Raw genomic sequence first — 115343 nt, 5'->3', positions numbered from 1 at the left:
CCACTCTCGGGCATAACCAATATCCTGGAACATGGACCGATATTCTCCTTTCCCTTTCAATGTCGTATCTAGGAAGGACGATATGAGCACCTTAGCTGCTTGTAGCTGCTCCTCCTGCGGTATCAGTTGAGCGGTGTTGAACAGTTTATTGCCAAGCCCTACATTGTCGTTTCTTCCCCAGACGGTGTTGAATTGGCCGTGATTCGCACCATAAATGTATACCGATGCTTTAAAATAATCACTACCGTTTGAAAAGCCGATCCGACTGTATTGGCTCGCGCCGGAATATGTGCTGACGTCCATGTCGTGTGCGCCTTGCAAAGTCAAATAGTTCAAATCCTTTAACGGAGTCAGGTGTCCCGCAGGCTTGTATTGCCCGTCAGTACCCGCAATCGAAATGATGGAACGGATACCAAAGTTGTAGTCGAATTTGATGTTGCCGTTTTCCGGGGAGGCCGGCAGTTTGTTATATGCCGCTGCGACCGTTACCGCCTCACCGCCGCGAGAGTGGCCGATCAGAGCGATCTGGCTCATGTCCGCTTTACCGAAAAACGGATTATCCTTCGTCTTATTCCACTCGTTCCACACTTTCACATGCTCCAACATCAACCATCCCCGGGCTGGGTTTTCTTTCTCCAACAGGTTGAGTGTAAACAAATCATCGTAAAGGGATGTATTGAGAAAATTTTCGTCTATGGATACAAAAATATACCCGCGACTCGCCAACAGCTTACCCAAATATTCATATCCCGGGTCCGAATAATCGGTTGAGTTGGCGTTGCCATGAACGGTGACGATTAACGGAAACGGTCCTTCGCCATCAGGATACCAGACCAATCCATTCAGCGGCATTTGATCCGGTCCGAAACCAAACGTATTTGTACGATTAGATGACCACTTTTCCACAAAAGCCGATCCGTTCACCTGTTTTGTCACGAGCGACCCATTCTGGTTAAATTCCTTCCGATAACTGTTTGCGCTACCGTAAGTTAACGTTTTGACCTTATACGGTCCTTGTTCAGCTGGATTCGCCGCCGCCGTTGGGTAGCGGTCCGCAGTTTTCATCGCTGTTAAGCGGTACGGCTTCGCCAAATCCGCATTGCCGTTGTTCAGCAGCCAATACCCGCCAATGCCAATGGATCCTAGCGTAACTGCCGCCAAAACCCCAGCAGTTACTTTCGAAATAAGCTTTGCCTCTCGGTATCTACCGGTTATCAATCGGGATAAGAGGGCTCCTAGTATAGAAAATACGACAATTATCAACAATGGGACGATAAACATCAACTGTATCGGCCCGATGAAGCTAATGAACAGCAAAAAAAACGAAGCGAGAGCAATCCAAACATAACGCGAAGGCATTCGCTTGGCAACATGAAGCACTCCTGCAATTGCGCCGGTTACGAGCACAATCACAAGCAAGATCACTAACGTTCCGATCAGATATTCGCCCAAACTGCGCGTTCCCAAAACGAAATATCCTTGGATGAAATACAAGCATAATGCGATGATGAGCAATACGATGGAGGCCCCTTTCCATCTTGGGGCAAGTGGACTAATTTTTTTCCATTTGTTCATTAACCGTGGGGTTCGCCCCGTCGGCTTCAATTCTATTCTTGACATGTAACGACCTCTTTCCCATAGAGCTTGTTCAAAATGTACCGCATAAGGTATAGAAAAATAAGCTAGTTTCAAGATGCAACCGTTCATGATGGACCATTCATATATTCGAGGTAGATACTAGAAACCCTCTTCTTTTACATAGTTTTACAATTTCAAACAGATCCATGTTTAAGCTGAATTAAGATTGTTCTTATTACAAGTAGGGTTGCGTGGTAACATTAGGAAATAATATATTGGGAGGAAGAGCAATGATAAAACCCAAAAGACTTAAGTCTGGTTCGAAAATAGCGATAATTTCACTTTCTAATGGTCTACCTTATCTGTTCCCAGATATCTACGAGCTTGGTATAAAAAATCTTTAAGACAACTTGGGATTAGAAGTTATTGAGATGCCAACCGCAAGAATGTCTCCAGATGATTTATACAAAAATCCACAAATTCGTGCAGATGATATAAATAAATGTTTCGAGTATGAGAGTATAGATGACATCATCACTTCAATTGGTGGGTATGAATCGGTTAGAATACTACCGTTTTTGGATACAAAGACAATCCAAAAAAAAACCGAATTTATCATGGGTTTTTCAGACGCGACTACTTTTATAACTTACTTAAACCAATGGGTATGGTAACTTTTTACGGACCTTCTGTTATGGCAGGTTTAGCCCAAATAAAAAGCCTTCCAACCGAATATACTGAACATTTAGAAGCGATTTTATTTCAAGGTCGTTTCCCTTATACATATTCTCCATTTGAGAAATGGACCAATGGATATAAAGATTGGAGCAAATTAGATACGCTAGGTGAGTGTCAACAGTTTTATAATAATGAGACTGGATGGACGTTTTTACCACCGAGCTAGGATATTTGTGGGGTGGATGTATCGAAGTATTAGAATTTATGAAATCAACTATCTATTGGGCTTTACACTGCCCGTTAGCTCAACGAGGCTGCCGTTTCTTACCGGCAGCCTCGTTCTGGTGATTGTTCAACTATAGTTCCCCGTTAGTTCAATCCTTTGTACGCTATTCCGTCAATCATCATAAGACAATCTGAATCAATGAACTCTGTTGTGGATGTCATTCTTGCAGGGAATTTGTCCTTCTCAAAATACCCGCAAAAAACTTGTTCCATTTCGGGTAAGTCCTTAATATTTTTGAGGTAAACATTAACTTTCACAACGTTTTCAAGTGGTACATCGAGTTGATTGAGTGTGTCTTTTAAGTGTGAAAAAGTATTGTGAATCTGCTCGGTAAAGGTTACTCCAAAACCTCTATGTAATCCTAGAAATACATAATCTCCAGCCTCAACAGCAGACGAATAGCTAAACGGCGTTGAAATTCGATTTATCATTTCCATGAGCCCCCTATGTAATAAGTTCACTCTTTCACAATAGAACAATTGTTCCTATTTGTAAATATTTTCTTTTAATAGAACTCCATGCTTTCCTGCCCTTTAGCTTAATAAAAACAAGGAACACTGTCGAGGCAAACTGTTCCTTGTTTCGTTCAACTATAGTTCCCCCGTTAGTTCAATCGTTGGATATGCCAAGGTTCTGTCCCCCATACGGATTTTTTGGCAACATACATTACCTTTTCATCCTTATAAATAAAAATATTTTCTGGAAAATCCTTATATAAATCAAACAGGTGCACAGGTAAAATAGCAGCATCAAATGCCCAAAGTCCCTCTTTATTGCCTGACACTATTGCCTCCCAAGGAACTCCATCCATAACTTCATTTGTGAAAAATACTCCAGTTTGTTTAAACTCCTCAGAGAACTTTGTCATAATCCTCCAAATCAAGGATTGATGCTGGCTTCGTAATAGTCCTGTTCTCCAATCGAGTTCTATCTCTTCCGTCCAAAGCAAGATACTAATTTCCAGATATGATTCTTTTAATTCCTCAATAACTCCAGGTGTTAAACCTACTACAAATGGCCGTAAATGGAGTTGGAACCCGTTATTGTCATACAATTGAGGCGCAGCGCCGCCACCAACGTACATGAAACCATTTTCCGAGACTTTCCATTCCAGCTCATCGTTGAAGTATTTAGAATCAAGTTCTAGCGAGTTTATTACTTCTGAAAAGAGCCTGATAACATCCTGGAAATTGAGATGATCACACTTTATATAAGTTTGGATTTGAGAATATTCGGGCATGAGAACACACCTTTTGGGCTCAACTTTTAATCCTATTATACTCTATTTCGTTTGGCTTGCCTTCGCGCTAATCTGCCCGTTAGTTGAACAAATAAAAAACGACTGCCGAAGCAACCGCTATTCCACTATAGTGTCTCGTAAGTTTAATTCCTACCTATTGTCGCCTTCTCCATTTAAAAAAAGATGAACCCACGTTTCAATATCATTGGCCAGAGCATATTCATTAGCATCGCTTAATGTAAAAGCATTCATCTGTCTTCCCCCCACCTTCAGTTCAAACTTCTATTGTGCTAATGATTATGCAATAGAATCCTAATAAATGGAAGTTTGGTTTGAATTCAAACCGTTCTTTACTGCTCAATATTCATGCGGAGGCATCAGTCTACCACCACGCAATCCTGCCCGTTAGCGTAATGATGATCTGTCATCTATGGTACGGTTCTACTTAATGGCGCGGCGAATTAATTTCATAAAACACCCTCAATGCTTATAATATTCTAGCACGTAATCTTGCTTATGCAGAGTGTTAATGCCCACGGATGTCAAGATCACTTAATGGATAGTTACTACTGCCCCAAGTATAAACAATATAATTGTTAATTAGTTTTTCATCTGCTTTCAATGCTTTGAATTTCAAGTTACCATTAAGAAAATCAATGTTATTACTCACTTGCTTTTCAACGATGTAACTCCATTCATTCTCGCGATACTTTGAATAAAAATGATTTAATTCTTCTAAAGTTAGTTCCGATTTGATTAAAATAGCGCCAAAAAATTGCATTCCATTTCCATTCCCAATTAATTTTCCAGCTGATGATAAATCATCTATCAATTCAGTTTTGTCTGGCAAAGATACTTTTACTAGATCTTTTTTTATGGAATATGCAATATAATTGTTAATAAATGGAGTGGATACGACTAGTAAAACAAGAGCAACTACTGCAATTATTAAAATGATTATGAATGTTTTCTTCAAGTTAACACCTCTCTCAAAAAATATAAATATCCTACCGAACCACGCAGGTTCAATACACTTAGAAACCCCTTTTTATTACGCTATGACAGTATAGACGTTAGATATTTTTTAAATTTCAATTTAATGGTATATAATCCAATATCAACATTTCTGTTACTCAGCTAACCTGCCCGTTAGTTGAACAAATTAAAAACGGCTGCCGAAGCAACCGCTATTCCACTAACGTGTCCCGCTAAGTTAAATCAAGACCCTTTAAAAGCCAATAAATCTTTTGTGTTAATATGTTTAATATCAGAAATTTGCCCACTTGTAAGCATCTCATAAAGACCGTCAGGAACAAGTTTATACTGAAGGTTTTCTTCAAAATCATCTAAGTTCTTCCAAACAGCTATAAACTTTTTGTCCCCCTCATTCCCTTCAAATTCATTCTTGTTATAGTTATCCATTCGACTAAAGCTCGCTTCATAAATAAAATCATATTCATGTCCAATTTCTCCATACCAAGGGAAGATGTGCTCGATAATCCCTATCAATTTTGGTTCAATAATATCAATATTAATTTCCTCTTTTACTTCTCGTATTACAGCTGATTTGCTATCTTCCCCATACTCAATCGTGCCACCAACTGGGCGAAATGTAATGATACCATCTTCTTCCGGGAATTGTTCAAGTAATATTGATTCTCTTCTTTTAATAATGCAAAGTGAACAAGCTCTATATCGCAAATTTTTCACTCCTCATAGTATTTTATTTTTCAAATATATTCCATATAAGCATTGCGTTATCCTGCCCGTTAGTTGAGAAACAGCAGCCAATCAACTTGGCTGACGTTTATTCATGTTATTGCTCTTTTAAGTTATAAAATTTAAAATATCATCGGGTTCAATCAGTGAAATATTGTTTTCCATATTATATCGGGCACGCTTCAAAAACTCCCTAGACCAACCATCGAGTGCTTCAATATTTCCGTTTCGATAGAGAGCTGAATAAAGAATAGCTTGTCTATTTGTAAATAACTCCCACTTAACCTACCGTTAGTTGAATGATGAATTATTAGTATACAATGAGTATCTTGTCGATTTCTGCAATTTCGCTGATCTTTGATATACCATCGCCGTTTCCTTCAAACAACTTGAGGAAGCGCTCACGCTGACTTTTAATGCTCGCGAGTTCTTTATCAACGGCAGACTCGATGGTGAAGGCCGACAATCTGCGCTGTCAGGCATTGATTTTTTTTCCAAAATAGGTTATTTTATAGAAAGCTTAGCGATAAGCAAGTTTCTGACACGAAGGGAGATGTGTTTTAATGGCAACTACTTATATGGTGGTTTGGTCTTAAAACTGAATAGTAGGCATACGCGAAAAAAGCGGGGAAACGCCCCTGTTATTTGGTATGCCATCCGAAGTAACCTTTCGTGAATATTGCTGTTTGCAGGATACGATGAAGGTCGTGTCTTTTTTGCGTCCTGATGCCGCGTGACAGCAGCTTCTTTAGAGGCTGCTTGTCCGTGGCATTTTTGCGTCCAAAAACAACATTAAAGGAGCTAACAAAAAAATTATGATAAATCTGAAAACCTATGGCTATACAGAAATAGAAGCAATTCCCGACGGATTATTGCCCGGTAGGGTGACAGAGCTTCGGCGCGAGCGCTTCACGGTCATGACCGAGCGCGGCGAAGTAACGGCGGTGCTCAAAGGAGCATTCTATCACAGCGTGGAAACACGCGTAGATTTTCCATGCGTCGGAGATTTCGTCTTGCTGCAATACAACGAGAGCGGAGATTCGCTCATCGTTACGGTACTGCCCCGCCGTTCCAAGTTCTCACGCGCAGATTACTCAGGGCATGCCGTAGGCTACGCCAAAACCGTGCGGGAACAGGTCGTTGCAACCAACTTTGACTATGTGTTTATTCTTTCTTCTTTGAATTGGGATTTCAACGTTACCCGCCTCATGCGGTACCTGACACAAGTCAGACAGAGCGGAAGTCAGCCAGTCGTCATTCTGACCAAGGCTGATCTCGTTGAAGATTATAGTCTCCCGCTCGCAGAAGTTACACAAAGCATCCCTGATGTGCCAGTTCATGTGGTCTGCAGTCATACTGGCCTGGGGCTGAACGAACTCGCCCCCTACTTGATGCCTGGTAAAACAGTCGTCTTTCTCGGCATGTCCGGCGTCGGTAAATCATCTCTGCTCAATGCATTGATAGAACAGGACGTAATGAGGGTTCAGGCGATCCGAGAGGTTGATAGCCGGGGGCGGCATACGACAACGCACCGTCAGCTGTTCATGCTCCCCTCCGGTACGATGGTCATCGATACGCCGGGAATGCGTGAGCTTGGGCTTTTTGATGCCGGCGAAGGCATACGTGCAAGCTTTACCGATGTGGAGGAATGGTTCCCGCAATGCCGGTTTGCAGATTGCCGCCATCAGGGCGAGCCGGGCTGTGCCGTTCTCGCCGCGCTTGCCGACGGTTCGTTGCCGCGTGAACGGTGGGAGTATTATGTTGCCCAGCAGCATGAGCACAAGTATGTCCAGGATAAAACAAGCTACCTCATCGACAAGAGGGCTCGAAATAAAACGATAGCTATGTCAAGCAAGCAAACGAAGAAAAACGGAGGATGGAAGAAATGAATATTAAATTTGAAACGCTGATCTATGCCTTAAGCCGACAGTTCAAGAAGGATATTATCTCGGCTGACTACCAAACCATGCCGTTACAGGGCGGAACTGTGGGAAATGTGCACCTGGTAAACGGGATCGCCGAAACCGCGGATGGTGAAAAAATGCCGTACCATATCGTGCTGAAAATTCAAAAGAAATGGGAACGTTACAACGATCCGGATTCCTGGCGCCGTGAATATGATCTCTATATGTCTGACTTGGGAATGACGTTCTCGGATACCTTCCGCTGGCCAACATGTTACCATGCGGAGATGAATACCGAAGAAAATGAATTCCAGCTGTGGCTGGAATATATCGATGGCGTAACCGGTTTAGACTTAACCGGTGACATGTATGAACAGGCGGCGCTGGAGTTAGGACGCTATCAAGGCAAGCTGTATGCGGAAAAGCCCGCTGTGCTGCAGAGCCTGACAAACCTGAGTCATGCGGATCTCATGAAGAATACGTATCTGCATTACCGGTCGTGGCCAGTCGTCTACGATTATATACGCTCGGAGGACTGTGAATTCCCGCAGCACATGCGGCAAATGCTCATCGACATCGATGAGCACGCAGATGAGATACTCGCCCGCATCGAGCAATTGCCCCTAGTGCTATGCCACCGGGACTTCTGGGTGACCAATCTGATCTATGCCGACGGGAAAATCGCGCTCATCGACTGGGATACATGCGGATGGGGCTACATGGGTGAGGATCTCGCAAGCTTGATTGCGGATGAAGCGGATATCGATCACATGGTCGAATACTACCAACGATGTGTCCCTGCGTATTACAACGGTTTTTCGGAGTATGCAGATGCATCCCCTATCGCCGATAATTGCGTCTTCGAATTGATCCTTCTCATATTCGGGTACAGGCTTGTAGAGTGGTATCTCCACACAGAGGGCGATGACGAGAAAACAAAGTGTCTTCATACGCTCCAAAAAATCCATGAAATGAAAACCAGCCCTGTGCAGGGTTAACTCTAAAAAAAGAACTCCGAAACCCCTTGACTATAGGTGGGTTTTCGGAGTTTCTTTCATTACTCTCATTCGGTGAATCGACAATTGAAATAAAGTCCTAGACTGTCACTACTCCACTTAACTAACGTGTTCTGTTAGCGAAAAAGTTATTATTAACAGTCTTTTTTATAGGACAAAAAAGATTCTAGTTTAATGAATTGTTGTTTCGAGAACTCTGTCCAGATCATGTGATGCTTCAATAATGGCTGGCTCCAAATTGCTCAACCATTCGGAATACTCTAAACGTGTTACCATGGATGGATCCTTCCTTAGCTCCTTGCATCTCTTCAAATTATCTTTCCATCCGCTACTTAGATGTAAATGCCCCCAATCTGCTGCTTGGCTTTTAGACAAGATGACACCTTCCTGCCACCAAGCTATAAATTTAGAAGCTAATAGGAGCCAGTCGACGGAATGTAGACTATTTCCCTTGCCAAACTTCCGCATACACTTGGCATATTCCTTAAAAAAACTAATGAACTCTTCCTTCGAATACGATGGAATATTGTCTAGATGGGACTCACCATACAACAAGATACTCTGCTCCTTGATCGTGTGCATGGTGAACAGATCTAATTGATTTTCTGTCCAGTCGGATTCGCGCTTTGTTCCCCACCATAAGCCACTGCCCTTTTCCCCACTCAGCATATTAATCGTAAGAAAGGCACCCTCAAGCATATCGATATAGAGGTTGGGGATTTGTCTATCAACGGATCTTCTAAGAAGGGATGATCTATAATTGGATCTTTGTTTATTTAGAAATTCGATTTCATTTTGGCTTAGGTCCTCTCCAATTACGACGAGAAAATCCAAATCCCCGTATCCCGGGGATAAATCATTGTGTATGGCCGAACCGTAAAGGTAAATGCTTCGCAACTTTCTATAAAGTATGGCTCTCATATCTTTCACAAATATGGACAAAGATTGCTCAAGTATTTCGTCTTCAAAGGATTGGATAAACAATTCAATCGCTCCATTTTGAATTTCTATTTTTAGTAGCGTTCCCGTAGTTATGTATCTGCGATCACTCACAATAACCCAGTAATGCTTATGGGTTGGTATCCGCTAAATTCTCGCTTTCTTTAGATTGTAATAGCATGACATGAGCCTCTGCTACGGCATTACGAAACAACTTGTCTATCAATTCGATGCGATCTACTATATCTTCTACGGTTCTTACACCATATAGCTTTTCCAAGGTTAGTACCACTTCGACAGGAAAATCCCGAGACGCATGAACCAAGAAGCTGTCAGCTTGGAATGGTGTGTAGATTATCCGAAGTACATCTACAAGTGGATTCACAACAAACTTATGATAGTAAATCAACGACTCTAAAAAAAGTCCGCGTTTTGTATATTTGACAGCTCGGTTCCTTTGACTGTAAATACCCTGAGCACGTATCAATTGTGATTGAAGTTGTGAATGGTGAGTCGTGTGATCAACGTTTTGATACTTCACGATACCAGTCTTATCTATCAATATAACGGGTACGACAGTTTTGTCTTCGTTAATGAATAAAACAGGGACACTCTCACTTTGGATCGTCACGTCAACTAAGAGACTATCTGATGACTCCTGTAGGTGGTAAACCTTGTAGCGGTTATTTGTGGGTCGACCAGTTTCTTCATAGGCAATATCTACTTTTCCTAATCGACGCATACAGGCATCCAACCGGGTAATTACAGAATCTATGCAGCCTTCTTTTGTATAGCACACCAAATCGATATCAGAATACTCGTCCAAAGTTTTAGTACCATCTGAACCCTCTAGCCAGATAGCTAAAATATAATTTTCAATTCCAAGGTCTGATACAATTGCGTTTAGAATGGTCTCGCGGTTAATCGTCATAGCTAAACCTCCCATGTATTTTCATATAATAATAGTTTTATCACCGGTTTACTCCTGTCATTTTGGAAAGTTTTCGTTTTAAACTCTCTTTTTTAATAATTGAATCTTTTCAAATAATCACTAATTATACTCTGATCCTGATGCCACCATAACATTGGAAAATCATACTTTTTTGCAAACCCTAACTTTTTCGCTAGCTGTATTGATCGTTCATTGCCAGCGTCACAATTATAATTCGGCACTAGATTATGGTTCAGACAATGTTCGATAAATGCTACACCCGTGAGTGTTGCTAGCCCTTTATTCTGGTATTCATCCACGGTTACGATATCAATAGCTGCATACCCTCCACCCACAAAATAAGAATTGCAAACACTTGCAAAATCATCATCCATCACAAGACAGTAACCAAACCCTCGATCCGAAAAGTGTTGTGCCGAACTCCATAACGAATCATAAGAAGCGTCCATTTCATTCTTGTATTTATCGAATAGCGCTTTATCCATCCGTTTCATAACAAATTGTTCTGGCAATGCGTTAGGTTTTTTTAGATGTTGGAATTTGGATAGATCGAATGTAAAAGAAGAACGGTGCAATAATACGGTCTTTCCCGCTAAACTTTCGCTAATTTGAAACAGTAGTTCGGGTGTTGAAGCATAAAGATCGTAATATTTTGAATGATTTTGATCATTTCGCAAAAATTCAACTACATCGCTCATGAAGCACTCATTGTCGCCCCTCTTAACCAAAAAATACTGTCCATATGAATTGATAATAAGACTGCAGGTAGGATTTTCGTTGTGATCAACAAACACTTTTCCAGATTGATTTCGCTCAATTATGGAATACGCAAACACAGGTTCATATGCTAGATTTTTCAACAGTGGCAGAACGTGTGCGTAGTTTTCTTTAGATAATTCTATCATTTCATCTCTCCTTCAAATTTCATCATTAGATAAGTTCCTTGTTAAATTAACCTGAACACAGATGAACAAATAAAAACGGCTGCCGAAGCAACCGCTATTACACTAACCTTCCCCGTTACCGGAATGTGTCATCTCGAGCATAGTAATTCATACTTCATCTTCAAATATACTTTTTAAAATCAAATCTGCGCATTCTTCGGAAGTGTTTAAATGTGTATTGACAGTACAATTATACTGGATATCTTTTGCCATGATTTGGTGTTGCCAATCAGATTGGTCTTCGGTTCTATTTTCTCGTGCAATATTTCTCTGACGGCAAATGTCTAAAGGGCAAAACACTTCAACAATGTATAATGGGTAACCAGAAAATATTTTGTTCACTTTTTCATAATGCGGTTTCAACTCAGGCCTTTCTACCATAATGCCATCAATAAGTACATTTTTACCATGGTCAGAAAATAATTTGGCTGTATGATACATCATGATAATTGCTTCACTTAAATACTTCCAATAATCTTCACGAAGATAACGTTCACCTATCATTTCTTCAAAAAGGTCATTGGCAACAACATAAAAAAATTCATGCGATTTTAACTGTAAAGCATCTACTATTGATGTTTTTCCAGAGCTCGTAACACCGTTCAAAAATACGATTCTACCCTTGTTCATCCTGTTAATGCCCCTTATTAATTCAATTAATCTCATTTTAATATTTAAACTGTAAGTCTGGAAATAAAAAACAACTATAATTGAACTATACTACCGTTAGTGAACAAATAAAAAACGGCTGCCGAAGCAACCGCTATTCCTCTATCGAGTCCCGTTAGCACAGCGAAATGTTGTTACTGCACTAAACTGAACAATTATTAATCATTGCGAAAAAATACTAAGCACCAAATTGTCTTAAATGATGGTCTAGATGTTTATAAATCCCTTTACCCCATTGCTCAGGAGTAAACTTGCCAAAAAAAGGATGCGGATGGGATGAACATTTCTCCGGACCGTTTCTTTGGAAAGTTAAAATCTTTTGTTTCAGTTTTTCTTTTTCTGTCATAAAGTCTCTTTCATCTACAATAAGTATGGTCGGAATTGTTGACATATTGTGTGGTACCGGCTTGTCATTATAGAAAATAGAATTCACAAACCTTCCTATTAACCTTCCTAGCCAATATCTAGGGGGAAAGGAATTTCCCAATGCGATATCTTGAAATGCTGAGCAGTGAGCCAACATTTGAGCAACATTCATTGTTCCCCATTGTGGTTTTGAATTTGGACTTAAATTCTCGATGCGGTTCAGTATTTCTGCTGTATGCAATTCATTATATATATTTTCCATTGGCACACTCCATTAAATTTATCTGAGGAAGTTCACATATGTTGTAGACCGATGCGATTTCCTGTATAATCTAGAATCTTCTGGTTTGTCTATTATATTCATAATTGCTTCAGTACAATTCGACAGCATGCTGTCATTCTAATATTTACTATTTCCCATCAATCTAACCTTTGCTCACTATCCTGCCCATTAGTTGAACAAATAAAAAACAGTTGCCTAAGCAACTTCTATTCTACTAACGTTTACCTATGTCGTCCCTCATCAACCCTATTCTTCGCCAGTACTCTTATATCTTCGTCATCATCGTTCAATAAAATAGTTAAAACTCGAAATGTCGCTTTTTTGTTATAGACAATTCGTTTTCTAATTGAGCTATCTAAATCTTTTGCCAGTTTCATTTGTAAACTTTCTGGTAGTCGATTTTTTGTAGCAACATTAAATCTAACCCTTTCATCTGCATCGTCAGCTAGAATTTCCATAATCTCAATAGGAATTGATTTATTATGTGCTACCCATTCACGCATTTCAGGGTACGTTTCAATTACTTGTAACCAAACCTCAAAAGGTGCTTCATCCCATGCAGCCTTCAGATATTCCTCCATGTTATCACTAAGCCTTAACCTTACAAATTCTTCAGCAGAATTAATCATCATTCAACCCCGATAAACAGATTTATTCACATTTTCACATAAAAATTTAGTTCAACTAACCTGCCGTTAGTTGAACAAATAAAAAACGGCTGCCGAAGCAACCGCTATCGGTTAACTATCATCTTTGAAATGATAATGTTCATGATGGATCGTATCCATTCCAACCAACTTACTACTCTTTCTATGGTAATATGCGAAGTTATTATTTAGCGGCATTCGAAATAATTGATAATTGTGATCTCTTGGCAAAGCTTCGACTTCATTAATGGCTAACTCACGTGTGGTATAAATACCGACTGGAAAGAAATTCGGAAAATCAGTTGAAGCATCAGCAACGAAAATCCCCCAAACATAATCATTTGGCATATAATTCACCCGTCTCCTTTATCGCTCAATAAGACAAAGAGCAGCTGCCGCGGCGATCTGCTCCTTGTTTTAAGTAACTATAGTTCCCCGTTAGTTGAAGAGACTCGATTAAGACATTACAAAATTCAAGATTTTGTGCAGATGTACCCGCGGCTGCTACCAGACACTGTTAAACGATTAAAAGGCCCTGATTTTCCGCTTTCGCTTTTCTTATTTATCTTCTTTTGGCATTGGCAATGGTACTTTCCAATCCAGGTCATAGCTCTTTTTTGCCAATTCTGAAGTAAGACTGAGCTTTTGAGGGAGTTCTTTCATTTCATCACTTTGCAATTTTATTCGGATATGATTTCTGCCTTGTTCATCCTTTCCCATCATTTTAAAATCTCCACCTGTTACATTGAATATTTTGCCCTTTTCATCTTCTATAGTCCAACCAAAACGATTAATAATTTTATCTGTGTCATCATCCATTAAAATCGTATCTGCTACATTAATATATGATATATCCTTTAAATAAGCCTCTAGCAAAATAGTAGCATGCTTCTCATTCTTTGGAGATGCTTCATTTAATGGTTCGTCAAAGGTTACGGACATGATCTCAATCGTTTTGCCATCCTCATCTACTCTTACAGGTTTTTCAGCAAGCTGTTTTGGCTCAAATGATACGCCTAGCGCATACGGTTCTGTTTTTTCTAAAGAATCCAATACTAGTGTATATTGATGATCAGGAGACAGTGGAGCAAATCCATACTTCCGATTGGAATGACCGTATTCTCCCACAGCCTTGCGTGGAATATCAAGCGCCCTAGTTAAATCTTTTACTTTTTCTCCTTTTTCATTTTCAACATGAAAATTCAGTTTATAATCATCATAGCGAACATAAGGATCAACTGAATCTAGTTTTCCTTTCACTTGTTTACTTTCCTCTACTAATCTTTTCTTTGCCTCTTCCGTCCATTTCGTTTCATAATCCACACGAGCAGCAGTCGGTGAATGCATAATGCTATTTAGATTGATTTGCAGTCCCTGTGGTGTAGTATACGTTTTATCGATTGATAGCACCTTGGATGCCTTAATTGCTTTTTCTAAATCAATAGGAATCTGTAAGGCCCAATTTCCTTTAACAGAGTCGATCTGATTCCCCTCAAACTGTAATAAAAGGTTTTGATCTTCTGTTTCCCCCGGTTTTTTTAGAGTGAGATATCCGTAATTTTCTTGGATTTCTACCATATACGTTTTAGTTTCTTTAATCACATTCCCTTTCAAATCTGTTACCTCTACGTTACTTATGTGAAGCTTATCCGGATGAATAAAGTTCTTTTGCTGATCCTTGATCGAATAAACAGCCACAATTCTCATCGGATCAGCCAATATCTCCTCTATTTCAAGAGTATAGCCCCGATCAGTAACAGAGGCATTTACCTTCTGTGAAAAACCTTCCTGTGCTGCATATTGCAGTTCTTTATCAGAACCATTAAATAGCGATTTAACATAGGCCGCAAAGGTAGGACTTACCGATATCGTTAGAAGCAAAGCGCAGCTGATTAAGACAGGAAGTACCAAAGTACTTAGTAAACGCGACCTTTTTCTTTTATAGGCCACCACTTGGTCAGGAATCACAAAACTAGGCTGATCCAATTCTCCAGCAACATTTTTTAGAGTTTGTGCAATTTGTTTGTCAAGATTAGTCATGCATGTTCACTCCCATCTCGGTAAATACCTGTGTTTCTTTGTTTATTTGTATTTTTTCAGCAATTAACTTTCTGGCCTTATGTAGCCTTGATTTTACCGTTCCCTCAAATACACCAAGGATTTTTGCAATTTCAGCTATACTAAACTCCTCATAATAGTAAAGGATAACTACTGAGCGATGTTTCAGCGTCATCATCTGAATCGCTCGCCAAATCTGTTGCTCTTTCTCCTTTTGAAGAATACTCTCCAATGGGTTTTGCCCAGGGTCAATAGAGTCCAAATATTCTTCCGTATTTTTCTTTCTACGCACCATATTAAGTGCACGATGTGTCACAATTTTTATAAACCAAGCTCGAAACGATGTCCCTTTTCGTTTATCATATCGATAAAGTGATTTATACGCTTCCCATAGTGCTTCTTGAACGGCATCCTGAGCTAGATGATAATCATGGACGATCAAAAAAGCGACTCGAAATGCACTAGTTAAGTGAGGTTGAACAAGTGTTTCAAAATCAACTGGACCTCCTTCCTTGGGTATTGGAAAATGATGATTTTCTTTCACTTAAAAGACCTCCTCGTTTTTCCTTTCACTTCTTATTCACCAGTTCTCGTATTTTGGTTCATAAAAAGAGGAAAAAACTTTTCCCTCACTTGGGTGAACTGCTACTTGCGAGGTTATCAATAAATTCCTCTTTCTTATCGGTGGCACTCAAATATATACTGCAGCGAAAACGATAAAGGTTGGGGAGTTTAGAAAAATTTATTCAACTATCCTTCCCTTTAGCTTAATGCCGCTCCCAATCTAGTTCTAGATTAGGCTTCTCATCAAATAAAAAAAGACCGTTTCGGTCTTTTGTGCAACTTCGAACACCCCAACTCATGTTACAATACAACCTGAACTCATACTTTACGAAGGCGGTTGATACTGTTGATTTACATCATCAAATTTGTATACAGCTTTGTGCTTCCTCCAGGACTTTTCATCCTACTTCTGCTCGGTCTTGTCATTTGGTTATGGAAAAAGAACCGTCGTCCTGCACTTGTTCTGCTTGGTATTACACTGCTTATGTACTTCTCCATGACTCCCTTAGTCAGCGATGCGTTAATCGGAGGTTTAGAACGAAAATATCCACAACCGGATACATTGCAAGGAGATGTCATCGTTGTGCTTGGTGGAGGTGCAAGCTCTGGGACACCGGATATTGATGGCGAGGGTAACTTATATGGATCAGCAGCGAATCGGCTAATTACAGCTGTACGACTACATAATGCGAGTGGTTTACCCATCCTATTCTCTGGTGGACAAGTCTTCTCCGACAGCGGAAATGAAGCGGATATCGCCAAAAGACAACTCCTTGGACTCGGTGTCCCCGAAGAGGATATCCTGACCGACAATCAATCTCTCAACACGGAGCAGAATGCTGTAAATACCACCGCAATCCTACAAGAGAAGGGACTTAAGCGTCCTGTACTAGTCACATCAGGGTTTCATATGCCCCGCTCGATGCAGCACTTCAAGAATGCAGGGCTAACAGCGCAAGCTTTTCCTACAGATTATATCGCCAGCGCTGAATTTTCGTTGCAACCCTCAAAGTTCACTCCTTCGCCAGGAGCCATCTCCACTACAGGCACAGCCTTGAAGGAGTATTTAGGTCTTCTTGTTGCTCATCTATTTAATTAGATCTGTGAATTTCGCATTTGTTACCCCTGCAAGAAGCTGCGGTGATACATCCATTTGTTGACCAATTTTTCCGGCGCTAACGGCTATCGTTTCCTGACTTTCTGCGCTGCTATCAATGAACGTTGGATATTGCTTTTTCATACCGACTGGTGAACATCCACCACGGATATAACCCGTCCACTTCTGCAAGTCCTTCACTGGCAGCATCTCAATCTTTTTCTCTCCGGCGGCCTTGGCCGCCTTTTTGAGATCCAGCTCCTCAGCAACCGGTATAACAAATACATAAAGATTTGCTCCGCTATGAGCGACCAAAGTTTTAAAAACCGTCTCTGCCGCCTTTCCAATCTTCTCCGCAACTGCCGTACCATGGATTAGTCCATCCTCGTTGTCATAAACAAACACTTCATATCCAATTTTCTTCGCATCTAGCATTCGCATCGCGTTGGTTTTGGTTACTGCCATATCTGATCTACCTCTCTTTAATCTATTCGATACTATATGGTCAAAGAGGCCCCAAAGCCAATATGGCTCACAGGACCTCTTATTGCTGCGTTCCCATTAATCTCTGGGATAATTAACTTGCATAATATCCATAAACGGAACTTTTTCGATACCTTCGTTTTTACTGATGTGTACTTTTCCTGTCCGCGAGTCCATTTCTACAATCGTTCCGCGCACCTGTTCTTCTTTTCCCCATACGGTCAATAAAATCTCAGAACCTTCTTGCTTCGCTTCAACTAGCTGATTGCCTAGCTCCTCAAGTACAAATTCATCTCTTGTGGGCCGCTTGGCCACTTTTGCTTTTGCCACTCTACTCCTCCAATAAGCGATTACAGGTATTAAGTATTTTAAAATACTAAGTATGAATGCTCTCGTTTATTATATCATGTTTCAGTTTAAGGCTCGAACCCCTTCTGGCTCAAGAAAAGCTCATCTTCATTAAAAACACTCCGGAGTCCATCGTACACCCTGCGATAAGCCGCCGGATCGTACCATTCTTCCAATTGCAGCTCTTCATAAAGGGAATAAATACCTAATCTCCGTGTCCGTTTGCCCCCACTGCCATCTCCCATAAAATAATCGTCGATACAGACCCTATCCACCAACCCCCTTAGGATCACTGGAAAAGAAGTGCTGCTTGGCAATACCGGAGCGATGGTTGCTTGAACAGGAATGCCCGCTTCACGCAGTAATTTCAGTGTCTTTAATCTTGCAGAAATAGGCGGAGCACTTGGTGTGAATTTTTTGCGAATATCTTCACGATCCGTCTCTACAGTCATACTCACGCGAACCTTGTCTTCTAAGCGTAATAATAAATCTATATCTCTGCATACGAGCGGACTGCGCGTCTGCACGAACAGAAAATCGGGCGGGGTCTCCACCATAACCTCCAGCAAAGCCCTGGTTACCTGCTCCTTGTGCTCTATCGGTTGGTATGGATCTGTACTAGAGGACATAAAGATGGAGACCGGTCCTTTGGACTTTGCTTTCAGGAGTTCTTTGCGTAAGATAGCTGCAGCTTCTTGTTTGACATCTACCCACGTTCCCCATTCCTCTTGGCGAAATAGTGAAACAGGCATTTGACGCACATAACAATAAGAACAGCCATAAGTACAGCCGGTATATGGGTTTAAAGAATGACTATATCCGTTCAGATAACCCGTCCCTTTATTTAGTAAGGTCTTTGGGGTTTTGTACTGGATCTCAATATTCATAAGTCTAGAGCACTCTTTCCACTTTCCAAATTAAGCAGCCTAGTCTTCATCTCTAATCCCCCGCGGTAGCCAGTTAATGTTCCATTCTTGCCAATGACTCGGTGGCAGGGCACCGTAATTAGTATCGGATTTGCACCTATGGCCGTCCCTACCGCGCGTACTGCAGCAGGCTTTTGAATATGTGTGGCGATGTCCGAATAAGACCACGTTTGTCCATATGGGATTTCACATAACGCTTTCCACACCGCGAGTTGAAATGGAGTCCCACGATAGTCAAAAGGAATGCTGAATGCCTGCCGTACCCCTTGCAAATATTCGATCAGTTCCTGTACAAATGGAACCATTTTCTCATCGTCCTGCACCAGTTTACTTTCAGGAAATCTACGGCTGATCCAGTCACTCATTTCTTCGAATGGCTTCTGCTGCGACCCCACATAACTTAATCCTTTCTCCGACGCTGCGATATAGAAACTCCATTCCTTATAAGCTAGCAATGTCCAGTATATGATTGCACTTGGTCTACTCTCCATTTTTCTGTACCTCCAAGAATAATTCAGAATGATTCGTTAATTCTAATTTGTTAAGCTGTCGATACTTCGTTGGGGTAAGCCCCGTCTTTTTCTTAAATAAGGTAATAAAATACGACGTATTTGGCAGACCCACATGTAATCCAATATCAGCTACATCCCGATCCGTGGTAACCAAATATTCAGATGCCTGATCGATTCTCTTTTGCTGTATATAATCCACTGGAGTGATTCCCGTTACTTTCTTGAAGGTTCGATGCAGATGATAAGGGCTTCCATGACAGACTTCTGCCAGCGTTTCAAGAGTAAGAGGTTCATGATAATGTTTGTCGATATATTCAGTCATTACAGCCACCCATTCCTTATCCGGCAGCCGCTCACCCGTCGGTTTGCATCTTTTACAGGGACGAAATCCAGATTCTAATGCTTGTTCTGCATTTTGAAAGATACGTGTATTCTCTCGATTAGGTGCTTTGGACTTGCAGGAAGGTCGGCAAAAGATTCCCGTAGTCTTCACTGCATAAAAGAATTTTTCGTTATAAGCTGCATCATTTTGCAAAATAGCCTGCCATTGCTCCTCAGTCATCTTCTCCACTTCTCCACTCTTATCCATACGATTCACCTCTAAACCAAGTATACCCCGCTTCAGGGTCATCTGTACTCATTCTAGAATGTAAAAGCAAGATAGTGAAATACAAGAATGGTGAGATTGCTCGTAATTACACTTTGTTTATCGAATCCGCACTTCCTTTGTCAACCTTGCAGGGAGCAGCAATTGAACAACGAATTACTCATAACATGACTACCTGAACTGGAGGAATCAAAATGGAAATTCTGAAAACAAAAGATGCCGCAGAGCTGCTGTCCGTTAGCCAGACTACGATCAAACGTTGGGCTGCTATGTTCCCTGATTTTTTTCCAAAAGACCGGATTGGCCACTATACATTCTCAGAGCAGCAAATCAGCTTGCTTAGTCATATTAAAGACCGCATTAATCACGGAGAACCACTAGAGAGTATTCAATTAACTGACTCGAATGAAAAGCAGATGTCCACGTCACTGCAAGATCCACTTCATCCCACAGACGCTGAGCCTATGCAAGATATATTATCCCGGATTCATTATATTGAACGTACACTCGATCAAAAAGCTGACGAAGTAGTCATGATACAGTTGCTTCAGCAGCGTGAGGAGCTTGAGGATCTGCGGATAATGATCAAACAATTAGCGGCAACCCTAGAACCCATGCAAGTTTCAAAAGGCAACGCCTTCACATCTAATGAAGCTTCCCATCCCGTTACTACTGCAAGGTTGCCCTCTCCACCAAGAAAACGTGGTCTATTACGCTCATTCTTTTTCCTGTAAGCCTGAAACACAAAAAGAACCTACTTCTAACTAACGTTGAAGTAGGTTCTTTTTAAATATCGTTAGACATGGATGACAAAGTCAGCGATTAACGGTTAGGTAATCCCCTATTGCTTCTGCAATAAAGCTGAGCCTGCGATTCCTGGATGCGTCATTTCGTATGGGTCCAGAATCAGATTGAGCTCTTCCTCGGATAACACATTATACTTAAGGCACAATTCACGAACAGATTCTCCTGTCAAAATCGCCTCACGAGCAATACGTGAAACCACTTCGTAGCCCAAATGCGGGTTAACCGCAGTAATGATTCCGACACTCCGCTCCACATCCCGCTCTAGCTTCTCTTTATTGGCTTCAATACCAGCCAGACAGAAATCTGTGAAGACTTGGAAGGAGTTGTTCATGATGCTGATGGACTGAATGAGATTAAACACTAGAACTGGCTCCATAACATTCAGTTCCAGTTGACCCGCTTGGGAAGCCAGACAGATTGTATGGTCATTTCCTATCACTTGAAAAGCTACCTGATTGATGACCTCTGCCATAACCGGATTAACTTTACCTGGCATAATGGAGGAACCAGGCTGGCGAGCAGGTAGTGAAATTTCATTAAACCCTGTCCGCGGGCCGGAGGCCATGAGTCGAAGATCATTAGCAATCTTGGACATGTTCATCATGCAGACTTTTAAGGCAGCAGATACTTCTGTGTATGCATCTGTATTTTGCGTAGCATCCACAAGATGATCTGCTGTAACTAGCGGCAATCCACTTATTTCAGCCAAATGCTCTACAACCACTTCGATATATCGAGGGTCAGCATTTAATCCAGTTCCTACAGCCGTTGCCCCCATATTCACTTCATACAAATGATGACGTGTATGTTCAATACGTTTGATATCTCTCTCAAGTACTCTGCGATAAGCCTCGAACTCTTGGCCCAGACGAATTGGTACTGCATCTTGTAGATGCGTGCGTCCCATTTTTATAACCGGATCGAATTCCTTGGCTTTGTCTGCAAACACCTCATGCATTCTGCGCATTGTAACAAGCAATTGTTCCAGAAGAGAAAGCGTCGCAATATGAATAGCCGTCGGGAATGCATCATTTGTAGACTGCGCCATATTCACATGAGAGTTGGGACTTAAATGACGATAGTCTCCTTTTTCATGACCAAGCAGCTCTAATGCTCGGTTAGCAATGACTTCATTGGCATTCATATTTAACGAGGTACCTGCACCACCCTGTATAGGGTCTACAATAAATTGTTCGTGCCATTGACCTTCGATGATCTCATCTGCTGCTTTCACAACAACTTCTCCAAGCCCACGATAGAGCCTGCCGATTTCCATATTTGCAAGCGCAGCGGCTTTCTTTACGATCCCCATCGCTTTGATTAATTCATTGTGCACTCTATAACCCGTAATTGGAAAATTCTCTACTGCGCGTAATGTCTGAATCCCATAGTATGCGTTCTTATCTACTTGTTTGCTGCCTAGAAAATCATTTTCTACACGAAATTCAGTTCCTGTCACAGTAAATCCCTCGCATTCTTTGAGTTAGGTTTGAACGGATTTAAGAAAGCGCATTCATTCATATGTCTCACTTAAATATTAACCTTTATTGTGATAAATGTCTCTCATAAAATTAGAGATTAATGTAATTAATTTCAAATAAGATTACGAAAGCCTTGCCCTTAAAGGAAAGCTGGTTTTTATTAGGAGTAAATTTCCAATTGAAGCTATAGCATAGTATGCGCATTTATAATATAAAAAAGCCGACCTTAAGGTCGACTCCATCCAAACTTAACTCACAACTATGTTGAGTTCTTATTAAACCGTATAGTTCTCCAAAGAGATCTTCACACCATTCAGCAAAGCTCGCGGTTGCTCTGACTCACTCACCATACTCAAATGCAATCTTTCGCCATTACTGGTCGTATAATGAGCCGCCAAGCCGCCTTCCATCTCAAATTGGGGTTCATTATGGGCCATAGCTATTACGAATGCATCCAGTCCGATGATGCCACGCTCTGCAGACTCCTTAACGCCGATCGCCTCAACGATCACCCCACCCGGCATCCCTTGAACGGTTACCTCAATGTATCCCGGACGTTCCTGTAGTTGGTACGATTGAGATAAATAAATTGCGAAATAGACATCCCCAACCTGACCGAATAAGGCGTTCGGGTCTTGCATCCACTCCCCATGAGGAAGAACACCGATAATCGTATTCTTTTCCCCCTGAGGAATGGGAAATAAAGAAATAACTACATTCTTGTGATAGAGGACCTCCATATAACGGCTCTGATGGCGAGGATCTCCCTCATTGTAGCCTTGACCTGGATGGAAGAAAAATAGCTGGTTGGACCCTCCTTCTCCATTCACAGGCAGAGAGAAAGTCCAACGGAGCTGTTCATTATCAAATTCCTCTACTCGTTCCCACATCCCGCCTGCTGCAAAATCCTCTGTAATATAGGCATAGGAATGAAGCAACGGTTGAGCGTTCGGATCTGCTGGGACTACTTTCTGTGTAATCTTGGTGGTTTCCACTGGCGTCCGCCGATTCATTGCAGCTGTTAAAGCTTCATCTGGTGCTTTATAGAATAGGAGTCCAGCGTATTCCGTGCGTGGCATTGCCTCTGAAAGCTTGAAGTCCCCGAACTGAACATAGTCATGAAGCACATTAGCATCCCCTGGTACATCATGTGGCCAACCTCTAGAATGTGCACCCACCCAAGCACCATGTAAATAAAACTCTGCTCTTACCTTCCAAAGATGATCAAGCATGTCTTTAAGAGTAGTTATTAAATCCGTATCCTCTGTTGGGACAAGCTCCAAAGCGCAGGTAAACGCTTGTATCCAATGCCAGAACCACGGGAGACTGCCGTATTCTGGCATACCCTTAGAGCGGATGTATGTCAATGTGTCCTTCAAACTTTGCCGACCTTCCTCAACGAGCACATCATCTGCAAACATAGTACCAAAAATCAGCTTTGCTGCTGTATATTTCGCTTCATGATGTCCAAAAGTGATTACCGGCTTACGGTAGAAATCACTCCGATAAATGTGTCCAAATGCTGTATTCAGGACAATGCGAAGCTGAGCGTTTAGTGCTCCACCATATCTTTTGCAAAAGTAGGCCATCAGACTGCCCATAATTTCCACAGGCAATTCATGCGGCGAAGCCTCACGTGGAACCGGATTCAATCCAAGCGGCCAGTGCCCGTATAGCTCCGTGCCAGGTTGACGATTCTGTAGCATTAATGTCTCTAGTAATACATCCTGTGCCTTCTGTTTCGCTTCTTCCCGGTCAAAAGGCAACGACAAAGAATCATCTACTGCAGCTGCAAAAAGATATGAGGCATAATAAAAGTTATTTCGCACATCATCGTGGAACCAGAGTCCACTCTCAAGCAGAGGCTGTCTCTGCGCTTCCAGCGCTATACTTATAATGATTTCTTGTTGACGGTCCTGATAAGTACTCTGAATACCATTCGACTCCAGCATTCAAGTTCAACCTCCCACATCTCAATTTTCAATAGTATGATAACAATCCTATAAATGAGAACTAAGCATTTTAGATCTATTGTGCACACTTTTCGTTCATTTTGCAATTATTAAAACTTAAAAATAAACTAAAATGAACCAACATATAAAAACAAACACTTGTAATATGAACATAAATGGAGTAAATTGTACTTATACGAACGAAAATATGCTTGTGAAGGAGATTGAATATTCCATGGAAAGACGTTTTGCATCCCACCCTAATGAAGTTAAGCAGTTTGACACTGATCGCCTCCGTAAGGAATTCCACATTCCTGTCATTTTTGCACCAGATGAACTGAAACTTGTACTTACCCATGAGGATCGCATGATCGTTGGCGGTGCTAATCCTGTTAAGGAAGAAGTTGCACTTACAACTGACCTTAAAGAACTTGGAGTTACTTACTTCTTGGAACGCCGTGAGCTGGGGATCATCAATGTTGGCGGTAAAGGTTCGGTTATTGTCGATGGTACAGAATATGATGTAGATTTCAAAGAATGTCTGTATGTCGGTCAAGGTTCTAAAGATGTTATCTTCAAAAGTGCAGACGCTTCCAAGCCCGCTAAATTCTATTTGAATTCTGCGCCTGCTCACCAGTCCTATCCAACTACCAAAACCACTCTGGCTGAATCCGAATCTGGTGCGATGGGCGGTTTGGAGAACTCCAACGAGCGTACCATTCACCGGTTTATTCATACAAATGGCGTGCAAAGTGCTCAGCTAGTTATGGGTATGACTCAACTGAAGCCAGGTAGCATGTGGAATACGATGCCAGCACATACACATCCACGCCGGATGGAAGCTTATTTCTATTTCGATCTACCGGACGATTCCGTTGTGTTCCACTTGATGGGAGAGCCTAATGAAACTCGCCATATCGTAATGCAAAACGAACAAGCGGTTATTTCTCCAAGCTGGTCCATACACAGTGGTGTTGGTACTCATAACTATACTTTTATCTGGAGTATGGCTGGCGATAATAAAAGATATGATGATATGGACCCCGTATCCATGAAAGAACTACAATAGAGACAAGCTAAAACGCCTTCGGCGTCCTTTTAAGGACGATAAGCGTTTGTGCGAGAATTATAAGGAAGAGTCTAGCGTGAAACTTAAACTTTCTTATAATTTTAATCAATTACGGAAAGCTGAGGCAAGCGGATGAACCCGATACGACGACATGAGATGATTATGGAAGTTATGCTGAACCAAAAAGATGTAACGGTGAATGAACTGAGCGATAAGCTACAAGTTACGGGAAAAACAATTCGTGAGGATTTAAGCAAGCTGGAGGAGCAAGGACTGATCGTACGTGTACACGGCGGAGCTGTGCTGGCACAAAGCGACCAGTTTGGTATTTTGCCCTCTAAGGATCCATTGGATAAGTATTCCGACGAAAAAACAGAGATCGCCTTGCGCGCGCTTGCTCATATTGATCAGGACGATATTATAGCTCTTGACGGCGGGAGCACAACGCTTGAAATTGCCCGACGCCTGGACAATATGCCTCTAACGGTAGTCACCAATGATGTATACATCATCAGCGAACTGGTTCCCAAAGATCATATTCGTCTCGTCGTTCCCGGGGGTTACCGTGTCCGCAATATGTTGGCCGGCCCTGAAGCCGTCTCCTATGTGCAACAACTTAATATTCAAAAAGCATTTCTGTCCTCGACAGCTGTTCATATCGAACATGGACTTTCTATTTATACAGGAGATTTAATTGAGTTTAAGCAAGCCCTTGTGTCTACTGCCCGTAAAGTGTTCGCGGTTGTGGATCATCATAAATTCGGCCAAACTGCGCTGCGTACATTCGCTTCTCTGCAGGAAGTTGACGTTATCTTGACAGATAAAGGACTCTCTCCCGAAACGGCAGAACAGTTCCGCAGCGCAGGCATTGCCATTGAATGTGAGTAATAACGGAATCAAATTCATTTAAATCAAAGGGGCGTAATTTATAATGTCATCATCATTATTCAGCTTGGCAGGTAAAACAGCACTCGTAACCGGTGCTGCTCAAGGTCTTGGACAAGGCATTGCCCTTGCCTTCGCAGAAGCAGGTGCGGATATTGCATCCGTATCGCTTAATACAAGTCAAGAAACCGTAAACGCTGCAAAAGCTTTTGGTGTAAAAGCAGTTAGCATCGAATCTGACTTAAGTGATCATAGCAACCTGCAAAACACATTTGACCAAGCACTTGAACTGACTGGTCATGTTGACATTCTCGTGAACTGTGCAGGAATGATCCGCCGTACTCCTGCAAAAGACCATAGTGAAAAAGACTGGTTCGATGTTATTAACCTGAACTTGAACACAGTGTTCCTTCTGTCTCAGATCGCTGGCCGCCACTTCCTGGAAAGAGGATCCGGCAAAATCATTAACATCGCCTCTATGCTCTCCTATCAAGGCGGAATCAATGTCCCTGGCTACACCGCGAGTAAGCACGGGGTTGCAGGTCTTACTAAAGCTTTTGCCAATGAATGGGCAGGCTCCGGTCTGAACATCAATGCGATTGCACCAGGCTACATGGCGACTGAAAATACAGCTCCGATCCGTGCTGACCAAAGCCGCTCGGATGCTATCTTAGATCGTATTCCAGCAGCTCGTTGGGGAACACCTGATGATCTTAAAGGTCCTGCTGTATTCTTAGCTTCCGCAGCTTCCGACTATTTGAATGGTCATATTCTTAATGTTGACGGCGGATGGATGGCTAGATAAATAACCTGAAATATTTAACCCGCTGCCTGTGGCAGCGGGTTATTTTTACTTAAACAAGCTTGTAATGGATTCCCCATCAAATTTACTAGTAATCTTAAAATTTCCAGAGTGATACTTACTATTACTAGATCGATCGCTGAAATACAAGTAATCTGTGCCATAGAGTGTCATTCCAAAGCGCTGATCTTTATTTACATATATTCTTATCCAATAGGTCTCCGCAGGTCGTTCTGATGCATCACTTCTTTTTAATTTCACGTCAGAAAACTCATGTATGATCTTTTCAATTTCTTTCGGGTCATCCACTTTAATTTCTTGTTCATTAGAACTCTTAAGAACTCTAATGGAGGTGATTTGAGTAGCATCGATTCGATCCAGTACAAGATTTTGAAATGAATTATAACTGTGATATAAGGGAACTCCATAAAGAAGCAGATTTATTACTATAAGAAACAATAAAAATAATTTACTTTTTTTCATAATTATTAGCCTTCTATCTCCACAAATTCTCCCGGATGTGCCCGAATATACTCGCCAATCAACCTTTGGCTATCTTCGGCTATGTTCTTAAATCGTTCAAATAAACCACTCATCTCATTCAACAACTCAGGATCTCGATCGAGATCCGTGATGGTAGCATCAACCCACTGTATTCCTAATCGATTGTTTCTTTCTTCGAGAAATGCCTTTGTTTCCTGAAGCAAAAGAATCATCGGATCATCGCCAAAAAATCGTATGCCTCCCATCACCCCTGTCCAATACCCCGGCAGGTCTTGCATGTAAGAAATCCAAGCATAATACTCCCCTTCGGAATTACGGCTGTGATCATGCATTACTCTGAACATACAAAGTGCTTTCTGTCCATCTGTGAGCTTTGAGATCACTTCGGATTTGATCGATGGTGATTTTGCGCGAATCTGCTGAAAGGTAGGCTCCATACAGGCCCATCCTAATCTTTCATCACTAAAAGTGTCCAAATCCTTCTGCTTCATGGTTACTAAATTCATTTAACTCCTCCTTTGATTAACATCCAAAAATATACATTTCATTCTAGCTGTTGTCAATAAGAACCTCCCTAACATTTAGGGTAATTCGAACGTTTTTATGATAGGCTTTAGAAAGAAAAAATCATCACAAAGGAGCTTTTCTATGCATAATGAGATACTTACCATTTTTGATGAAGTAGGCAACCGAACAGGTACGGCTCCACGTGAAGAGGTACATCGGTTAGGACATTGGCATGAGACTTTCCACTGCTGGTTTATAAGCAAAGATCAGGAAATACCCTATATCTATTTACAACTTCGGAGTGAACAGAAACAAGATTATGCGGGACTACTGGACATCACGGCCGCCGGACATTTGCTGGCAAACGAAACTGTAGAAGATGGAACACGCGAGGTTCATGAAGAGCTGGGACTGGATTTATCCTTAAAAGACCTGATCCCGCTAGGGACAATTCCTTATAGTATGAAAAAAGAAAAACTTATCGATAATGAACGAGCGCATGTCTTTGTTTATAACAATTCCTATCGTCTAGAAGATTTTCAGCTACAAAAAGAAGAGGTCGCCGGCATTGTCAAAGCTAAGTTCTCTGATTTCCGCAGATTTTGGCAGGGAGAAATACATAGTCTACAAGTCAACGGTTTTCAAATCGATCCGCATGGACATAGAATTACCATTGAGCAGGATGTAGACATGACCCATTTTGTACCCCATGAAGTGGGTTATTATACTCGTATTATCGAGGGTATCGAAGCTATATTTCTAAAATCACCAGTAGTAACGGAGGACAAATGATTATTGATCAACGAACATTTACCGTGAAAGGAACCCAATACACTATTAGATCTGCAATCACTACGGATGCTATGACATTGTCCAAATTAAGAGTACAAATTGATGGTGAGACCGAGAATTTAGACAGAGAACCAGGGGAGGCTTTTATAGACGAAATAGGGTTTCAGCAGCTTATTCTATCTGATTCAGAGAAACTAAGAAACTTATTTCTAATCGCGGTAGTTAATAATCAAATCGTTGGGTTCTCTAGATGCGAAGGCCATTCATTAGCAAGATTCGCTCATAAAGTCGAGTTCGGAGTATGTGTGCTGCAGAATTATTGGGGTTATGGAATTGGAAAGAATCTTTTAGCAGAATCTATTGCTTGGGCCGACGCTAACGGTATCCAAAAAATCACTTTAAATGTCCTCGAAACGAACGACAAAGCTATCACCCTTTATCAGAAGCTTGGCTTTGAGATCGAGGGAATATTAATAAATGATAAGATTCTTGCTGACGGAAAATTCTATAACACGATTATGATGGGACGATTTATGGATTGATAGTAAAAAGGCAGAACCTGAATCCCTCAGGTCCTGCCTTCTTTTTATACTAACGATTTACGCTTCAACATTGCGAGATCATTTACAGCTAGATTTAACACAGACGGAGCAGCAGTGCCTGAGCACAAATCCGTATAATCCGCTCCATCTAATTGTACCGCTTGCGGACTGCCGCTGTAGTTTTGCACAAAAATATAATCACTCTCTCCATCCGTACGAAGCTGCGCTGTCACACCAGTTGGAAGCTCACTATCAAGCGCACGAGTAATTCCCGCTTTTGCAGTGATTGCAGCATACAATTCAACGTAGAAAGAGGCATCTTTTACACGAGTAGCGAGATGATACGCATTTCCTTCACCGAAACGATTTACCGTAAGCGCTGGACGGCCAGCATAGAAATCGCTGCGATAAGTGCCTAATGCTTCCGCACCTTCTAAGTGGATCAGCTCAGCAATTTCATGCGCATCATAATCTCCACTAAGATTAAGTGCATTGCTCGCCTGCATTACAACACCATTCAAATCACGGCTATGCAGCCCTTCGGTCTCTTCTGCCCAAATGCCGAGCGTTCTACGTAGCGGTCCTGGGAATCCACCCAAATGACATAAATCCGTTTCGTTAACGACACCAGACCAATAGGTTGCAAGGAAAGTTCCGCCTTGCTCAACAAACTTCTCGATACGCTTTCCATTCTCTTCACTGATCAGATATAACATAGGTGCGATCACCAGCTTGTAAGCGGACAGATCATCCCCTGATCCGATCATATCAACTGGAATGCCTAGCTCCCAAAGGGCACGATAATGCTGTAGTACAGTCTCCTCATAACGCAATCCGGAATTACGAATGCCTTGCGCATCCTTGATCGCCCAGCGGTTGTCCCAATCGAAAATAATCGCTGTTTTTACTGGAGTTGATGTACCTACTACTTCTGTCATTCCCGCCAGCGTCTTTCCTACCTCTGTAACGTCTTTAAACACACGAGTCTCGGAGTGGCCGCTATGGTCAACAACTGCACCGTGGAACTTCTCACTAGAGCCCCGGCTTTTACGCCATTGGAAGTATTGCACAGAATCCGAACCATGTGCTACCGCTTGAAGCGAAGACAGCTTGTGCATGCCTGGACGCTTCAGCTTACTGACCGATTGCCAGTTCGTAAGAGATGGCGTGCTTTCCATGAGCAGGAACGGTTTCTTTTTAAAAGAACGCATTAAATCGTAGTGCATTGCCGTCCATGCCGCCAGTCTAGCATCGTCACCATCTTCGGTATAATGCCATTCTGGATAAGCATCCCATGAGACAACATCCAGAATTTTAGCCAGTTCGCGGTAATCAATGCCATCGATCATATGCATATTCGTTGTAATAGGCAGTGCAGGATTGTAAGGACGAACAACATTGATCTCATGCTGACAGAAGTCAATCGTCCGTTCACTGACAAACCGCCGCCAGTCGAGGTTCAAGCCATGTACTTGCGTCTCTCCATGTGGAGCCGGGGATTCAATCTGTGTCCATGAAGTGTAGGTATGACTCCAAAAAGTAGCCCACCAAGCATGATTCACCTCATCCAGACTGTTATTGTATTTGACCTTTAACCAATCTCTAAAAGCATTCTGACAAAGATCACAGTGACATTCGCCACCGAACTCATTCGAAATATGCCAACCGATAACCGCAGGATGCTGGCTATAACGTTCTGCTAGCTTCGCATTTAAAATCGCAGTCTTTTCCCGATACACAGGCGAGGTGAAGCAATGATTATGACGGAAGCCATGTAAATTGTGAACACGATTACGTTCCACTCTTAGAACTTCAGGGTACTTCTCAGACATCCAAGCAGGTCGTGCTCCACTAGGAGTTGCCAGGAAAGCATAAATCCCATTCTCTGCAAAAGAATCCAAAACACTATCGAGCCAATCGAAAGTGAACACACCTTCTTCAGGCTCTAGGGATACCCAAGAAAAAATCCCGACAGACATCACATTGCAATTCGCAAGCTTCATCAGACGAATATCCTCAAGTAAAATTTCTGGGTACTTCAGCCATTGCTCAGGATTATAATCGGCACCGTGCAGCATCACTGGAGCTTTGCTGCTAATCGGAGAGTGTTTTTTAGTCATAATGTAAGATCATCCTCTCAATTCTGCCCATTTTTTGAATGGGACTATTCTCTGATGAGACGCTAGATGCTTAAGCTATCAAATTCATGAATCATCATTTATACTATTTATAATATAAGAAAATTCATCCCGATCAGTAGGAATATACTCTCGAAGTGATAGTACAAAATGAATATGAGGTGAATCATCCTGCTTCCTTTTTCACTGATAGAACTACCGCGCGACGCTGAGACGCTTCCCTTATATCCCTACTCTGTAGGTCGTCATATACAATTTCATCATGTGCGCCCTACAGGTTTTCCTGTTCATCAAATTTTTCTGATTCGTACCGGAACTGGGTTGTTTCGTGATCTGGAGAGCGGTACTGAAATCATACTAGAACCTGGAATGGCTTTCGCCTTCCCACCGGATCGAGGACACGAATATTATCCTACCTCACATGAACCATGGCATGTGGGTTTCATCGGAATCGAAGGGAGTCAGTCGCAGGGAATGCTGGAGGGGATTGGCCTTCTCCCTTATCTCCCTTATCATCCTGCTCGTTTTGAACAATGTTGGGAGGAAATCGGAAAGATCTGGCATACGGTGAACAATCAGACGGCTAGTCGTCAAGACGAGCAAGGGATGGAGGATCTATCTATAACCCTATATCGATTACTTCTGATGTTACGTCGTTCTGAATCCATACACTCCTCAGGCAGTCGTTTAGAACTTGAGTCTGTGCGTAATGAAGCGTTGGCTAAAGCAGTTGAACTTATTAACGAACATTATACTGAGCCACTCCTTATCTCCAATCTAGCAGCTGCTGTGGGGTATTCCGTCCAGCATTTCCAACGTCTATTCGTACAGGAATATGCCGTAACTCCACATAAATATCTACAGAATCTGCGACTAGAACGTGCGATACAGTTAATGACAGAGAATGCTGATATTCTCGTTCAGGATATTGCGATTCAACTGGGAATGGAGACGAATTATTTTATCCGAATCTTCCGAAATACTTATGGCTGTACACCTGGGGTGATGAAGCTTCGGCTTTTAGAGGGTGAACAAAAAAGATAACGAAATCCAAAGGGATATCGTTATCTTTTCATTTAAATATAGGATGAAGTTAATCCCGCAGCAATTCGTCCCTCACTTCGGTCAGCACGAATCCAAGTAGATTCCTACCCCGCCATTTTATAGGATTCTCCGCATCCGGATTGGACTGGCTCATGCCTATTCCCCAAATGCGATCCTGTGGGCTAGCTTCGACGAGAATACGGTTTTTCGTTGACTTGAGGTATTCGCCAAGCTTCGGATTCTGCGAAAATTTGGCTATATTTCCTCTTTTGACAATGTCATAGCATTCTTTATCCCAAGTGTCATTTTCGAAGTTTCTTACTGCACGCCCGTAGGCTTTCATCTCCTTGGGATGCTTAGCTTTAAGGATCGCGTCCAACATATCGTCATCTCCAAACAGTCTTGCTTTCTCGGACATCATAAACTGCTCGACACAGGAATACTCGATCCCCTCTACCACGAAAGGACTCATCCACCATTGGCTGAAGCAGCTTTTGTCGACGCCGTCGTGCTTTGGCGGTGTATGGCCCCAGAAGAACACAAACTTGAACGTTTTGCCCGCGATATAAGCTTTTCTTAACTGCTCTATATTGTATATCATTGATATTCCTCCATATTTCTCCGATATAAGCGGGAAGGACGGTGTCCCGCATTTTCAGTATAATGATCGGTCTCCGCTACGAGATCCGCTACTTTACGCCGGAATGCGGCTTTCAGCAGCTCTTTGTCTAAGATCACCTCATAAACCTGCTGTAGATCCGTCAAAGTGAAGAGACCCGGCATCAAGTTTAGCGCAATATCGGTGTAATTCACTTTTCCCCGCAGTCTCTCAATAGCGCAAGCTATAATCTTCGCATGATCAAAAGCCAATCCGTCATTTGATACAATGGAGTATGCGGTTGACGTAGAGGCCGACTTTGATGTCATCGTCCGACCCACAACTGCCGTAAACTCTTCTTCATCGCTACTTAGCTTGAGCTCGTATACCTTCGTTTTCACATACCCATCCTCAATAATCTCTTTCCGCTCGCGCAGAAGCCGATAGGTTACCTTGAACCAGGCAGCATGGACAGCGTCATCTCCTGCTTTCAGCTGTACCTGATCACTGTTGATTAAGGCCATGTAGCTACAGCTCATCACCCAGGTACGAGGGTCCCTTCCAACATCGCTGAAGGTGTACAACTGCTCCAAATAAACGTCATCCACACCGGTTTCCTCACTCAGCTCCCTCACCGCCGCCTGCTCTGTCGTCTCGTCCGGCCGGACGAAACCGCCTGGAAGTGCCCAATTGCCCAGGAACGGGTGACCTCCCCGCTGAATGAGCAGAATTCGCAGCTCTTTTTCCGGAAGCTTGCGATAGCTGTCCGCCTCCGTGTTCGTAACGGTGAAAATGACCATGTCCGCCGCCACCGAAGGCCGCTCGAAATCCCCGACATGGTACTGCTCTAAAAATTGACGTTCCGTAAGTCCATCGCGATCCAACATATTCATGTATCCTTGCCTCCTTTGTTCTTTATTCTAGCCATTCATCTCTCCGAAATAATTCCGGTAGGGCTCGAACTTTGCCAAGACCTCACTTACTTTGTGCATTCGTTCCTCTAGGTTTCCTCGCAACGTGATATAGGGAATCCGCCGCTCTTTCAAATCGGCAATGATTTGCTTATGAAAAACATGCCGCTTCTGATCCCCGCTACGGTCCCATGTATTCTCATAAGGAATATCATCGTCACACAGGAAAAACAGATCGTAGCGCTGCGCGTTTTCTAATGCGATCCGGGCTAAGCACTCAGGAGCCTGGCCGTGGTAATCCAAAGCAAACATATATGTGGTAATTGCATTGGTATCGACAAAGAGATATCGGTTAGCTTCCAGCAGCGCCTGCTCCTCACGTTCGATATGGCCCAAAGCGATCTCATCAAACGCTTCTAGGCTGATTCTACGATCTACTTGATGCTCGGTCCAGTAATCACGCCCATATTCGCTCGCAAAGGTTGTGCGATACCGCCGCGCCAGCGCTTCGGTGATTGTAGATTTGCCAGTCGACATCGCTCCCACAAAAACCACTTTCGTGATTAACCCCCTATACACTACATCACTTACAAATCTGCGATATTTATAAGGGTCGGCTCGTACCATCGTGGCCGAAATCGGCACCCGCTCACGGGCTTCATCCACCCGCCGGTCCGCCGCGCCTAATGCGACACTCATATGCTCACCGTAAAACTCACTAGAGTAAAAATGCGTCACTTGCTCGCCCTTCAACAGCCCTAAAATATACTGCTCCTCTCGAATCTCATGCTCCCGATCGTTCGAATACCCGTCTGGACCGTCCCAAGCTTCGATTACCCGGACCGTCGGATAGAGCTTGCGGATCCAGTTCGCCCGGATATGAAGCGGAATCGGGGTCACCGTCGTTTCGTAGATTACCACAATCAATTCGTCGACCTCTTGCAACGCCGTCTCGATCATGAATTGATGTCCTTTATGCAACGGGGCAAACTTCCCTAGCGTTAATCCAAGCGTCTTCATACCGATACCTCCTTAGCCCCTTTATTCCAATTGTAATAGCCGTATGCCGCATTAATCAGATATGCACTCCACATGACGATCATTAGCACCCCTTCGCTACTGCCTTCTAGCATCCGAATTACCCACAGCAGCACCGTAAACATATTCAAAACAATGTAGACCAGCCATTGTTCCTTAAATCTTCTGACCATTAAAAAGGTAGCCACAATGGATAATACCGTTGTAATAGCATCTATATAAGGCGAGTTCTGCCCTGGGATGAACGATAGCCCGATTCCCAGTAACAGGCAGCCTATTACGCAGACCGCTCCAACAAGGAACAGCCACTTAAGATCCATCTGTCGCATGGATAGCTTGCCGTCTTGGCGGTTGTTTTTCCACATATAGAAGCCAATGACATTCATAGGTACAAAGAATAACAAATTCAGCATGACCTCTCCAAACAAACCGTTTATATAAGCCAAGTACGCGTAACCAACGGTATTGTACATTCCGAAAACATAACTCATCAGGTTTCCTTTCGCCGCGAGCACCACACACAGCACCCCGGTCATAAAGACCGTAAATCCGAATAAGGAATCTTTAGAAATAACGGTAAACGCAACAGCAATAGAGGTAAATAAAACTAGCCAGACGATTTCAAACAGATTCCAACCACCCCATGTTTTATCCACTTTCATCCGCTCCCTTTCATTAAATCCCCTAATCTTCACCATTCAGTTTATTGTTAGTAACTTTTTGATAATAACAATTTGTTAATATCAAATATAGCAAAAAGGCGAGGAAGATGCAATAAAAAGGTGAGAATAATTTCCAACTTAAGTCTAGCCCCAGTCCATGGTCGGTATCCTCTTCCTTAGCATAAGCCTATTTCTAGCATCAGCTAACGGTACTTATTCTTGACAATGATTTCTGGCAAGAATATACGCTGACAAAGGAAAAAAACCGCGATTTACGCGGGTTAGCGTTCGAACATGTATTTGTCATCCGGCTACTTCTTCTCACCTCTGCGCTCGCATTATTGCCCACAGACCCCATCGTATAATAACTTAAAGCTAAGAATCTTATCGTTCACTTTGCCTCCTCGCCCTTCTGCATGCGGAAAACATGGGCGATCGGAGCCTGCCCGTTCAATTCGCAATCCGGAAGTGTGATCGAGATTCCTTCCGGCGTACGCTCAACCTGCAGCAAAGCGTCGCTTCCGACAAGTTCGATGCCTGAAACGGGCTCCTTATAAGGAATATGAACGAGCTTAGCTACGGCTTGATCTGCGCTTTCATACAAGTACGTACAGTATACGGTATTTCCTTTCGAGGTGAACGCGCAGGAACCGGCAAAATACGGTCCGCACACGCGTGTGCCGTATACCGCTTCACCGTAAACCTTCATCCATCCGCCCAGCTCATTGATACTCTTAACCGCCCCAGCCGGCAATCGTCCGTCGGGTTGAGGACCTACGTTAAGCGCCAAATTGCCGCCTTTGGATACGACTTCCATCAGAATGCGAACGAGCTCTCTCCCCGATTTATACTGGTCATCGTATTTGAAAGCCCACTGTGTGCCGATCGTAATGCAGCTTTCCCACGGTACGTTCAGCGGACGCTCCGGAATCGTTTGCTCCGGCGTCACGTAATTTTCGTAAGGCCCTCCGACTGTACGATCCGCGGATAACAGCCACGGCTGCGTTTGACGGGCGCGCTCGACAACCTCGCCCAATCGAATGTCCTGCTTTACCTGATCACTATCTTTAACCCAGCCCGCATCCAGCCACAAAATATCGATCCGGCCGTAACGGCTCATCAGCTCCATGATTTGCTCATGGGTGAAATCGACGAATTGCTCCCACAGCCACGGATATTCCTCGGGGGAGTACGAAGGCCCTCTCCACGTATTGCTGCCCCGTTCCATTCCTGGCGCCCAGTAATACGGCGATTGCCAATCCGCCTTCGAGAAATATGCGGCGATCGCAAGCCCCTTGCTGCGGAAAGCGTCAAACACATGCTTGCAAACGTCGGCATAGCGATGTGCATGAAACGGCGTTTCGGAGCCAGTAATTCGGTAATTCGTCGTATGTGTGTCCCACATGCAATATCCGTCGTGATGTTTGGTCGTGAAAATCAAATATTTGAACCCGCCTTCAGCAGCGATTTCCGCCCATAGCTCCGGCTGGAAGCGGAACGGATTGAACGTGCGGTTGAGTCCGAAATATTCGCGCTTCATCTTTTCGTAGTCGCTCGTCCAATCGACATCTTTACGCGCCCAATCACCATCTTCGTCGCTGAGAATCCAGGACTCAACCTCAATCTGCGAATAAGGTCCCCAATGCATCATTAGGGCCAATTTCTGATCCTTGAACCATTCCAACCTTTCCAGCGTAATTGGATTTTCCGGCTTCACCCAATTCGTCTCGCTGCTGTAACCGTGGACGCCTTCTTTCAGTTCCGCCACATCTGCTTGCTGAAGTTCCTTGATTTCCATATCGTTCATCGGGTTGCCTCCTTCGGTTCTCCGCGTCACATCAAAGTAAAATTATTAATTGTAAACCCCCAATATAGAAATTGGGGGTTTACCCGGCTAGTGTATAACTCTATTGAGCAAAGCTGCTGCTTCTGCACGGGAAGTGATCCCGCTCGGAACGAATTTGTTTGCTTCTCGACCGTTAATTAAATGAAGTGCCGCCGCCGCTCTTACTGACTCAAGCGCCCAGGTTGCCACAGCGGATTCGTCGGTAAAGGAAGAAGCCGTTTTTCCGTTCAACTCGACGTCTTTCAAGATAACATACGCCCGCATCAGCATAGTGACTATTTCTTCGCGTTTGATGCTAGCATCGGGATTGAAAGACGTTGTGCTAATTCCTTTAATAATGCCTGCTTTGACCGCCATGGAAACAGCTCCCTCGTACCAGGCACCCTTCGATACATCCGTAAATTTCGATTCGCCCACTGATGTCAGGTTCAACGCTTTGACAAGCATCGCCGTAAATTCGGCCCGTGTTATAGAACGCTCTGGCTCGAACATTGCCGCGCTAGTGCCTTCAATAAATTGCTTCGCTGCTAGCTGTTTGATCGCATCGGCCGCCCAGTGAGTGGACTTAACATCGGTAAATAATTTCTTGAATTCGAGCACCGCATATTTACTGAAATGGTGAATATCGGCCACCCATTCTCCGTTTATAAACGTGCCTCGCACATATTCCAGCGTACCGTTGTCTGCCAAATAGTAAATGCCAGTCAGATTCGGATTTAAGGAAGGATCCGCTTTAAATCGAATCGTCATCGGTTTATCGAAGCTGTTCAAGCTTGTCACTTTACCATCTTTTCCGACAATCGATAAGCTAAAATTGATCACATTGCCGGAAATTTTAATATTTGCATGCGTGGAAGACTGCCTTATCGCTAGAAGGTTGTTAGCATCAGATTCGGATAAGAGAGTCATGATTAACTCTATCGTACTGTCTCGTTTAGCTTCTGCGGAGTATTTATCCGTCAACTGTTTAAGTAATTCAGCAGGGACCTCCAATGTGAATGAACCCGTTTGAATGACTAATGGATGTAGTCCAAGCAGTTCGGCTGCATTGGCAGGAAGTACAATTTTCTCTTTATCTTTGGCAACAATCGTCACGACTCCGTTGGAGGCTGGAGTGGTAAGGTCCTCCGATTTCACTACAAGTGTATGAGCATCGGTATTCCCATTGACTGTACCACCGGTAGAAGGAATACTACTATTCTCACCACTCGTCGGAGGATTACTATTTTCGCCACCTGTCACCTTTTGCTTAAATGTAACATTGATCATATGATCGGCAGTTATGTTAGTAACCGTATACACGTTTTCGGTCACCGACACGGCGGTACCGTCTAACAGTACCTCGTCGACTTCGTATCCATTATTCGGATTAAATGTAAAGGTTTGATCATTACCCTCATTGACTACAACGGCGCCGTTCGGACTGATCGTTCCATTTTCCCCCGCACTCGCCGTGATCGTCTTACTGTTCTCGCCACCTGTCTCTTTTTGCTTAAACGTAACATTGATCGTATGGTCGGCGGTTATGTTAGTAACCGTATACACGCTTCCGGTCACCGACACGGCGGTACCGTCTAACAATACCTCGTCGACTTCGTATCCATTGTTCGGATTGAAGGTAAAGGTTTGATCATCACCCTCATTGACTACAACGGCGCCATTTGGACTGATCGTTCCGTTGTCCCCCGCGCTCGCCGTAATCGTATTACTGCTCTCGCCAATTTCTCCGTTCTCCGCGAGATTATAGAGCTCAAGCTCATACATAGCGTACATACCCCATGTCGTATAGTTCGCATCGTTGATCTTTATTCTGAGCTTAAGCGCATCTCGTACTTCAGGAATATTGGCAAAGGTATGCTCCATAACGCCGCCGTCTTCGTTGCTATTCCATTGGATCGGAACCCCACTTACTATAGTTTCAAAGTTTATTCCGTCTGTAGAAGCCTGAACATCGATATTGGAAATACCCTGAATTAATCCAGATGTCGTAGCCATGACGATGGTGTTAAAGGTTTGCGGTTGTTCCCAAGTAAGATTAATCTCATGCGGAAACGGATGTTCGTTATTGTAGCCTCGCGAACTCGCGAACATGGTATAAATAATACCGTCAACCATTTTTTTGGCACTATAGTCCTCGCCTTCACGTTCTGCCGTTGCTGTAATCTCAGAATAACTTCTGGCAATATTGGTACCTATCCCATCCTCATTTCCTTTGAGAAAATTCAACGTGTAGAGGTTTGTAGTTGTCCCGTCGCTTGCAGTGGACCTGATATGAATTACGCTTTTCCCGACTGGAATGTCAAAAGTCTGCGCTGTGTTATTGGCGACAGTCTTTCCGTTGACCTGCAAGGTACCCGCTCCGTCCGAAAGTGTTGGCGTTATCTCGATGGAGTTTAAATCATTCGGGATCATTACTGAGTAGGTCATCGTACTATTGTCAAATGTAAAAGTAGGAACATTAGGGATTGTTAAATTACTAAGCGTTCCGTCTGCTGTAGGGTGAATCTCTCCGTTGTCTGGAAGATTATAAAGCTCAAGCTCATATAGCGCGTATATGCCCCAATACGTATTGTTAGCGTCATTGACCCGTATTCTCAGCTTCAGTGCGTCATTAACTGTAGGGATATTCGCATATGCGTATTCCATCTTGTTGTCGTCTGTGCTGCTAAACCATTGAATCGGTACCCTCTTTGCAAAGGTGGTCCAATTCGTTCCATCTGATGTAGCCTCAACATCAATATCCGTTATCCCCTGTAATAACCCTGATGGCGTGGCCATGACCATCGTATTAAAGGTCTTTTGTTGAGTCCAAGTCAGATTGATCTCATGTGGGAATGGCACAATGCTCGTATACCCGCTTATACTAGCAAACATGGAACCGTAACTTCCATCAACCATATTAGCCACACCATAGCCACTGCTGCCTCCCCTATCAGCTGTTGCTGTAATCGCTGAATAACTTCTCGCAATATTGGTGGTCGGTTGATTTACATTGCCTTTGAGAAAGTTTAAAGTATACATTCTCGAGGTTTCCCCATCACTTGCGGTAGAGCGAATAAGGATCTTACTTTTGCCAGTAGGGATGTTGAATGTAAGCCTCTCACCGCTGCGGTAAGGTAACCCGTTGATTTCCAGGGTGCCATTTGCATCCGTAAGTGTTGGCGTAATCGTGATCACATCTACATCGCTCGGAATAATGGCCTGGTAATTGATATTGTTTTTATTAAAAATAACCGACGGCATGTTAGTCATTTCCAAACTTTGCAGCGTTCCGTCATAGAGCTCCTGTCCTTCATACATGCTTACTCTGAAGCCGTCAACGAATAGGTTTTTGTTCTCCAGATTCACTACCTTGATCGTATGCTTGCCTGCTGACAAGTTATGATTGCTGTATACCGATATCGAATCGAGTTGAACTTTTTCATATAGGTCTATAATCACTGGCGCGGAATCGTCGATGGATACGGAAATTTTACCAGAGCCTTCATTTTTCTCCGCGATAAGATCGATGCCAGCCCCTGTAAAAGTATAGGTCAATTCATCATCCGCTTTTAACGTGCCTTGAACGCCTCCCATATAAGCGTATTTCCGGCTTTTTGCAAACCATTCACCATCAAAAGTGATCTCACCGGTCGCGTTATCGGTCATGTAAGTCATAGGTACATCCTGCCCATCGTAGGGACTAGTTGGCACAGGAATTTCACCCAATGTTTCTCCGGCCGCCGCTTTAACCAGATAATCATGAAGCTTGCTGATATATTCATTATCCAGGGTATATTTTCTCGGATCAGATGGGTTAACAGCGCTATCTACTATACGTTTTGCAAGCCCAGGATTGGTTTGCTTGAGTTGGTGCATCAGTTCGTATTCCTCAAGTCCGTCTCTTTGGGCCTCGTAACGCAGTGAGCTCTTAACCGTCATATGTTCCTTGTCTGGATATACGATCGTAGAATCTCCATAATGAGGGACATACCATACGTTCCATCCCCAATGTAAGTGTCCTTGTACACCTTCTTGACTAAGATTCCAGAATAACAGTCTGCCAGTCAATATGGGCTGCGTCCAGAATCTGTTCAACCACGGAGCCGGATTCGCATCACAAGTATACACCCACATGTCTTTGCCTGCCGCCTGCTCCGCTTTATAGAGATTTTTCTTGTCCTGGAAAACCGGTGTTAACGGGACCCACACATCCACATAAGGTTTGATGGTATCGTTCATTAGAGTACCGGCCGCATCAGCATCCAAAGTCTTGAAATCCGGAACGACCTCTTTTATTTTTCTAGCGATATAGATCATATAGTTTGTAATGCTCGAACCGTTAGGTTCGTCCTTAGTATGCTGATACCAAGTGAAGCCATTAAGCCAACCTTTTTCCTCTAAATGATCGTGCAATGCTGTCAAGTAGTTCGTAAGATAAGCGTCTGTAACAGGTAGTGAATCGAATTCAGGTATCGACGTTTTCCACGGATCTTGTGGATTATTATTGTTTGGTCTCTCACTTTGTGGCATTTGTTCTAACGCATGGATCAAGTGTATGTTCGCAAAATGAGTAATTCCTCTATCCATAAAGGTTTGAACATATCGATCGAACAAAGACCAGTCGATATTCTCCGGTATCCCGTCTTTAAAAGACACCATTTTTGTACCCTTTTCATTTAATAATAAGTCTGTACGAACCCAAATCATGTTCTGGCGATAGTCCGTCATGGTCTTGGCGAAATTATCCATAAGCTCAAACCACTCATCGCTATACGTCTCCACTCCATAATAGTTCTCGCCAACGTCATAACTAGACTGAGTTAAAGGATCATCTACAATCTCAGGTGGATTACCTCCAATCATAAAACCATTCGTCATCGACCATTGATAATTAACGAAATTAGCCTCAGAGGTTGGAGGGATTGCAGCGTTAGCAACTTCAACGTTAATAGGTACTTGATAATCGCCCAAAGTTGATTTCACCGTAACTATACCGAAATAGAGGCCAGGAACAGCATCGGCAGGGACATAATTCGTTATTAAGATGGGCTGAGTTGAATTTGCTGCTACATTTATAGAGGTATCATTCGAAAGCGGGTCGGGAATTTCGGATAAGGGGTAGATTTGCGTGCCTACCAAATCCGGTCGATATTGATTGGGCTGCACGGTATCCTCAAGCATGTATTCTTCAAAATGATAGCTTAAGTTGCTGTTTGAGATTGTATTTCCAGGAGATACAAGATCGGAAAATTCAATTCCTGTAATCTTAAAATCGCTTGTGCCTCTTACAGCAATTTGCTCACTTTCGTATTCGTTTTTGGCTGAAACAAGATCAATGCTGTTGTCATGATTTGCGGGAATCGTGCTGGTCCTATATACGGCTTTCAATGCATTTTCCACCCACACGTCCAGGTTGCTACTGTCAGCATGGACACTAGGCGCATTGCCCTGGAAAAATGTACTTCCTAGAATCATGAAACAGATCATTGTATACATTGTCCGTTTGAACATAGATCAACCATCCTTTCATATTCATTTAATTTTAGAACACATTTAAAGCGCTCACATTATGCATTATAATCTCAATTGAAGTCTTGCTAAATAAGAGTATTTTTTGAAATCTAACAGATTTCGATTGTAAACAAAAAAAGGGCCATGCTTTTATGAGCATTGGCCCTTATGTGATCATGAATCTTCTTCTCTGATGTGACGATACTGCGGTATGCGTACGATAACGGAAGTGCCAATCCCAGGTTGACTATGAATATTGATCCCGTACTGGGATCCAAATAAGAGCTGTAATCTTTCTTGCACATTTTTAATCCCATAGCCGGAACTTTCATGTTCAAGAATACGTGCGATCATATACGGTTCCATACCGACGCCATTATCCTCCACGACAAAAACAATATCCTCACCGTCAAGACTTGCCCGCAGGATGAGTTTACCTCGCCCCTCCCGCTTCAGATCGATGCCATGCATAATCGCATTTTCAACTATCGGCTGTAAAATCAAATGAATCATTTCAAATTGAAATACCTTGTCGTCGGCATCGAATTCTACGTCAAATCTTGAATTGTGCATAGCTAATTGAATATGTATGTATGCTTGAACGTTAGTCCATTCATCTTGAATCGCAATAATTTGCTTCCCTTTATTTAAAGTCGTTCTGTAATAACTAGAAAGGTTATTTACCAAGTCACTAATTTCTTGAGCATCGATTCGCAGCGCTTTGGAATTAATTAAAGATAAAGAATTATATAGAAAGTGGGGATTGATCTGAGCTTGCAACGCTTTGAGTTCGGCTGACTTTTGCGTGACTTTTGTTTGATATACTTCCGAAATGAGTTGATTAATTTGTTTAAGCATAGAACCGAAACGATCGGTAAGCTGCCCGATTTCATCTTTGGAATTCGTGGATACAACAACCGTAAGATCACCATCTTCCACCATCTTCATTTTGGTGTTTAATTTCTCGATTCCTCTTAACAGCGTCTCTGAGAACAAGAAGATAATGATACTGAGGAAAACCATACAGATGAGTACAATGATACCCGTGGCGCTTAAAATATTGCGAATGCCTGTATTGTATTGATCATCGGAAACCAAATAATGCAGGACCCAATCGGTTTGCGGAATATCTTTGTTTATAACTAGGTAGGATTCGCCACCTAAGCTTGCTTTTGAAGTACCACTCCTTGAAAGGGATTGAAGCTGAACATCATCCATCTGCGGGGCATGCTCTGTTAACACCGGCTGATTCTTTTGATCGGTAATAATGATGCCCCTACCTTCATTCATCTTGCCAATGAAATCACCGAAGATTTTATTGTAATCAAACCGGACGTAAAGTTCAGCGCTCACGATTTGAAGATCGATATCGCGAATCACTCGAGTGGCAAACAATTCTCCATCCTCGAACCACCACTTCGTTGACTCGCTGCTCTTTGTCGCTTCATACCAATCCTTATCCTTAACTGCTGAAGAAGGCGTAATGAAGTTTCCTAATTCGGATTGCCGATTCTCAGAATACAACATAATCTCAGTCATATCCCCAACCATATACATTAAATTAAAAAAAATAGGTTCAATTTTATCATTCAACGTCTTAAATTGAGCGTACAAATCCTGATCTGGATTACTCATCAAATCAAGAAGCGCAGGATGAAATACAATCGATTTCATGGATACATCCTGTCTCAGAAGACGGTAACTAATTTCTAACGCCAGCTTCCTCGCCTCGTTATCCGCGCTTTGCTGAACCTGGCTTTTCAATGAAGCTTTGGAACTTTGATAGGCATACAAGCCCAGTACAATCGTTGGCAGGAAGATAACAATCACATATGAAAGCAATAATTTCTGACGCAGGCGGATATTACGAATAAATTTGTGCAGACTCATCTTCTTCCGCCACCCTCCCGATATTGAATAGGAGTCAGGCCGTTATGCTGCTTAAACATTAAATTAAAATAGGAAGTATTCGCAAATCCAACGGTACTGGCAATATCAACAACTTTAATCGTTGAATCTCGCAGTAGCTCCTTCGCTCGCTCCATACGTACAGCTGTAATATATTTGATTAGGCTTTGACCTGTACTTTTTTTAAAGAGGAAACTTAAATAACTTGGCGATAAAAAGACACGATTAGCTAAATAGTCAACCCCAATATTATTTCCGTACTCCATCTGGATGAGTATCTGTACATCTTCAATTACTTTGCGGCATTGATCATCTGTATTCGTTTCAATTTGCAGCAAATGTTCCTGAAAAATGGATAAAATGACTTGCCTCAACTCAGCAATTGAATTGCAAAGTGCGATTCGCTCCAAACCTTCCTTTAGTAAACTGCTGCTTTTTTTGCCTTGAAGCTCTACTACTTTTTTCAATATTTCTGTAAATAAAAGTTTGGCATACGTAGAACTAAAGCGCTTACTTTTTCGCATACTCGCAATGAGATACTCTATTTGATGCTCGAGTGTACGATATTCATTTCGTGCAATGGAAGTATAAATCTCCTTAAGCATAAGCTCTAACGATTCGTCGTCTATATGGTCATGAATGCTTTCGGCATCTTTGGAACAAACGACACTTCTATCCATAAAAAACCGAAAATTCATTAACTCTTCCATTTGGGTGAACTCGTCATGAAGCCCCTCTAGCTTATCTACCGGACTACCGACAATAATTAAACATCGCCGGTCAAAGCGAGTCTCCAGCCATTCTTTAACCTTTTCTCCATAAGTCATAAGCTCTTGCCCGTTATCGCTGTTCTTTGAAGCGGGATCAATTACGACGAGCATGATGCTTTGGTATTCATTGATATGTAATAAAAACATCTCATGTTTACTAGTCGATTGAAGAAATTCAAACGCTTCTGTATGATGTTGATCAAAAAAGTGATTTTGCAATCCAATCATAATCATATACATCCGCTTATTTTCCAGATGATTTAGTCCAGCAAAAGCTGCCCGTTCCTCGTAATGGACGTCACTCTCACGACCTTGAATGAGATCAAACAGGAGCTTTTCTTTCTCATACGCCACTCCTTTATGAAAGCCTTTGATCAGCAACTCGTCCTTCTCTCTCTGAAGTCGTTCGTCCTCTAGTATAGCGATTATGGATTGGAATATTTTGAGGAATTCCTTCACATCGATCGGCTTCAACATATAACTAACCGTTCCAAGTTGAATCGCTTTTTGTGCATATTCAAATTCCCCATAAGCACTGTAAATAAGCACCTTAAGGTCCGGAATGACTATCTTTGCCTGCTTGATTAACTCTAAACCGTCCATGAATGGCATGCGAATATCCGTGAATAACAGATCTACATGATGGCCCCTAATATATTCCAGCGCTACTTCCCCATCGTTGGCCTGAGCAACAGAAAAGGGTAGAGCATGCTTCTGAATAAGCCATTCAATAGCATCGATTTCGGCTTGTTGATCATCGACTACTAGAATATGATACATATTTTCCTCCTAACCGTTCATCGGGCGGTATTTACTCGCTTCCAGAGGATACTCACTACAAACCAAAGCATAGCACACTAGGCATTCCAATTCATACCATGTTACATTAACCACATGATTTGGTTTCTATTGTCAGATGGATTCTGTTAGATTTCGCAAAAATCTGTTATTTCGATGGAAATGGTATTTACATTACAATGAAATCTATACCGCAAAACAAATTTTAAATTTGGGAGGTCTTTGTATGAAGAGAACGTGGTTAATTCCCACTACTGCTTTACTCGCCTTGTCAATCCTCATAACAGGCTGCAGTTCCAACAGTACGAACAACAGCAGCACAAAGGAAAGTGCAACACCAAATGATACGGCGGCGCCGAAAGAATCAAAGGCTCCCGAACCGGTAAAAAAAGTGAAGGTTAGATTATCATATTGGAACAAAGAAGACAGTGTAAAGGCACTTCTGCAATTATTCAAAGATAAACTTCCCGATATAGATGTGGAGTATCAGTTCATCGATAACAAGACTTACGTAGATGTCATCAAGACCCAGCTTGCAGCAGGCGAAGGTCCTGACATTATCGGTGGAGTAATCGACGCAAATACCGTCAAGACAGGATATTTCGAAGATTTAACAGAACGTTATGCTAGCAAGTATTATGAAACCGGCACGTCCACCGCGACATTTGATAATAAACTGTACGGATTGCCGCAAGCTAGTTGGTTTAACGGGGTTTACTATAATGTTGATCTATTTGCCAAATATGACCTAAAAGTACCAACAACGCTTGATGAGTATTTCCAAGTAGCTGAAGTACTTAAGAAAAATGGAATTAAACCGCAAGCAATCGGTCTAAAAAATCCTAACGTAGCAGGCCAGTCCTTCCTTGGTTTAGCACTTAATGAATTTATCGGCACAACCGAAGGAAAAAAATGGAACGATGATTTTGGTAAAGGAAACTCAAAAATGGTCGATGCCCTGGAGCCTGCTTTGACGACATGGACCGAATACTTGAAACGTGGTGTCTTCACCAAAGATATGCTTGGGCTTGAAGAAGAACAAGCGATTGACGAGTTTACAAGTGGCAAGGCAGCTATGTTCCAAGCAGGACCTTGGTATATGGAAACCTTTAAGCAAAAGGCGCCTGACATGAAGATTGATATGTTCCCGAACCTGGGTACAAAAGGTGGCCCGGGTTGGATGGTCGGTGGTCCAGGGGTATCGTTTGGTTTGAATGCGAAGTCCAAAGTCAAGGATGCAGCGTACAAGGTGCTTGACCTGTTATCTACACCAGAAGGTCAGAATGCTTACTGGGTCGATAATAAAGGAGGTTCCTCTTTTTTGAAAGGGGTTACTTTTGAAATGCCAGCAGAGTACAACGGTGCTCAAGAAGCTTTCAAGGCGGGCAATGTCATGTACCCTGTTAATAATTGGGGCGTTGCTGGCCCTGCTTTCTCAGATCTAGGAAAAGGTATTCAAGAAATCATAGCAGGTACTAAAACGCCTCGACAAGTACTAGAAGCGGTAGACAAAAAAGCAGTTGAACTGTTGGAGAAATCTAAATAGGTCGTATAAATTACAAGGGGCAAAGCGACTTGCTCCTTGTACATCCTATAAGCTAAAGGTTGTTGCATATGAACAAACCAAACATTTTCAAACGAGAAATCAATTATGTTCTGCTTCTGCTTCCTGCCTTACTTATTTATTGTACCTTTTTCATATATCCGACGTTAAAGACCGCTGTATACAGCTTTACGAACTGGTCAGACGTGCATCCCGTTGTTGTCAAATATGTTGGACTAAACAATTATATCGCTCTATTTAAAGATTCCCTCTATTTAACAGGGATTAGCAACACTTTAATCTATGCAGTACTCGCGATGCTCGGACAGAATTTGCTAGCCATTCCATTAGCGGTATTTCTCAATAAAAAATTAAAAACAAAAAATCTGCTGCGGGCTGCGTTCTTCCTTCCTGCGGTGTTCAGCGTATTGGTTATCGGTTTTCTCTGGAATTTTATGTACTCACCTTCCGACTTCGGTTTGATTAATCAACTAGTAGTTGCTCTTGGCTTCGAACGCATCAATTTTCTCGGAGATCCGCGTCTTGCGCTCTACTCAGTCATCATCGCCTCCGTATGGCAGTGGGTGGGTTACACAATGGTTATTTATTTGGCCAACTTACAGAGCATCTCAACAGATTATTATGAAGCGGCGAAGATCGACAGAGCGAACGGGTGGCAATTGTTCCGTTATATCACGCTTCCTCTACTGCTTCCAGCGATCACCTTCAATACGGTTATGGGGATGATAAACGGGATGAAGGTATTTGATATTGTTTATGCCTTGACTGGAGGTGGCCCGGGGTATTCTACTGAAACGATCGTATCACTCATGATCAAAAAAGGGCTCAGTGAAGGTTTCTATAGCTACGGAGCCGCATTCGGAATCGTCTTCGTGATCCTCGTTGGCTTGATCACCTTTCTTCACTTTACACTAATCAAAATGTGGGAGCGGCGGTAATATGAATCGATATACTAAAGGGTCTGCCGTTACTGAAATTCTCTTGATCGTCATAGCCGCGATTTTTTTGATCCCTATTTACTATTTGATTATCACGACTTTTAAAACCCCAGCTGATGCAGTCTCTAGTCCGATGGGCCTTCCAATTAATATCACATTCGACAACTACGTTCGCGCCTTTAAAGCAATGAACTACTTCCATGTGTTAGGAAATAACCTTCTCATTACGATTTCCTCCGTCGCGGGTATTGTTATGTTTTCTGCGATGGCTGCTTACAGCTTGGTACGACATACGAACCGCTTCAATCGCCTCGTGTTTCTTTTATTCATGGTTGGAATGATGGTACCGTACCAAATGGGGGTCTTGGCACTTTATAAACAAGTATCCCAGCTTGGACTTATGAATTCCCACACGGGTGTTATTCTTATAGAAATTTGTTACAGCCTCCCGCTCTCTATCTTTTTAATTAAAAGCTTTATCGGTTCTACCGTTCCATTTGAACTGGAAGAAGCAGCAAAAGTAGACGGCTGTGGGGTGTGGAGAACTTTCTTGCAGATTGTGTTCCCCCTGCTTATGCCGGTGATTGCCACTGTAGCGATCGTGAATACGCTGGGTGTGTGGAATGATTTCATGACACCGCTCTTGTTCTTGCAATCCCGTTCAAAGGGTGTATTACTCTTAGAAGTGTTCCGCAATATTGGGCAATTCTCGACCGACTGGACGAATTTCTTCCCGATGATGCTCCTAGCGGTCGCACCACTCATTCTGTTCTACATTTTCATGCAAAAATATATCATTAACGGCATCACGTCCGGCTCGCTAAAGGGATAGGGAGTTAATGACAAGGGGTTCACACTGAATCATGCAGTTGTCAGCAGAAAGTAAAATATTACACTGAACCTAGAAATTAAAACAGCGATAGCACAGGACGAGAAAAAAGTCCTAGGCTGTCGCTGTTTTATTGAAGTAACGTTTTCTGTTAGTTCAATAATTCATTTTACCGATTTGGCTACTATCCATCTCAATATAAAAGCTCTAGCTCTTCTTTCTGCAATCAGTTTTTTCAATGAATAATTTATCTCCCTATATAACAGGCGCTATTTCATTTTTTCCTTCTTAGTATCCTACTCTTTTTTTTGCATGGATCGTAACGGTAATCGGCATATCGGCTTCTGCGTAAATTGATCGTAAGTACTTGGGTGGATGGGTTGCGCAAGATGAAATAACGAATAGCTTCCCCATCAGCGATTGAGTCGCCTGGAATACCTAAAATAGCGTCAACTATTATATTTGTGCTTGTCTGTTTTATAATTTTTAAACCCAACACTCTGCTAGGCAATCCCCCCGTATCTGCATCAGGAGAGTAAAGACGTCCTCGAATGTTTTTAAAACCTGCGGAGCAGATCATGCGATTTGCGTACACATTGTTCCAAAATTGGCGATAATACCGAAAAATTTTGATTCGGGTCGAGAATCGCAAGGGAAGTCTGTAGTAATCAAAATCACCGATTCGAATCGGTGGACTGTTTAGATCATACGAAAAGACTACTTTCTCCCATGCCTTTTCCGCATTCTGAATAAATGCCATAAGTCGTTTTCTCGAAACCATGCCGTCCCCCTCCTTATCGCTCTTCCATTGCATACTATGTATGTTACCTTATGGAAGGCACGGCAAGAATGGATCCTCGTATTTCATGATTTTTCATTTCATGATGTTTGCCGGCTCATAAGTAAAAACCTTATTTTTGAGACAGCAACTTGTAGCAAGGAACGATTACTGCTCGCACTTCACGCATTACAATCTTCGTTGTCAAGGAGCAAATGAAGATGATAGCGGATATCCGAGCATTGAAAAATAAAACAGATTTCATCCTTGTATACCTACATTTTGGGAGAGAATATCGAGCATTTCCATGCATGCTGCAGCACACAAAAAAAACGCGACTAAACCGTTCCTACCGGCAGCCTCGTCATTTCTTGCTAAGTAATTTTCTTATCGTTCTAGCAGTAAATCTAAATCCCGAAAGCCTGGAGTGCTTTTTCGATGAAATGTCCAAACGTACCTTTCCGGTAAAGCATATGTTGCAGATAACTGAATTTTCAAGGAGGGAAGCACATTGAATAAGAAAAGAAAACGTCAAATCCCCGTTCGCAAACAGCAAAACGAATTTATAACACCTGCAATTTTAAGACGAACGATACGAAATGTGCTGCCCTTCTATCGCGAAATCGTACGCAATCCAGCATACTCAGCTGCATGGGTGCAAGCGGTGAATAAGATTGATTTTGTGCAGATGGAAAGACTGTTTCAAAAGGTAAGCCATGCCCCAATTGCAGAATTAGGATCAGGGTACAGTTTCGGCTTTCGTACACCTATGCGGGATCGACTATACGTCAACGGTTTTTTTCTTGACCCCGCTCAAAGTAAGTACAAAGTGGGAGAACATCTCGTAGTAGTACAAGCTATTCTTCCCTTATACCTCAGGTTGGCGACTGATATTCCATTTGCAACGCGTGTCACTGCCGCAATTAATTCAGGTAATACGACAAGACTGAACAGTTTGATTCGCGGATTAATACGCTCCCGTTTTTTACTAACTATCAGAGCACAAGATTCAGGCTTCAGAATCAGCTTTAGATTTCCGATCAGTCGCAAAATATATACTAATTACACCTTACTAGGAGTGGGCTAGTTAGTTGTTAAGACTGCCGACTTTCACTGGTGGCAGCAACTGATTGAACTACTCGCGTTTAAAGTGGTACGATTCCTAAGTACGGGAGACTAACGTTTCTACTCCGCCGCTTCCGTCAACCATGCTTGCATAACCGGTGATTCCGCCCGATTCAAACGTAGGGCGATTTCGGTATTGATCTCATCCGGCGGCATGACTTCGACAAGGACACATACTGACTCTCGCAGCTGATTCATGGCAAACATGCCTTCATCATCAAGCATTTTCATTGCCAGCTCCATGGCCTTCAGCCTCAAATCAAACTCGCGATTCCCTTCGTCATTCTCAAGATCCGCAATGAAAGGACGCTCGATGAATCGTTGTTTAACGTGATCGAAGTTCTCATCCCCGAAACAACAATAGGGTGAATCGGCATAGGACCATTTGATGAGTTCAGCAATCGTCGATCCCGGTGTGTCACTTTCGTCTCCTTGTCTGGTCGATTCCATCTCCAAAGCTTCCCACGACCAGGCAGAGATGCTAGGCGCATGTCCCTCGCCAGTAGTATGTAGCGTACAGTAATAATAATGTTCGCCATTTTCAAAAAGAGCACGAAATGACTTTCTGGCAGCAGCGGCGATTTCTATCGCCAGCGTCTCTATTTCTTGCATCGGCTTCATGATAATGGTCCTCCTTTCCATTAATCGATCAGCTCAGGTTATTTAAGAACGCTCGTCAATCAGCCGCTCTAGAAATTCCGCAAACGTTGAAGCATACTTGTCGATCAAATCATTCATGAGATCATAACACATGATCGGAAATTCCCCCTGTTTATCTCTAGTAGACGTATCAAAAAAATAAAGCTCGTCGCTATCCGGCACGAACAAGTCCAGTCTGTGGGGAAACCGACCTCCCCACCATTCCTCGGCTTTATTCAGTCTATGTATGTAAAGAAGGTCGCCGTCGTAATACTCTCTATGTTCCGGAGCTGCGATCGCTAGAATATTGCCGTCTCCCAACCGGGCATTACCGTAATGAACCAGCCACCAGCGATAAGATGGCGGCAGGCAGAATCCTAATTCCTCTTCAGCTTCTGCTATCCAGCTTTCTTCCGCACCATGGCCAGGAAACCATTTTAAAGCGGAGGTCGTTTTCAGTTTTTCTGCCAAACGCTCATACATAAGTTCGATCCCCTCTCCTTATACATGGGTTTATTGTAAGTTTTGGATATCTATCCAATCTTCTACAAATGATATGGCGGCGCTTTTCCTGCTACAATGTTATCAGGATGAACGTCAGTTGGCTCATAGTCATTCATACGGAGAAGGATATACTCAATCTCTTCTAATGGCATCTGCAATTTTTGGCTGACTTCATAAAGACCCATGTCTTGCGAAAGTAGTTTCCGTGCTTGATTTAGCTTTCCATTTAGCCAATTGTTTTCAAGCATCCATTTTTTCACGAGATCCAGTAGTTGATTTTGAGTTTCCTTATCTGCATGCTTATTATATTTAGCGACTGACTCTGACAAATAGTTACAAAGGTGACTGCCTAATACCTCACGTTGCTCATGCTTGGACATCCGTTGGTACTGTTCATAACTTATGCTGATATCTAATTCGAGGGTATGATCCCTGCTATCAAAACGTCTGGATGTTGTTCGACCATAACTTTCAGGTAAAACACGCAATACAAAAAAGATATCATAGGGAAACTTCCATGTATTTGCTAATTCCTCTAAGGGCAGCAGCTCATCTCTCAATTGACCCACACACGTTCCATGTGTATCCAAAGTAAAAACTAGTTTCATACATACCTCCCTCTCCCACACTTAAGGAGTATCCGGATCATCTGTTATTTTCTGAGATCGCTTCGCAGCCTTTCGACAAGAGCCACTGCTCCATAACTTCAAACGCCTGCCCCGCATCCTGTTCATAGAAGACAGCCACCTCTTGCTGGTAGGCATAATTCAATCGCACATAGCCGCCCAGCTGTCGGTAGAATAGGAAACAAGCATAGGCATTCTCAATGGACAAATCCGGCGGAAATTCGTTTTGGCATAAGTCGGCCAGTTCGGGCAGCGTAAGCTGATCCTGTCCTTGTGGCAAACGCAAAAAGAGATGGCTCCGAGTGCCCGTCCACGGTTCATAGTAGATGCTCTCCCCTTGGCTGATTCCATACACCTGACGATATATTTCATCCATCACCAAGGCGTACATCCCTTCGTCTTCCTGCTCCCGTGCCTGCAGGGAAATCGCCTTTACGTGCTCCGCATGCCGAGGTAGCCAGAGCAGCCTAGCTGTCTGGGGATGTACTGCCAGAAAATCACCGTCCACCGTTGTACCTATAACGATACACTCGCCGATCTGTTGCTCACTAATGGGGCTGTTTTCGTCATGCTCCCATAATCCGTACTCGGCAAAAGGTTTAAGCACCTCCGCATCGGGAAGCTGAACATTCAACCACCCTCTGTAAGTCCCTTCACCGAATCGCCGCAAAAACCGGAGGTAGCCCTGTGGATAAACAGTAACGTCTTCCTTCGCAAGTGCTTGGTTTTGGCCGTCAGATAGCGGTTTTGGCTGAGATACGATGTACATAAATACTCCTCCTGTTAACTGAACGATCCTACCTTTTATTGAAAACCCAATTTTGCTAAAGATTGTTGTATTTCCCGGTCTGCTTTACTTTTGAAAGTTGCAAACTCCACTGAAGATAAAGAATTCGGAAGTTTCTGATGGATAAAGGAATCAAAATCGATTGCCGTCTTGAGAATACGAAGCGTGTGCAGCAAAGGTAGTTGCTCCATTCCCGTCAAACGGGTTAATCCTTTACAATTCCTAATAGAAAGTTCCTCCAGTGCCTTCATATCCTGGTTAAAGCTGATTTCCTTCAGTTGGATTTGATCCTCAATAACAAGTCTCTTCAGCGCTTGAAAGGCTGTAATATTGGTCAGGTCATGGAAGCCGCGGACTCTAGTAATCTCCAGGTTCTCGATTGTATTCTCTTCAATTTCATGAATGTGCTCCCGGCCTCCAAGCAAAATGCGAAGGTGCTCCAGCTTCCTCAGCCGGTTAATACAATGGAACGGCAGTTTGCTGATCGAATGCAGCGCGAGATAATTCAAGTTCTCCAGATAACCTATAGCATCAAGGTTTTTAACCTTACCCCCTACATGCAATTCCTCCAGATCAGAGAACTCTCTAAAATATTGCAGGTTGAGGGTCTTTTTATCCGAGATAATGTTTAATTTATTTAGAGAGTGCAACGTATCAATCCCCAGAATTTCCGAATTCTCCAGCTCGTATATGCCTATGCTCAAACTGCGCAGGTGATCCAGCTTCGCCAATGCTTCAGTGTTATGTGCCTGGGTGAGACTATCGAGGTGCAGCATTTTCACATGAGGAATCCGCAAGAGAGTATGACAATCAAAAGACAGCGAATAGTGGGCGTAGAAACGCACTCCGAAATCCTCATTCCAGCGCGCGCAAAGCTCATCCACTTCTTCCAATATGGAGCCATAAAAATCCGGGTGAGAAAATTGAATAATCACTTGGTTACCGTGGTGCAAATCCCGCTCGATCAGATCCCGGTCCAGCAGGGCAGGATTATTGATCAGAATTCTTTTTTTCCATATTTTCCGCATCCATTAATCCTCCTTTTTTGCCATTGATCACAAGCCCGTATTTACTGAAAATCCACGATTTGCTCAAATCGTGAATCGCATCATGGCTTATACGCACAGAAGGCTTTTGCTCCTTCATAGCATCTGCGTCATGCGCCGAGAAGCGAAGCGGCTTTGTCATTTTATTAATAGAGTCTTTTATTTCATCGAAAAACTTATATGTTAACGGCTTATGATCCCTGATATCCTCATAGATATAATACTTCCCGTTTTCATCTTCCAAATCCATTTGAAAGCCTTTAGGAAATGAAAGCAAGATACACGGCAATTCATCCTCTGCCCATTGTCCGTAATAGGGAAAATGGACACCTTCATTTCTCGCAAAAAATCCGGAGCCTTCATTATCAGACGCAACAGAAATGGAATAAACAAAGAATGGGTGACCATCATTCCTTTTTTCCTCTGCCGTAAAATAATGATAAAATGACTGATACGCCTCATACACCTGATTCTGGTCATGCTCTGTCTGGGCATAATTGGTTAGATAAAATTGCGCTTGCTTATGTTCAAAAAGCTTCAAAACGCTTTCAAACTCTTCCGGCCTTAAGAAGAATCTAAGTTTATAAAATCCGCTGTTCTTTAATCTATCCATTTCTTTTCTCTCACCGCCATGTTCTAAAGTGTCATCTCAGATGACTTTAGCCATTTGCTCATGTATTTTCAAAATTCATATTTCGCAAATCGTTCTTTGAGAGTTTCTTCGTGCGGGATCCACTCCCAATCGCTCCATAATGACATTCTTACGAGTTCTGACAGCTTATCTACGGCTTGTGCCGGACTCGTAATGCTAATGAAGTCGTCAAAATCCTCATTGCGGATATCCAACGCTTTCTGCAAATAGTCATCGTTAAGACGCTCTTCTTTAAGTTGTTCATATTCATCCCTCGTCCACTGTTCACAAAAGATTCTTTCGGCCTCAATATCTCCATTCTCGAACAAAGACAACTCGAATATTTCCTCATTTATATATCCGGCGGTCATCACTGGCTCCTCGATAAGCCGAGACAGCGTTTTGCCGATCTCCTTCACCGTACCCCATACAAAATAATCATGGAGCACGCTGATCCAGTACTCGTTGCTTTTGCTTACGTACATGACAACATTGAACTTTTGAGCCACAGTATTTGGCTTGCCTAATACTGTGGCATGCCCTTCGCTTAGCTCTCTTAATGCTTCGACAGTCTTATCAAGGTTGTTCGACTTGATATGCAAATTTGCGAATGATCTTCCCACGAGATGGCCTCCTCTAATCGCTTTCTTATTCAGACTGATTCTTATTTATATCCTATAGATTGTATCTAAGTATGTCTCTTATTTCCATTATAGTGATCATTTGTCCTGAGTCTTCCTACTTTTCACCTGAATTTTGGAAATGGCCTTTACTAGGGAGAGATACTGTATTGTTGCTTCAAGCTGAGCTAGATCTCGATAACACAGTCATGACTGTGATCTTGTGTTCTTTATAAAAATCCATTTTTGCATCCATGAGGTTAATATGCCGTTACTCTATCCTAACTTGGACATATCGTATTATGAGACTTTTTCCAAAAAAAGCATCTGAGGGGTTGGTTAGATGAAAGGTGTTTCTATTATTACCTGTACAAATCGTCAAAATTATTTAAACAACCTACTCCAAAATTACAACAGACAACGATATGCCCAAAAAGAACTCATCATTATTATCAATAACAATGCAATTCCACTTTCCCCCTACCAACACTTAGCTAAAAAATACAAAAACATAAAGATATTTCGTAAGCCAGAACATCAAACTCTGGGTTCATGCTTAAACTATGCCGTCACAAAATGCAAATATCATACCATCGCCAAATTCGATGACGACGATTATTATGCCCCTCATTATTTGACAGAAAGTATTCAGACATTAAATAGAACAAATGCTGATATTCTTGGAAAACGAGCTCATTATATGTATTTAAGTGGTTCAAAGACTTTAATCCTTCGTTTCGCGCATGACGAACATCGAACAGTTACCCATCTCCCAGGCGCTACACTCGTCTTCAAACGTAAAGTATTCGATCATGTGAAATTCCCTAATAAAAACGTGGGTGAAGATGATCTTTTTTGCAGCAGAAGTAGAAAGAAAGGTTATAAGGTTTATTCTGCGAGTAAGAATAACTTCGTAGCCATCCGTAGAAAAAACTCTTCAAAGCACACATGGATCATCAGTGATAGCACTTTAATAGCAAACCATAAGATCATCCGTAATATTAAAAATTACAAAGCATTTGTTGGACGCAGTCCAAAGATCAAATTATGAAACGGGCTACAGATTCCACTATATCTGCTGTATCTATTCTGACCTGTACGAAACGAGCTGACTGTATAAATACACTGTTTGATAACTATCGACGACAAAATTTTAATCTTAAAGAACTTATCGTAATCATAAATAATGATAGTTTGAAGATAGATGACTATACAGCTGCTGCAAAAAAACATAAGAATGTGTGGGTTTTTAAAGTACCGGAACATCATTCTCTCGGTTATTGTTTGAATTTTGGTGTGCAATTAGCGAATTATAGTTATATTGCAAAATTTGATGATGACGATTATTACGCTTCCAACTATTTAACTGATAGCATGCAAATACTCCATAAGACTAAAGCAGATATCGTTGGAAAACGGGCTCACTATATGTATTTGAATGATAAGAAGTTACTTTTGCTTCGTTACCTCCGAATGGAGAATAAATATGTAACCAATGTTCAAGGTGCGACCCTACTCATTAAACGCAAGGTGTTCGATCAGATTTCTTTTCCAAATCGGAACAGAGGTGAATGCGTTAAATTTTGTGCTGATTGCGCAGCTCGTGGCTTTAAGATTTACGCAGGTAATAAGTATAACTTCGCTGCAATTCGTAGAAAAAACTCCAAAGATCACACCTGGATCGTCAGCGACAAGAAGCTTTTATCAAAAAGTGTTAAAGTTATTAAAGTAAAAAACTTCAAAAAATACGTCACTCGAAACTGAATTAATGAAATACGAAATGCAGACTTTGGCCAGATCGAGTTATTTGCTAATGTTACCGGACACTGTTCAATAACGAGAGACTACCATTTGTGCGGTAATAACCCAATAAAAAGACTGGATGGCAACATAACCATCTTGCTATCCAGTCTTTTTATAAGGGCTTCAAATCGTGAAATACCAAGAGTTAGTTTTATAAATTTCTAATACATAGAAGTCACGCTTCACTTTACTCACCTCGCTATTTTATTTATTTATTTTTTATTGCAAATGCAACAATTATGAGATAAGTTAATATATATTATTTATTGCATTTACAACAAAATACGCGCTAAGGAGTTATTTATGAAGGAAATCCTACGTGAAATTGGAATGATAGCTAGGGCATTAGATTCAATAAGCAATATAGAATTTGCAGAACATGACCTTACAAAAGGGCAATATTTGTACCTTGTTCGAATATGTGAAAACCCAGGAATAATTCAAGAAAAGTTAGCTGAGATGATAAAAGTAGATCGAACAACAGCTTCACGTGCAATTAAGAAATTAGAAATTAATGGATTTATTGAAAAGAAAGAAGACAATCAAAATAAAAAAATAAAAAAACTATTTCCTACAGAGAAAGGGGTTACTTTGTACCCATACATAAAAAGGGAAAACGATTATTCCAATAAGGTCGCATTATCTGGATTCTCCGAGAGTGAAGTAGAACATATTTTCACCATGCTGCAGAGAGTTAGAAAAAATGTAGAAAAAGACTGGGAGTTAGTCAAAAAAGGAAGCAAAAGAGATTATTGACTTAGTAAACGGAGGACAAATAAAAATGACCATAAATATAAAAAAGTGTACGTTTGAAGATTTAGGGTTACTCCAAGAAATCAGTGTTGAAACATTTAACGATACATTTCAGAATCAAAACTCACCTGCAATTATGAAAGCTTACTTAGATCGTGCTTTTAATTTGAAACAATTAGGAAAAGAATTATTAAATAATTGTTCGGAATTCTATTTTATTTTTTTGAATAAGGAAGTTGCTGGGTATTTAAAGCTAAACTTTAATGATGCCCAATCAGAAAAAATGGGTAATGATTCGCTTGAAATCGAGAGGATTTATATCAGGGGGAAATTTCATAAACGGGGACTAGGTAAATACCTGATGAATAAGGCATTAGACATAGCAAAAGATCAGAATAAAGAGAAGATTTGGTTAGGCGTTTGGGAAAAAAATGAGAATGCAATTAAATTCTATGAAAAAATGAATTTCGTTCAAACAGGGACTCACTCTTTCTATATGGGTAATGAAGAACAAATTGATTTTATAATGACTAAAACACTCATTTAATATTCTCATATTTCGTGAACCAGAACATCATCAGAAAAAAAATCGGCACCAAGTATATAGCTATATGCTAACTAGGTGCCGGCTGATAAACGCCTATAATAGATTTAAATTAATAGCACCATGTTTACGAATGCGGACAGGATAAATCTGCTCAACACCAAATGAGTGCATATATGCTTTATAGGAATCCGTATATTCTTTTGGCAATAAAGCCATTATAACTCCTGCAAAACCGCCTCCATGTACCCTGCAGGCTCCTGCCCCCTTCTCCTTGATAAACAGCTCAGTTAATGCCAAATATAGTGTCACACCCTGTTCAGTAGGAGTAGAGTTAGAATAGCAATTTTGCAGCCATTTCCAGGATGAGTTTCCAGATTCATTTACGAGTCTTATGAAGCTGTTTGCATTATCGTCTGTCAAAGCTTTTACTTGTTGATCAACTCGAATGTTTTCCTCATAGAAATGCAGTGCTCTCAATACAGCTCTATCTCCAACACTCTCTCTAAGTTTGTCCAGGTTGTCCAATATATCTTGCTTTTCTAAATCACGAAGCACATTTTTCCCAAGTTCTCGGGCAACAGCCTTCATTTCTGTTGGAATTGAGGAGTATTCTTCACTTAAATCTGCATGGTTTGCACCTGTGGGGACAATAAATAACTCATAACCTTTGTCAATGGATGAAAAATTTAATGTAGTGATCAGCGGAGCCTCGATGGTTTTAAAATCAATCGAAATTAGTCCCCCATATCCACAAGCAATTTGGTCGAGCAAACCCGATTGTTTGTTCCACTCTGAATTCTCTGCATATTGGCCTATCTTGGCACAGGTAACGACATCCATCTCGTTATTGTTGTAGAAGAAATTAATAATAGAACATATCAACATCTCAAAAGAAGCTGATGAGCTTACACCTGCTGCACTTATGACATCACTTGTGATACAAACATCAAAACCGCCTAATTTATAACCGTAACGTTCAAAACCGTCCAAAATCCCTTTAACTAAGGTATATGTTCCTGAAAGGTTAAGGCTATTCCCACTCGAATTTAAATCAATAATGAAGTCTTCGTTATAGGTAATGCTTTTTATACGAATAATATTTTGATCATTTTTCGCAGCCGCTCCAATACAATCCATGTTTATACTGGCAGCAATTACTTTACCTAGATTATGATCTGTATGATTGCCACTAATTTCACTGCGCCCTGGTGAGCTAAAGAGAAACACTTCGCCCTCTGCAAATTTTTTTACATATTCCTGAACCAAGGTTTTATATCTTTGCTTTTGATCGTTAATGATAGATGGAACATCACCATACAGACTTTTTAATGTTCTTTGAAATTCTTTTGATTCGATCAGTTGAATTGTTTCTGTAATTGATGGCATCCTTTGAATTCCTCCATATGCATAATTGCTCAAGAAGAATATAGCATTTATTAATTATTTCATACTAGTGAAAAATGTAACTTTTATATGGATGATTATGACTTATAATTCCTCAAATATATATATTTAGTGTATATGTTGCGTGCCAAGAGCTTTCACCGTAACGCGCGGTCGTTGCGCTGTGATAACTAAATAAAAAGACTGAATGCCATAGCAAGATAGCTATATGCATCCAGTCTTTCTTTTTAAAAGGTATAATCGTAAAATTTCTCTGCATTACTTACGCTAGACCATATATCTGCGCTTTCCCCACCTATATACCAATAAGCGATTCCGGCTAGATTGTTCTTAACGCTTAAATCGTATTTCGCTATTAAAGAACGGCCATCCTCAATCCAGATCGTGTGCTTTATGGACTGCTTCGAATAGTTGGCAACATATTGTCCTAAAGTCTCATTCCATACAGGTTTCATTCCATAGCTACTAATAATCTGATTTTGCTCCGGAAGCGAGATATACTTTGAAGATGAAACCGTACCATTCTGATTCAATGTCCAGTCCCGATTATATAAAGGCAGTGCCAATATAACCTTATGGCTGGGTACGTCCTTTAGTACAGTATCCACTGCATGTTGATCAAAAGGAATAGAAGCATTGGACCCTGGAAGCTTACTCCCGTCATAATGTTCGTCATAACCCATCATCACCATATAGTTCACTTGCTTACCTAGTGCAGCGTAGTCAAAAGCATCTGTCCAATCTGTTCCAAGATCAGGAGAGACGTCTATTGATAGCTTCGCGTTAAGAGCATGCATTTTCTCAGCTAATAATGTAATGAACGAGGTCAAATACTCACGATCGTCAGGCGCTACATTTTCAAAATCAATGTTTAGTCCATCTAATCTATATTTGCTCACTAAAGCTACTAATTGATTTACTGCCGTATTCCTTGTGGTTACACTCGACAACATTTGATGGGTCGCTTCTTGATCCGATCGATTGCCTACCATCGCCCATATTTTCTTATTATTCTTCTTTGCCCATGTGATCAGCGAAGCATCCGTTGAATCCGTTACTGCACCTGTTTTTCCTACATAATACCACCGTGGTGATAAGGTGTTAACGTTGGATTTCAGAACCGTATTCTCATATTGTGCCGTCGTCTGCCCATATTGCCAGCCTATAACGATTCGATCCTCCGGCTCATCATCGAGTTCTGCTGCCCAACTCTCATTTTGCAGCACTCGGTCAATGAGGACGGCCGTTTCCTGTCTAGTTATAGGATCAGAGGGGCGGAAATTCTTGCGATTATCCCCCTTCATCAAACCTAGATCATTTACAGTAGCAACAGCTGATCTTGCCCAGCTAGCAATCTTATTTCGATCATTGAACGAAGTTAGAGCATGAGTATGGTTTGTTTGCTTTAAAGCTTTGGCCATCCATACAGCCGCTTCCTGCCTGGTAACTGCTTTTGCTGGCGTGAAAGTAGTTGCCGATGTGCCGTTAGCCAGCTCAAGCTGAACAGCTGCCTGTATCCAGCCGTAATACCAAGCTTTTTTAGCTACATCTGTATAAGGAGATACTGGACTGACTGCCGGATCAAGCTTTAGCAGACGGTCAAGAACCGTAATGAATTCCGCTCTAGTAATCGATTTAGTAGGTGAGAAGCTTGTCGCCGTTGTGCCGGTTAATATGTTGCGGTGATACAAATCTATAATTTCATTTTTAGCATAACTAGTATCTATATCCTTAAAAGGCGCCTCATCATCAGCCGATATATGTTGAATAAATACTCCTGCTACAAGCACTACTACAAGGGTCGTAATTACAAATCTACCAAATCTATTGTTCACGAGATGATCCTCCTCGGATATAATCTTCGAATTATACCAAGGATAGAAGCTATAAACACTGCTAAAATAATGGTAGAGCGCAAAAAAAATAGGGCATCCCACTAGCCGTTACGACTTTTAGGATCCCCCTATGATTTAAAGAGCCCGAAATAAAAGCTCCCCTTTGGATTGAATATATCGATACATCGCACCACAAACCACTATTATTAGTAATCCAATCCCTAACAATACGAGATTGCCATTCAGATCAGATAGCAGCAGACTCATACCAAATGGAATCAGTAAACTTATAAACCCTATCAACATCGCCACTAAGACGGATGCGCTTTGTTTGACTACCGATACTTCATTTGTCCACTCCAGTTTAGGTAACTTCAAATTAACGAGTACACCAGTCATTGCAGTAAGACAAGCATAAAGGACCGGAATAACCAATAATAGCAAGCTTTCCACCCATCCCGTACCTAGGGATATCATAAGGAGCACACTACTTACAACCGCAATCGGCACGGTAATCGTAAGATTCACTGCAATTTTACTTAGCAATATCGTTATTGTCGGCACAGGTGCGCTTTTTAAAATCCAAATATTATTACCTTCGAGCGAAATAGAACTGGATGTCGTACAGCTTAAAGTTACAAAAACGGAAACAAACAGTGGAGCCAGTCGATTCAGATAATTTGAAAGCTCTGGTATCTCAACGAGTTGTCCTAGTTGCTCTGCACTAACGAACAGTAAGGCGATCGCCAATACAAGTAACATTACCATGCCTATACTCGTGTTAAGTACATAGATAGAAGAACTAAAATAGCGACGCAGCTCTTTTTTATACAATGTATAAAGCGGCGAGGATACTGCAAGTGATTTCATTTGATATTTATTTTTTGAAAAAGAAGACGTAAGACCTGTGTGGATCGCTTTATATTTGCTACCAAGCACGATGGTAAACAGCATAAAAGAAATCAGCGAAAACCCAATAAACAATACTAAGGAATCAAACTGAAACGAGCAAACCGCATTTACATACATAAGCGTCAAAGGATACAAGTTGTATATTTGATCAGCAATTTGAGCGCTCATATCCGCAAGTAATTGTGGATTGTTACCATTTATTTGACCTGAACCAACAATTATAGCAATAATTACAACAAAAGTTAGGATGAGCGTTATTATACGACTTCCTTTAAATCTTGAGGAAACCCAGCTGATCAGAGCACCTATAATCGTTGCAGCTATGATCGGCACTAATGGAATAAATAACAGTGTCATCAAAAAATACAAATAATATAGTACGCCGGGATTCACCTTTATAGCATAAACAATGCCTGCAGGTACCATCACCATCAAAGAGAAGAATAGGTTTAACACATAAAGCTGAGCCACCCGACTTGCTACAATATGACTCGTTTTGATTGGCAGCGACATTACGAGATCGTAGTCTTTGGAGCCAAATAATACACCACTAGCCTTATAGATCGTTGTAAAAAATCCGATTAAGCAAGTAACTGCCATCATTATCGCAAGGAGCAGCTCTGGCCGGCCAATCTGTTCAAGGGTCTCTGCTATCATATAGCTATAACCAAATGAAACCACAGCCATCATAACAATTCCAATTAGGATCCCGATGGTCAGCCACAGCATTTTTTGTCTTTCTTTCACATCACGTGTGTGCAAAGCTTTATTTAACCCAAAGGAAGAGATCAGCTGAATCTTCGTCAATCTCCAGATATTAATCATGCTTAATCAACTCCAAAAATACATCTTCAAGGCTGCTGTCACCCTTCACCTCTTCTGTTTTCCCATGCGTAATCAATTCTCCCGCTTTGATAATGGCAATCTTATTACAGAGCTTCTCCGCTACATCCAGTACATGCGTTGAAAAAAAGATCGCACTGCCCTGACTGCAAATCTCCGTCATGATTTTTTTAAGCGTGTGTGCCGCTTTTGGATCAAGTCCCACAAAGGGCTCATCCAGAACTAACAGCTTCGGTTTATGTATCAGTGCTGAGATGATCGCGAGCTTCTGCTTCATACCATGAGAATACGAGGAGATTAAATCCCCCAAATGAGATGTAATCTCAAATTCATCGCCATATTTCTTAATCAACAACTCCCGATCTGCTTTCGATACACTAAAAAGATCACCAATAAAATTCAAGTATTGAATGCCGGTCAGATGATCGTATAGATCTGGATTATCTGGAATATACGCAGTGATCGCTTTGCAGGCTAAAGGATCTTTTTTGATGGAATGTCCACCTATTTCGATATCCCCCTCTTCAAAATCAAGAACACCTACTACTGCCCGAATCGTCGTTGTTTTCCCCGCGCCGTTATGACCGATAAAGCCATAAATATCGCCTTTCTCGACCACTAAGTTCAAGTCATTCACTGCCTTCTTACCGCCCTTATAGCTCTTGGTAAAATGCTTTATTGTCAGCATCTTGGCACTCCCTCTCCGTTCGTATTCGTATTAGTAACTTTCATCATGCAATCAATGCCTACCGTTTCATACAATGTTAGGATAGTTTTACTATAGTACGTTTATCCTGTCCATTTAGTTCATTCCTTCATATAAATAAATTTTTCTTTATAAAAACGAAAAAAGAGAGGGGTTCTCCCCTCTCTTTGATAATCCTGTTTATACGTACTTATGGATCGTTGCGAGCAGTTGATCAGCTACATAGTCAACTCCGTAAGCAAGTTGATTGTGATCAAAGCGTATTTTCACAAAGCTCTCATCTGTATCAAGCGCATCGGCGAACAAACCAGCTAAACCACGTGCCTTGCGATCAATCTGTAGGAGCAACTCAATGCCATCCTCATTTGGAAAGAAAACGATTTCTAATTCGTCTAGTTGATTCCGGAACTGTGAGGGGGGAACGAATTCAAATTCTTGAACAAAATCTAAGCCATTGATCCTGCCGTAACGCGGTGCATATTCACAAGTCACTTCACGAATATGGAACCCGAGCTGATTCATCGCATCCAAAATAATCGCACAATATGGATGAGGGCCTACTTGAAGATAATCCTGATCCTTCGGATCAATTGCCTCTTTAATATCAAGTCCGGTTTGAATCCAAACCGGCGATCTACCTAACGTCACTGGCGTTATCGCCGGAAGCTGGAATGAGACAGGAAATTCATAGACCTGCTCCGCCACTACTTTGAATTTACTTGCTAACAGGAATTTGGATACCGTCGCTTCCACTTCCATCTTCTTATCGTTCAGCTCTTTCAAGTAACGCGTCTTAACGAATGCGTAGACGTCATCGACCTCCTGATCCACTCGGCCACCTTGAATTCGAACGGTACCACAGATCGTATCACCTGCGTTCACGAAATCTTGATGGAGCATGAGATCTACTTTAGCCGCTCCAATTCCGGCACTCGCGAGCATTCGTTTAAACATTGACATTGTAATGAATTCCCTCCCTAATATTTGCATATTTAAGGATACGAAGGGAACCACCTGAGGTTTCATTTACGGGACAGTAAATGCCATGCTACTGACAAAAAAGAAGCATCCTCACCCCAAATAGGGTTGAATACTTCTCTTTCTTCACAAAGTCTACGCTGAGGCGAACTGACTGTTATATAATCTGGCGTAATATCCACCGCTAGCTAGGAGTTGATCATGCGTACCACTCTCCACAATGTCTCCATCCTTCATAAAAAGAATAAGATCCGACTCTCGAATCGTTGACAATCGGTGGGCAATCACAAAGCTGGTCCGACCAGCGATCATAGTCAGAAAAGCTTTCTGAATCCGTACCTCAGTTAAGGTATCAATACTGCTTGTAGCCTCGTCTAAGATGAGCATAGGCGGATCTACAAGCATTACTCGTGCAATGGTAAGTAACTGCTTCTGTCCTTGGGAGAGATTATCCCCTGAGCCACTGATCTTCGTATCATACCCTTCAGGCAGACGTTTAATGAAGCTATGAGCATTAGCAGCTTTAGCAGCAGCGATGATTTCCTCCTCTGTAGCCCCAGGTATTCCGTAAGCAATATTATCTCTGATCGTGCCCCCAAAGAGCCAAGTATCCTGCAGCACCATCCCAAAATTACGTCGCAGACTGTCACGCGTAATGGTCTTAATATCCACACCATCAATCTTGATGGACCCACGGTCCACATCGTAGAAACGCATGAGCAGGTTTACCAGCGTCGTCTTCCCTGCTCCAGTCTGACCTACAATCGCAACTCGGGTACCGGGCTTCACTTCTAGACTGAAATCGTTAATCAAGGGACGTTCTGGATTATAAGCAAAGGATACTTTTTCGAAGGTAATGGTTCCTTGACTTGTACTCATGATTTTGGCGCCCTTAGAATCAGCGGGTTCTGGTGTTAGATCGAGAATGGCGAAGATCCGCTGCGCAGAGGCAGTTGCCGATTGAAGCTGTGTAATCACACCTGTTATTTCATTAAACGGCTTAGCGAACAAGTTGGAGAAGATCAAGAAACTGGACAGATCCCCTACCGTGAAATGACCCCGAATTACCATAACACTACCGATCATAGCTATAACTGAGAACGTAACGTTATTTACTAGCCGCGTTGTCGGATTGGATAAGGAGCCATAAAATTGTGACTTCACACCGGTCTGATATAATGTCTCGTTTTGTTCTTCAAACTGAGACATTGCACGTTCTTCATAATGATAAGCGGTGACTACTTTTTGCCCGCCGATCATTTCCTCCACATAGCCATTGAGACCACCGAGAATCTTCGCCTGCTCTTTAAACATCTTTTGAGATCGCATCGTAATAAATCTGGCCACAAAAAAGGTGGCGGGTGCTGACAGAAGAACTACTAAGGTCATCAGAGGACTGATGTACAACATAAGCACAATTGCCCCAACAATGGTGATGATCCCTGTAAGCAGTATGGAGAAACCTTGCAGCAGTCCATCAGAGACGGCATCCATATCGTTAACAAACCGGCTGATACTGTCTCCTTGCGGGTGGTTGTCGTGAAATTTTAAAGGCAAAACATTTAATTTATCAAAAAGCTCCCGCCGTAAGTCATATACAGTCCGGTAGGCGATTCGATTCGTCAGATAGGTAAGGAGCCATCCGAAAAAGCTGCCGACAATATATACCGCTGCCAGAATCAAAAGCAGTCTAAGTACGGCGTCAAAATCCACCTCTCCCGGTCCGATCATAAAATCAATGGCTTTACCGATAAGTAGTGGTCCGATTAGACTGGCGATCACACTGAGTAACGCGCATATAACTGCCCCAATAGCTATTTTTCTATAATGTCCTGTATATACAATTAGTCTTTTCCAAATGTTGTTTTTGTTCATTGGCCCGACTCCTCACTCGATAGCTGGGACAGGCAGATTTCTTTGTACACTTCACAACCACGCATCAACTCCTCATGGGTTCCGACACCGGCGATCCGCCCTTCCTCAAATACCATAATTTTATCCGCTTGCCTTACAGTGCTCACCCTCTGCGAGACAACGAGTACAGTCATTTGCTGGCTGCTCTCTTTGAGCGCTTTACGTAGAGCCGCATCAGTAGCGAAATCCAGCGCACTGGAGGAGTCATCCAGAATTAGAATCGACGGCTTACCTACCACTGCGCGAGCTATCGTCAAGCGCTGCTTTTGCCCCCCGGATAAATTAAGTCCGCCACGTGATACCTGCGTATTCAATCCTTCTGGCAATTTACGAATAAACTCTTCCGCCTGAGCAACAGAGGCTGCTTGCATGATTTCTTCCTCGTTTGCGTCTTCCTTACCCCAACGAATATTCTCAGCGATTGTTCCAGTAAACAACACTGCTTTTTGCGGCACAATCCCTATTTTCTCACGAAGCTGATGCAGCTTATAATCTCTGACATTCACTCCATCCACTTTAACTTCACCTTGCACTGCATCATAAAAACGTGGAATTAAGTTCACGAAAGTAGATTTACCAGAACCCGTACTGCCAATCAGCCCCACAGTTTCTCCGCAGTTAATGACTACCGAAATATCCTCTAATGCCAATTCTCCTGTTGTATTATAACCAAACGATACATGATCGAATGATATGGCAGGAGCGGTATGATCAGGTTCAGTCATCACAACATTCCCGTCCTCGGACACGGATGCTTTGACACTCAGCACTTCATTCACACGATTGGCAGAAGATGAGGCTTTTGTAAAAATAATGACCAAGTTGGAGACCACTATAAGTGCCAGCAAGATTTGAGTGACGTAATTGATAAAGGCAATGATCTCACCTTGAGACAATCGCCCCCCATCAATGTGAATTCCACCTACCCATAAAATAGCTATGATCGCCGCGTTTACTACAAGTGTCGTCATAGGTCCAAGTAAAGCGGAAATCCGAGAGACCCGGATCGCTGTAGTGGTTAAATCCTCAGATGAGGCATCAAAACGTTCTTTTTCCGTACGTCTCTTCGCAAAAGCACGAATGACTCGTATCCCCGACAAATTCTCACTAAGAACGAGCGCAAGGGCATCCAGCTTCTGCTGGTATTTTCGATACAAAGGTGCACTTCGAGTGATAATAAAATATAATATAATGCCAAAAATCGGCGTTGCCGCTATTAAAATCAGCGATAATCTAAAATCCAAAATCATGGACATTATGATAGCCCCGATGCAGATAAACGGCGCACGAATAACCAGGCGAATCAGCATAGCCACTGCAATCTGCAACTGGTTTACGTCATTGGTAATTCTGTTAATCAGCGTAGGCGTACCGAACGTATCCAGCTCAGCGTACGATAAAGATGTAATATGTTTGAACATTTTATTACGAAGCGTCGTGCCGAATCCCTGAGATGCTCGTGCTGCATAGTATTGGCACACCATGGAGCAACCGAAGCCAAGCAGAGACATCAGCACCATCAGGCCACCCATACGGTATACATAAGCACTGTCATGATTTCCTACCCCGTTATTGATGATTAACGCGACAATGGTAGGCAAAATCAGCTCCAGAATCGCTTCCATCAGCTTGAAGATTGGACCGATGATGGCTTCTTTTTTGTACGGTTTTAAATAGACTGCAATTTTAAACAACGTCATCCACACCCAACATAAGAAGTATTTAAGCACTTGAAATATGTATAATAACAGTTATGATTATGGCATATCTACTCACATATTAATAATATTTGATTCGTATCGCTCCCATACGATTAACATATCTCAAGTTCGGAGGATTCTTTTTATGGATATTAGACAGCTTAAATATTTTATGGCTATCGCTGAGGAAGGGCAGATTACTTCTGCAGCCAGAAAGCTGCAAATGGCTCAGCCTCCGCTCAGTCAGCAGCTTAAGCTGCTTGAGGAAGAACTAGGTGTCAAGCTTGTAGATCGAGGTCCGCGCAGTGTACAACTTACCGAAGCAGGAGCCATTTTGCGTGACCGGGCTCAACAAATTCTGGAGCTGGCTGATTCCACTGCCCGGGAGCTCAATGATTTTGTCAAAGGCTTAAAAGGAACTCTCGCCATTGGCACTGTGTCTTCCTCAGGAGCGACCCTGCTCCAAGATCGACTATGTGAGTTCCACAAAACGTATCAAGGCGTTAAATTTGAAATCCATGAAGGGAATACCTTCAGAATCATCGACCTTTTGAACAAGGGCATTGTCGAGATCGGCATTGTCCGGACACCCTTTAATGCTACAAATTTAGAATGTCTTTACACACAAGCTGAGCCTATGATTGCCGTAATGACTCCAGAGTATGACTGGAAAACAGATGAAAACTTCGTTGAGATCGGTGAGTTAAAAGATAAGCCGCTCATTATCTACCGCCGTTTTGAGCAGCTTATCCGGGAAACCTGTCTTGAGAATGGTTTTGATCCGCTAATTTTCTGTATGAATGATGATGCGCGAACAACACTGCTCTGGGCAAATGCTGGTCTCGGCATCGGAATTATCCCCAAATCCGCTTTCGAATTAACGAGTAATCGTAATTTGATCTATAAAGAAATCAGTAGTGAGTCGCTTCGCACGCGGGTCGCCGCCGTCTGGATCAAAGATAAATACTTATCATCACTAGCTTCCAAGTTTATTGAAAGCTTTAAGAATGGTTAAACAACAGGCATGTTACTATATATGTAGCGATCGCACCGAAGAACTCTATTATTCTATGAGTATCTTGCCATTCTCGGCGAACGCAACGTTCAATTATTCGGAGATTACTTCCCGATTCGCTTCGACTACTTGGATACGATAGAGGGTGACAATTTATCTTGCCAAGTCCATCCTAAGCAATCGTATATTCGAAGTGAATTTAATGAATTTATGGAGCAGCAAGAATCCTATTACATTATGGAGAAGCAAGGAACATCCCATGTCTATTTGGGATTAACGGATACTTGCACCGAAGAAAATTTCTATCAAGTGGTGAAGACAGCGCAGGAAACGGCTATTCCTATCCCATTAAAAGACTATGTAAACGAGTTTGAAGCTGAAAAAGGCGACCTATTCCTCATTCCAACAGGTACAATGCATGCATCAGGAAAAAATAATCTTGTCCTCGAGATTTCATCAACAACATGGTGGTTTACGTTTTAAAATCTATGATTTCTTGCGCAAAGGAATGGATGGTAAACCTCGTCCGATTAATATTGATCACGCCTTTCCGAATATTGATTTCTATAAGAAAACAGCGTGGGTGCAGGAGAATTTAATCGCTAAGCCCGTACTATTACAATCCCAAGGTCGCAACGAAATGGTGGAACTTGGTCAACGAGAGGATCTACTTTTCTATGTACACCGATTACATTTAACTGATAAATGGGAAGATCATACGGATCACCAAATGGTCATGTTCAATCTCGTAGAAGGTGAGAATTATATCCTGCGACAATGAATCTCAGTCGAATTCCGGTATGCGGAGTCCTATATCCTGCCTGCTGCATTCGGTGCCTATCTAGTTGAGGATTTAGGTAGCCAGCCTTGTACGCTCATAAAAACTGTGGTATCCAAATCTTGGGATGTGAGCTTCCTTGAAGACTAAATTCGTTATCGCACTCGACGTTGGCGGGACCTTTATCAAGTCCAGTCTCGTCATGAATGGCTGCTCCATTCAAGCTTCTCAATTCCAAGTCCCTTCGCTTGCAAGTGAGGATGCCAGCACTACGCTCCAGCAATTCATGACGATCATGCAATACCAATATATGTTTGGAACAACATTATCGAACGATTTATCTGCTGCAGTGTGGCATTTCGGAATTGCATTTCCCGGGCCATTTGATTATGAGCAAGGAATCTCCTATATCCAAGGTTTATGCAAGTTTGAATCGCTTTACGGTATGAATCTCAAGAAGATTATTCGTAGCTTGTTGGAAGCAAATAATGATCAGCCATGGGCAGCAGCACTCGTTCATGCACCTATTCGTTTCGAGAATGATGCTAAGCTTTTCGCGCTAGGGATCAGTACCTTATTTCCACAAGAACGTTTTATCTCTTTAACACTCGGCACAGGGCTGGGCTCTGCTTTCATTGATCAAGGAAAAATCCGAATTGAGGGTGAGGGAGTTCCTGGTAATGGAGAGCTCTATGATAAGCCTTATCGCCATACAATGATCGATGAAGTGTTCTCCCGTCCTGGTATTCTACATGCCGCACAGGAACGTGGATTTTGGATAGAAGGCATGGATGTGAAGGAGCTCGCTGATCTGGCAAGACAGGGAAACCTCGCCTATCAACAAGTATTCGAAGAATTTGGTTCGTGTCTAGCTGAGATGCTTGATCCCTATATCGTGGGCTTTGGAGCACAGCGACTCGTGCTTGGCGGACAAATCGCGAAAAGTTTTGATGTATTTGGACCTGCGCTCGAACAGGGACTACTACCACATCATCTATCTATCTATTTATACATCTGAGCATGTTATAGAGAATACGTTCAAAGGTATTGATCAATTATTCTCATAAAAGACAGAAGGTCGGCTACCCATTATTTGAGTAGCCGACCTTTCACACCTCCATACGCTATTTACCGTACTCTATAATCATTTGAGGATTATTAGTCATTCTGATCGTAGTCATTTGCGAATAACCTGATTCAATACGGATCGGTTCTCCGCAATAATTCCCCCAGCCTAACGCTGGGTAGTACCAGCCTTGATTGATAATAAGCTGTGCTTTGATTTTTGCAGGAATGGTATCATTCAGAATTTCGAATGCCTCGATGACAACTTCCGCTCCCTCGTAATCGACGGGGACTTCAATGGTAATCTTATGGTGAGCAAGTGGAAGTTCTCTGCAAGTAAATCGTTGTTGGTACAGTGGCATACCAATATCACTATGTGTACCAATGATGTGCTTGGGCTGATCATCTACGTGAACATGCATCGTTCCACCGGTTTTATGTTTCTTATACATGAACTGAACGCCTGTACCGTAAAATGAGAATTCAATGGTAGATCCCGGAGTATTCGAATGCCACACCGTACCTTTGATACCTTTTGAATCTTGTAGGTGCTGCCATTCGCCCTTATAGGTTAATGAATCGGTATCCGCATCGCTAACTAGTGTAGGCGGTTGATACATATAAGCTATTCGAGCAGCCTCGTTTCCGTTTGATTCTACGCGTAGAGTGGCGTCCGTATCTGCTAGACCAACAGCATAGAAGTGAATATACTCTCGCATCGTTTGGAAATCATTAGTAACTAATCCTTTAGTAGAATCGTCTTTAAGTTCCAAGTAATAGTTGCGCATATCGTCCTTCCATTCCCACGCAGGTTGCTCTCCGTAAATGTCTGGTTGTTCATCACTAGCTTCACGAACCCGGTTGGCACGGCCGGTAAGTCTCCCTATATGATGCTCAGGATAAACACTGAATCGTCCTGATTTTTGCCATTCCACATAATCGATGTGCTCAGGCATATCAAATGCAACGCCAAGTTCTTGCATTTCAAGCTCACGTTCAACATTGTCCAGCGTATAGCGAATTTCAACTTTACCACTTGCGAACAGCTTCTGAACAAATAAAACTTTTATGCCTAGTGTGTATTGACCAGTAGTTGTGACTACAATCTGCTGGTCATTCTCGCAAGTTTCTACATGAATGGAACCTGGAATCCAATGACCAAGATCGACACCGGTCAAATTCAAATGCGGTCCACCTGTAAGTATGACTCGGTTTTGGAAAGTTGCTTGAGTGAGCATCGCTGATTCTTTGCAATATGTGAAAGAAACCATGTTGTTACGAATGATATATTGCTCATCCGTTTCTTCGACCTTTAATGCTTCATACTCGGCATCACAGAATATGAACTGTCTTGTTGCAATTGGGAGCAGATATTCATCTACGACAATGCCATCCGATGTTTGGAACTGTAAATGTATGCGCTCTCGATCGCTCCAATCTCGTGCTGGGAGTTCGAGTTGCCCACTTGAGTATGGCTTAATATCAGGTCCATAGAAAGACGGTTGGGCAATAATTTGCCCATCCACGTGAATGCTGTAGCCAATGTTCACTTCATTCAGGTTAGTGTGATTGAACCAGTTACTAATTGAGATGATGAGTGGGGCATATCCTGGATTCCCAACGGTGCCTTCCTTAATCCGAATTGGGGAGTAGGCTTTCTTAGTCATCCAATACTCAGGCTTATGTCTGCGCCAGACATCACTCATATTCCCCCATTCTCCGTATCCTACGGCAGTACCAATTGAATGCTGTTGATGTCGTTCGGGGACACCATCAGGCAGGAAGAATATATCATCAATATTAGCCCACAATGCACCACCAAGCGCACCATGCGTATTGACAATCTTCTCCCATATCTTATATACACTCTCTCCCCAGAAGTTGCGTACGTTATTGTCTCGTTCAAGTTCCTCGATGTTATAGCAAGCGATATGTGCATATTCATCATGAATAACAGGAGAAGAATAGTTAATTACGATATCTTTCTCAGATACCCCATAAGTAACTAAGTGGTAATCCATATCATTTGTATAATCAATATAATGTGCGCTGTAAATATCGGTTGTACTGCCATCCTCAACTAAGAACGGATAACTGAATTTAGTTGGCCGAGTCGTCTCCTCTTGCTGAACGTACTGCAGCTGTCTTCTGAATTTATCCCCTTCCTCATTAGCGCGCCAGCCACTCTCATTAGCTAAGGACCATATTATGACGCTAGGATGAGAACGATCACGTTCTATCATTTCTGCTAATTGATTCATATACCATGGTTCGTCATCCCGCCATGGTCCAGGTCCATTTGCATACTGGAAGTTAACGGCTGTTTCTTCCTCTACATACATGCCAAGCTCATCGCACGCCGCAAGAAACTCCTCCGATGGTGGATAGTGGGAGGTTCGTACGTAGTTAACATTTTGCTCTCGTAGCAATATGACATCCTGTATATCCATTTCTGGTGTTGTTGTTCTACCGAGCTTTGGATGGATACTATGGCGGCATGTGCCTCTTAATTTAATTCGTTCTCCATTAATGTAGATTTCTTTCGGATCTGTCCCGTTCTTTCCTGCGAAGCAGATTTGTCGGAATCCAACCTGTACTTCAGCTTGCTCGATCAATTGATGCTCATCGTCAAATAACTTGGCATGTAGGGTGTATAGATAGGGCTGCTCAGCATTCCATTTCTTTGGGTGTTGAATGTTGAAGGATATATCGAGGTGTTGTTGCTCAGGCTCAAAAAAGATAGAGTGCTCTTCAAGTGTTACGAGGGATTGTTGTTGGTCTGTTAGCTCCAATTGAACATAAGCAGCATTAGCTTGATTCAGTTCGGCACCTAATGATACATGCAAAAACGCGTTATTGTAAGCGGTGTCAAATTCAATTTCATAATGAAATCTAGTAAGATGCGTCTTAGGTACTGCAATAAGCTCTATCGATCTTAGAATCCCACCAATATTATGATGAGCGTATTTGCTACCAATTGAAGGGTCCCATATGTCATCGATGAATTCAACGACGATAGTAGTAGCTTGCCCAGCGCGGATCTGATCCGTAATATCACAATCCCATGTCGTAAATCCACCCTGATGATCACGGTTATACAAACCGTTTATCCATACCTTAGCTTTGGAATATATACCATGGAACCTTAGGATTACATGCTTTCCATCATAATCTTCTGGAATCATAAAAGAAGTTGTGTAGTAGTATGGTGTGTCATTTTCGATATTATAGCCTTGCATAGCAACTTCACCAGGAACAATGATTTCATGCCAATCATAAGAATCGAGGTTTTGTGCCTCAATATGTTCAGTTGAGAGTGGATTCATACTGAAATACCATTGATTCTCAAGACATGTATTGAGACATATCACAGGATCTTTCGTGCCCGAAGTATAGGTAGGCTTCGTAATTATTGTAGGTCTTTTCCATGCTGTCGAATTGTTTAGTACTGATGTTGCCATGATCATGCTAATTCAACCTCCGAACATAGATTGATGGATGCCTAGCGTCAATATCATTCCAAAATGGACATAGGAAGAGAACGAACCGCAGTCGTCTTCCTATGTCTTTCAGATGCAGGATTCGTCCAATTTTGACTATACAGTCTTAATCTTGATCGTTTTTATTTCATAAGGTGTAAAGGTCAGTTGCCATCTGTCCATTAACATGACTTCTTCTTCCAAGGCATTCGATACATACACCGCTTGATGTGGATACGGCCACTTCAGCTCGATCGTCTCACGACCTCCAGCGGATTCATACATACGAAGAATGATGCCATCGTCATCCTCAGCCCATTTGACCGTCTCCAAGAAAACATGCTCACTTGTAAAAGGAAGCAATGAACAACATCGATCCCATACATTCGTGCTCTGTAGCTCTGTAGCATCTACGGTGGATGCTGCAATATAAGCAGGTGGATGATTCAGCTCTGCTGCTGCTCGAAGTGTGTGTCCTTGGCGCCAATCGCCGGCATGTGGATACAGTGCATAGGTGAACTCATGATATCCCTGATCTGCCGATATATCCGGCCATCTTGGCGCACGTAGCAAGGAAAGACGAATCGTACTTCCTTGGGTATCATAACCATACTTACAATCATTCAGCACACTGACACCATAGCTATGCTCAGACACATCAGCGAAGCGATGACCACATACTTCATATTGCGCTTGATCCCAGCTTGTATTGCGATGTGTATTCCGCTCTAAAGCACCGAACGGTATTTCATAAGTGGCTCGACTTGTTACAACATCGAGTGGGAAGCCCACCTTCAGCAGCTTATGAGCTTCCTGCCAATCCACCTTTGTTCTAAACTCAATGCGAGCATGATGATGATATAGAACCATCTCCTGCTCAATCGTGGATTGTCCTATACGCCAACGGAAGCCTATAACATCAGCAACAGCTCCTGAGCTGATTAGCTTCTTCTCTAACAGAAATGCCTCTCCAGCAGACTGTTGCTCATAGCGCGGATCAATGTCCCACGCATCCCATAGCGTCGGACGATCATGGAAGAAATGGAACTGATTCGCCCGCTCTCCCGCCTTCACGATTTCACGATTCGCTTGTTTATCGTATAAGCTTATGATTTCTCCTTGTTCATTGAAGCGTATACGATAGTAGGCTGTCTCCCACTCATCAAGCAGCTTTGGTAATACTTTCGGCGATTCTGGCACTGCAGCTACTTCATTTTCACGTACTAGAATCGTATTGTAGCCCATTGCTGGAACATTCGGTACACGAATTCGAAGGATCTTGGTCGTTCCATGGCTACTAACTTCATAATCCAATGATTCACCATCCGTAGTCACGATCGTTAAGCGATGCCATTCAATATTCGTAACACCTTGATCGATAAGATCCTGGGTAGTCAGCTCTAATACACAATCACGGCTCCAGCCCATACTATTCAATACAAGGAACGGTGTTCCTTCCATCGTCCCTTGGATCTGAATATTTGCTGCAATGGCTGCCATCCCGGTCTGTAAGCTTGCTGTCCCACGCTCGAATACTTCCACATACTCTTTCATCGATGTCTCATACGTTTCTGTAATGGCAGAACCCGGAATAATATCATGGAACTGATTTAATAAAATCAACTTCCATCCCTCATGTAAATCATGCTGTAACGTCGTTGCTTGTTCTGAGCTCAGCGATGATCGCACCAACGTAGACCATAACTCTGCTTCACGATACAGAACCTCAGCCTTCCGATTATTACGTTTGTTACGCCCATGTGTCGTATACGTACCTCGATGTAATTCAAGATACAGGTCACCGTACCAGCTCGGTAAATTTGGATTTGCTTCGGAAATACCCGTGAAGAATGCCTCCGCGCTACTAAATTGAGATGAGGGCTGACCGATCATGAGATCCGAGCGATGAATGTATTCGAGCATCTCACGCGTGACACCACCACCGCCATCCCCATGCCCATACAATAACATTTGTTCCGGATGCTTAGCTTTCTCTTTATAAGATTGCCAATGTTCATGAACATCCTTCGGCTGCGTATCCTCGTTCACCCCATGATTGCAAAACGATAGCATTGACGTTCCATCAATGCCTACCCAATAAAACAAGTCATACGGAAATGGGTTCGTATCATTCCAATTCAGCTTTGTCGTCATGAAGTAACGCATGCCACCATGCTTCAAAATTTGCGGTAATGATGCACAGTAGCCAAAGGTATCCGGTAACCATTCTATAAAGGATCGCTTTCCAAATTCCTGCTGATAAAATCGTTGACCGTAGAGCATTTGCCGCATCAATGATTCACCACTTGGTATATTGAGATCCGGCTCCACCCACATGCCACCGACAAGCTCCCAGCGGCCTTCACGAATTCGTTCTTTTACACGCTCATATAACACTGGATCATTCAACTTCAAATACTCGAAGAGCAACGGCTGACTCTGTGCATACCGATATTCAGGAAATTCATCCATTAAAGCATTTACAGTTGAGAACGTCCGACTCGTCTTACGCACTGTCTCACGACATGGCCACAGCCATGCAATATCAATATGAGATTGTCCTACCATATGGATGACACCTTCGCTATTGCCACCGATCTGTCTTATTTGTTCGACAAGGTGGTGTTCAATTGAAGCTGCGGCACCGCCTGCAATCTTCTCTTGTGATAGCAAAGTAAATGCATCCATAGCTGTATATAGAGCTTCCATCACGCGAGTACGACGAAAATCTGACGCTGGTAGCAATTCCGCAGCATTCATAATGACGCTCACAGAATACATCAACGACTGCACTGTTGTGTTCACATAGACTAGCGTGCTATGAATCTTGCGAATGGGTGCATGAATGGTTGCTTGCTGATTTAAGGGATCCACAGGCTCCGGTACAGCATCAAACAGTTCAATCTCCACTTCGATTTGTTTGCCAACCCGATCAGGTAATTTTACAAATGGGTGATTTCGATCCAACCCTTGAAAGGACTGTCCGTTAATACGAAGCAGCCCTTCCCCACCTGATCCAGAGGTAAAATATAACCCTACTGCATCCTCAGGCCATTCGTTCGGAATGGATAACGTCGTACGCAGCATATACGTTGTACCTTGTTTGCTTGGGAATAAATCAAAGGCTTCGCTTCCTACAAAAGCGCGTTCCTCCGAATATTTACCCGGTAAAATATATTCTGTTGATTGTACGTCCCAGTCTTTAATGGGGATCGATTCGAGCCACTGTCGTTCAGATAACTCTCGAATGAACCGTTGTATTCTAATCATTAATAATCCCCCTGATCGTTCGTCCGCTTCATCGCACTCATTGTACAACCTGTAAATCGATGGACAATGTTTGCTCTACATTCGAGCCCGTATAAAGTTCAAATCGACCCGGCTCGACGATCCACGTTAAATCTGCTGAGACAAATTGCAGCTCCTGTGATGAAATAGTAAAGTGAACGGTACGCTTCTCCCCAGGCTCCAAATAAATTTTACAGAAGCCCTTCAGCTCCTTATCCGGGCGTGATATCGAACTAACACAGTCCTTGATGTACAATTGCACGACCTCGTGTCCAGCCATATCACCCGTATTCATCACATCCACTGAAACCGTACACGTACCATCAACAGAAATACTTGGTTGATTCAATTGTATATTGTCATAGTGAAAGCTCGTGTAGCTAAGCCCATACCCAAATACATACTGCGGATGGAAGTCCGTCTCTAAATATCGATGCCCACGCGAACGCTTCTTATTATAGTACACAGGTAATTGTCCCAGATGCTTCGGAATGGATAGCGTTAATCTTCCTGATGGGTTGTAGTCACCAAACAGGATATCCGCAATCGCATGACCGCCCTCTTGCCCTGGGTACCATGCCTCCACAATCGCATCAGCATGCTCATCAATCCATGGCTCAACAATTGGGCGACCATTGATATACACAACAATCAGCTTCTTGCCTAAACTGTGAAGCTCCTGCAACAGCTCGAGCTGTACTCCACATAAATTCAGTTGGGCACGATCAAAGCCTTCTCCACAATCCATATCACTTAGCATAAACGTATCGGTAATGACCGCAGCCCCAGTCTTCAAATCAATCGTACCTTCTCCAAAATCACGTGCACTCGATCCGCCTACAACAGCAATAATTGTCTCTGCTGAAGCCGCAGCTGCGATCGCCGCTTCGAATCCTTCCCGAGATGGGTCCTTCACTCGACAGCCTGGTGCATACACAACCTCACTAAAGCCTGAACACTTCGCGCGAACGCCATCCAACACGGTAACAATCTGCTCCCGCTCCTGCGGTGACGTATAATCGCCTAACTGGTTATACATATTGTTCGCGTTCGGTCCAATCACGGCGATCTTGCCACGGGATGGAGATAACGGTAATGCCTGTTCCTTATTCTTCAGTAACACAATGCCTTCGCGTGCAGCTTGCCGAGCCAATTCTCGATGAGAGGATTGACCAATAACCTGCTCTGCCAACGCTGGATTCACATAAGGACGTTCGAATAATCCTAATTCAAATTTCAAGCGCAAGATTCGCTCCACCGCAAGATCTAGATCTGACACCGCGATCAATTGCTGATCAAGAGCAGATTGTAGATATTGGCCAAAGGTCTCACCGGACATCTCCATATCTACGCCCGCTTTCAATGCTAGGCTGGCCGCTTCCTCTTCCGTCTCACAGATTTGATGACCATGTCTGAGCTGGCTCATCGCTCCACAATCCGTGATGACGAAGCCGTCAAAGCCCCACTTGTCACGTAAAATATGCGTCAACAGCTCTTTACTAGACGTACAAGGTACCCCATCAATTTCGTTATAGGCCGTCATAATGGATTTGGCTCCTGCCGCAACCGCACGCTGAAAAGGAAGTAAATCCTTCTCCATCAGCTCACGCATGCCCATACGTACGGTATCCGCATTACGCCCACCATCTGGACTACCATAAGCTACAAAATGCTTCAAGGTTGCAAGAATGGTATGATCCGTATTTAACGAATCCCCTTGCAACCCTTTCACCGCAGCTATTGCCATTTCACTAATCAAATAAGGATCTTCACCAAAGCATTCCTCTGTCCGCCCCCATCGCGGATCACGTGTCACGTCCAATACAGGAGAATAGGTAGCTGCTCCCCCTTGTGCACGAGTCTCTACCGCTACAGCTTGACAAACCTGTCGGAACAACTCTGTATTCCAGCTACTTCCTATGGTCAGTGGTACAGGGAACACCGTGTTCCCTATGGCCATATGTCCATGGGAGCATTCCTCACCAAATAGAATTGGAATGCCCAGTCGCGTATGCTCCATTGCATATCGCTGAATAAGATTAGTAACCTCGGCCCCTTCACGCAGGGACAAGCCTGTTTCAAGTGTAACCTCTGTCCATGGATCTGCTCGAAGCACACCATATAGTGAACCGACTCCACCATTCGCAATTGCGTCTTTAAATGTATCCGTGAGCTGAACATCTCCGTCGCCTTTTACATATGTCTTCCAGCCAAAAGGCTGGAGAAGCTGTCCAAGCTTCTCCTCCAGCGTCATTTCGGCCAACAAATCTGCAACACGCTCAGCAATAGATAACGAAGGGTTTTTATATTTCATTCGATATATACCTCCAGTTTTGTTGAGCTAGTGTTGGCGCCAAGCTAGAATGCCAGCATTCATTCCACGGCATGCATCCATGGAAGCATCCGGTTTGCTATAGTTCTCGCCCCAAGTGATGAAATATCTAAATTCATAGAAACCACCCAATGTCGCAGAGAAATTAGTTTCCCAATAGTTATTCATCACCCAAGCGTACAAATGAGCTGGATCCTGCTCTAGCTTCTCATCACCGTTAAGCAATCGATACCCATGTTCTAGCGAACCTAGCTGAATTAATGGAGTGTCTGGCATCGCGATCACAACGCCTTGCGATCCGGCAACATATACAGCTCCTTCTCCAACCGCTGTGTAATCTGCTAAGCTGCCTGGTAATTGATCCTTCCGCATCCGTGTCAACGCATCCATCTTATCCACCCATAAGTCATACTTATCCGTTGATAATGAGCCACCAAAAGGAAGTGAAACATATAAGTTTTCAGGCTTCCATACGCTCTCTTTATGCATACGTACGGCCACATCCACACGTGGACGATCCGCGTATACTGTTAAGAACAAGGAATAATGCTCACAGCCATCCACCTTGTAGGTTAATTGAATAATGCCATATACCGGACCCTGCGTAATGATCTCCGCACTAATTAACTCGCCTATTGAAACGATCGCATCCGGTCCCTTCCGATTACGGCCCATCAATCGACGCACCTCGGTCATTTCTACGACCTTTGTTGCAGGTGTAACATCATAGACTGGCGTAAAAGCTGCGTGCTGACGATCAGCTCGAAGTAGCTCTTGTCCTGTCGTTTTATCTACCCACGAGGTGATCCCTTCTCCCTTTTTCCACGTGATGTGTACAAACGGAGTTTCTACATAGGAAGATGTCATGCGGAAATTCTTCACATCATGCGTAACATCCAGATCCATCACGCGATCGGATGCCAAATAATCGTTCATAAAAGCGGTCCTGATACCAGGTTTCACGGCGACGATCTGAAGTACTCTCTCTTCACTAGGCTGCAATGTTACCGGAATCGTTACGATCACACCTCGAGATGCCAGACGAAGCTGAGATGGAATGACCTCATTCGTCGTAATATCACGTACCTCGAAGCCGTCCTTGATCTCATCGTGATACCATCCTTCGAGAATGAGATGCGCATAATCTTCTTGTACGAAATGATATGGATTATGAATTTTAAACTTCATAGGGCGCCCAGGAGCAAGTAATGCATCGCCCTTCGCCTCAAGAATGTCATACAACGCACGATGCGCAATCGTACTTGCATTGGCAGCAAAGGCTTCCTTCCGCAAGCCTAATTCCTGAACGAACGGATTCCAAGGCTCGGAAATGGATGAATGATAGCCCCATGTATGCTCAGCAAACATCGTTAACTGATATTCCATCTCCTTCATCGTCTCCGATGTAACGATTTCACAGTTCGGATCCAGCCTTCTAACCTTTTGATATACACGTTGTGCTTCACGGAATACTTGTACATGCTTCGGTGTTGAACCTACGCCATCCGTCCACCAGTCTGGCCAATCTCCACGATACACAGGAATATCTTCCGCATGCTGCTGTGCATGAGCACGAACTTCATCGAAGAAATCATCTAAAGTTGCCATCTGAATCTCAATATTTTCGCCGTGCTTCGCATTCCATTGACGAATGAAGGTCATCGTCTCCGCATTCGGTGGATTGTTATCCGTTGGTAGCCCTGAGAACATAGCCGGGAAGAAGTTAAAGGCATAGCCATCCTCTTGCAAACGCTCAATGTAGCGAAGTATACGCTGTTCAGCAATCTCGAATGTAGCGCCATGACTCATATCAAATTCATCTTTGATCGTATATTTCCCGCCCATACCAGGTACAAGCCCCAGATCATTACCGAATACATAATGCTCCCCACTCCAGGTCAGCAAGCGATCACCGGAAGGCATTTCCCACCAGAAAGGCTGCTGCTTCTTCCAGCAAGGAAACATTCCGTGATGGGTATGAATGCAGGTAGATAAATTATGAATACCGGCATCTAACAATGCCTGACCATACCCCCAGCTGAAGCCGTTAATGTCTGCAGTCATCGCTGATGTAATTGGAGCTTCAATGGAATATCCAAAATCTCGTACACGGGCAATCATCGATGTGAACAAATCTTTGCCGATTAATTCCGTCATATTCAAGTACGTACCGGACAAGCCGATATCACCACGCTTAACTCCGGCTACGAACTCTTCCTTTTCTTGCTCCGTTGCCCGACTCAGGAAGGTTTCGATAGGCCAAAACGTTTCACATACCCACTTAAACCCCTCCCATTCAGGTCGACGACCGGATTGAATTTCACGCAAAATGTGAAGCACCTGCCGGATAAAGTCTACATGATATTGTTGGATCTTCTCCTGACGCTCTGTGTAGCCGATATCGGTATGGGAATGATGAATTGCATAAATTTTCCAAGGTTTTGTGTTAGTCATCTTTTATTCTCCTCTACTTGGTGCTCATATCGATTTATTAAGAACAACAGTTACGATCTCGGCCGCCTTTACTTCAAGCTGGATGACAGCGTTTGAATCGGCCGTAAGCGCTTCCTCATGTGATTCGAGTATATTACTTTTATACGCCTGACTATAGTTCATACGAGGTTCGAAGGCTAAAGTCGTTGGTGAAGTGGTCATGTTGAACCAACGAATCGCAAGATCACCCGTTGCTTCAGCTACCTTCACGGAAGAGAGCTGCATGTCATTTCCACTCGCCTGCAACCATTGATGTTTCGGCTGAAGACTACCATTATGAATATCTGTCGATACAGTCATCCATGGTATTTGATATTGATAGGCAAGCGCATACGCTTCTTCAGCTACCGCAGAACCATGTGGAATAATCATGAGCTCCGCCTGAGCAGGACCTAGACATTGTGCTTCTGGTGTGTAGAAGACGCCCCAATCTCCAAGCTCACCTGTGCAGCGTAGCAATGTAACGGCAATCGTATTCCGTCCATCACGTAACACTTCGTATTCATTTAACCCTTTATTAGCGATGGTTAAGCCCGTCACGTCGTCCTTCACACTAACGAACGCTTGCTGATGTTGACTATTGTCTGGGTTCGTCCACTCACTCGAAGGTTCTGTGCTTCGTGTTGCGATCTCAAACATCGAATCCGCCTGATGCACATCGCTGACGAGATCCGTTGGGAACAGCATTCTGATGCGATGATCCTTCGCTTGATTATCGAAGGAGCTCTTCACTTGAAGTCCCTTACTATATTTCTCAAGCGTTACAGTCGTTGTTATATGGAGCTTCACGGTTTCGGTTGAACGTCCAGCCTGACGACTCGGGAACCACACGATGCCTTGCTGCTCTGCTGCGAGCAATTCATCCGCACTTACTGGAATGTCCCAATCATGAACGATTTGTACCGTACATGCGTATGGCTGATCGGATACGATAGAAATATCAGCTATAAGCGACTCTGTCGTCAATACGTTCGTATTCTTCGGCTGACAATACATGTATTCATTTCCGATATCGCCGCTATTCTCATAAATACCGAGACCGCGATATACTTTACCATTTGCCTTATCTGTTAGTGTGATCGAGCCATTATCTTCAATCCGTGCAGCAATAAACTCATTCTCTAGCGTCCGTTCATGAAGTAGCGAGCTTTCCTTTATTTCAGAATGTGGTCTCTCTACTACATCCTTCATCCAGGCATAAACTTGATGACCATTTGCAGGAACTGCTTCGACATGAAGCTCTAATCGAACACGTCGTGAGAAATACGGCTGACGAAATTTATCATCAGGCAAGTCATAACCGAAGTGGAGCCCCAGATCGGTTAGCTGATATTCTAGCTGACGCCCACCATGATCAATCACGCGATGAGGATGAATCTCGTGCGATGTCATCTGATTACGCATCTTCTCGATCGTTTCGCCTTCCCGGAAATAGATACGAGCAATATCCAGCTCCACCGTAACTACCCCACTGCGGTCATGGCCTGTCGTATTAAACACAATGAATGGACATGCGTGATCCCCGTATTCGGCGAAGCATGATGTATCCACATGATTTGCGATCGTCTCCATACTGTTCTGTACAATAGATTCTGTAACGTGACGGCTCTTGTCGAATCGCGTTACCATCTCACGATGTACCTCATCCACACTACAGCCACAAATACTATCATGCGGATGATTCTGCATGAGCGTCTTCCATGCATAAGTGAATAAGTGATGTGGATACGCATGTCCCAACTGATGAGCATAAGCAGATAACGGCTCAGCAACCTTCTCGAGCAATGTCTGACCCTGCTGGTTCATTTGCTTCAAATACACACGAGAGGAGGCCGTATTCACTAACGTTCCCCATCCATCTGTACGCTGACTTCGAAGCTCACCTTGGACGGTTGATAATTCACAATCAAGTGAACGATGCAGTGCATTCAGATAATCATTGAAATTGGAGTGAATAAACTCCGTGTCTGGATAGAGTTCACTAGCTGTCCGAATGGCTTCCGGCAAGTCCAGCTGAGCTGGCTGGTGATCACAGCCGTTCATATATAGTAGCTCGCTCGTCGATGCATATTTTTCCGCATCCGCTAGCTTCCGATCCCAATATGCCTTGGCTTCTACCGGATCTACTGGGACTTCATTTCCATTCGAGTACCAATTCGCAAATAGAATACCGAGTACCTTGGAGCCATCTGGGCCTTCCCAGATCAATTCGGAGTAAGACGATTCATAATCTCCATCCGATACCTCATTGTTGAAGCCCGTCGGCTTCACACCACGACCGAAGAAGGCGTTCTGAATACCTGACTGCTGCATCAGCTGTGGTGTCTGTCCACACAACCCGAAGGTATCAGGAAAGTATCCAATTTTGGATACTTCCCCATACTTCAGTGCATCTTGATGACCGATCTGCATATTTCTTACATTGGCTTCACTACTGGTGAGGAACGCATCCTGCAATATATACCATGGACCAATAAGGATTCGACCATTTTGAATATGACGCAACAGCCGCTCCTTCTGATCCGGTCTAACTTGAAGATAATCCTCGAGAATGATCGTCTGCCCATCCATGAAAAAGCTACGAAATTCTGACTCCTCGTCCAACCGATCTAGCAAACTATCTACCAATTGAACGAGACGAACATGATGCTTCTCATAGGGTAAATACCATTCACGATCCCAGTGCGAATGGGAAACGATATGTGCCGTTCTTTTCTTCGTCATGCCATTGCTCCCCCTCTCACTACAAGATACCTTCCTGCATCGCCTTGTACACGAGTTGAGAGAACAAGCTATTCGACCAAGCAAACCATTTTCTTGTGAAAATCGTTGGATCGTCGGAATGGAAGCCTTCATGCATATAGCCTGTATCCGCATCCGTCTTCTCCAGTAACTCGATCATCGCTAGCTTCTCTTCTGCTGTCGTTGCTGTGAGCCCTTGCATAGATAGTGACAAATGCCAAACATAACCTGCCGGTGTATGTGGACTACCAATACCTTTTGCTACTTTACCTTCAAAGTAATAAGGGTTTTCCTTGGATAACACAAATCTTCTCGTGTTCTGATAGATTTCATCCTCAGTTGTGCAATAGCCCAAGTAAGGAATCGAAATCAATCCCGGTGTTCCCGCATCATCCATGAGACAGTGGTTACCATAGCCATCCGTCTCAAAAGCATAAATCGGTCCGAATTGCGGATGACGATAAATACCGTATGTTTTGATCCCATGATCGATATCTGCTTCTAAATCCTTCAACTCTTGCAAAAATTCCATATCACGGAATACCCACTCCGCAAATTCCTGCATTTGGCGAAGTGTAACCACCGCGAACATATTTCCTGGAATGTTGTAGTGGAATTCGCATACATCATCGCTTGAGCGGAAGCCTGACCACACCATTCCTGTATAGTTGACAGGCATTCCAAGACCTTTATTTCGTAAGGAATCCTCAGGAATACCGTTATTTCGAGTGAAGCGATATGGCGATTCTTCAAAGTGACGCTGTTCTGTGATGAACAAGTTATACATGATACGCATAGCCGATTTGAACCCAGCATCGAATATATCTGTAATCCCTGTTTCCTTCCATAGCGCATAAGCAAGCCGCATCGAGAAACATAAGGAGTCAATTTCAAATTTACGCTCCCATACCCAAGGGGACATGTCTGTTATATCCGTCGTATTCCAATGCCAATCATTCGCAGATTCATTAAATGCATTCGCGTATGGATCAATATGAATGTACTGTATATGACGCTTTACTAAGCCTTTAAGAATGCGTTGAAGATCTTCGTCCTCTTTGGCAAACGGTACATAATGAATGACCTGCTCTACCGAATCCCGTAACCAACAAGCTGGAATGTCTCCTGTGATGACAAAAGTCGTTCCATCCTCTTTTAATTTCGTCGTCGTTTCCAAAGTATTCGGGAAGCAGTTCTTAAATAGCTGAAGTAGCTTCGGTCGATGCGCAAGCTTCTCTTCTGCTTCTTGTAGAACTTCTTGAATCGATTGTGGCAAGTTTAAGGATGGCATCGTAATTTTGGGTAATCTAAACTGTTCCATTGATAAGCTCCTCTACAATTGAAATTCTGTCATTACATCTGATGATGTCGTTACAGCGGATACTTATCCATATAGTCCAGCAGCTCATCCACTGTTGTAAATGCCACGCCTGTTACGGTATCGGCACAACCATAGTAAATGGCAATGCGACCTGTCTCGCTATCTGACAATGCGGCACAAGGGAAAGTGACATTCGGTACATCTCCCACACACTCATACAATGTTTCTGGTCCAAGAATGTAATTCCGTGATCGTGCGAGCACCTTCCATGGTTCGTGTAGATCTAATAATGCCGCGCCCATACGATATACGAACCCGTTACATGTATTAATGACACCATGATAGATCAACAACCAACCACGATCGGTTTCAATCGGAACCGGCCCTGGACCAATTTTCTTCGATTGCCATGCGGATGCATCTGAATTAATCGTCCCCATCACATAACGATGTTTACCCCAATACGTTAGATCTGGACTCTCACTAAAGAAAATATCTCCAAATGGCGTATGGCCTGTATCACTTGGACGGCTTATCATGGCATACTTGCCATTTATTAAGCGTGGGAAGAGCACTCCATTACGGTTATATGGCAAGAAAGCGTTTTCCAATTGATGAAATGTTTTGAAATCATACGTATAAGCAAGACCAATCGTTGGTCCATGATACCCGTTACACCATGAAATATAATATTTATCCTCGATTTTGCACACGCGCGGATCGTAGCGATATTCCCGCTTCGTTACATATTCGTCACCTTCGAATTGGAGCGGTTGCTCATTAATTTCCCAATGTAGCCCGTCCTGACTAAAGCCAGCGAATATATCCATACTTACGGATCTAGAGTCACAGCGGAACACCCCTGCAAATCCACCTTCGAACGGAATCACCGCAGAATTAAAAATACTGTTCGAGTTCACCTGTGCATCACGCTGAATAATCGGATTTTGAGTATACCGCCACACTGGGGCATTATAGCCACTCGGCTTATCCTGCCACGGCATATTTGGTAGTGCCTCACCAATAATTTTGCTCATTTCCTAAACTCCTCCCACGTCTTTGAATGTAGTCTACGGCCTGTCCTCAACGATTGAGTCCAACCTTTCCCCCATACTGTAAATGATAATAAAGCGCATTAAAAGTCTATTTATTCGTAATCTAACGTTTGTTGACTAGGAAATCATGTTTGTTAACTAATTGAATGGGGCGCATCATTTCAGTCTCTCGATAGGCCTGCATACATCGCATCCAGCAGTGTATGTGTCTTGTCGCAGCTGTACTCCCAGAACATCGCACCCGCAAGCTTTTCACGTTGGACATATTCACATTTATGTGTGATCGATTCCACGTCATCATAGGAAATAAACGTATCTCCATTAAATAAATGTGGCGCTTTGGCCTCATCATCCCAATGACGTGTGAACCCATTCTTGTCGATATAATAGGCTAGAAGTTCTGTATATTCCGGACCATAACCTCCTGTTGTACCCGCCATTTGTAGAAATCCATCATTCCTGTTCGGCACCTGCTTCCACATCCGGGAATAGAATGCTACGCCAATGACGATTTTCTCTCGGGGTACACCTGCCTGCATGAACATATTGACGGATGCTTCTGTACTAATTCGGAACAAATCTCCCGTTGAATTGTACAGATTGGTGTGATGTCCCGTTAGAATCTGGAATCCTCCACGCATATCGTAGGTCATCAATTGAACAAAATCTAAATATTGTTGTACTTGATCCATCTCTGTACCATCGATATAATATTGATCTGCTCCTGCAGCGATCGTAAGCAAGTAATGCCTGCCCTCAGCTGCACCTTTCATATCTAACGCTTCTCGAATGGTCTTCAACAGTAGCGTAAAATGACGTTTATCATCCGGTGACGAGGCAATATTGGCTTCACTGTAGCAGGGATATTCCCAGTCCAGATCGACACCATCGAATGGAAGTTCTGTTACTACTCGTACAGCCGAAGCTGCGAATTTCTGACGTCCTTCTTCGGTAGATGCCGCCTCGGAGAAGCCCCCATTTCCCCATCCGCCAACAGAGAGCAGCAGCTGTACGTTCGGATTCATCGCTTTAATCTCGTGCAACTGGTTCGTATATTGCAAATGTGCCGTTGTAATCTGATCATCCAACACATAACCGAATGCAACGTTCATATGCGTCAGCTTCATCACGTGGTCGCGCGTTAGCTCAGGTAATTTGGAATCACTCACGTAGCCTGCTACAATCATTTGTTGATCCATCCTTTCACATCCTCGATAAAATTTGCATCGCTTCCTTACTGGCTGCAATCTTATATCCCGAAGACATATAACGAATCTGATCATCACGATCTAGAATCATCAAATGTGGGAAGCCCGCTTCACTCGATTGGGCCACTGTAAACAATTCAGGTAATAGATGATACGTTGAATCACGTACAAATAATGTCCTTGCTGGAAGATTCGGATAATCGGCTGGTTGAAATGAAGTTGTCCATTGCTTGTCACCCACCACAAGAATGATAGGAGCATCTATCATATCGAACTCATGCTTCAACTCCGACAGCTCGCGAAGCAGATGCTTCGAAGGCTCCCGTTCCGGTTCCAGCCATGCGACATAGGCGCCTTGACTGCCCAGAAACTCAGCGAAGATCTGCTCCGATCCATCCCATGTAGCTAGCTTCTCGAATCGATCTACCTTGCCATACACGGGAATGTCCTGCGTAGCTTGACGATACTTCATAACCAGCTTCGTCTCTTCGACTTCTGTCATTTCAAAATAGGTGAGCTTGGTCAGCACGGTTCCATCCTTCAAGCGAATCCCCGTCGTCAGACGATATGCTCCCTGCTCCATCTCAAGGGGCGTATCATACAGGTTATTGGCGCCGTGCGGGTAGCTTAACGTTTTATAAAAACCGTTCTCCAGACGAGCGATCGTAAAATTCTCATAGTATGCAGCCGCTGGCTGGTCTGACGCTGCATCCTGATCACGAAGAATAATTAGAGTTCCGTTCGCTACTGCTGCCTCATTTCCAACTATACCTTTCGTAAATGGGGCATCCACAAAATGACCATTCACCATAAATTGCGGCTTAGCCTCAATGGGATGCAGTCGCGCTGGAATGCCTAGGCTACGACATATAGATACGAACATAATATCGAGAGAGCTACGATCTCCTACACTCAGTTCGAAAGTTCCAACAGCAGTACCCTTCCCTTGCAAATTCGGTAGATCATTCCATATATCCCACGCTTCATCGATGAATTGAACAAGCTTCGTTGGGTCCTCACGGAACAATTCCACTTCTTCTGAAGTGAAGGCTTGTTGGAAAAATGTACGATACGGTGTAATCATCTCGTAATGAACGCGAGGACACAAAATGTAGGGAATGAAGACGTCCTCCGTGAGCTCACCACGTACAGCAAGCGCACCAGCCACATGATCTATAAGGGTTGGAAGGAATGTATCGATGAGATCCTTGTCATGAACACACTCCAATAATCGTAATGCCCATTCTCCATATAGAGGTGTTGCTTTACTTAGATAAGCTGCGATCTCAGCACTATTGCCACGTGCTGTCTGAAGTACGTTCCATACTCGATCCGCTGATAGATCAAGCGATTCTCCGAGCTTCCTCGCAGCTTCTTCATTCAAGAACGTCGCTTCATAATGTGCACGAATCGCGATTCCTTCCTCCAAACGCTTATTGTGTCGCTCTATCCGTGCCTCGGACAAGTCCTCCATGACCTCGCCTTCACGCGCTGGTGGTGGAACCATATCATAGTCAACGATCGTTCCTACAAGTGGCTGATCCTCTTGATTCAATACAAGCTCAATGTGCTCACAATCAGCCATGGATATTTTCATTTCTCCCCAAATGCCGTCCTTCGCTGCACGAATGATGAGGTCACCAAGACCTGTCTTGAACGAAGCTTCCCCCTGTGCATTAGACGGAATGCTGGCAATTGGGTAAAATTCCGCCATGTTATATAACTGGAATTGCACCTCTGCAGCGTGCACGGGCTGTCCGCATACATCTTGGACATGTACCGTAATTGTCTTCGTAGGCGCATAATTTTCTAGTACATTAATTTCAGTAAACCATTCATCTGCGAGTGTAATATCTTCGGGTCCTTCATAATTCGCGAAAATACGTGTGTTAATGAGCATGGCTCGGCGCGCTGGTGGGCCAAACCATCCTTGATTATGATGCGCTTCCGGCTCACAAGCCCCAATGAAATACCATTCACCATCAGCCCATGCCTCCACCCATGCGTGGTTATCGTCACAATGCGCCCAACGCGGGGTATACACTTGACGTGCAGGGATCCCGATACTACGAAGCGCTGCTACAGCTAGCGTAGATTCTTCCCCACAACGACCGCGTGCATTTCGCATCATCGTTAATGGTGAAATCGTCCGCAGATCGCTCCCAATGTACGTCGCCACTTCGTGGCACCAGTAATTGGCCTCTAGAATCGCTTCCTTCATGGGAAGATTACGTGTTCGTTCCGCTAACTGTTCATGAATAATATGGCGATGCTCTTCAATGTTCTCAGTATTCACTCGATACGGTAGCACGAAATGTAAAAATAAATGATCAGGTACTTGCCATGGCATATCGCGGCGAATCTGCAGCATCGTTCTTACATGATTGAAGAAAAGCTCCCCGTTATAATCCGCCAAGTCATTGGCTGGCATATACGCGAAGAGTAGCTTTAATGCCCAAGCTTCTTCTGCCGTTAGCTCGTGCTCGAATACATGGAATAGCTGCTGCTCACGTGATCTGGCGAGCTGCTTCTTGGCCTGAAACTTCTGCTCAATGAACGCTAAGGCTTCCTGCGACAATGAAAATACTGAGGTAGGGGTCAACATGGTCATGAATGATTACTCCTTCCACAGTAAGCCGTCTTCGCGAATATATAGGCGAGCGGTTCCATCGGTTGTTAGAGCTGAGATATGGAATGATTTACTCGTTATCTCCATGTGAGGCTCAATGCTCCAATCATCTTCACCTCGCAGCAGCTCGAACGTTGCTGCATAGTGTCCATGTGCTTCAAAATAATTACGTTCACGATAATACAGCTTACGGAGCTGCCATTTCACCAGTTCATCCGTAGGCATGTCGAATGACTGCGGGCCATCAACACCTACGAACATCACATAACCCCATAGCTCTGGATAATGCATATTGATAATCCCCTGAGGTGACCATACCCAGTTGTCTTCCGGATAAGGCTTTCCAGTATCCGGGTTCATAACCTTGCGGTACTGATCGTCCACAACCTCAGTCCGCCATTCAACACGAGAGAAATTAACACGCCAGAATTCACCTGCAACAGGTGGTTGTCTATTCGCAGCACATTCTTTCAAACTACGCCATGGCATAGCAACTTCAATCGTCCATTTCCGATGATCAGCATGCGGGTTATTTAACTCCCCCTCGATATGAATAGCTGTTTTCAGACCTTGGATATCCCATCCATTAATTGGAGGTCCCCCGTCACGATATGGTTTCACAAGCAGTAAGTCCCACACCGTGTTCAAAGCGTTAATCTCAAACTCGTAATATTGATGTGAATCCCCTGTTGGATCGATAAAGATCTCAAAATCATTATCATAGAAAATAACGGAATCACGTTCAGTCAGCGTGCCCCAGATCTGATCCTCCATCAGCTCTGCACCAAAGTAAAAATACTCATCATCCCATAGCATCTTTACACGTGTCTGCTTCGCGGGTAGCGGACGTTGGTCCCCTTCAATATCTACGAAATCATCCGTCCATGTTGCATGCTGCCAAAAGGGCTTATCCAGCTTCCCATCTAAGACAAGCGACTCCGTCGCTCTTTTGCATAAATAATGCTTAGGCGCATATGTCACAACTTGCGGTTCTGGTACTCCACTTCGGTTCATCATCGTTGACCTCTCCCTCCCTTCGGCATTTAGTTATGCGTAACAACAGTGCCAGCTCCACCGTACATCCTAACCTCTTCATCAAATTCCAGCTTAAGCACGCTTACCTGCTCATGCGTGTCCGCTGGCGTCATATGAATCCAAGTCGTTCCCGGAATATCGAACCAGGGTACACCACCATGAATTTCGTGAGTCAGCTCTTTGCCCGAGTGTAGTACCGTAATTTTCTTGATCGGATTGCATAGTCCCTTGAGACAGATATTCTCCTTCGGCGCATCGTAGACGAATAAATATAAGGTCTTCTTGTCCGCGGATAAGGTACTCCCACCCAGATAATAGCGTGTCATAATTCCATCCTGCGTACCGTAGATTGCCTCCTCGTGTGCACGAATCCAGTCACCTAGTCCCAGAAGAATGTCCTCCTGTCTTGGATCAATGGTGCCATCCTCCATCGGTCCAATATCCAGCAACATATTTCCGCCCATACTGATGCAATCGCAGAACATGCGGATAATTTGGTTCAAGGATTTATATTTATGATCATCGTGGACATAGCCCCAAGATGTATTAATGGTCGTACAGAATTCCCAAGCGCCTTCTGGGCGAGTAATGGGAATGCCTTGCTCTGGTGTCTTATAATCGCCATGCCCTTGCAAGCGTGAGTTGATAATCACATTCGGAGACAAGGATCTCAAATATTGCTTGAATGCTGGCAGCCCCCACTGTTCTGCACTACGCTCCCAGTCACCATCGAACCATAATAAATCGACAGTACCGTAATTCGTCATGATTTCACGTAGCTGATTATTGTTAAACGCGAGGAATTTCTGCCATGTCTCTTCATCCTGTATGCCATCTACCGGACTTGAGAAACGATTCACCTGACTCAAATCAGCCGGTACGATACCACTCTCGAATACGGAAGGATAATCGGGATGAGACCAGTCAATTAAGGAATAATACATGCCTACATGCAGACCACGTTCACGGATCGCATTGGACCATTCTTTTACAATATCCCGCTTGGCTGGTGTCGCCTTCATGACGCTCAAATCACTGTACTGCGTATCGAACAACGCAACACCATCATGATGCTTGGTTGTAAGCACAGAATATTTTGCACCTGACCTCGCAATGATATCTGCCCAATGCTTCGCATCGAATTTGGACGCTGTAAAACCATCCAACTGCTTCATATACTCCTCATGTGACATTTTCCCGTTATAAAACGACCATGATTCCGCTACACCTTGCACCGCATAAATCCCATAGTGAATGAAAATTCCTAGCTTTGCGTCCGTAAACCATTGTTGCATCTGCTCTTCCTCCCATAGTTCAACTCGTTATTTTATGCGAAATACATGTGCAATTGGGGCAACTCTCGTAAGCTCGCTCTCTGGTAAATGAACGATCAATCCCGTTGTTGTTCGTTCGAATGTTAGATTTTCTTGTCCGCCAACAAGATCCATTTGCGTTACAGCCTGCTCGAGTGGAATACAAATTACTTTGCTCACCGTTTCCTGCTCTTTCGGGTACAAATGAATGGCATAGGTGATATCGCCTTTTTTCGTGAAATGTGTATTTCCAGCAGAGTATGGCGCACATATGCGTGTTCCATAAATCGCCTCACCATGGACTTTGAGCCAAGCGCCCATTCCTTTCATCCGATCCAACGCTGTTGGTGACAAGCGGCCATCTGGTTGTGGAGCGACATTAAGTGCCAGGTTTCCGCCTTTAGCTACAACTTCAACGAGCAAATGGATTAATTGACGTGTCGTCTTGTAGTGATCCTCGTACCGATAAGAGAACGCTGTCCCCATCGTAATACAGCTCTCCCATGGAATAAGCAGGGGATGCTCGGGCAACGTTTGTTCAGGTGTAACGACATTCTCATACGGGCCGCCAACGGTACGGTCTGCACTTAGCAGCCATGGCTGCTGCTGACGTGCCTTCTCCACCACTTCACCCAACCGAATATCCTGTGGATTATTCTTATTCTGTGGACATACCCACCCCGCATCCAACCAGAGCATTTCAATCCGGCCATATTTCGTCATCAATTCCATGATCTGATCATGTGTGAACTGTACGAATTGCTCCCATAGCCATGGATAATCTTGTGTTGGATACGAAGGACCTCGATTCATGAACGTCCCCGTCTCCATACCTGGGGCCCAGTATGTTGGTGTGTGCCAATCGGCTTTGGAGAAGTAGGCGGAGATCCCAAGTCCCTTGGCCCGAAAAGCATCAAATACGTTCTTACAAATATCCGCGTACTTATGTGCATGGAAAGGACAATCCTTGCCCGTAATGCGATAGTCTGTTGTCTGCGTGTCCCACATACAGAAGCCATCATGATGCTTCGTCGTAAAGTTCAAATATTTAAAGCCACCCTCTGCCGCAACCTCTGCCCACTTCTCAGGTTCGAAACGGAGCGGATTAAAGGTTTTATTCAGCCCGAAGTATTGCCGCTTCAATTCCGCCGAATCAACTCCCCAATCAATATCATCTCGTGACCAATCTCCATCCTTATCACTAAGCGCCCACGATTCAACAAGTCCAAGCTGCGAATAAGGTCCCCAATGCATCATCAAGCCCAGCTTCTGATCCTTGAACCATTCCAGCTGATCTAATAGCTGCGAATCCTCCGGCTTAACGTACTCCTCCTCTGTGCTGTAATTGTGAACTCCTTCAACAACAATTTGCTCTTCGACAACATTAGCGTCACTCATTTTTGCACGACCTCCATGCAGCTCTTCTGAGGCTGCGATTCTATTGATTTAGTATGATATATTTTCAAAAAAACATTTGACATAATAATAAATATCCGCTATAAACATCCTATTATGGAATATAAATAAGTATTCAAGCGCCGATCTATATCTTGCTGTATTCATAGCTTGATAGGAACATCTCCATGTATACGCCATAAAAAGGGGGAAAACACTTTGAACTATAACTATTTCAAATCGAAATTGTTTCTGAAATTCACCGGTTCGTATCTACTTATCCTTCTTATTCCGCTTATATTTGTAATCGTTTTCATTTACCGAAATGCTACCGATAATTTACAAAAGGAGATTGAAAATGCTCACTTTAATCAGCTCACCCAAATTAAAACGGTGGTGGATGGACGCATGAATGATTTAAGAGATATGGCGTCACGGATGTCATACGACGCTCGTCTCGCTCATTATCGCATACTGGATCCTTATGAAAGTCGTGATGCCATAGCGGCACTAGATAGCTACAAGTCTTCCAATTCCATTGTGGAGGATATATTTCTGTACTATCATCATGACCCTAATATTTATTCTAACCATGGCATGTATAGCCTGGATGTATTTCGTAGCTCCTATCAGTTTGGAAGCTGGAAGAATGATGAACTTGTGACTACTTTAAACTCGTCCAAATTTCCATCTATTCGACTTACGAACATGCTGAATCAAAATTCACCACTCGAGCAATCTGTATTAACCTATATCCTGCCGATCATTCCCAACACCTCAGATCCATATGCTTCTGTCATGTACCTCATTAAAGAGAAAGAGTTGGCATATCTGATCGATTCCGTTCTCGGTAACTATCGAGGATTAACGTATATTTTTGATAATCATGGACGTGTTTTATCCTATAGTGGCCATGGAGATACAGCTAGCCAACAGGATATCCAACGGTTATCAGAGCTTCCACCCGGCATACATAATCTATCGATAAACAACGAAGATCATTCGGTTATTTCCGTCACATCGGATGTCAATGGCTGGTCATATGTGACTTTAATGGCGAGTAATCAATTTTTCAGTAGCGTACTTAATGTTCGGAGCTTCATCATTATTTTATTCATTGTGATCGCCATTGTAGGAACGGCCATCGCTCTATTATTCGCTCGGATGCAATATCTTCCGATTGCTGAGCTCGTTCGCTTCACGAACAAAAAAACAGATACACCGGCCTCCGGAAATGAGCTCGAGTATATACGAACAACATTACAGCAGTATAGCTCCAAGGTTGATCTCCAAGAGCCCTATGCACGCAACCATGTTCTCTCCATGCTATTAAAGCATGGACATGCACAAATGATGACGCATGGAATATTCGATACCTTTCATCTGCACTTCGACCAAAGTCATCATTTTGTCATGATGATGGGCTGGGATGACTTAGAACAGCAGCATCTTCAGGCGCGACAAGAAGTACATCGCAAGCTTGCGTTTATTGAATTTCCAGCGCTTGCTACACAAGTATACGGTGTAGAGCTCCCGCAATTGGATCAGCTCGCACTCATTGTGAGCTTACAGCTCGAAGATGATGAGGCACTCGCTGCACAAATCGTTCACATCGTGGATGCGATCCGTGAATATACGTTAGGCATAATGGATATCCACCCGATGATCGGTGTAGGCAAATGTTATGAGAGCCCTCAGCAGCTTAATCAATCCTTTGTTGAGGCTTGCTCCGCCTTCGAATTGCGTAAATCGACCGAGCATGGAACCACCGTGTATTTTGAAAAGCTATCCAGTGCCCATGATCAAACGGTGTTACTCCCTAGTAACGAGCTATTAAAGCTTGCACAAAGCTTGAAGCAGGGCAACTACGAAGTCGCCAAACAAATTATTCACACAGCCATCTATGGGCTTGATAATAAACAACGATCTATCCTGCTGATGCGATGCGTATTGTTCGACCTGCTGAATACCATGCTCAAAACTGCAGTTGAGCTAAAGATGGATAACATGATGCAGTCTGCTTCCCCCCATTTCATGAATGGTCCCGTCCATCTTATAGAGCAGAATTTCTACCGTTTAGCCACTCAGATTTGTACACAGGTAGAGCAGACGCATAAAAAAGAAGAACATTCACTCATGGATCATATCGTTGCTTTTATCGACCAGCACTATGTTGATCATTCACTTAGCCTTGAATCTGTTTCTGCTGCGTTTACGATTTCACCTTCCCATCTCAGTCGTTCATTCAAGGATAAGGTCGGCATCAACTTCGTCCAATATATTTGGCAAAAACGATTAGATAAGGTCAAGGAACAGCTCGTAATAACAAGTGATTCGTTAAAAGATATTATCCAGCGAGTCGGCTACCTCGACACACCAAACTTTATTCGAAAATTCAAAAAGGAAACCGGTTATACCCCGGGCCAGTATCGACAGATGAATAGTAATCATCCCAATACTGAGCCTTACGATACCGTATAATCCTTCCTCGCTTAGGGTTCATCATAACTTCCCGGTCATGCCTAGGATGACCGGGAAGTTCTTCAAAATATGAGAATGTATAAGCTTCACAAATTATTCGCTAGCAGCCCATGTATCGTATGCTTGTTGATATGTTGATTCGAGCTTCTCATACCCCATTTTTTTCATTTGAGCGATATATTTGTCCCAATTGGATAATGGCTCTGCGCCTGTAACGAATTTCGCTTCCATTTCCTTCACGTATTTATCCAAATCGGAACGGAGTGTTTTGATTTCCGTCTGTTGGTCTACCGTCAGGAATACCGATGGGAAGGGAGTCTTTGCAATAGGTGTAAGCTTTGTAGCTGTTTCTTTGTCAATCCAGTCATCAAAGCTAGTACGAAGACCTAAAACATAGCTGTTCTCATAGGAACCTGGTGTATTAATCCCGTAGTTTGGCGTGATTGTACCGCGGTATTCTTCACGATCCGTACCATCTGGAACTGGCAGCCATTCTTTCTCGCCTGTTGCTTTATCTTTGTATTTAAATAACGTACCTTCAGGTCCATACGCCCAGAAGGAATACCCTTCTTCGCTAAATTGGTAATCAATCCAGCGCATACTTGCTTCCGGGTTCGGGTTCGTGTTTGAAATCGCGAAACCGCCAATGGTGTTAATACCAGGATGCTTGCCGTATACAGGTGTTCCAGCAATATCACTAGATACAGGCTGCATCATCGGGTTATCTTCACTCGGTTCACCACCAAGCGTGAAGTATGGGAAATAATCGGAGAATAAGGCCACTTGATTGTTTTTCCCTTTTGCTTTCTTCTGCTCATCGGTTTGAGAGAATGTTTCATGATCCAGCAAATCCTCGTTCCATAAGCGATTCAAGAAGGTTAAATATTCTTTGTAGGCTGGTTCAGCTTGTGGAAAGTGTACTTTGTTCTCCTTATCTACGTAGATATCCTCGTTATACATCCCCCAGAATCCGAGGAAGAACATCCGTAAATCATCTAATTTCACAGAGGATAGAGGAACCTCATCGTCTTTACCGTTTCCGTTCGCATCTTCCTCTTTAACCTTCTTCAAATAGTTGTATAGCTCTTCTGTTGTCTGCGGTAATTTGTTTTCCATGCCGAACTTCTTCAAGAACTTCCCGTTATACCACATCGGTCCACGATACCATACCGCAGATGGCTGAATATTGCGTAGTGCATAGATATGTCCATCTGGTGTTGTCATTGATTTGCGAATATCCGGATTTGCATCGAGAATTTTTTTTAAATTAGGTGCGTAGCCCTCATCAATGTATTTTTCTAAAGGCAGCAACAATCCTTGACTTCCGTAGGTAACTTGATCCGATCCTTTTAGATCCGCCGCATAGAAAATATCGGGAAGCGTACCGCTTGCAAATACCAAATTCTTTTTCGTCTCAAAGCTGTCTTGTGGGGCGTTTTGAATCTTTAACTTAATATTCGTCATCTTCTCGTATTCCTGAATAACAGGCATCTTGTTCCAATCCTGACGTCCTATATCCGGTGCCATAATGGATAGCTCAATCGGTTTGTCCACGATAGGAAAGCCCGTCTTATGAACCTCTGTGGCTGTGTCTGAGCCTTCTGTGCTTGCTGTCCCCTTATCGCTACTTGATCCACATGCAGTAAGAATAGACATTGACATGGAAAGAACTAACATCATGAGTCCAGCTTTACGATAAATCGTCATACAAAAACCTCCCCTTTGTTATTTGTATCTTAAGATCAACCCTTAACAGAGCCAATCATGACACCTTGCACGAAATAACGCTGTAAGAATGGATAGACAACAATAATCGGAAGCGTAGATACGATAATGACCCCATACTTCACAAGTGAAGCAATTTCTGCCTTGTTGTTCTGGGCTGCTGCAGCTGTCGCATCGATAATGCCACCTACTTGAGATTGCATTTCCTGAAGCACGAGAATCTGACGAAGCACAAGCTGCAATGGATACTTCGCATCATCATTCAGGTAGATCATGGCGCCGAAATAGCTGTTCCAATGCCCTACCCCGTAGAATAAGGCCATAACTGCGATAATTGGCATCGATAACGGGAGAACAATCCGCAGGAATAAGCGAATATTCGTCGCGCCATCGATTTGAGCCGCATCTTGAAGCTCAGCTGGAATGGAGTTCGCGAAGAAGGTACGAGAGACAATAATATTCCAGATTGACGCTGCGCCAGGAAGTACTAGTGCCCACATCGTGTTGACCATGCCTAGCCCTTTTACCAACATGTATGTAGGGACGAGACCCCCTCCAATGAACATCGTTACCATGAACATACCCATGAAAAACCCACGGCCTACAAAGTCCTTACGACTGAGTGCATATGCCGCTGGCATCGTAACGACCAAGTTAATCGTTGTGCCTAGCAATGTATACAAAATCGTATTTCCATACCCCGTCCAAATCTTCGAGTTCTGAAATACAATTTCATACCCCTTAAAGGTAATACCTTTTGGAAGAAGCCACATTTCACCTGAAGCAACCATCTTCGGATCACTGATAGATGCGCTAATAATATATAAGATGGGATATGCGACTAACAACAATGCAATTGTCACATACGTATAGGTGCAAATTAGAAATATTCGATCTCGCTTAGATAGCTTTATACCTGATACCATAAATTCCAACCTCCTTCTACCATAGACTGTTCTCGCTCGTACGGCGGACAATTTGATTCACCGTAATAAGCAGGATGCAATTCACAATGGAGTTAAATAAACCAACAGCTGTTGAGAAGCTATATTGCGCATCGACAAGACCAGATCGATAGACAAAGGTTGAAATCACGTCAGAGCTTGACATATTCAATGAATTTTGCAGAAGTAATATTTTCTCAAAACCTACACTTAACAAGCCACCCATATTTAGAATTAATAGAATGGTCATGGTCGGTATAAGCGTTGGAATATTGATGTGGCGAACACGCTGGAAGCGAGAGGCTCCGTCAATAATTGCCGCTTCATGCAAGCCTGGGTCTACTCCCGAGAGTGCCGCCAAATAAATAATCGTCCCCCACCCCGCACTCTGCCACACGCCTGAGAATACATACATCGTCTTAAACCAACCAGGGCTTGTCAGAAACTGCGGTGCACTAAAGCCTAAGCTTTCAATGGCATGAATAATCATTCCGTTCGATGGAGACAAGAAGGTAATAATCATCCCCGCCATAACAACGACAGAAATGAAATGAGGTGCATACGTAACGGTCTGAACAAGTCGCTTGAAGAAGCCATCCTTCACTTCGTTAAACGCAAGCGCCAGAATAATTGGGATTGGGAATCCAATGGCTAATTCATACAAGCTAATACTGAGCGTGTTCCACAGCAAATCCCAGAAATAGTACGAGTTAAAAAATCGAATGAAATGATCAAAGCCTACCCATTCACTGCCAAAATAGCCTTTTGATGGAATATAGTTCTTAAAAGCAATCTGAATCCCATACATCGGTCCATAGCTAAAAATGAGGAAGTAAAAGAATGCGGGTGCGATAAAAATGTAAAGCTCCCAATTCTGCCAAATCTTCTTCCATGTCTCGTTTCCGCCCTTACGCTTTTCTTTCGGTTCTGAATTCACAGTTCGCATGTGTACGCTTTCCGTTTCATGCATCGCGACATCCCCTCCTTGTAGGTAATGATGAGAACACTCAGATCATCGAGTGAGCATCATTATCTGTTGCATTGTTATCTATCGCATTGTTGTTAGCGCTTACATTTACAATATAAACAATTGACCCAATCGTAAATATGTCATTCTCGCTTGTCAAAAATTACGTGTTGTAGTGCGGGAATAACCGCGTCACAACGCTATGTGGGCATCATAACAGTATGTCATTCTTGTGCTTTCTCGTTGATCATTTCGTTGTATTACCATGCTCACCTGCACACAGGGCAATGTATGTAAATCTCCACAACATGTGTTTTTTTTGCGTAGTACAACTCAATTCACACATAATCTAACGTTTGTTGACTAATAAATCATGTTTGTTATCTGGATGATAATCGCATTGCTCTTATACAATGAACTTGCGTAAAGCGGTTTCAAGAGCGTGTGAATTTACAAATGACTTACATGAAGGAGTGAACGAGATGAGCGCAAAACCTGAACAACTGAAGCGTAGAAAGCGCTTTACTTGGAGGAAACAAGATTTTGAATTAACACTATTAGCCATTCCCACAACGATTTGGTACATTCTGTTCTGTTACTTACCCATGTTCGGCATTATCATCGCTTTCAAGCAGTTCAAAATTTCTGGGGGCTTTATTAGCAATGTAGTAAATAGTCCTTGGGTCGGTTTTAAAAACTTCGAATTTTTATTTAAATCCAATGATGCCTGGATTATTATCCGCAATACGATTGGGTATAACATCATTTTTATTATTACGGGCATCGTACTCCCAGTGTTGTTCGCGATCATGATTGGATTACTCCATAATCGCAAAGCCAGCAAAGTGTATCAAACGATGATGTTCCTCCCTTATTTCCTCTCTTGGGTCGTCATCTCTGCAGTCGGTTGGGCATTCTTCAGCTTTGACAAAGGGATCCTGAATCAATTTCTCGGTAACATCGGACATGATCCCGTGAATTGGTACATGCAGCCTGAGTATTGGCCTTACATTCTCGTTCTATTAAATATATGGAAAGGTATCGGCTATGGCATGATTATCTATCTCGCTACCATTACAGCGATCGATAGTTCGTATTATGAAGCCGCTGTCATTGATGGAGCCTCAATTTGGCAACAGACTCGCTTCATCACACTACCTTTACTCAAACTGGTGATCGTGATGATGTTCATCCTGTCGGTCGGACGGATATTCTATACCGACTTCGGTCTCTTCTTCCAGGTCACGCGTGATTCTAACTCCTTATATAATGTGGCCACGACCGTTGATGTCCTCGTCTATAAGCAACTGAAAAGCGCAACGATCGGTATGGCATCTGCTGCTGCATTTGTTCAATCCGTTTTGGGATGTATTACGATTCTGTCCGCCAACTGGATTGTGAAGAAGATTGATCCAGATAGCGCAATGATTTAGGAGGTAAGAACATGGCAACAAAAACCTATGAATCCGGGCTTGATAAGTTTAATCGAACAAGTAAAGGAATTAACATCCTATTTAACTCCATTTTTCTGGTCATCGCACTTGCCTGTGTTGTGCCCGTTATCGTCGTATTATCGATTTCATTAACCAATGAATCTTATATCCGAGACGTTGGCTACAGTATCTTTCCAGCCGATTTTTCTTTTGAAGCTTACAGTTTTATTGCTAAGCAAGGAACGATGATTCTACGTGCTCTAGGCACCTCGACCCTTGTCACTGTAGTAGGTACTGTACTTGGCGTCCTTCTTACAACATCGATGGGTTATGTTATTTCACGCCCGTCATACAAGTTAAAAAGCTTTCTGACTTGGATCGTATTCATTCCGATGGTTTTCAATGGTGGTCTCGTATCCAGTTATTTCATCAATGCAAACTTACTAGGGCTGAAGGATAGTTTCTGGGCTCTGATCTTACCGCTTGCAGTCTCATCCTTTAACGTCATTATTTGTAAAACCTTTTTCACAAGCACGATTCCAGATGGTGTAATTGAATCGGCAGAAATTGATGGTGCTAATCAAATTAGGATCTTCTTCTCGATCATATTGCCTATATCGCTACCTGTTCTCGCAACGATAGGATTGTTCCTATGCTTCAACTATTGGAACGACTGGTTCCAATCCATGTTGTATATTGATAACCCGAATCTCTACTCGTTACAGGCGTTGCTTAACAATCTAATGACCAATGCCGATGCACTTGCCAGAAATGCTTCAAGTATGGGCGTTAGTTCTGCAGAGCTCATCGCGAAAATGCCTAAAGAGTCCGCGCGTATGGCGGTCGCCATCCTCATCATCTTGCCTGTTGCTTGTGCATATCCATTCTTCCAGAGATATTTCATTTCTGGTCTGACAGTCGGCGCAGTCAAAGGCTAAATTACGAAGTAAGCCAAATTTATACTGGTTTATGATATAGCAAACAACCAATCCATAGGGGGAGTTAAAGTGAAGAAAATCTTCAAGATTGCCTCAACACTCTGTATTCTGACATTAATGGGATCCGCCTTAGCAGCATGCGGTAGTTCCAACAACTCGGCTTCATCGACGAATGAACCATCAAACAACTCTACATCAACAGAAGCAGCAGGTAAAAAGGATATTCCGACCCTGGTATGGTGGCAGATCGGTAATACGCCACTTCCTGCGAACTTTAGTAAAGCAATTGACAAGATGAATGAATATACTGCGGAGAAAATCGGGGTAAAAGTCGATCTTCGTGTGGCCAGCTGGGGCGAATGGGATACGAAGATGAACACCATTGTGAACACAGGTGAGCCGTTCGACATGATGTTCACGAATAACACGAAGTACAGTAAACAAGTCTCGATGGGAGCTCTTACGGACATCACGGATTTAGTCCAAAGCGAAGCCCCAGACCTGTACAAATTAATTCCGTCCGAAGTATGGGATGGCACAAAAATTGGCGGGAAATACTATGCAGTTCCAACTTATAAAGACTCTTCTGTTTCTCAATATTGGAGCTATGATGACAAGCTCGTACAGAAATACAATATCGATTACCAGAACATTACATCTATGCAAGATTTAGACAAGCCACTTCATGATATAAAAGCTGGTGAAGGCAAGAGCTTCTACCCACTTCGACTTATTCAAAGTGAAGCCTTCTCGGGTATGTTCAATAACTATGATGATTTAACGTTAGGATTCTTCCCTGTAGGTGTAAAAGTAGATGATCCTTCTCGCAAGGTGATCTCCGTTTTCGAACAGCCTGATGTCATGGCAAATTTGAAATTGCTTCATAAATGGTATCAAGATGGAATTATCAATCCAGATGCTCCAACCAAAACAGAAAAAGAAAAATATAACCCATTTGGTACGCAACAAGCCTTCCCAGGAGCAGAGATCGCGATGCAAATCAATGCGGGCGTAGAAAAATTTGTTATGAACAAAACATTTGGTCCGCTTTATACGACAAGTACAATTCAAGGCTCCTTAAACGCAATCTCTGCGAATTCCAAGTACAAAAAAGAAGCTTTGAAATATCTGCAATTAGTAAACACAGATTCAAAGCTCCGTAATATGCTAGCATTTGGTGAAGAAGACGTTGATTTCAAGTATGTAGATGGTAAAGATAACGTTATCGAGCGCACATCGGATACATGGCCACTCGCTGCTTACTCACAAGGTACCTTCTTCAATATGGCTATAACCAAAGGCGCACCTGAAGATCAATGGGACCAAGTGAAGAAATTAAACGAACAAGCTGTAGCATCCACTGTTCTAGGCTTCGCACTCGATATCAGCGAAATTCAGACAGAAGTTGCGAACGCACAGTCTACATTTGATAAATATAAATACGAATTGCTAACAGGTGCTTCTGACCCAGAGAAGATTGTACCAAAAATGTTAGCCGAATTGAAAAAAGCGGGAATGGATAAAATTATTCAAAAAGCACAGGAAGAAATCGATAATTATTTCAAATAAACCATACACTAATACGACACATGGTATAGTTTGACAACTATACCATGTGCTTTTGTTGTAGAATAAGCAATTTGTATTTGATTATATAGGTCCTTTTGTACTATATTCAATTACAACCTACATGTATTGAGGTGCCACATGAATACGTTTCTACGCATTAAAATTTATCGTAGTAAATTTTGGTCCTATGTGATATTCATTTTGTTAATCGGACTAACGTTAGGGGCACTGACCAGTGCCATCGTCATCAATCAATCCGTTGGTAATGCTCGCATCGAGGCGGCAAATGCCTTTTCTCGGACAGAGAACAACTTACAGAATGACGCAGATCGTATTGAAGCTTATATGCAGCGTATTTATTCAAATCAAGACTTGATGAACGATGCTAGTTATTTTCTAAGTCCAACCATTGATGATTATCTTACTAAACGATTAAAGAACAGTACATTCAATCTACGACCGCTTATCTCTTTTCCTGAAGATGTGAAAACTTATCTGTACAATTGGGCGCAAGGAGATATTACACAAATTAGTGTTCATACAGTGAAGCAAGGCAATGTTATAGACTTTAATAGTAATGGCATTCCCCGCTTCCAGTTTGGTCTATCCAATGATGATCTTATGTTTGCAGAGAACATTCAACGGGGATTTGTATATCGCAAAAAATTGCTTCAGCTTGCGGAGGGTTCCGCCGAAATTCGCTTTCAAATAAGCAGCGAACAAATTTTCAGCATCGTTAATAATTATCAACTTGGTCATGCAGCAGCTATTAATGATTCAGGAGAAGTGTATCTGATTGGCAACGACAATACAATGTCTGAGCAGATCATTCAGCAGGCCATTGCCAATAAAAATACGCATGGTGTAATACTAAAAAACTGGATGTCTCCCATTTTCTATGTCACTTTTCCATCCACCAAATTTAATTATAAGTTTGTTAGCACCATCGAATTAAGGGTATTGGTACAGCAGCATGCGTCTACGCTCATTTTATTATTTCTAGTTATTCTAACGGCCATGATTTGTGTTCTATTACTTGTTGTCTATAACCTTCGAGATGATGCACGATTCCTGCACCGTATTATTCAGTCTATAAAACGCGTTAAGACAGCGAACTTTACTCCAAATAAACCTGCACGCTATCGTCGAAATGAATATGGTATGATTGCACGTGAAGTGGATGATATGATTCACCAGTTAGATAAACATATTCGCAATGAATATTTACTGAAATTGAAACAGCAGGAAGCTGAAATGAAAGCGCTACAGCATCAAATTAATCCTCATTTTCTATATAACACTTTGGAGGTCATTCGCTCTACCGCATTAGTCAATCATGATGCCCATACAGCCGACGCGATTGCTACCTTAGGTGCCCTTTATCGTGAAATGGTAAAAAAAGAGAACATTATCTCGATTGGAAGCGAACTAGAGCTACTGCAAAAATATTTAAAAATTATGGAATTCAAGTATCCTGACCACTTTTATTACCAAATTGATATGGAAGATTCGTTACTCGATGTACCCACCATTAAATTTTGGATGCAGCCTTTGGCGGAGAACTTTTTCATTCACGGCTTTGACAAAGAGAAAGAATTTAATTTATTTGTCGTCAAGGGTAGCGAAGATGAGCATTACTACAGATTGGAATTTATTGATAACGGGGTGTGGATTGAGGAAGAACGCTTAGCCGATATACGACGAATACTGTCTAGTAAACATGAAATATCGACCAAGAGTATTGGTTTATATAATGTTTATGCAAGATTGAACTTTTACTATGATGAAGGTTTTTCAATGCACATTGAGAACAATGATGAAGCAGGCGTAAGGATTTCTGTACAGATTTCTAAAGAGGTGACTAGAGATGTACAAACTTTTAATCGTTGATGACGAGCCACAAATTTTAGAAGGCATGAAACGAATTCTAGATTGGAAGCACTATGGATTTGATTATGTCGAAACCTGTGTTTCGACGGATGCTGCTGTATCCAGAGCCGTACAATTAATTCCTGATATCGCTATTTTTGATGTATGTATTGGTAAAAATCTTGGTTATGATGCCATTCGACAACTCAATGAAGTTCAACTTCCTACGAAATATATAATTATGAGCGGGTATAGTGATTTTAGCTACGCTCAACAGGCTATCCGATGTGGGGTCAAAGATTATTTATTAAAGCCATTAGAGAAAGAAAAGCTCCAGCAAGTTATCGAGAAAATAATTGTTGACGATCTTCATGGTAGCATTGGGGATCCACAGACGAGCACTGCCCACTTGGATCCAGTCATGGGTGTTCCTTACGATTCGTTATCGAAGCTAGTAAATCGCATTTTGCTCATGGTCAGAGAAGATTTTAATCAGAATATTACCTTAAAATCTGTCGCCGATCGTTTTCAAATGAATAGCACCTATCTCGGGCAATTGTTCATTAAAGAAACGAATATGAAGCTTTCCGAATATTTAATGCTGTATCGCATGCAACGTGCTAAAGAGCTTATCCAGACCACGAATGAGAAAATCCATTGGATCGCATGTTCAGTCGGATATAATAATATGAATTATTTCTACACACATTTCCATAGCTATTACGGAAAATCTCCTTCCGATCTGCGCTAAAAAAGTTAGACAACGATTTGCTACCAAGAACGAGTCAAGGAGATGCATGTCATGTATAAACGTTGGTTTATCTTTGGCCTTTTTCTATTACTAATCATTCAATTAATCGGTTGCACCAAACATACAGAGGCTCCAATATCTAATAATGAAACGCCCGTTAACCTTATTTATTATACGATCGGCGAGCCGGACAATGATCTACGTAAGGTGAATGACAAAATAAATGAAGTCCTTTTGCGTAAAATCGGCATTACGATCACCTATAACAAAATTGGCTGGCAAGAATACGATAGCCGATTAAATACAATTATTTCATCCGATACCCCCTTTGATATTGCCTTTGCGCCGGATTACTCTACGTATGCAAAACAGGGAAAGTGGTTGAAGCTGAATGACTATTTAATGAACCAAGGCAAGGACATGTATAATGCAATTGATCCAATCTTCTGGAAAGGTGTCCGTTTACCTGATGGCAGCATTTACGGCATACCGACGAATAAAGAATTAGCCGTAGTTGAGCATTGGATGTATCCCGCTGATCTTGTAAAGAAATATCACATTGATATTACGAAATACAACACGCTAGAATCGCTAGAGCCACTGTTACGTATGATTCAAATAAATGAGCCCGATTACTTGCCCATGGAATTTAACCGGGATGCTCATAATTTCTTTAAGATGTATGGATATGAATATATAACGAACTATAAAATTCCGTTAATGATTCAATCGACACAATCAAATGCTTCGATCGTCAATATTTTCGAAACGGATGAAGCCAAACAAATTTTAAAGACCGTTCGACGATACTATCAACTTGGTTTCATTAATAAAGATGCTGCGCTGCGTGAACCAAGTTCACTTCAACGCGGGTTGAAAGTTTTCTGGAAATCCGCAAGCGGAGGCCCGCTATCCGAGAGTGTTTGGAGTAAGGATCTGGGCTATCAAGTGGTCGCTCATCCGGTAACACAAGAAGTGGCAACGACAGAATCCGTTCTTGGTGGCATGATGACTGTAAATGCAAATACGAAGCATCCGGAGGAAAGTATTAAATTTCTAAATTTATTAAATACCGATCCCGAATTACGTAATTTATTCAACTATGGGATCGAAGGAGTCCATTACAATTTAAACAAAGTGGGCCAGGTTGTCCTCGTTTCACCAAATTATACTGGGATACAGTATACACAAGGCAATTGGTTTATCTTAAAAACACTTGGTGGAAAATATCCTGATCCGCTAGATAAATGGGAACAATACAGAGCGTACAATGCTAAAGTGGTGGAATCTAAAGTACTCGGCTTTAATCCAGACCTTTCCTCGCTATCTGAGCAAGTCGATGAGATCGAAATCGTCTGGAATAAATATTATCCGATTCTCATGACCGGCAGCGTCGATGTAGATACCTTTCTGCCCAAATTCAATCAAGAGTTGCACGAAGCAGGTATTGACGACGTACGCAAAGCCATTCAAGCGCAGTTAAATACTTGGCAGAAGCATCATTCCAAGTAAGGTGAGGTTAGCATCTTTAACCGATGCTGAAGAACTTTCTAGACTAACGAATTGGTTGCCGTAGCAGAGATAAGTGGTAAAATCAATAGTATGAAGGTTCTGACTGGTAGAAGGAATAACGCTGCGATTAAAAAGTGTGAACAGTGCAATTATGTTAAAGACGATGAACAGATGTTAAAGAAAAGGTTGGAGGATTAAATTAAATAAAAATTACTCCTTTGAAAAATGACGTTAATCCTAGATAAAATCAAAGCTGTCCCAAGTAGCCATTTCTATGGCTTTTGGGACAGCCTCTTTTTCACATCCATATTCATCAAATACTCTACGGATACAGGACCATTCCACCATCAGCAAATATCGTAACTCCCGTCACATAGCTTGCTTCTTGAGACAGTAACCAAGCTACAGGTGCAGCAATTTGTTCCGGTGTTCCAATTTGACGTGAAGGAATTTTGTTCAATATTTGTTCAGTAATCTGCGGATCACTGAGTAATTTACCGTTCATAGGCGTATCAATCGCTCCAGGAGCAACGGCATTAATCCGAATTCCTCGATCGGCATATTCACGTGCTAATGATTCAGTTAGTAGCTTTAACCCACCTTTGGACGAAGCATAATGTACATATTGAGGCTTAGGAATCTGTTGATGCACGCTCGATACATTCACAATACTTCCCTGCATATCTTTCTTCAGGAGATATTTAATCGTTTCTTGGCACCCTAGGAATGTTCCGCGCAGATTCACATCCATGATCCGATTCCACTCATCTATAGGTAATTGCTCCGATGGATATTGAGACTGTACCCCTGCATTATTAACAATTCCATGTAATGTTCCGAAATGACCTACCGCCACATCAACTAATTTATTGGCGGTATCCACTTGTCCTACATCACCTTGGCACGCAACAGCTTGCCCGCCTGAGGCTTCAATGAGCGCAATCGCTTCCTCGGCTAAAGCTTTACTTTGATCACTCGTAAAATTGATAACGACTTTACATTTTTCTTTGCCCAAGCGAAGCGCGATCCCTCTACCAATGCCTTGCGCTGCACCTGTGACAATAAATACCTTTCCCTGTAAATCGTCAAACATAGGAACATCTCCTTACACTACGTCGTATGACTTCCATTCATCGAGCTACTCCATGATAATTTCAATGCAAATGACTTTGTCTGCTGCGCCTTGATCACAATGGCTTCACCACGTTGGATCGATTCCTGTAACCCCGCTTCATGTGAAGCCGAATTTGGTTCTACACCCATGACATAACAGGCCCCGTAGAATGGATAGTCTTGAAGACCATTAAATTCTTGCCACAACCACAGGTTTGGCATCGTGTCTACATCCCATTCTACACGATCACGTAAATCCATTTTATCATTTATAATCGTATAGCATCCCATCGTCAACTCTTTTAGAATCGTAAAATCTGTAGCCTTTCCTGAAGGGACATGTCCTAGATCACAACCCATATCTTCGATCGGCCATGAAAATACACCTTTTTTCAAACGAGATAATTCCGAATCCCGCTCATACGATTCGACCGATCTCGCAGGTGCTTCAAGCCGTGTTCCAGGTCCAATGAATGGCTCACCGAACGCGATATGCTGTCCCCATTCGGCATACAAAGCTTGCTGCCCCTGATTCGTAACGGATTCCTTCAACTCAATGCACTGCTCTACTTGGTCTATCGTTACAATTCGCTCCATCGCAAAAGGTGATTTATAGAGTAGTGTGGAGAATATAATCTGAACCTTTGTATCCGTTACTTCTCCGAGCTTATATGTCCAGGGTACCTGACAAGCCTCGCCGTGAAAATTATGCATAACTCCATAGTTATAGCTATCATCCCCTGCATTGGGGAATAAAATTTGCCAGCCCCCCGGGTAGCTTTGTAACCAGCGCTCCTTGGACGTATGACAGAAATCGATGCGATTCCCTAGCTTGGAGATTCCCCAAGGGCTTTCCCATAATATATTCGTACGATCAATACAAATTTTATAGATATCTCCACCTTTCTCTGGCAGAAACTCTACGATTAATCCGTCTCCCACGACCTGTAACACGTCCATGTGACCAGGGTTTGAAATCGTTCGAATGTCCATATTACAGGATCCCGAACTTCTCAAATACCTCGGAAACTTTCATCCCCTTCAAAATTTGCTCACGAACCATATTCTCTCCGTTCACCTTCTCGAATGCTTTTGCAATGACTTCATCCTCGACATCCTTCGGAACGACAACAATACCATCTATATCTCCGAAAATAAGATCACCTGGCTGTATCTGTACGTCACCAATTTTGATCGGTACATCAAAATCAATCACCTCATTGCGGGCATAAGAATCGGTTGGATGCGTCCCTTTTACAAACACAGGGAAGCCTAGTTGTTTGATTTTCTTTACATCACGGCACAGGCCATCAATAACAGCACCTCTACCTCCAGCCACCTTCGTAGCTGCGGACATTAACTCACCGAAGAAGGCAGAGCGCTCGGAACCCCCGACATCACCAACAAAAACTTCACCAGGCTGCATACCATCTAGCACTTCAATTTGCTTTTTATAGGCTTGAGCCGGTTTTCGATAGACGTCTGCTACTTGGACTGTTTTGGCGTAACCGCATACGACCATATCCGGGTCTAGGGGACGAATATGCTGTGGTAATGCCTGATTACGTAGCTGTAGACTATCCAAAATATCAGATATGACGGCAGAATATAGTTTTTCTTGCAATTGATCTAAATAGGCTTGATTTTTCATAAGATTCATCCCTTTTCTATAATATTTATGCTCTTATTCTTGTTCAACTTGACGCATAATGGCACGCATATAACCTAACGCATACGCCATCCCCGCATGCCAAGGCGCATCACAAGTCATTAGTGGCGTATGGTCGGGTATAAGTACACCTGTAAACTGATGCTTCTTCAATACACGTAATGCTTTCAACATATCAATATCACCATCATCGACAAAAACCTCTGTGTAATGAGGCACCTTCCCTTTAACATTACGAAAATGAACGTATGAAATTTTATCCTGTGAAGCATATTGATCAATTGCTTCATACACATCTCCATTCACCATTTCTTGAATAGAGCCCATACAGAACTCAATCGAATTACTTTGGCTAGGAACAAGGTCTATCATTTTCTGATATTTATCAGGCTCATTCACTAATCGAGCATGTTGACGGATTTGCGGCATCGGCGGATCATCTGGATGTAATGCTAATTTAACCCCAGCTTCTTCCGCAACAGGTAGAACACGTTCTAGAAAATAAGCCAAACGATCCCATATTTCTTGCTCCGAGGTTGGTGGGAGATATCCCTTATCTAACAAACTCGCGTCATACGTCATATTCCATACCTGACCCAGTGGGATTGGATGATTTAACTCATTGCTGTCAGGATGAAACGTCGATGTTAGCGCTCCTCCTCGTGCAGATGGCTTTTGAATATGTCCCCACACACCAGCAATACTGAAGTTATATCCAATTACAGGAATCCCTGCTCGACCTACATTCCGGATGATCTGCTTAATCTGTTCAATTTGTTCGTCTCGTTTTGGGCCAGCAAGTAACACATCATACCAATCCGATGGATTAAAATTTTCAATCGCTGCGAATTCAAGTCCTTCTTGATTGAGCTCTTCTTTTAATTTCACAAGATTCTCATATTCCCAGATTGGGTCATTTAAGCGTGCTACACCATAATTTCGTTGCCCATCTGTTGAAGGAAGTCCCTCATCATCAATATCTCCATAATAATTTACGAGATGGACAACAACCGCCTCACAGCCTGCCTGTTTCGCAAATCGATAATAATCTGTATGTAACATATGACGATATAAACCAATACCTAATCGCATTTCTTTTGCTCCTTTACATGCTTGGTTAGATCCTCCAATCTAAAATCTGAAATATCAGTATAAACAAGCATAAACGACTACGTCGTCCTTTTAAGATCGAGTAGCGTTTGTGCAGGAAATACCAGTCAGTTTAGATAGCCCCACCATTCTCTTCTATTAGAAACATCATGTGTTTCTTACTCTTCTCCAAGTGCGACACGAGTAAATGAGTCGCTTGTTCCAGGCGATCTTGCTTTATTTCCTCAATAATCTGCTCGTGCTCTAGCAAACCTTCATTAGATCGATCGA

The 115343-nt window shown here is 42.7% G+C and carries 99 protein-coding genes (2 of these 99 only partly in view); 32 read left to right on the top strand and 67 right to left on the bottom strand.

The features are described 5' to 3' along the window. Positions 1-1620, bottom strand: the 5' portion of a protein-coding gene (locus NSQ29_RS08925) for an alpha/beta hydrolase (RefSeq protein WP_076300636.1). It extends 654 nt beyond the left edge of the window; only the first 1620 of its 2274 coding nucleotides appear in the window; it begins with the start codon at positions 1618-1620; its stop codon lies off the left edge, out of view. A gap of 368 nt (positions 1621-1988) precedes the next feature. Here NSQ29_RS08925 and NSQ29_RS08920 point away from each other — a divergent pair, with 368 nt between their 5' ends. Both NSQ29_RS08920 and NSQ29_RS08915 read left to right on the top strand, forming a co-directional pair. Beyond that, positions 1989-2252: an LD-carboxypeptidase gene (locus NSQ29_RS08920; protein ID WP_341044329.1), complete on the top strand. Its 264-nt coding sequence runs from the start codon at positions 1989-1991 to the stop codon at positions 2250-2252. Further along, a complete protein-coding gene (locus NSQ29_RS08915) occupies positions 2240-2482 on the top strand; it encodes a hypothetical protein (RefSeq protein ID WP_341044328.1) in 243 nt (80 codons plus the stop codon). The genes NSQ29_RS08920 and NSQ29_RS08915 overlap by 13 nt, the downstream gene beginning before the upstream one ends. 143 nt (positions 2483-2625) lie before the next feature. On the opposite strand, the gene NSQ29_RS08910 is transcribed toward NSQ29_RS08915, so the two are convergent. The 4 genes from NSQ29_RS08910 to NSQ29_RS08895 form a co-directional block, all read right to left on the bottom strand. Continuing rightward, positions 2626-2973 (bottom strand): RidA family protein, encoded by a 348-nt coding sequence (locus NSQ29_RS08910; RefSeq protein ID WP_076300634.1) that lies wholly within the window; start codon positions 2971-2973, stop codon positions 2626-2628. Between the two features lie 173 nt (positions 2974-3146). Continuing rightward, entirely contained in the window at positions 3147-3782 is a 636-nt protein-coding gene (locus tag NSQ29_RS08905; protein WP_076300633.1) for a hypothetical protein, read from the bottom strand. A 526-nt stretch (positions 3783-4308) separates the two neighbouring features. Continuing rightward, positions 4309-4758 carry a hypothetical protein gene (locus tag NSQ29_RS08900; protein WP_341124837.1) on the bottom strand — a complete coding sequence of 150 codons (450 nt, stop codon included), beginning with the start codon at positions 4756-4758 and terminating at the stop codon, positions 4309-4311. A 242-nt stretch (positions 4759-5000) separates the two neighbouring features. Then, positions 5001-5483: an NUDIX hydrolase gene (locus tag NSQ29_RS08895; protein WP_339796537.1), complete on the bottom strand. Its 483-nt coding sequence runs from the start codon at positions 5481-5483 to the stop codon at positions 5001-5003. An 833-nt stretch (positions 5484-6316) separates the two neighbouring features. Between NSQ29_RS08895 and rsgA the strand changes: the two genes are divergently transcribed. Both rsgA and NSQ29_RS08885 read left to right on the top strand, forming a co-directional pair. Continuing rightward, positions 6317-7390: a ribosome small subunit-dependent GTPase A gene (gene rsgA, locus NSQ29_RS08890; RefSeq protein WP_341124836.1), complete on the top strand. Its 1074-nt coding sequence runs from the start codon at positions 6317-6319 to the stop codon at positions 7388-7390. After that, on the top strand, positions 7387-8403 hold the full coding sequence (locus NSQ29_RS08885; RefSeq protein ID WP_341124835.1) for an aminoglycoside phosphotransferase family protein: 1017 nt from the start codon (positions 7387-7389) through the stop codon (positions 8401-8403). The genes rsgA and NSQ29_RS08885 overlap by 4 nt, the downstream gene beginning before the upstream one ends. A 189-nt stretch (positions 8404-8592) precedes the next feature. Here NSQ29_RS08885 and NSQ29_RS08880 read toward each other — a convergent pair whose 3' ends face one another. The 9 genes from NSQ29_RS08880 to NSQ29_RS08840 all read right to left on the bottom strand — a co-directional run bounded on the left by NSQ29_RS08880 (position 8593) and on the right by NSQ29_RS08840 (position 15823). Continuing rightward, on the bottom strand, positions 8593-9474 hold the full coding sequence (locus tag NSQ29_RS08880) for a nucleotidyltransferase domain-containing protein (RefSeq protein ID WP_339796545.1): 882 nt from the start codon (positions 9472-9474) through the stop codon (positions 8593-8595). Positions 9475-9490: 16 nt separating this feature from the next. After that, entirely contained in the window at positions 9491-10291 is an 801-nt protein-coding gene (locus NSQ29_RS08875) for a hypothetical protein (RefSeq protein WP_341124834.1), read from the bottom strand. Between the two features lie 92 nt (positions 10292-10383). Beyond that, positions 10384-11217, bottom strand: coding sequence for a GNAT family N-acetyltransferase (locus NSQ29_RS08870; protein WP_341124833.1), 834 nt, complete (start codon positions 11215-11217; stop codon positions 10384-10386). A gap of 147 nt (positions 11218-11364) precedes the next feature. Then, the gene (locus NSQ29_RS08865) at positions 11365-11886 is read right to left on the bottom strand and encodes a phosphotransferase-like protein (protein ID WP_339265433.1); all 522 of its coding nucleotides are present in this window, start codon (positions 11884-11886) and stop codon (positions 11365-11367) included. Between the two features lie 217 nt (positions 11887-12103). Then, positions 12104-12553, bottom strand: coding sequence for a DUF1569 domain-containing protein (locus NSQ29_RS08860; protein WP_042189271.1), 450 nt, complete (start codon positions 12551-12553; stop codon positions 12104-12106). 242 nt (positions 12554-12795) lie between these two features. Further along, entirely contained in the window at positions 12796-13206 is a 411-nt protein-coding gene (locus NSQ29_RS08855; RefSeq protein ID WP_339265437.1) for a hypothetical protein, read from the bottom strand. 108 nt (positions 13207-13314) lie between these two features. Continuing rightward, a complete protein-coding gene (locus NSQ29_RS08850) occupies positions 13315-13569 on the bottom strand; it encodes a hypothetical protein (protein WP_341124832.1) in 255 nt (84 codons plus the stop codon). Positions 13570-13779: 210 nt separating this feature from the next. Next, the gene (locus NSQ29_RS08845) at positions 13780-15261 is read right to left on the bottom strand and encodes a DUF4179 domain-containing protein (RefSeq protein WP_341124831.1); all 1482 of its coding nucleotides are present in this window, start codon (positions 15259-15261) and stop codon (positions 13780-13782) included. Further along, a complete protein-coding gene (locus NSQ29_RS08840) occupies positions 15254-15823 on the bottom strand; it encodes an RNA polymerase sigma factor (RefSeq protein ID WP_339265443.1) in 570 nt (189 codons plus the stop codon). Before NSQ29_RS08840 ends, NSQ29_RS08845 begins: the two co-directional genes overlap by 8 nt. Positions 15824-16189: 366 nt before the next feature. Here NSQ29_RS08840 and NSQ29_RS08835 point away from each other — a divergent pair, with 366 nt between their 5' ends. Next, a complete protein-coding gene (locus NSQ29_RS08835) occupies positions 16190-16942 on the top strand; it encodes a YdcF family protein (protein ID WP_341124830.1) in 753 nt (250 codons plus the stop codon). On the opposite strand, the gene ybaK is transcribed toward NSQ29_RS08835, so the two are convergent. The 5 genes from ybaK to NSQ29_RS08810 form a co-directional block, all read right to left on the bottom strand. Beyond that, complete coding sequence (gene ybaK, locus NSQ29_RS08830) at positions 16931-17404, bottom strand: Cys-tRNA(Pro) deacylase (protein WP_341124829.1); 474 nt, start codon at positions 17402-17404, stop codon at positions 16931-16933. The genes NSQ29_RS08835 and ybaK overlap by 12 nt on opposite strands. A 96-nt stretch (positions 17405-17500) precedes the next feature. Beyond that, complete coding sequence (locus tag NSQ29_RS08825; protein ID WP_042189285.1) at positions 17501-17752, bottom strand: YolD-like family protein; 252 nt, start codon at positions 17750-17752, stop codon at positions 17501-17503. An 86-nt stretch (positions 17753-17838) separates the two neighbouring features. After that, entirely contained in the window at positions 17839-18657 is an 819-nt protein-coding gene (locus tag NSQ29_RS08820; RefSeq protein WP_341124828.1) for an SPL family radical SAM protein, read from the bottom strand. Further along, the gene (locus tag NSQ29_RS08815) at positions 18654-19187 is read right to left on the bottom strand and encodes a methylated-DNA--[protein]-cysteine S-methyltransferase (RefSeq protein WP_341124827.1); all 534 of its coding nucleotides are present in this window, start codon (positions 19185-19187) and stop codon (positions 18654-18656) included. The genes NSQ29_RS08820 and NSQ29_RS08815 overlap by 4 nt, the downstream gene beginning before the upstream one ends. Beyond that, positions 19177-19797 (bottom strand): bifunctional transcriptional activator/DNA repair enzyme AdaA, encoded by a 621-nt coding sequence (locus tag NSQ29_RS08810; protein ID WP_341124826.1) that lies wholly within the window; start codon positions 19795-19797, stop codon positions 19177-19179. The genes NSQ29_RS08815 and NSQ29_RS08810 overlap by 11 nt, the downstream gene beginning before the upstream one ends. A gap of 74 nt (positions 19798-19871) precedes the next feature. On the opposite strand from NSQ29_RS08810, the gene NSQ29_RS08805 reads away from it, so the two are divergent. Both NSQ29_RS08805 and NSQ29_RS08800 read left to right on the top strand, forming a co-directional pair. Further along, positions 19872-19994 (top strand): hypothetical protein, encoded by a 123-nt coding sequence (locus tag NSQ29_RS08805; RefSeq protein ID WP_339265453.1) that lies wholly within the window; start codon positions 19872-19874, stop codon positions 19992-19994. Positions 19995-20009: 15 nt separating this feature from the next. Then, positions 20010-20549, top strand: a complete 540-nt coding sequence (locus NSQ29_RS08800) for a MerR family transcriptional regulator (protein WP_341124825.1) — start codon at positions 20010-20012, stop codon at positions 20547-20549. A 107-nt stretch (positions 20550-20656) separates the two neighbouring features. On the opposite strand, the gene aspA is transcribed toward NSQ29_RS08800, so the two are convergent. Beyond that, complete coding sequence (aspA, locus tag NSQ29_RS08795; RefSeq protein WP_042128747.1) at positions 20657-22081, bottom strand: aspartate ammonia-lyase; 1425 nt, start codon at positions 22079-22081, stop codon at positions 20657-20659. A 297-nt stretch (positions 22082-22378) separates the two neighbouring features. Beyond that, on the bottom strand, positions 22379-24055 hold the full coding sequence (locus tag NSQ29_RS08790; RefSeq protein WP_341124824.1) for a hypothetical protein: 1677 nt from the start codon (positions 24053-24055) through the stop codon (positions 22379-22381). Positions 24056-24290: 235 nt separating this feature from the next. Between NSQ29_RS08790 and kduI the strand changes: the two genes are divergently transcribed. From kduI to kduD, 3 genes are all read left to right on the top strand, one after another. Beyond that, positions 24291-25124, top strand: a complete 834-nt coding sequence (kduI, locus tag NSQ29_RS08785; protein ID WP_341124823.1) for a 5-dehydro-4-deoxy-D-glucuronate isomerase — start codon at positions 24291-24293, stop codon at positions 25122-25124. A gap of 132 nt (positions 25125-25256) precedes the next feature. Beyond that, entirely contained in the window at positions 25257-26012 is a 756-nt protein-coding gene (locus NSQ29_RS08780; protein WP_339796577.1) for a DeoR/GlpR family DNA-binding transcription regulator, read from the top strand. A gap of 43 nt (positions 26013-26055) precedes the next feature. After that, complete coding sequence (kduD, locus tag NSQ29_RS08775; RefSeq protein ID WP_042189303.1) at positions 26056-26814, top strand: 2-dehydro-3-deoxy-D-gluconate 5-dehydrogenase KduD; 759 nt, start codon at positions 26056-26058, stop codon at positions 26812-26814. Between the two features lie 45 nt (positions 26815-26859). On the opposite strand, the gene NSQ29_RS08770 is transcribed toward kduD, so the two are convergent. Continuing rightward, positions 26860-27294, bottom strand: a complete 435-nt coding sequence (locus NSQ29_RS08770; RefSeq protein ID WP_076300612.1) for a DUF5301 domain-containing protein — start codon at positions 27292-27294, stop codon at positions 26860-26862. Positions 27295-27299: 5 nt separating this feature from the next. After that, on the bottom strand, positions 27300-27821 hold the full coding sequence (locus tag NSQ29_RS08765; protein WP_341124822.1) for a hypothetical protein: 522 nt from the start codon (positions 27819-27821) through the stop codon (positions 27300-27302). Between the two features lie 142 nt (positions 27822-27963). On the opposite strand from NSQ29_RS08765, the gene NSQ29_RS08760 reads away from it, so the two are divergent. Then, positions 27964-28614, top strand: a complete 651-nt coding sequence (locus tag NSQ29_RS08760) for an NUDIX hydrolase (RefSeq protein ID WP_341124821.1) — start codon at positions 27964-27966, stop codon at positions 28612-28614. After that, positions 28611-29156 carry a GNAT family N-acetyltransferase gene (locus tag NSQ29_RS08755; RefSeq protein WP_341124820.1) on the top strand — a complete coding sequence of 182 codons (546 nt, stop codon included), beginning with the start codon at positions 28611-28613 and terminating at the stop codon, positions 29154-29156. The genes NSQ29_RS08760 and NSQ29_RS08755 overlap by 4 nt, the downstream gene beginning before the upstream one ends. 44 nt (positions 29157-29200) lie before the next feature. Here the strand turns inward: NSQ29_RS08755 and NSQ29_RS08750 are convergent, their stop codons facing one another. After that, positions 29201-31276 (bottom strand): beta-galactosidase, encoded by a 2076-nt coding sequence (locus NSQ29_RS08750; protein ID WP_340970715.1) that lies wholly within the window; start codon positions 31274-31276, stop codon positions 29201-29203. Between the two features lie 282 nt (positions 31277-31558). Here NSQ29_RS08750 and NSQ29_RS08745 point away from each other — a divergent pair, with 282 nt between their 5' ends. Further along, complete coding sequence (locus tag NSQ29_RS08745) at positions 31559-32338, top strand: AraC family transcriptional regulator (protein ID WP_341124819.1); 780 nt, start codon at positions 31559-31561, stop codon at positions 32336-32338. Between the two features lie 49 nt (positions 32339-32387). On the opposite strand, the gene NSQ29_RS08740 is transcribed toward NSQ29_RS08745, so the two are convergent. The 8 genes from NSQ29_RS08740 to NSQ29_RS08705 all read right to left on the bottom strand — a co-directional run bounded on the left by NSQ29_RS08740 (position 32388) and on the right by NSQ29_RS08705 (position 46344). Continuing rightward, entirely contained in the window at positions 32388-32939 is a 552-nt protein-coding gene (locus NSQ29_RS08740) for an NADAR family protein (RefSeq protein ID WP_341124818.1), read from the bottom strand. Further along, positions 32936-33829, bottom strand: coding sequence for an NUDIX hydrolase (locus NSQ29_RS08735; RefSeq protein WP_341124817.1), 894 nt, complete (start codon positions 33827-33829; stop codon positions 32936-32938). Before NSQ29_RS08735 ends, NSQ29_RS08740 begins: the two co-directional genes overlap by 4 nt. Positions 33830-33856: 27 nt before the next feature. Continuing rightward, entirely contained in the window at positions 33857-34867 is a 1011-nt protein-coding gene (locus tag NSQ29_RS08730) for an AAA family ATPase (protein ID WP_341124816.1), read from the bottom strand. Then, on the bottom strand, positions 34864-35541 hold the full coding sequence (pnuC, locus tag NSQ29_RS08725) for a nicotinamide riboside transporter PnuC (RefSeq protein WP_256721747.1): 678 nt from the start codon (positions 35539-35541) through the stop codon (positions 34864-34866). Before pnuC ends, NSQ29_RS08730 begins: the two co-directional genes overlap by 4 nt. Before the next feature lie 397 nt (positions 35542-35938). Then, complete coding sequence (locus tag NSQ29_RS08720; RefSeq protein ID WP_445739187.1) at positions 35939-37345, bottom strand: alpha-L-fucosidase; 1407 nt, start codon at positions 37343-37345, stop codon at positions 35939-35941. Positions 37346-37441: 96 nt separating this feature from the next. Then, positions 37442-42886, bottom strand: a complete 5445-nt coding sequence (locus NSQ29_RS08715) for a glycoside hydrolase domain-containing protein (RefSeq protein WP_341124814.1) — start codon at positions 42884-42886, stop codon at positions 37442-37444. A gap of 174 nt (positions 42887-43060) precedes the next feature. Continuing rightward, complete coding sequence (locus NSQ29_RS08710) at positions 43061-44776, bottom strand: cache domain-containing sensor histidine kinase (RefSeq protein ID WP_341124813.1); 1716 nt, start codon at positions 44774-44776, stop codon at positions 43061-43063. Further along, positions 44773-46344 (bottom strand): response regulator transcription factor, encoded by a 1572-nt coding sequence (locus tag NSQ29_RS08705; protein WP_341124812.1) that lies wholly within the window; start codon positions 46342-46344, stop codon positions 44773-44775. Before NSQ29_RS08705 ends, NSQ29_RS08710 begins: the two co-directional genes overlap by 4 nt. A 244-nt stretch (positions 46345-46588) precedes the next feature. On the opposite strand from NSQ29_RS08705, the gene NSQ29_RS08700 reads away from it, so the two are divergent. The 3 genes from NSQ29_RS08700 to NSQ29_RS08690 all read left to right on the top strand — a co-directional run bounded on the left by NSQ29_RS08700 (position 46589) and on the right by NSQ29_RS08690 (position 49696). Beyond that, on the top strand, positions 46589-47908 hold the full coding sequence (locus NSQ29_RS08700) for an ABC transporter substrate-binding protein (RefSeq protein ID WP_076300600.1): 1320 nt from the start codon (positions 46589-46591) through the stop codon (positions 47906-47908). A 68-nt stretch (positions 47909-47976) separates the two neighbouring features. Next, a complete protein-coding gene (locus tag NSQ29_RS08695) occupies positions 47977-48864 on the top strand; it encodes a carbohydrate ABC transporter permease (protein ID WP_341124811.1) in 888 nt (295 codons plus the stop codon). A gap of 1 nt (position 48865) precedes the next feature. Continuing rightward, positions 48866-49696, top strand: coding sequence for a carbohydrate ABC transporter permease (locus NSQ29_RS08690; protein WP_341124810.1), 831 nt, complete (start codon positions 48866-48868; stop codon positions 49694-49696). Positions 49697-49967: 271 nt separating this feature from the next. Here the strand turns inward: NSQ29_RS08690 and NSQ29_RS08685 are convergent, their stop codons facing one another. Beyond that, a complete protein-coding gene (locus NSQ29_RS08685; protein ID WP_339265488.1) occupies positions 49968-50474 on the bottom strand; it encodes a DL-endopeptidase inhibitor IseA family protein in 507 nt (168 codons plus the stop codon). A 508-nt stretch (positions 50475-50982) separates the two neighbouring features. On the opposite strand from NSQ29_RS08685, the gene NSQ29_RS08680 reads away from it, so the two are divergent. Continuing rightward, the gene (locus NSQ29_RS08680) at positions 50983-51558 is read left to right on the top strand and encodes a hypothetical protein (RefSeq protein ID WP_341124809.1); all 576 of its coding nucleotides are present in this window, start codon (positions 50983-50985) and stop codon (positions 51556-51558) included. Between the two features lie 98 nt (positions 51559-51656). On the opposite strand, the gene NSQ29_RS08675 is transcribed toward NSQ29_RS08680, so the two are convergent. The 7 genes from NSQ29_RS08675 to NSQ29_RS08645 all read right to left on the bottom strand — a co-directional run bounded on the left by NSQ29_RS08675 (position 51657) and on the right by NSQ29_RS08645 (position 56452). Further along, positions 51657-52238 (bottom strand): DUF4303 domain-containing protein, encoded by a 582-nt coding sequence (locus tag NSQ29_RS08675; RefSeq protein WP_256721748.1) that lies wholly within the window; start codon positions 52236-52238, stop codon positions 51657-51659. Positions 52239-52259: 21 nt separating this feature from the next. Continuing rightward, positions 52260-52718: an SMI1/KNR4 family protein gene (locus tag NSQ29_RS08670; protein ID WP_341124808.1), complete on the bottom strand. Its 459-nt coding sequence runs from the start codon at positions 52716-52718 to the stop codon at positions 52260-52262. A 62-nt stretch (positions 52719-52780) separates the two neighbouring features. After that, positions 52781-53347 carry a hypothetical protein gene (locus NSQ29_RS08665; RefSeq protein WP_076300596.1) on the bottom strand — a complete coding sequence of 189 codons (567 nt, stop codon included), beginning with the start codon at positions 53345-53347 and terminating at the stop codon, positions 52781-52783. A gap of 37 nt (positions 53348-53384) precedes the next feature. After that, positions 53385-54134: a hypothetical protein gene (locus NSQ29_RS08660; RefSeq protein WP_341124807.1), complete on the bottom strand. Its 750-nt coding sequence runs from the start codon at positions 54132-54134 to the stop codon at positions 53385-53387. A 35-nt stretch (positions 54135-54169) separates the two neighbouring features. Then, positions 54170-55180 carry a hypothetical protein gene (locus tag NSQ29_RS08655; RefSeq protein ID WP_341124806.1) on the bottom strand — a complete coding sequence of 337 codons (1011 nt, stop codon included), beginning with the start codon at positions 55178-55180 and terminating at the stop codon, positions 54170-54172. Beyond that, positions 55143-55811, bottom strand: a complete 669-nt coding sequence (locus tag NSQ29_RS08650) for a hypothetical protein (protein WP_341124805.1) — start codon at positions 55809-55811, stop codon at positions 55143-55145. The genes NSQ29_RS08655 and NSQ29_RS08650 overlap by 38 nt, the downstream gene beginning before the upstream one ends. A 68-nt stretch (positions 55812-55879) precedes the next feature. Further along, positions 55880-56452, bottom strand: coding sequence for a hypothetical protein (locus NSQ29_RS08645; RefSeq protein WP_340970746.1), 573 nt, complete (start codon positions 56450-56452; stop codon positions 55880-55882). A 340-nt stretch (positions 56453-56792) separates the two neighbouring features. Between NSQ29_RS08645 and NSQ29_RS08640 the strand changes: the two genes are divergently transcribed. The 4 genes from NSQ29_RS08640 to NSQ29_RS08625 all read left to right on the top strand — a co-directional run bounded on the left by NSQ29_RS08640 (position 56793) and on the right by NSQ29_RS08625 (position 59552). Beyond that, positions 56793-57500 carry a glycosyltransferase gene (locus NSQ29_RS08640; RefSeq protein ID WP_076286234.1) on the top strand — a complete coding sequence of 236 codons (708 nt, stop codon included), beginning with the start codon at positions 56793-56795 and terminating at the stop codon, positions 57498-57500. Continuing rightward, the gene (locus NSQ29_RS08635; RefSeq protein WP_340970750.1) at positions 57497-58213 is read left to right on the top strand and encodes a glycosyltransferase; all 717 of its coding nucleotides are present in this window, start codon (positions 57497-57499) and stop codon (positions 58211-58213) included. The genes NSQ29_RS08640 and NSQ29_RS08635 overlap by 4 nt, the downstream gene beginning before the upstream one ends. A 342-nt stretch (positions 58214-58555) precedes the next feature. After that, complete coding sequence (locus NSQ29_RS08630; protein WP_341124803.1) at positions 58556-59008, top strand: MarR family winged helix-turn-helix transcriptional regulator; 453 nt, start codon at positions 58556-58558, stop codon at positions 59006-59008. A 25-nt stretch (positions 59009-59033) separates the two neighbouring features. Next, positions 59034-59552: a GNAT family N-acetyltransferase gene (locus tag NSQ29_RS08625; RefSeq protein WP_076300589.1), complete on the top strand. Its 519-nt coding sequence runs from the start codon at positions 59034-59036 to the stop codon at positions 59550-59552. 93 nt (positions 59553-59645) lie between these two features. Here NSQ29_RS08625 and NSQ29_RS08620 read toward each other — a convergent pair whose 3' ends face one another. The 7 genes from NSQ29_RS08620 to NSQ29_RS08590 form a co-directional block, all read right to left on the bottom strand. After that, positions 59646-60938 (bottom strand): galactokinase, encoded by a 1293-nt coding sequence (locus tag NSQ29_RS08620; protein ID WP_341124802.1) that lies wholly within the window; start codon positions 60936-60938, stop codon positions 59646-59648. 245 nt (positions 60939-61183) lie between these two features. Further along, positions 61184-62791: an S-layer homology domain-containing protein gene (locus NSQ29_RS08615; protein ID WP_341124801.1), complete on the bottom strand. Its 1608-nt coding sequence runs from the start codon at positions 62789-62791 to the stop codon at positions 61184-61186. Positions 62792-62926: 135 nt separating this feature from the next. Continuing rightward, positions 62927-64528: a hypothetical protein gene (locus NSQ29_RS08610; protein WP_341124800.1), complete on the bottom strand. Its 1602-nt coding sequence runs from the start codon at positions 64526-64528 to the stop codon at positions 62927-62929. Next, positions 64521-65234, bottom strand: a complete 714-nt coding sequence (locus NSQ29_RS08605) for an ABC transporter ATP-binding protein (protein WP_042189353.1) — start codon at positions 65232-65234, stop codon at positions 64521-64523. Before NSQ29_RS08605 ends, NSQ29_RS08610 begins: the two co-directional genes overlap by 8 nt. A 198-nt stretch (positions 65235-65432) precedes the next feature. Then, on the bottom strand, positions 65433-66212 hold the full coding sequence (locus tag NSQ29_RS08600) for a sporulation protein (protein WP_341124799.1): 780 nt from the start codon (positions 66210-66212) through the stop codon (positions 65433-65435). Between the two features lie 153 nt (positions 66213-66365). Next, entirely contained in the window at positions 66366-68105 is a 1740-nt protein-coding gene (locus NSQ29_RS08595; protein WP_341124798.1) for an ABC transporter ATP-binding protein, read from the bottom strand. Further along, a complete protein-coding gene (locus NSQ29_RS08590) occupies positions 68102-69838 on the bottom strand; it encodes an ABC transporter ATP-binding protein (RefSeq protein ID WP_341124796.1) in 1737 nt (578 codons plus the stop codon). The genes NSQ29_RS08595 and NSQ29_RS08590 overlap by 4 nt, the downstream gene beginning before the upstream one ends. Before the next feature lie 151 nt (positions 69839-69989). Here NSQ29_RS08590 and NSQ29_RS08585 point away from each other — a divergent pair, with 151 nt between their 5' ends. The 4 genes from NSQ29_RS08585 (at position 69990) to NSQ29_RS08570 (ending at position 72655) form a co-directional block, all read left to right on the top strand. After that, positions 69990-70859, top strand: a complete 870-nt coding sequence (locus NSQ29_RS08585; protein ID WP_076286242.1) for a LysR family transcriptional regulator — start codon at positions 69990-69992, stop codon at positions 70857-70859. A gap of 129 nt (positions 70860-70988) precedes the next feature. Then, the gene (locus tag NSQ29_RS08580) at positions 70989-71342 is read left to right on the top strand and encodes a hypothetical protein (RefSeq protein ID WP_341124795.1); all 354 of its coding nucleotides are present in this window, start codon (positions 70989-70991) and stop codon (positions 71340-71342) included. Next, positions 71299-71640, top strand: coding sequence for a hypothetical protein (locus NSQ29_RS08575; protein WP_341124794.1), 342 nt, complete (start codon positions 71299-71301; stop codon positions 71638-71640). The genes NSQ29_RS08580 and NSQ29_RS08575 overlap by 44 nt, the downstream gene beginning before the upstream one ends. 136 nt (positions 71641-71776) lie before the next feature. Next, positions 71777-72655, top strand: coding sequence for an ROK family protein (locus NSQ29_RS08570; protein WP_341124793.1), 879 nt, complete (start codon positions 71777-71779; stop codon positions 72653-72655). Between the two features lie 106 nt (positions 72656-72761). On the opposite strand, the gene NSQ29_RS08565 is transcribed toward NSQ29_RS08570, so the two are convergent. From NSQ29_RS08565 to NSQ29_RS08510, 12 genes are all read right to left on the bottom strand, one after another. Next, positions 72762-76169 carry a glycoside hydrolase family 2 protein gene (locus NSQ29_RS08565; protein ID WP_341124792.1) on the bottom strand — a complete coding sequence of 1136 codons (3408 nt, stop codon included), beginning with the start codon at positions 76167-76169 and terminating at the stop codon, positions 72762-72764. Between the two features lie 129 nt (positions 76170-76298). After that, a complete protein-coding gene (locus tag NSQ29_RS08560) occupies positions 76299-79451 on the bottom strand; it encodes an alpha-mannosidase (protein WP_341124791.1) in 3153 nt (1050 codons plus the stop codon). Between the two features lie 37 nt (positions 79452-79488). Further along, the gene (locus NSQ29_RS08555) at positions 79489-81783 is read right to left on the bottom strand and encodes a glycoside hydrolase family 3 N-terminal domain-containing protein (protein ID WP_339796663.1); all 2295 of its coding nucleotides are present in this window, start codon (positions 81781-81783) and stop codon (positions 79489-79491) included. A gap of 27 nt (positions 81784-81810) precedes the next feature. Beyond that, positions 81811-84255, bottom strand: coding sequence for a glycoside hydrolase family 38 N-terminal domain-containing protein (locus NSQ29_RS08550; RefSeq protein WP_076286248.1), 2445 nt, complete (start codon positions 84253-84255; stop codon positions 81811-81813). Between the two features lie 24 nt (positions 84256-84279). Then, positions 84280-87018 carry an alpha-mannosidase gene (locus NSQ29_RS08545; RefSeq protein ID WP_341124789.1) on the bottom strand — a complete coding sequence of 913 codons (2739 nt, stop codon included), beginning with the start codon at positions 87016-87018 and terminating at the stop codon, positions 84280-84282. A gap of 19 nt (positions 87019-87037) precedes the next feature. Further along, positions 87038-88357, bottom strand: a complete 1320-nt coding sequence (locus tag NSQ29_RS08540) for a glycoside hydrolase family 125 protein (protein WP_076286250.1) — start codon at positions 88355-88357, stop codon at positions 87038-87040. Between the two features lie 50 nt (positions 88358-88407). After that, positions 88408-89394 carry a glycoside hydrolase family 130 protein gene (locus NSQ29_RS08535; RefSeq protein WP_076300575.1) on the bottom strand — a complete coding sequence of 329 codons (987 nt, stop codon included), beginning with the start codon at positions 89392-89394 and terminating at the stop codon, positions 88408-88410. Positions 89395-89573: 179 nt separating this feature from the next. Continuing rightward, a complete protein-coding gene (locus NSQ29_RS08530; RefSeq protein WP_076286252.1) occupies positions 89574-90611 on the bottom strand; it encodes a glycoside hydrolase family 18 protein in 1038 nt (345 codons plus the stop codon). Between the two features lie 4 nt (positions 90612-90615). Further along, complete coding sequence (locus NSQ29_RS08525) at positions 90616-93231, bottom strand: transglutaminase-like domain-containing protein (RefSeq protein ID WP_341124788.1); 2616 nt, start codon at positions 93229-93231, stop codon at positions 90616-90618. A gap of 6 nt (positions 93232-93237) precedes the next feature. Beyond that, entirely contained in the window at positions 93238-94263 is a 1026-nt protein-coding gene (locus NSQ29_RS08520; protein WP_076300649.1) for a carbohydrate-binding family 9-like protein, read from the bottom strand. 29 nt (positions 94264-94292) lie between these two features. After that, positions 94293-95579, bottom strand: a complete 1287-nt coding sequence (locus NSQ29_RS08515; protein ID WP_340970781.1) for an alpha-L-fucosidase — start codon at positions 95577-95579, stop codon at positions 94293-94295. Positions 95580-95606: 27 nt separating this feature from the next. After that, complete coding sequence (locus NSQ29_RS08510; RefSeq protein ID WP_340970783.1) at positions 95607-96995, bottom strand: alpha-L-fucosidase; 1389 nt, start codon at positions 96993-96995, stop codon at positions 95607-95609. Positions 96996-97211: 216 nt separating this feature from the next. Here NSQ29_RS08510 and NSQ29_RS08505 point away from each other — a divergent pair, with 216 nt between their 5' ends. Beyond that, positions 97212-99473 (top strand): helix-turn-helix domain-containing protein, encoded by a 2262-nt coding sequence (locus NSQ29_RS08505; protein WP_340970785.1) that lies wholly within the window; start codon positions 97212-97214, stop codon positions 99471-99473. Positions 99474-99566: 93 nt separating this feature from the next. Here NSQ29_RS08505 and NSQ29_RS08500 read toward each other — a convergent pair whose 3' ends face one another. From NSQ29_RS08500 to NSQ29_RS08490, 3 genes are read right to left on the bottom strand one after another with little or no spacing between them, the layout of a single operon-like run. Continuing rightward, positions 99567-101180, bottom strand: a complete 1614-nt coding sequence (locus NSQ29_RS08500; RefSeq protein ID WP_341124787.1) for an extracellular solute-binding protein — start codon at positions 101178-101180, stop codon at positions 99567-99569. Between the two features lie 35 nt (positions 101181-101215). Next, positions 101216-102124: a carbohydrate ABC transporter permease gene (locus tag NSQ29_RS08495; RefSeq protein ID WP_076286257.1), complete on the bottom strand. Its 909-nt coding sequence runs from the start codon at positions 102122-102124 to the stop codon at positions 101216-101218. A 16-nt stretch (positions 102125-102140) separates the two neighbouring features. Next, on the bottom strand, positions 102141-103088 hold the full coding sequence (locus NSQ29_RS08490; RefSeq protein ID WP_340974902.1) for an ABC transporter permease: 948 nt from the start codon (positions 103086-103088) through the stop codon (positions 102141-102143). A gap of 503 nt (positions 103089-103591) precedes the next feature. Between NSQ29_RS08490 and NSQ29_RS08485 the strand changes: the two genes are divergently transcribed. The 6 genes from NSQ29_RS08485 to NSQ29_RS08460 all read left to right on the top strand — a co-directional run bounded on the left by NSQ29_RS08485 (position 103592) and on the right by NSQ29_RS08460 (position 111181). After that, positions 103592-104542 (top strand): ABC transporter permease, encoded by a 951-nt coding sequence (locus NSQ29_RS08485; protein ID WP_076286258.1) that lies wholly within the window; start codon positions 103592-103594, stop codon positions 104540-104542. A gap of 11 nt (positions 104543-104553) precedes the next feature. Continuing rightward, entirely contained in the window at positions 104554-105480 is a 927-nt protein-coding gene (locus NSQ29_RS08480) for a carbohydrate ABC transporter permease (protein WP_340970792.1), read from the top strand. 69 nt (positions 105481-105549) lie between these two features. Next, entirely contained in the window at positions 105550-107049 is a 1500-nt protein-coding gene (locus NSQ29_RS08475; protein ID WP_341053218.1) for an ABC transporter substrate-binding protein, read from the top strand. Between the two features lie 138 nt (positions 107050-107187). Next, positions 107188-108939, top strand: a complete 1752-nt coding sequence (locus tag NSQ29_RS08470) for a sensor histidine kinase (RefSeq protein WP_340970797.1) — start codon at positions 107188-107190, stop codon at positions 108937-108939. Beyond that, on the top strand, positions 108917-109669 hold the full coding sequence (locus tag NSQ29_RS08465; RefSeq protein WP_076286262.1) for a response regulator transcription factor: 753 nt from the start codon (positions 108917-108919) through the stop codon (positions 109667-109669). The genes NSQ29_RS08470 and NSQ29_RS08465 overlap by 23 nt, the downstream gene beginning before the upstream one ends. Positions 109670-109720: 51 nt before the next feature. Next, positions 109721-111181, top strand: a complete 1461-nt coding sequence (locus tag NSQ29_RS08460) for an ABC transporter substrate-binding protein (protein ID WP_340970801.1) — start codon at positions 109721-109723, stop codon at positions 111179-111181. A 322-nt stretch (positions 111182-111503) separates the two neighbouring features. On the opposite strand, the gene NSQ29_RS08455 is transcribed toward NSQ29_RS08460, so the two are convergent. The 5 genes from NSQ29_RS08455 to NSQ29_RS08435 all read right to left on the bottom strand — a co-directional run. After that, the gene (locus NSQ29_RS08455) at positions 111504-112274 is read right to left on the bottom strand and encodes a glucose 1-dehydrogenase (protein WP_076286264.1); all 771 of its coding nucleotides are present in this window, start codon (positions 112272-112274) and stop codon (positions 111504-111506) included. A gap of 17 nt (positions 112275-112291) precedes the next feature. After that, complete coding sequence (locus tag NSQ29_RS08450) at positions 112292-113287, bottom strand: DUF4432 family protein (RefSeq protein ID WP_341124786.1); 996 nt, start codon at positions 113285-113287, stop codon at positions 112292-112294. 1 nt (position 113288) lies between these two features. Beyond that, positions 113289-113945 (bottom strand): RraA family protein, encoded by a 657-nt coding sequence (locus tag NSQ29_RS08445; protein WP_341124785.1) that lies wholly within the window; start codon positions 113943-113945, stop codon positions 113289-113291. A 33-nt stretch (positions 113946-113978) separates the two neighbouring features. Beyond that, positions 113979-115055, bottom strand: a complete 1077-nt coding sequence (locus NSQ29_RS08440) for a mannonate dehydratase (protein WP_341124784.1) — start codon at positions 115053-115055, stop codon at positions 113979-113981. Between the two features lie 130 nt (positions 115056-115185). After that, positions 115186-115343: the final stretch of a GntR family transcriptional regulator gene (locus NSQ29_RS08435; RefSeq protein WP_339265568.1), read on the bottom strand. It continues 517 nt past the right edge of the window; only the last 158 of its 675 coding nucleotides appear in the window; its start codon lies off the right edge, out of view; it ends in the stop codon at positions 115186-115188.

The organism is Paenibacillus sp. FSL F4-0236 (assembly GCF_038000135.1).
Classification (GTDB): domain Bacteria; phylum Bacillota; class Bacilli; order Paenibacillales; family Paenibacillaceae; genus Paenibacillus_AQ.
Note: the sequence above shows the minus strand (reverse complement) of the source record. Positions and strands in the feature narration are given on the sequence as shown.

What these genes read in the sequence shown, in the direction of transcription:
- NSQ29_RS08915 (WP_341044328.1), top strand. Translation starts at nt 2,240, where the DNA reads ATGGGTATGGTAACTTTTTACGGACCTTCTGTTATGGCAGGTTTAGCC.
- NSQ29_RS08910 (WP_076300634.1), bottom strand. Translation starts at nt 2,973, where the DNA reads ATGATAAATCGAATTTCAACGCCGTTTAGCTATTCGTCTGCTGTTGAG.
- NSQ29_RS08905 (WP_076300633.1), bottom strand. Translation starts at nt 3,782, where the DNA reads ATGCCCGAATATTCTCAAATCCAAACTTATATAAAGTGTGATCATCTC.
- rsgA (WP_341124836.1), top strand. Translation starts at nt 6,317, where the DNA reads ATGATAAATCTGAAAACCTATGGCTATACAGAAATAGAAGCAATTCCC.
- NSQ29_RS08885 (WP_341124835.1), top strand. Translation starts at nt 7,387, where the DNA reads ATGAATATTAAATTTGAAACGCTGATCTATGCCTTAAGCCGACAGTTC.
- NSQ29_RS08875 (WP_341124834.1), bottom strand. Translation starts at nt 10,291, where the DNA reads ATGACGATTAACCGCGAGACCATTCTAAACGCAATTGTATCAGACCTT.
- NSQ29_RS08870 (WP_341124833.1), bottom strand. Translation starts at nt 11,217, where the DNA reads ATGATAGAATTATCTAAAGAAAACTACGCACACGTTCTGCCACTGTTG.
- NSQ29_RS08865 (WP_339265433.1), bottom strand. Translation starts at nt 11,886, where the DNA reads ATGAACAAGGGTAGAATCGTATTTTTGAACGGTGTTACGAGCTCTGGA.
- NSQ29_RS08860 (WP_042189271.1), bottom strand. Translation starts at nt 12,553, where the DNA reads ATGGAAAATATATATAATGAATTGCATACAGCAGAAATACTGAACCGC.
- NSQ29_RS08855 (WP_339265437.1), bottom strand. Translation starts at nt 13,206, where the DNA reads ATGATGATTAATTCTGCTGAAGAATTTGTAAGGTTAAGGCTTAGTGAT.
- NSQ29_RS08850 (WP_341124832.1), bottom strand. Translation starts at nt 13,569, where the DNA reads ATGCCAAATGATTATGTTTGGGGGATTTTCGTTGCTGATGCTTCAACT.
- NSQ29_RS08845 (WP_341124831.1), bottom strand. Translation starts at nt 15,261, where the DNA reads ATGACTAATCTTGACAAACAAATTGCACAAACTCTAAAAAATGTTGCT.
- ybaK (WP_341124829.1), bottom strand. Translation starts at nt 17,404, where the DNA reads ATGGCAGTAACCAAAACCAACGCGATGCGAATGCTAGATGCGAAGAAA.
- NSQ29_RS08820 (WP_341124828.1), bottom strand. Translation starts at nt 18,657, where the DNA reads ATGAATATTGAGATCCAGTACAAAACCCCAAAGACCTTACTAAATAAA.
- NSQ29_RS08815 (WP_341124827.1), bottom strand. Translation starts at nt 19,187, where the DNA reads ATGGAGAGTAGACCAAGTGCAATCATATACTGGACATTGCTAGCTTAT.
- NSQ29_RS08810 (WP_341124826.1), bottom strand. Translation starts at nt 19,797, where the DNA reads ATGGATAAGAGTGGAGAAGTGGAGAAGATGACTGAGGAGCAATGGCAG.
- NSQ29_RS08800 (WP_341124825.1), top strand. Translation starts at nt 20,010, where the DNA reads ATGGAAATTCTGAAAACAAAAGATGCCGCAGAGCTGCTGTCCGTTAGC.
- NSQ29_RS08790 (WP_341124824.1), bottom strand. Translation starts at nt 24,055, where the DNA reads ATGCTGGAGTCGAATGGTATTCAGAGTACTTATCAGGACCGTCAACAA.
- kduI (WP_341124823.1), top strand. Translation starts at nt 24,291, where the DNA reads ATGGAAAGACGTTTTGCATCCCACCCTAATGAAGTTAAGCAGTTTGAC.
- NSQ29_RS08780 (WP_339796577.1), top strand. Translation starts at nt 25,257, where the DNA reads ATGAACCCGATACGACGACATGAGATGATTATGGAAGTTATGCTGAAC.
- kduD (WP_042189303.1), top strand. Translation starts at nt 26,056, where the DNA reads ATGTCATCATCATTATTCAGCTTGGCAGGTAAAACAGCACTCGTAACC.
- NSQ29_RS08770 (WP_076300612.1), bottom strand. Translation starts at nt 27,294, where the DNA reads ATGAAAAAAAGTAAATTATTTTTATTGTTTCTTATAGTAATAAATCTG.
- NSQ29_RS08765 (WP_341124822.1), bottom strand. Translation starts at nt 27,821, where the DNA reads ATGAATTTAGTAACCATGAAGCAGAAGGATTTGGACACTTTTAGTGAT.
- NSQ29_RS08760 (WP_341124821.1), top strand. Translation starts at nt 27,964, where the DNA reads ATGCATAATGAGATACTTACCATTTTTGATGAAGTAGGCAACCGAACA.
- NSQ29_RS08755 (WP_341124820.1), top strand. Translation starts at nt 28,611, where the DNA reads ATGATTATTGATCAACGAACATTTACCGTGAAAGGAACCCAATACACT.
- NSQ29_RS08750 (WP_340970715.1), bottom strand. Translation starts at nt 31,276, where the DNA reads ATGACTAAAAAACACTCTCCGATTAGCAGCAAAGCTCCAGTGATGCTG.
- NSQ29_RS08740 (WP_341124818.1), bottom strand. Translation starts at nt 32,939, where the DNA reads ATGATATACAATATAGAGCAGTTAAGAAAAGCTTATATCGCGGGCAAA.
- NSQ29_RS08735 (WP_341124817.1), bottom strand. Translation starts at nt 33,829, where the DNA reads ATGAATATGTTGGATCGCGATGGACTTACGGAACGTCAATTTTTAGAG.
- NSQ29_RS08730 (WP_341124816.1), bottom strand. Translation starts at nt 34,867, where the DNA reads ATGAAGACGCTTGGATTAACGCTAGGGAAGTTTGCCCCGTTGCATAAA.
- NSQ29_RS08720 (WP_445739187.1), bottom strand. Translation starts at nt 37,345, where the DNA reads ATGGAAATCAAGGAACTTCAGCAAGCAGATGTGGCGGAACTGAAAGAA.
- NSQ29_RS08715 (WP_341124814.1), bottom strand. Translation starts at nt 42,886, where the DNA reads ATGTTCAAACGGACAATGTATACAATGATCTGTTTCATGATTCTAGGA.
- NSQ29_RS08710 (WP_341124813.1), bottom strand. Translation starts at nt 44,776, where the DNA reads ATGAGTCTGCACAAATTTATTCGTAATATCCGCCTGCGTCAGAAATTA.
- NSQ29_RS08705 (WP_341124812.1), bottom strand. Translation starts at nt 46,344, where the DNA reads ATGTATCATATTCTAGTAGTCGATGATCAACAAGCCGAAATCGATGCT.
- NSQ29_RS08700 (WP_076300600.1), top strand. Translation starts at nt 46,589, where the DNA reads ATGAAGAGAACGTGGTTAATTCCCACTACTGCTTTACTCGCCTTGTCA.
- NSQ29_RS08695 (WP_341124811.1), top strand. Translation starts at nt 47,977, where the DNA reads ATGAACAAACCAAACATTTTCAAACGAGAAATCAATTATGTTCTGCTT.
- NSQ29_RS08690 (WP_341124810.1), top strand. Translation starts at nt 48,866, where the DNA reads ATGAATCGATATACTAAAGGGTCTGCCGTTACTGAAATTCTCTTGATC.
- NSQ29_RS08685 (WP_339265488.1), bottom strand. Translation starts at nt 50,474, where the DNA reads ATGGTTTCGAGAAAACGACTTATGGCATTTATTCAGAATGCGGAAAAG.
- NSQ29_RS08675 (WP_256721748.1), bottom strand. Translation starts at nt 52,238, where the DNA reads ATGGAAAGGAGGACCATTATCATGAAGCCGATGCAAGAAATAGAGACG.
- NSQ29_RS08670 (WP_341124808.1), bottom strand. Translation starts at nt 52,718, where the DNA reads ATGTATGAGCGTTTGGCAGAAAAACTGAAAACGACCTCCGCTTTAAAA.
- NSQ29_RS08665 (WP_076300596.1), bottom strand. Translation starts at nt 53,347, where the DNA reads ATGAAACTAGTTTTTACTTTGGATACACATGGAACGTGTGTGGGTCAA.
- NSQ29_RS08660 (WP_341124807.1), bottom strand. Translation starts at nt 54,134, where the DNA reads ATGTACATCGTATCTCAGCCAAAACCGCTATCTGACGGCCAAAACCAA.
- NSQ29_RS08655 (WP_341124806.1), bottom strand. Translation starts at nt 55,180, where the DNA reads ATGCGGAAAATATGGAAAAAAAGAATTCTGATCAATAATCCTGCCCTG.
- NSQ29_RS08650 (WP_341124805.1), bottom strand. Translation starts at nt 55,811, where the DNA reads ATGGATAGATTAAAGAACAGCGGATTTTATAAACTTAGATTCTTCTTA.
- NSQ29_RS08640 (WP_076286234.1), top strand. Translation starts at nt 56,793, where the DNA reads ATGAAAGGTGTTTCTATTATTACCTGTACAAATCGTCAAAATTATTTA.
- NSQ29_RS08635 (WP_340970750.1), top strand. Translation starts at nt 57,497, where the DNA reads ATGAAACGGGCTACAGATTCCACTATATCTGCTGTATCTATTCTGACC.
- NSQ29_RS08630 (WP_341124803.1), top strand. Translation starts at nt 58,556, where the DNA reads ATGAAGGAAATCCTACGTGAAATTGGAATGATAGCTAGGGCATTAGAT.
- NSQ29_RS08625 (WP_076300589.1), top strand. Translation starts at nt 59,034, where the DNA reads ATGACCATAAATATAAAAAAGTGTACGTTTGAAGATTTAGGGTTACTC.
- NSQ29_RS08620 (WP_341124802.1), bottom strand. Translation starts at nt 60,938, where the DNA reads ATGCCATCAATTACAGAAACAATTCAACTGATCGAATCAAAAGAATTT.
- NSQ29_RS08610 (WP_341124800.1), bottom strand. Translation starts at nt 64,528, where the DNA reads ATGATTAATATCTGGAGATTGACGAAGATTCAGCTGATCTCTTCCTTT.
- NSQ29_RS08605 (WP_042189353.1), bottom strand. Translation starts at nt 65,234, where the DNA reads ATGCTGACAATAAAGCATTTTACCAAGAGCTATAAGGGCGGTAAGAAG.
- NSQ29_RS08600 (WP_341124799.1), bottom strand. Translation starts at nt 66,212, where the DNA reads ATGTCAATGTTTAAACGAATGCTCGCGAGTGCCGGAATTGGAGCGGCT.
- NSQ29_RS08595 (WP_341124798.1), bottom strand. Translation starts at nt 68,105, where the DNA reads ATGAACAAAAACAACATTTGGAAAAGACTAATTGTATATACAGGACAT.
- NSQ29_RS08585 (WP_076286242.1), top strand. Translation starts at nt 69,990, where the DNA reads ATGGATATTAGACAGCTTAAATATTTTATGGCTATCGCTGAGGAAGGG.
- NSQ29_RS08565 (WP_341124792.1), bottom strand. Translation starts at nt 76,169, where the DNA reads ATGATCATGGCAACATCAGTACTAAACAATTCGACAGCATGGAAAAGA.
- NSQ29_RS08560 (WP_341124791.1), bottom strand. Translation starts at nt 79,451, where the DNA reads ATGATTAGAATACAACGGTTCATTCGAGAGTTATCTGAACGACAGTGG.
- NSQ29_RS08555 (WP_339796663.1), bottom strand. Translation starts at nt 81,783, where the DNA reads ATGAAATATAAAAACCCTTCGTTATCTATTGCTGAGCGTGTTGCAGAT.
- NSQ29_RS08550 (WP_076286248.1), bottom strand. Translation starts at nt 84,255, where the DNA reads ATGACTAACACAAAACCTTGGAAAATTTATGCAATTCATCATTCCCAT.
- NSQ29_RS08545 (WP_341124789.1), bottom strand. Translation starts at nt 87,018, where the DNA reads ATGACGAAGAAAAGAACGGCACATATCGTTTCCCATTCGCACTGGGAT.
- NSQ29_RS08540 (WP_076286250.1), bottom strand. Translation starts at nt 88,357, where the DNA reads ATGGAACAGTTTAGATTACCCAAAATTACGATGCCATCCTTAAACTTG.
- NSQ29_RS08535 (WP_076300575.1), bottom strand. Translation starts at nt 89,394, where the DNA reads ATGAGCAAAATTATTGGTGAGGCACTACCAAATATGCCGTGGCAGGAT.
- NSQ29_RS08530 (WP_076286252.1), bottom strand. Translation starts at nt 90,611, where the DNA reads ATGGATCAACAAATGATTGTAGCAGGCTACGTGAGTGATTCCAAATTA.
- NSQ29_RS08525 (WP_341124788.1), bottom strand. Translation starts at nt 93,231, where the DNA reads ATGACCATGTTGACCCCTACCTCAGTATTTTCATTGTCGCAGGAAGCC.
- NSQ29_RS08520 (WP_076300649.1), bottom strand. Translation starts at nt 94,263, where the DNA reads ATGAACCGAAGTGGAGTACCAGAACCGCAAGTTGTGACATATGCGCCT.
- NSQ29_RS08515 (WP_340970781.1), bottom strand. Translation starts at nt 95,579, where the DNA reads ATGCAACAATGGTTTACGGACGCAAAGCTAGGAATTTTCATTCACTAT.
- NSQ29_RS08510 (WP_340970783.1), bottom strand. Translation starts at nt 96,995, where the DNA reads ATGAGTGACGCTAATGTTGTCGAAGAGCAAATTGTTGTTGAAGGAGTT.
- NSQ29_RS08500 (WP_341124787.1), bottom strand. Translation starts at nt 101,180, where the DNA reads ATGACGATTTATCGTAAAGCTGGACTCATGATGTTAGTTCTTTCCATG.
- NSQ29_RS08495 (WP_076286257.1), bottom strand. Translation starts at nt 102,124, where the DNA reads ATGGTATCAGGTATAAAGCTATCTAAGCGAGATCGAATATTTCTAATT.
- NSQ29_RS08490 (WP_340974902.1), bottom strand. Translation starts at nt 103,088, where the DNA reads ATGCGAACTGTGAATTCAGAACCGAAAGAAAAGCGTAAGGGCGGAAAC.
- NSQ29_RS08485 (WP_076286258.1), top strand. Translation starts at nt 103,592, where the DNA reads ATGAGCGCAAAACCTGAACAACTGAAGCGTAGAAAGCGCTTTACTTGG.
- NSQ29_RS08480 (WP_340970792.1), top strand. Translation starts at nt 104,554, where the DNA reads ATGGCAACAAAAACCTATGAATCCGGGCTTGATAAGTTTAATCGAACA.
- NSQ29_RS08470 (WP_340970797.1), top strand. Translation starts at nt 107,188, where the DNA reads ATGAATACGTTTCTACGCATTAAAATTTATCGTAGTAAATTTTGGTCC.
- NSQ29_RS08465 (WP_076286262.1), top strand. Translation starts at nt 108,917, where the DNA reads ATGTACAAACTTTTAATCGTTGATGACGAGCCACAAATTTTAGAAGGC.
- NSQ29_RS08460 (WP_340970801.1), top strand. Translation starts at nt 109,721, where the DNA reads ATGTATAAACGTTGGTTTATCTTTGGCCTTTTTCTATTACTAATCATT.
- NSQ29_RS08455 (WP_076286264.1), bottom strand. Translation starts at nt 112,274, where the DNA reads ATGTTTGACGATTTACAGGGAAAGGTATTTATTGTCACAGGTGCAGCG.
- NSQ29_RS08450 (WP_341124786.1), bottom strand. Translation starts at nt 113,287, where the DNA reads ATGGACATTCGAACGATTTCAAACCCTGGTCACATGGACGTGTTACAG.
- NSQ29_RS08445 (WP_341124785.1), bottom strand. Translation starts at nt 113,945, where the DNA reads ATGAAAAATCAAGCCTATTTAGATCAATTGCAAGAAAAACTATATTCT.
- NSQ29_RS08440 (WP_341124784.1), bottom strand. Translation starts at nt 115,055, where the DNA reads ATGCGATTAGGTATTGGTTTATATCGTCATATGTTACATACAGATTAT.